The sequence below is a fragment of the Leucobacter luti genome, from assembly GCF_050310065.1.
In the GTDB taxonomy this organism is placed as follows: Bacteria; Actinomycetota; Actinomycetes; order Actinomycetales; family Microbacteriaceae; genus Leucobacter; species Leucobacter luti_B.
Genome location: NZ_CP190007.1, coordinates 3,011,899 through 3,125,255, shown reverse-complemented (window position 1 = coordinate 3,125,255; position 113,357 = coordinate 3,011,899). Strand labels below are relative to the sequence as shown.

102 protein-coding genes and 1 tRNA gene (2 of these 103 only partly in view) are annotated in these 113,357 nt (G+C 70.4%); 65 read left to right on the top strand and 38 right to left on the bottom strand.

From position 1 onward, the window contains the following. On the top strand, positions 1-1,030 hold the 3' portion of the coding sequence (locus tag ACOPJ3_RS14205) for a glycosyltransferase (protein WP_427869814.1). Its footprint begins 227 nt before the window's first position; 1,030 of the gene's 1,257 nt are visible here — the last part of the coding sequence; its start codon lies off the left edge, out of view; it ends in the stop codon at positions 1,028-1,030. 142 nt (positions 1,031-1,172) lie between these two features. On the opposite strand, the gene ACOPJ3_RS14200 is transcribed toward ACOPJ3_RS14205, so the two are convergent. Continuing rightward, positions 1,173-1,802, bottom strand: coding sequence for a CHAP domain-containing protein (locus tag ACOPJ3_RS14200; protein WP_427869813.1), 630 nt, complete (start codon positions 1,800-1,802; stop codon positions 1,173-1,175). Between the two features lie 201 nt (positions 1,803-2,003). Here ACOPJ3_RS14200 and ACOPJ3_RS14195 point away from each other — a divergent pair. The 5 genes from ACOPJ3_RS14195 (at position 2,004) to ACOPJ3_RS14175 (ending at position 5,553) form a co-directional block, all read left to right on the top strand. Continuing rightward, positions 2,004-2,088: transfer RNA gene (locus ACOPJ3_RS14195), tRNA-Ser, on the top strand. Positions 2,089-2,571: 483 nt separating this feature from the next. Continuing rightward, the gene (locus tag ACOPJ3_RS14190; RefSeq protein WP_427869812.1) at positions 2,572-3,981 is read left to right on the top strand and encodes an InlB B-repeat-containing protein; all 1,410 of its coding nucleotides are present in this window, start codon (positions 2,572-2,574) and stop codon (positions 3,979-3,981) included. Between the two features lie 238 nt (positions 3,982-4,219). After that, positions 4,220-4,957: a TetR family transcriptional regulator C-terminal domain-containing protein gene (locus ACOPJ3_RS14185; RefSeq protein ID WP_427869811.1), complete on the top strand. Its 738-nt coding sequence runs from the start codon at positions 4,220-4,222 to the stop codon at positions 4,955-4,957. After that, entirely contained in the window at positions 4,954-5,211 is a 258-nt protein-coding gene (locus ACOPJ3_RS14180; protein ID WP_427869810.1) for a hypothetical protein, read from the top strand. Before ACOPJ3_RS14185 ends, ACOPJ3_RS14180 begins: the two co-directional genes overlap by 4 nt. Positions 5,212-5,337: 126 nt before the next feature. Then, the gene (locus ACOPJ3_RS14175; RefSeq protein ID WP_427869809.1) at positions 5,338-5,553 is read left to right on the top strand and encodes a hypothetical protein; all 216 of its coding nucleotides are present in this window, start codon (positions 5,338-5,340) and stop codon (positions 5,551-5,553) included. 27 nt (positions 5,554-5,580) lie between these two features. Here ACOPJ3_RS14175 and ACOPJ3_RS14170 read toward each other — a convergent pair whose 3' ends face one another. Further along, positions 5,581-6,816, bottom strand: a complete 1,236-nt coding sequence (locus ACOPJ3_RS14170; protein ID WP_427869808.1) for an aminotransferase class I/II-fold pyridoxal phosphate-dependent enzyme — start codon at positions 6,814-6,816, stop codon at positions 5,581-5,583. Positions 6,817-6,908: 92 nt separating this feature from the next. On the opposite strand from ACOPJ3_RS14170, the gene ACOPJ3_RS14165 reads away from it, so the two are divergent. Further along, positions 6,909-7,346 (top strand): TIGR02611 family protein, encoded by a 438-nt coding sequence (locus tag ACOPJ3_RS14165; protein WP_427869807.1) that lies wholly within the window; start codon positions 6,909-6,911, stop codon positions 7,344-7,346. Here the strand turns inward: ACOPJ3_RS14165 and ACOPJ3_RS14160 are convergent. The 3 genes from ACOPJ3_RS14160 to upp all read right to left on the bottom strand — a co-directional run bounded on the left by ACOPJ3_RS14160 (position 7,339) and on the right by upp (position 9,793). Continuing rightward, positions 7,339-7,956 (bottom strand): DUF4870 domain-containing protein, encoded by a 618-nt coding sequence (locus ACOPJ3_RS14160; RefSeq protein WP_427869806.1) that lies wholly within the window; start codon positions 7,954-7,956, stop codon positions 7,339-7,341. The genes ACOPJ3_RS14165 and ACOPJ3_RS14160 overlap by 8 nt on opposite strands. A gap of 84 nt (positions 7,957-8,040) precedes the next feature. Then, positions 8,041-8,769, bottom strand: coding sequence for a winged helix-turn-helix domain-containing protein (locus ACOPJ3_RS14155; protein WP_427869805.1), 729 nt, complete (start codon positions 8,767-8,769; stop codon positions 8,041-8,043). A gap of 385 nt (positions 8,770-9,154) precedes the next feature. After that, on the bottom strand, positions 9,155-9,793 hold the full coding sequence (gene upp, locus ACOPJ3_RS14150; protein WP_427869804.1) for a uracil phosphoribosyltransferase: 639 nt from the start codon (positions 9,791-9,793) through the stop codon (positions 9,155-9,157). A gap of 56 nt (positions 9,794-9,849) precedes the next feature. On the opposite strand from upp, the gene ACOPJ3_RS14145 reads away from it, so the two are divergent. Continuing rightward, positions 9,850-10,305: a nucleoside deaminase gene (locus tag ACOPJ3_RS14145; RefSeq protein WP_427871240.1), complete on the top strand. Its 456-nt coding sequence runs from the start codon at positions 9,850-9,852 to the stop codon at positions 10,303-10,305. On the opposite strand, the gene ACOPJ3_RS14140 is transcribed toward ACOPJ3_RS14145, so the two are convergent. The 5 genes from ACOPJ3_RS14140 to ACOPJ3_RS14120 all read right to left on the bottom strand — a co-directional run bounded on the left by ACOPJ3_RS14140 (position 10,302) and on the right by ACOPJ3_RS14120 (position 15,874). Next, a complete protein-coding gene (locus ACOPJ3_RS14140; RefSeq protein WP_427869803.1) occupies positions 10,302-11,489 on the bottom strand; it encodes an ABC transporter ATP-binding protein in 1,188 nt (395 codons plus the stop codon). The two genes, ACOPJ3_RS14145 and ACOPJ3_RS14140, sit on opposite strands and share 4 nt — an antisense overlap. After that, positions 11,479-12,345, bottom strand: a complete 867-nt coding sequence (locus ACOPJ3_RS14135) for an ABC transporter permease subunit (protein ID WP_427869802.1) — start codon at positions 12,343-12,345, stop codon at positions 11,479-11,481. Before ACOPJ3_RS14135 ends, ACOPJ3_RS14140 begins: the two co-directional genes overlap by 11 nt. After that, positions 12,342-13,202: an ABC transporter permease gene (locus ACOPJ3_RS14130; protein ID WP_427869801.1), complete on the bottom strand. Its 861-nt coding sequence runs from the start codon at positions 13,200-13,202 to the stop codon at positions 12,342-12,344. The genes ACOPJ3_RS14135 and ACOPJ3_RS14130 overlap by 4 nt, the downstream gene beginning before the upstream one ends. Before the next feature lie 101 nt (positions 13,203-13,303). Further along, positions 13,304-14,446, bottom strand: a complete 1,143-nt coding sequence (locus ACOPJ3_RS14125; RefSeq protein ID WP_427869800.1) for an ABC transporter substrate-binding protein — start codon at positions 14,444-14,446, stop codon at positions 13,304-13,306. 465 nt (positions 14,447-14,911) lie between these two features. After that, positions 14,912-15,874 carry a cation diffusion facilitator family transporter gene (locus ACOPJ3_RS14120; protein ID WP_427869799.1) on the bottom strand — a complete coding sequence of 321 codons (963 nt, stop codon included), beginning with the start codon at positions 15,872-15,874 and terminating at the stop codon, positions 14,912-14,914. Between the two features lie 158 nt (positions 15,875-16,032). On the opposite strand from ACOPJ3_RS14120, the gene proC reads away from it, so the two are divergent. Next, positions 16,033-16,905: a pyrroline-5-carboxylate reductase gene (gene proC, locus ACOPJ3_RS14115; protein ID WP_427869798.1), complete on the top strand. Its 873-nt coding sequence runs from the start codon at positions 16,033-16,035 to the stop codon at positions 16,903-16,905. 33 nt (positions 16,906-16,938) lie between these two features. On the opposite strand, the gene ACOPJ3_RS14110 is transcribed toward proC, so the two are convergent. From ACOPJ3_RS14110 to ACOPJ3_RS14100, 3 genes are all read right to left on the bottom strand, one after another. Then, on the bottom strand, positions 16,939-17,913 hold the full coding sequence (locus tag ACOPJ3_RS14110) for an IS481 family transposase (protein ID WP_427869797.1): 975 nt from the start codon (positions 17,911-17,913) through the stop codon (positions 16,939-16,941). A gap of 94 nt (positions 17,914-18,007) precedes the next feature. Next, positions 18,008-18,673 (bottom strand): potassium channel family protein, encoded by a 666-nt coding sequence (locus tag ACOPJ3_RS14105; RefSeq protein ID WP_427869796.1) that lies wholly within the window; start codon positions 18,671-18,673, stop codon positions 18,008-18,010. Next, positions 18,666-20,039 (bottom strand): TrkH family potassium uptake protein, encoded by a 1,374-nt coding sequence (locus ACOPJ3_RS14100; protein WP_427871239.1) that lies wholly within the window; start codon positions 20,037-20,039, stop codon positions 18,666-18,668. The genes ACOPJ3_RS14105 and ACOPJ3_RS14100 overlap by 8 nt, the downstream gene beginning before the upstream one ends. Before the next feature lie 228 nt (positions 20,040-20,267). Between ACOPJ3_RS14100 and ACOPJ3_RS14095 the strand changes: the two genes are divergently transcribed. The 4 genes from ACOPJ3_RS14095 (at position 20,268) to ACOPJ3_RS14080 (ending at position 21,714) form a co-directional block, all read left to right on the top strand. Then, positions 20,268-20,759 carry an ArsR/SmtB family transcription factor gene (locus ACOPJ3_RS14095; RefSeq protein WP_427869795.1) on the top strand — a complete coding sequence of 164 codons (492 nt, stop codon included), beginning with the start codon at positions 20,268-20,270 and terminating at the stop codon, positions 20,757-20,759. Between the two features lie 104 nt (positions 20,760-20,863). Further along, positions 20,864-20,962, top strand: coding sequence for a 30S ribosomal protein bS22 (locus tag ACOPJ3_RS14090; protein WP_005504750.1), 99 nt, complete (start codon positions 20,864-20,866; stop codon positions 20,960-20,962). A gap of 109 nt (positions 20,963-21,071) precedes the next feature. Then, positions 21,072-21,371 (top strand): glutaredoxin family protein, encoded by a 300-nt coding sequence (locus ACOPJ3_RS14085; protein WP_427869794.1) that lies wholly within the window; start codon positions 21,072-21,074, stop codon positions 21,369-21,371. A gap of 40 nt (positions 21,372-21,411) precedes the next feature. After that, positions 21,412-21,714 carry a Dabb family protein gene (locus ACOPJ3_RS14080; protein ID WP_427869793.1) on the top strand — a complete coding sequence of 101 codons (303 nt, stop codon included), beginning with the start codon at positions 21,412-21,414 and terminating at the stop codon, positions 21,712-21,714. Between the two features lie 137 nt (positions 21,715-21,851). On the opposite strand, the gene ACOPJ3_RS14075 is transcribed toward ACOPJ3_RS14080, so the two are convergent. Together ACOPJ3_RS14075 and ACOPJ3_RS14070 are read right to left on the bottom strand one after the other, a co-directional pair. After that, on the bottom strand, positions 21,852-23,162 hold the full coding sequence (locus tag ACOPJ3_RS14075; RefSeq protein WP_427869792.1) for a flavin-containing monooxygenase: 1,311 nt from the start codon (positions 23,160-23,162) through the stop codon (positions 21,852-21,854). Positions 23,163-23,352: 190 nt separating this feature from the next. Continuing rightward, complete coding sequence (locus tag ACOPJ3_RS14070) at positions 23,353-24,288, bottom strand: LysR family transcriptional regulator (RefSeq protein WP_427869791.1); 936 nt, start codon at positions 24,286-24,288, stop codon at positions 23,353-23,355. Positions 24,289-24,445: 157 nt separating this feature from the next. Between ACOPJ3_RS14070 and ACOPJ3_RS14065 the strand changes: the two genes are divergently transcribed. From ACOPJ3_RS14065 to ACOPJ3_RS14000, 14 genes are all read left to right on the top strand, one after another. Continuing rightward, a complete protein-coding gene (locus tag ACOPJ3_RS14065; RefSeq protein ID WP_427869790.1) occupies positions 24,446-24,877 on the top strand; it encodes a RidA family protein in 432 nt (143 codons plus the stop codon). After that, positions 24,874-25,551, top strand: coding sequence for a DUF1028 domain-containing protein (locus tag ACOPJ3_RS14060; protein ID WP_427869789.1), 678 nt, complete (start codon positions 24,874-24,876; stop codon positions 25,549-25,551). The genes ACOPJ3_RS14065 and ACOPJ3_RS14060 overlap by 4 nt, the downstream gene beginning before the upstream one ends. Beyond that, on the top strand, positions 25,544-26,707 hold the full coding sequence (locus ACOPJ3_RS14055; RefSeq protein ID WP_427869788.1) for a M20 family metallopeptidase: 1,164 nt from the start codon (positions 25,544-25,546) through the stop codon (positions 26,705-26,707). The genes ACOPJ3_RS14060 and ACOPJ3_RS14055 overlap by 8 nt, the downstream gene beginning before the upstream one ends. Positions 26,708-26,729: 22 nt before the next feature. Then, entirely contained in the window at positions 26,730-28,121 is a 1,392-nt protein-coding gene (locus ACOPJ3_RS14050; protein ID WP_427869787.1) for an MFS transporter, read from the top strand. A 95-nt stretch (positions 28,122-28,216) separates the two neighbouring features. Continuing rightward, positions 28,217-29,707, top strand: a complete 1,491-nt coding sequence (locus ACOPJ3_RS14045) for an aldehyde dehydrogenase family protein (RefSeq protein ID WP_427869786.1) — start codon at positions 28,217-28,219, stop codon at positions 29,705-29,707. Between the two features lie 138 nt (positions 29,708-29,845). Further along, positions 29,846-31,282: an aspartate aminotransferase family protein gene (locus ACOPJ3_RS14040; protein ID WP_427869785.1), complete on the top strand. Its 1,437-nt coding sequence runs from the start codon at positions 29,846-29,848 to the stop codon at positions 31,280-31,282. A gap of 145 nt (positions 31,283-31,427) precedes the next feature. Continuing rightward, on the top strand, positions 31,428-32,885 hold the full coding sequence (locus ACOPJ3_RS14035; RefSeq protein WP_427869784.1) for a purine-cytosine permease family protein: 1,458 nt from the start codon (positions 31,428-31,430) through the stop codon (positions 32,883-32,885). Positions 32,886-32,952: 67 nt separating this feature from the next. Continuing rightward, on the top strand, positions 32,953-34,401 hold the full coding sequence (locus ACOPJ3_RS14030) for a purine-cytosine permease family protein (protein WP_427869783.1): 1,449 nt from the start codon (positions 32,953-32,955) through the stop codon (positions 34,399-34,401). Beyond that, on the top strand, positions 34,398-36,068 hold the full coding sequence (locus tag ACOPJ3_RS14025; protein ID WP_427869782.1) for an amidohydrolase: 1,671 nt from the start codon (positions 34,398-34,400) through the stop codon (positions 36,066-36,068). The genes ACOPJ3_RS14030 and ACOPJ3_RS14025 overlap by 4 nt, the downstream gene beginning before the upstream one ends. A 663-nt stretch (positions 36,069-36,731) precedes the next feature. Next, positions 36,732-38,282 (top strand): APC family permease, encoded by a 1,551-nt coding sequence (locus ACOPJ3_RS14020; RefSeq protein WP_427869781.1) that lies wholly within the window; start codon positions 36,732-36,734, stop codon positions 38,280-38,282. A gap of 110 nt (positions 38,283-38,392) precedes the next feature. Continuing rightward, positions 38,393-38,995, top strand: coding sequence for a TetR/AcrR family transcriptional regulator (locus ACOPJ3_RS14015; RefSeq protein WP_427869780.1), 603 nt, complete (start codon positions 38,393-38,395; stop codon positions 38,993-38,995). Positions 38,996-39,163: 168 nt separating this feature from the next. Further along, complete coding sequence (locus ACOPJ3_RS14010; protein ID WP_427869779.1) at positions 39,164-40,381, top strand: cytochrome P450; 1,218 nt, start codon at positions 39,164-39,166, stop codon at positions 40,379-40,381. A 56-nt stretch (positions 40,382-40,437) separates the two neighbouring features. Next, the gene (locus ACOPJ3_RS14005) at positions 40,438-40,638 is read left to right on the top strand and encodes a ferredoxin (protein WP_427869778.1); all 201 of its coding nucleotides are present in this window, start codon (positions 40,438-40,440) and stop codon (positions 40,636-40,638) included. Beyond that, the gene (locus tag ACOPJ3_RS14000) at positions 40,635-41,831 is read left to right on the top strand and encodes an NAD(P)/FAD-dependent oxidoreductase (protein WP_427869777.1); all 1,197 of its coding nucleotides are present in this window, start codon (positions 40,635-40,637) and stop codon (positions 41,829-41,831) included. The genes ACOPJ3_RS14005 and ACOPJ3_RS14000 overlap by 4 nt, the downstream gene beginning before the upstream one ends. Before the next feature lie 430 nt (positions 41,832-42,261). Here ACOPJ3_RS14000 and ACOPJ3_RS13995 read toward each other — a convergent pair whose 3' ends face one another. Genes ACOPJ3_RS13995 through ACOPJ3_RS13985 form a run of 3 tightly spaced genes read right to left on the bottom strand, consistent with a single transcriptional unit; the run spans position 42,262 to position 46,367 of the window. Beyond that, a complete protein-coding gene (locus ACOPJ3_RS13995; RefSeq protein WP_427869776.1) occupies positions 42,262-43,029 on the bottom strand; it encodes an SDR family NAD(P)-dependent oxidoreductase in 768 nt (255 codons plus the stop codon). A 42-nt stretch (positions 43,030-43,071) separates the two neighbouring features. Continuing rightward, positions 43,072-44,223 carry an FAD-dependent oxidoreductase gene (locus ACOPJ3_RS13990; protein ID WP_427869775.1) on the bottom strand — a complete coding sequence of 384 codons (1,152 nt, stop codon included), beginning with the start codon at positions 44,221-44,223 and terminating at the stop codon, positions 43,072-43,074. Beyond that, a complete protein-coding gene (locus ACOPJ3_RS13985; protein ID WP_427869774.1) occupies positions 44,220-46,367 on the bottom strand; it encodes an FAD/NAD(P)-binding protein in 2,148 nt (715 codons plus the stop codon). Before ACOPJ3_RS13985 ends, ACOPJ3_RS13990 begins: the two co-directional genes overlap by 4 nt. 226 nt (positions 46,368-46,593) lie before the next feature. Between ACOPJ3_RS13985 and ACOPJ3_RS13980 the strand changes: the two genes are divergently transcribed. Genes ACOPJ3_RS13980 through ACOPJ3_RS13960 form a run of 5 tightly spaced genes read left to right on the top strand, consistent with a single transcriptional unit; the run spans position 46,594 to position 52,989 of the window. Next, a complete protein-coding gene (locus ACOPJ3_RS13980) occupies positions 46,594-47,763 on the top strand; it encodes an ABC transporter substrate-binding protein (protein WP_427869773.1) in 1,170 nt (389 codons plus the stop codon). A gap of 46 nt (positions 47,764-47,809) precedes the next feature. Further along, positions 47,810-49,921 carry an ABC transporter permease gene (locus tag ACOPJ3_RS13975; protein WP_427869772.1) on the top strand — a complete coding sequence of 704 codons (2,112 nt, stop codon included), beginning with the start codon at positions 47,810-47,812 and terminating at the stop codon, positions 49,919-49,921. Then, the gene (locus tag ACOPJ3_RS13970) at positions 49,918-50,805 is read left to right on the top strand and encodes an ABC transporter ATP-binding protein (protein WP_427869771.1); all 888 of its coding nucleotides are present in this window, start codon (positions 49,918-49,920) and stop codon (positions 50,803-50,805) included. Before ACOPJ3_RS13975 ends, ACOPJ3_RS13970 begins: the two co-directional genes overlap by 4 nt. Then, complete coding sequence (locus ACOPJ3_RS13965) at positions 50,805-51,608, top strand: ABC transporter ATP-binding protein (RefSeq protein ID WP_427869770.1); 804 nt, start codon at positions 50,805-50,807, stop codon at positions 51,606-51,608. The genes ACOPJ3_RS13970 and ACOPJ3_RS13965 overlap by 1 nt, the downstream gene beginning before the upstream one ends. A gap of 37 nt (positions 51,609-51,645) precedes the next feature. Further along, a complete protein-coding gene (locus ACOPJ3_RS13960) occupies positions 51,646-52,989 on the top strand; it encodes an alkylhydroperoxidase domain protein (protein ID WP_427869769.1) in 1,344 nt (447 codons plus the stop codon). Between the two features lie 48 nt (positions 52,990-53,037). Here ACOPJ3_RS13960 and ACOPJ3_RS13955 read toward each other — a convergent pair whose 3' ends face one another. Continuing rightward, complete coding sequence (locus ACOPJ3_RS13955) at positions 53,038-53,628, bottom strand: helix-turn-helix domain-containing protein (RefSeq protein ID WP_427869768.1); 591 nt, start codon at positions 53,626-53,628, stop codon at positions 53,038-53,040. A gap of 66 nt (positions 53,629-53,694) precedes the next feature. Here ACOPJ3_RS13955 and ACOPJ3_RS13950 point away from each other — a divergent pair, with 66 nt between their 5' ends. Both ACOPJ3_RS13950 and ACOPJ3_RS13945 read left to right on the top strand, forming a co-directional pair. Beyond that, complete coding sequence (locus ACOPJ3_RS13950; RefSeq protein WP_427869767.1) at positions 53,695-54,684, top strand: NAD(P)/FAD-dependent oxidoreductase; 990 nt, start codon at positions 53,695-53,697, stop codon at positions 54,682-54,684. A gap of 10 nt (positions 54,685-54,694) precedes the next feature. After that, positions 54,695-55,417: an SAM-dependent methyltransferase gene (locus tag ACOPJ3_RS13945; RefSeq protein ID WP_427869766.1), complete on the top strand. Its 723-nt coding sequence runs from the start codon at positions 54,695-54,697 to the stop codon at positions 55,415-55,417. A 118-nt stretch (positions 55,418-55,535) separates the two neighbouring features. On the opposite strand, the gene aspS is transcribed toward ACOPJ3_RS13945, so the two are convergent. Next, the gene (gene aspS, locus ACOPJ3_RS13940; protein WP_427869765.1) at positions 55,536-56,879 is read right to left on the bottom strand and encodes an aspartate--tRNA(Asn) ligase; all 1,344 of its coding nucleotides are present in this window, start codon (positions 56,877-56,879) and stop codon (positions 55,536-55,538) included. Positions 56,880-57,005: 126 nt separating this feature from the next. On the opposite strand from aspS, the gene ACOPJ3_RS13935 reads away from it, so the two are divergent. The 4 genes from ACOPJ3_RS13935 (at position 57,006) to resB (ending at position 60,761) form a co-directional block, all read left to right on the top strand. Beyond that, positions 57,006-57,650 (top strand): histidine phosphatase family protein, encoded by a 645-nt coding sequence (locus ACOPJ3_RS13935; protein ID WP_427869764.1) that lies wholly within the window; start codon positions 57,006-57,008, stop codon positions 57,648-57,650. Further along, entirely contained in the window at positions 57,647-58,279 is a 633-nt protein-coding gene (locus ACOPJ3_RS13930) for a TlpA family protein disulfide reductase (protein ID WP_427869763.1), read from the top strand. The genes ACOPJ3_RS13935 and ACOPJ3_RS13930 overlap by 4 nt, the downstream gene beginning before the upstream one ends. A 66-nt stretch (positions 58,280-58,345) precedes the next feature. Then, complete coding sequence (locus ACOPJ3_RS13925) at positions 58,346-59,113, top strand: cytochrome c biogenesis CcdA family protein (RefSeq protein WP_427869762.1); 768 nt, start codon at positions 58,346-58,348, stop codon at positions 59,111-59,113. Beyond that, the gene (gene resB, locus ACOPJ3_RS13920) at positions 59,097-60,761 is read left to right on the top strand and encodes a cytochrome c biogenesis protein ResB (RefSeq protein ID WP_427869761.1); all 1,665 of its coding nucleotides are present in this window, start codon (positions 59,097-59,099) and stop codon (positions 60,759-60,761) included. The genes ACOPJ3_RS13925 and resB overlap by 17 nt, the downstream gene beginning before the upstream one ends. Before the next feature lie 387 nt (positions 60,762-61,148). Here the strand turns inward: resB and ACOPJ3_RS13915 are convergent, their stop codons facing one another. From ACOPJ3_RS13915 to ACOPJ3_RS13900, 4 genes are all read right to left on the bottom strand, one after another. Continuing rightward, positions 61,149-61,958 carry an ABC transporter permease gene (locus ACOPJ3_RS13915; RefSeq protein WP_427869760.1) on the bottom strand — a complete coding sequence of 270 codons (810 nt, stop codon included), beginning with the start codon at positions 61,956-61,958 and terminating at the stop codon, positions 61,149-61,151. Positions 61,959-61,982: 24 nt separating this feature from the next. Next, positions 61,983-62,867: an ABC transporter permease gene (locus tag ACOPJ3_RS13910; protein WP_427869759.1), complete on the bottom strand. Its 885-nt coding sequence runs from the start codon at positions 62,865-62,867 to the stop codon at positions 61,983-61,985. A 150-nt stretch (positions 62,868-63,017) separates the two neighbouring features. Beyond that, positions 63,018-64,199: an extracellular solute-binding protein gene (locus ACOPJ3_RS13905; RefSeq protein WP_427869758.1), complete on the bottom strand. Its 1,182-nt coding sequence runs from the start codon at positions 64,197-64,199 to the stop codon at positions 63,018-63,020. A gap of 73 nt (positions 64,200-64,272) precedes the next feature. After that, positions 64,273-65,352, bottom strand: a complete 1,080-nt coding sequence (locus ACOPJ3_RS13900) for an ABC transporter ATP-binding protein (RefSeq protein ID WP_427869757.1) — start codon at positions 65,350-65,352, stop codon at positions 64,273-64,275. Between the two features lie 175 nt (positions 65,353-65,527). On the opposite strand from ACOPJ3_RS13900, the gene ACOPJ3_RS13895 reads away from it, so the two are divergent. Beyond that, positions 65,528-66,334: a FadR/GntR family transcriptional regulator gene (locus tag ACOPJ3_RS13895; protein WP_427869756.1), complete on the top strand. Its 807-nt coding sequence runs from the start codon at positions 65,528-65,530 to the stop codon at positions 66,332-66,334. Between the two features lie 31 nt (positions 66,335-66,365). Beyond that, positions 66,366-67,124, top strand: a complete 759-nt coding sequence (locus tag ACOPJ3_RS13890) for a hypothetical protein (protein WP_427869755.1) — start codon at positions 66,366-66,368, stop codon at positions 67,122-67,124. A gap of 85 nt (positions 67,125-67,209) precedes the next feature. Here ACOPJ3_RS13890 and ACOPJ3_RS13885 read toward each other — a convergent pair whose 3' ends face one another. Next, entirely contained in the window at positions 67,210-68,340 is a 1,131-nt protein-coding gene (locus ACOPJ3_RS13885; protein WP_427869754.1) for a mannose-1-phosphate guanylyltransferase, read from the bottom strand. 218 nt (positions 68,341-68,558) lie between these two features. On the opposite strand from ACOPJ3_RS13885, the gene sdhC reads away from it, so the two are divergent. From sdhC to ACOPJ3_RS13860, 5 genes are read left to right on the top strand one after another with little or no spacing between them, the layout of a single operon-like run. Next, on the top strand, positions 68,559-68,975 hold the full coding sequence (sdhC, locus tag ACOPJ3_RS13880) for a succinate dehydrogenase, cytochrome b556 subunit (protein ID WP_427869753.1): 417 nt from the start codon (positions 68,559-68,561) through the stop codon (positions 68,973-68,975). A gap of 18 nt (positions 68,976-68,993) precedes the next feature. Then, positions 68,994-69,434, top strand: coding sequence for a succinate dehydrogenase hydrophobic membrane anchor subunit (locus tag ACOPJ3_RS13875; RefSeq protein ID WP_427869752.1), 441 nt, complete (start codon positions 68,994-68,996; stop codon positions 69,432-69,434). A gap of 52 nt (positions 69,435-69,486) precedes the next feature. After that, on the top strand, positions 69,487-71,298 hold the full coding sequence (sdhA, locus tag ACOPJ3_RS13870) for a succinate dehydrogenase flavoprotein subunit (protein ID WP_427869751.1): 1,812 nt from the start codon (positions 69,487-69,489) through the stop codon (positions 71,296-71,298). Between the two features lie 3 nt (positions 71,299-71,301). Further along, the gene (locus tag ACOPJ3_RS13865) at positions 71,302-72,066 is read left to right on the top strand and encodes a succinate dehydrogenase iron-sulfur subunit (RefSeq protein ID WP_427869750.1); all 765 of its coding nucleotides are present in this window, start codon (positions 71,302-71,304) and stop codon (positions 72,064-72,066) included. 27 nt (positions 72,067-72,093) lie between these two features. Next, positions 72,094-73,062: a YihY/virulence factor BrkB family protein gene (locus ACOPJ3_RS13860; RefSeq protein ID WP_427869749.1), complete on the top strand. Its 969-nt coding sequence runs from the start codon at positions 72,094-72,096 to the stop codon at positions 73,060-73,062. Here ACOPJ3_RS13860 and ACOPJ3_RS13855 read toward each other — a convergent pair. Beyond that, the gene (locus ACOPJ3_RS13855; RefSeq protein ID WP_427869748.1) at positions 72,982-73,911 is read right to left on the bottom strand and encodes an RNA polymerase sigma factor; all 930 of its coding nucleotides are present in this window, start codon (positions 73,909-73,911) and stop codon (positions 72,982-72,984) included. The two genes, ACOPJ3_RS13860 and ACOPJ3_RS13855, sit on opposite strands and share 81 nt — an antisense overlap. Positions 73,912-74,293: 382 nt before the next feature. Here ACOPJ3_RS13855 and ACOPJ3_RS13850 point away from each other — a divergent pair, with 382 nt between their 5' ends. Next, on the top strand, positions 74,294-75,586 hold the full coding sequence (locus ACOPJ3_RS13850) for a thymidine phosphorylase (protein ID WP_427869747.1): 1,293 nt from the start codon (positions 74,294-74,296) through the stop codon (positions 75,584-75,586). Positions 75,587-75,589: 3 nt separating this feature from the next. Here the strand turns inward: ACOPJ3_RS13850 and ACOPJ3_RS13845 are convergent, their stop codons facing one another. From ACOPJ3_RS13845 to ACOPJ3_RS13825, 5 genes are all read right to left on the bottom strand, one after another. Further along, positions 75,590-76,549 (bottom strand): ADP-dependent NAD(P)H-hydrate dehydratase, encoded by a 960-nt coding sequence (locus tag ACOPJ3_RS13845; protein ID WP_427869746.1) that lies wholly within the window; start codon positions 76,547-76,549, stop codon positions 75,590-75,592. A 5-nt stretch (positions 76,550-76,554) separates the two neighbouring features. Beyond that, positions 76,555-78,342, bottom strand: coding sequence for a phospho-sugar mutase (locus ACOPJ3_RS13840; protein WP_427869745.1), 1,788 nt, complete (start codon positions 78,340-78,342; stop codon positions 76,555-76,557). Positions 78,343-78,896: 554 nt separating this feature from the next. After that, on the bottom strand, positions 78,897-80,255 hold the full coding sequence (locus ACOPJ3_RS13835; RefSeq protein WP_427869744.1) for a flavin monoamine oxidase family protein: 1,359 nt from the start codon (positions 80,253-80,255) through the stop codon (positions 78,897-78,899). 149 nt (positions 80,256-80,404) lie between these two features. Next, positions 80,405-81,946: a PucR family transcriptional regulator gene (locus ACOPJ3_RS13830; RefSeq protein WP_427869743.1), complete on the bottom strand. Its 1,542-nt coding sequence runs from the start codon at positions 81,944-81,946 to the stop codon at positions 80,405-80,407. A gap of 89 nt (positions 81,947-82,035) precedes the next feature. Beyond that, the gene (locus ACOPJ3_RS13825; protein ID WP_427869742.1) at positions 82,036-83,265 is read right to left on the bottom strand and encodes a flavin monoamine oxidase family protein; all 1,230 of its coding nucleotides are present in this window, start codon (positions 83,263-83,265) and stop codon (positions 82,036-82,038) included. A gap of 336 nt (positions 83,266-83,601) precedes the next feature. On the opposite strand from ACOPJ3_RS13825, the gene ACOPJ3_RS13820 reads away from it, so the two are divergent. From ACOPJ3_RS13820 to ACOPJ3_RS13805, 4 genes are read left to right on the top strand one after another with little or no spacing between them, the layout of a single operon-like run. Then, positions 83,602-84,726 (top strand): extracellular solute-binding protein, encoded by a 1,125-nt coding sequence (locus tag ACOPJ3_RS13820; RefSeq protein WP_427869741.1) that lies wholly within the window; start codon positions 83,602-83,604, stop codon positions 84,724-84,726. An 8-nt stretch (positions 84,727-84,734) separates the two neighbouring features. Beyond that, the gene (locus tag ACOPJ3_RS13815; protein WP_427869740.1) at positions 84,735-85,637 is read left to right on the top strand and encodes an ABC transporter permease; all 903 of its coding nucleotides are present in this window, start codon (positions 84,735-84,737) and stop codon (positions 85,635-85,637) included. Beyond that, positions 85,634-86,419 carry an ABC transporter permease gene (locus ACOPJ3_RS13810; RefSeq protein ID WP_427869739.1) on the top strand — a complete coding sequence of 262 codons (786 nt, stop codon included), beginning with the start codon at positions 85,634-85,636 and terminating at the stop codon, positions 86,417-86,419. Before ACOPJ3_RS13815 ends, ACOPJ3_RS13810 begins: the two co-directional genes overlap by 4 nt. Then, a complete protein-coding gene (locus ACOPJ3_RS13805; protein WP_427869738.1) occupies positions 86,416-87,606 on the top strand; it encodes an ABC transporter ATP-binding protein in 1,191 nt (396 codons plus the stop codon). Before ACOPJ3_RS13810 ends, ACOPJ3_RS13805 begins: the two co-directional genes overlap by 4 nt. Before the next feature lie 394 nt (positions 87,607-88,000). Here the strand turns inward: ACOPJ3_RS13805 and ACOPJ3_RS13800 are convergent, their stop codons facing one another. After that, entirely contained in the window at positions 88,001-89,374 is a 1,374-nt protein-coding gene (locus ACOPJ3_RS13800; RefSeq protein ID WP_427869737.1) for an MFS transporter, read from the bottom strand. 256 nt (positions 89,375-89,630) lie between these two features. Here ACOPJ3_RS13800 and ACOPJ3_RS13795 point away from each other — a divergent pair, with 256 nt between their 5' ends. The 4 genes from ACOPJ3_RS13795 (at position 89,631) to ACOPJ3_RS13780 (ending at position 93,798) form a co-directional block, all read left to right on the top strand. Then, positions 89,631-90,239 carry a helix-turn-helix domain-containing protein gene (locus ACOPJ3_RS13795; protein ID WP_427869736.1) on the top strand — a complete coding sequence of 203 codons (609 nt, stop codon included), beginning with the start codon at positions 89,631-89,633 and terminating at the stop codon, positions 90,237-90,239. A gap of 32 nt (positions 90,240-90,271) precedes the next feature. Then, complete coding sequence (locus ACOPJ3_RS13790; protein ID WP_427869735.1) at positions 90,272-91,642, top strand: NAD(P)/FAD-dependent oxidoreductase; 1,371 nt, start codon at positions 90,272-90,274, stop codon at positions 91,640-91,642. Between the two features lie 103 nt (positions 91,643-91,745). Next, positions 91,746-92,099, top strand: a complete 354-nt coding sequence (locus ACOPJ3_RS13785) for a cupin domain-containing protein (protein WP_427869734.1) — start codon at positions 91,746-91,748, stop codon at positions 92,097-92,099. Positions 92,100-92,169: 70 nt separating this feature from the next. Next, positions 92,170-93,798 (top strand): amidohydrolase, encoded by a 1,629-nt coding sequence (locus ACOPJ3_RS13780; RefSeq protein ID WP_427869733.1) that lies wholly within the window; start codon positions 92,170-92,172, stop codon positions 93,796-93,798. Positions 93,799-93,867: 69 nt separating this feature from the next. On the opposite strand, the gene ACOPJ3_RS13775 is transcribed toward ACOPJ3_RS13780, so the two are convergent. Further along, entirely contained in the window at positions 93,868-94,674 is an 807-nt protein-coding gene (locus ACOPJ3_RS13775; RefSeq protein WP_427869732.1) for a purine-nucleoside phosphorylase, read from the bottom strand. 24 nt (positions 94,675-94,698) lie between these two features. Then, positions 94,699-97,365: an aminotransferase class I/II-fold pyridoxal phosphate-dependent enzyme gene (locus ACOPJ3_RS13770; RefSeq protein ID WP_427871238.1), complete on the bottom strand. Its 2,667-nt coding sequence runs from the start codon at positions 97,363-97,365 to the stop codon at positions 94,699-94,701. A gap of 582 nt (positions 97,366-97,947) precedes the next feature. On the opposite strand from ACOPJ3_RS13770, the gene ACOPJ3_RS13765 reads away from it, so the two are divergent. The 3 genes from ACOPJ3_RS13765 (at position 97,948) to ACOPJ3_RS13755 (ending at position 100,423) form a co-directional block, all read left to right on the top strand. Next, the gene (locus ACOPJ3_RS13765; RefSeq protein ID WP_427869731.1) at positions 97,948-98,427 is read left to right on the top strand and encodes an SIP domain-containing protein; all 480 of its coding nucleotides are present in this window, start codon (positions 97,948-97,950) and stop codon (positions 98,425-98,427) included. A 101-nt stretch (positions 98,428-98,528) separates the two neighbouring features. Further along, on the top strand, positions 98,529-99,962 hold the full coding sequence (locus ACOPJ3_RS13760) for an NAD(P)H-quinone dehydrogenase (protein WP_427869730.1): 1,434 nt from the start codon (positions 98,529-98,531) through the stop codon (positions 99,960-99,962). 41 nt (positions 99,963-100,003) lie between these two features. Next, entirely contained in the window at positions 100,004-100,423 is a 420-nt protein-coding gene (locus tag ACOPJ3_RS13755; RefSeq protein ID WP_427869729.1) for a cupredoxin domain-containing protein, read from the top strand. Between the two features lie 100 nt (positions 100,424-100,523). Here the strand turns inward: ACOPJ3_RS13755 and ACOPJ3_RS13750 are convergent, their stop codons facing one another. Continuing rightward, complete coding sequence (locus ACOPJ3_RS13750; protein ID WP_427869728.1) at positions 100,524-101,849, bottom strand: class I SAM-dependent RNA methyltransferase; 1,326 nt, start codon at positions 101,847-101,849, stop codon at positions 100,524-100,526. Positions 101,850-101,949: 100 nt separating this feature from the next. Here ACOPJ3_RS13750 and ACOPJ3_RS13745 point away from each other — a divergent pair, with 100 nt between their 5' ends. Genes ACOPJ3_RS13745 through ACOPJ3_RS13735 form a run of 3 tightly spaced genes read left to right on the top strand, consistent with a single transcriptional unit; the run spans position 101,950 to position 104,126 of the window. Next, positions 101,950-102,744 (top strand): ABC transporter ATP-binding protein, encoded by a 795-nt coding sequence (locus ACOPJ3_RS13745; RefSeq protein ID WP_427869727.1) that lies wholly within the window; start codon positions 101,950-101,952, stop codon positions 102,742-102,744. After that, a complete protein-coding gene (locus tag ACOPJ3_RS13740) occupies positions 102,741-103,472 on the top strand; it encodes an ABC transporter permease (protein WP_427869726.1) in 732 nt (243 codons plus the stop codon). Before ACOPJ3_RS13745 ends, ACOPJ3_RS13740 begins: the two co-directional genes overlap by 4 nt. 9 nt (positions 103,473-103,481) lie before the next feature. Beyond that, complete coding sequence (locus ACOPJ3_RS13735; protein ID WP_427869725.1) at positions 103,482-104,126, top strand: Maf family protein; 645 nt, start codon at positions 103,482-103,484, stop codon at positions 104,124-104,126. A gap of 153 nt (positions 104,127-104,279) precedes the next feature. Here ACOPJ3_RS13735 and ACOPJ3_RS13730 read toward each other — a convergent pair whose 3' ends face one another. Continuing rightward, complete coding sequence (locus ACOPJ3_RS13730) at positions 104,280-106,067, bottom strand: PucR family transcriptional regulator ligand-binding domain-containing protein (protein WP_427869724.1); 1,788 nt, start codon at positions 106,065-106,067, stop codon at positions 104,280-104,282. Between the two features lie 188 nt (positions 106,068-106,255). On the opposite strand from ACOPJ3_RS13730, the gene ACOPJ3_RS13725 reads away from it, so the two are divergent. From ACOPJ3_RS13725 to ACOPJ3_RS13710, 4 genes are all read left to right on the top strand, one after another. After that, a complete protein-coding gene (locus tag ACOPJ3_RS13725; RefSeq protein WP_427869723.1) occupies positions 106,256-107,740 on the top strand; it encodes a CoA-acylating methylmalonate-semialdehyde dehydrogenase in 1,485 nt (494 codons plus the stop codon). 112 nt (positions 107,741-107,852) lie between these two features. Then, entirely contained in the window at positions 107,853-109,244 is a 1,392-nt protein-coding gene (locus ACOPJ3_RS13720; protein ID WP_427869722.1) for an aspartate aminotransferase family protein, read from the top strand. Positions 109,245-109,420: 176 nt separating this feature from the next. Beyond that, a complete protein-coding gene (locus ACOPJ3_RS13715; RefSeq protein WP_427869721.1) occupies positions 109,421-109,861 on the top strand; it encodes a MarR family winged helix-turn-helix transcriptional regulator in 441 nt (146 codons plus the stop codon). A gap of 182 nt (positions 109,862-110,043) precedes the next feature. Continuing rightward, a complete protein-coding gene (locus ACOPJ3_RS13710) occupies positions 110,044-111,249 on the top strand; it encodes an MFS transporter (RefSeq protein WP_427869720.1) in 1,206 nt (401 codons plus the stop codon). A gap of 30 nt (positions 111,250-111,279) precedes the next feature. On the opposite strand, the gene ACOPJ3_RS13705 is transcribed toward ACOPJ3_RS13710, so the two are convergent. Beyond that, positions 111,280-111,825, bottom strand: a complete 546-nt coding sequence (locus tag ACOPJ3_RS13705; protein ID WP_427869719.1) for a dihydrofolate reductase family protein — start codon at positions 111,823-111,825, stop codon at positions 111,280-111,282. A 132-nt stretch (positions 111,826-111,957) separates the two neighbouring features. Between ACOPJ3_RS13705 and ACOPJ3_RS13700 the strand changes: the two genes are divergently transcribed. After that, entirely contained in the window at positions 111,958-112,911 is a 954-nt protein-coding gene (locus ACOPJ3_RS13700; RefSeq protein ID WP_427869718.1) for a Dyp-type peroxidase, read from the top strand. Between the two features lie 59 nt (positions 112,912-112,970). On the opposite strand, the gene ACOPJ3_RS13695 is transcribed toward ACOPJ3_RS13700, so the two are convergent. Continuing rightward, a protein-coding gene (locus ACOPJ3_RS13695; protein ID WP_427869717.1) for a CE1759 family FMN reductase crosses the window boundary here: on the bottom strand, positions 112,971-113,357 show its 3' portion. The gene runs 306 nt beyond the window's last position; the window shows 387 of its 693 coding nt (coding positions 307-693); its start codon lies beyond the right edge, outside the window; the stop codon is at positions 112,971-112,973.

Genomic DNA, 113,357 nt, shown 5'->3' with positions numbered 1-113,357 from the left:
GGGCGCCCGCACCGACCGTGCGCTCGCGGCCCGGCTCGCAGAGCTGCCCCGCGTCGACCTCGTGCACGTGCAGGGCGACTTCTGGGGCGCCCTCATTGGGCTGCGCGCCGCGCGCGGACTGCGCGTGCCCGTCGTGCTCACCCTGCACAACAACGTCGACGAGGGCACGCGCGCCGTGTCGCCCGGCCTCGCGCCGCTCGCGTTCCGCGCGCTGCGTGTCTGGCGCGGGATCACGCTCGGCCGGGTGCGCCCCGTGCGCCGTGGCGGCCCGGACGGGCGCGGCGCCGTCGACCGCTCGGCCAACGGCGCGTGGCGCTACCTGGCCTCGCTCGCGGCCGAGGCGTCGATCGTGACGGCACCCTCGCCCCACTTCGCCGAGGCGCTGCGCGTGCACGGCGTAGCCGAGCGCGTCGCCATCACGCCGAACGGCGTCGACGACGAGGCGATCGCCGAGGTGCGCGCGCTGCCGCGCTCGGCGCGCACGCGCCCGCGGCTCGTGTGGCTCGGCCGCATGAGCGCCGAGAAGCGCGTGCTCGAGTTCATCGAGGCGGTCGCGATGTCAGGCATCGACGCCGATGTCGCGCTCCACGGCGCCGGCCTCCTGCTCGGCAAGGTCGAGCGCAGGATCGCCGAGCTCGGGCTTGCCGACCGCGTCACGATCCCGGGCCCCGTGCCGTACCGCGACGCCCTCGCCGCGATCCACGACGCCGATGCGCTCGTGCAGACGTCCATCGGCTTCGAGACGCAGGGGCTCACGCCGTTCGAGGCGGCAGCGCTCGGGACGCCCACCATCTTCTGCGACCGCCGCATCGCGGCCGACGTCGCCGTGTCGCCGTCGTGGCGCGTGCCGGACTCAAGCGTCGCCGCGCTCGCGCGCACGCTGTCCGCGGCCGTGGAGCGGCTGTCCGCCGAGGCCGCCGCTGGCACGCAGCTGAGGGTCGCGGAGTCGGAGTCCCGCCGCTTCCTGCAGTCGACCCGCGTCGAGGAGCTGGTAGAGGTCTACGAGCGGGCGGTCGCTCTGAAGAGTTGACGCTGTCCCGATCCGGCGCCGTCCCGCACTGCGCCGTCCGGATCCGGCGCCGTCCCCAGAAGAGTTGACCCAAAGTGACGCATTCTGCGCTCCAGGGGAGACTTTGGGTCAACTCTTTGGGGTCTTGGGGTGTCTCGGGCCCCTAGAAGCGCCAGACGACGGCCTGGAAGCCGCTCGGGGGCTTCGGGGTCCAGTTCTCGTCCTTGCTGACGAGGCCGGATCCGCCGGGGTTGTTCGACTCGATGATGGTGAAGGTGCCGTCGCCGTGCACTTCGGTGATGAGCACGGTGTGCACGCCGGTCACCCAGGAGGTGGGGGAGTCGATGTTCTCGTACTGGATCACGTCGCCCGGCTTCGCCGTGGCGAGCGTCATGCGGGTCGCGCCGTCGTAGTTCGTGACGGGATTGCCGCCGCCGCCCCAGGCGCCGCCGCCCGCGCGGATCCAGCGCTGGGCTGACATGATGCACTCGCCGGGCGCGCTCCAACCGGTGGGCCGGCTCGTGCCGACCTCACTCTCGGCGAGCTCGATGGTCTTCTTCACGTCGAAGCCGGACGGCACATCGCCGACCTCTTCGATGTGGAGCACCGACTCGATCTCGGCGCCGGCGAGCGTGTCCTCGGTCGTGCTGAGCGACTGCGAGACGGTGGCGGGCTGGATCGCAGCTGGTGCGAAGTCCTCAACCGGGGTGCTGGCTGCAGCGGGTGCCGCTCCGAAGGCGAAGGTTACTGATGCGACGAGTCCCACCACGAACGCCTTGGCAGATACTGGCACGTGAAGCCTTCCGGTTGATGAACAGAAATGAGCCCGGCCGTGACCGGGCAACCAATCCAGTATGCGTTACCGTTCTGTTACTTTCAAGTCGGGTTCCCGTTAACCGCACTTTTTCCCTGTTGGCTTGCGCGTTTTTCGATCGCGTTTCGGAGCATCGCCGCGAACCCGCTAGACTGGTGCGCGCTGGCTTCGCGCCAGTGAGGAGGATTCGCCTAGCGGCCTATGGCGCACGCCTGGAACGCGTGTTGGGTTCACGCCCTCGGGGGTTCAAATCCCCCATCCTCCGCGTCAGGCCCCTCGACTTCGGTCGGGGGGCCTTTTGCGTGCGCCGCCGCGGCGCCCCGCACCGGGTGCGGATCGGGATCCGGCGCCGCGCCCGCCCGCCCGGCGCTCGCTCGCAATTCTGCGCTCGTTCGCAAGCTTCGGGGCGTTTTCGTGTGAGCGAGCGCAGATCTCGGAGCGAGCGCAGCCGCAGCCGCGGCCGCGCCCCCCGAGCCTCAGCAAGCGCGCCGCCCGCGCGCCCCGCCGCAACCCTCGAAACACCCTGCGACCGGGTATTTGGCGGTACACCCGTCGCGGATGCAGCTGTGCTCTACAAAGCGGCGAGCCTCCGTTTGGCGGATCCCGACAGTGCGATTTTGACATCGCCAAGGGCCGGATGAGAATCGCCCCAAGCCGGGCACCTTTGGATTTTCTCTGAGGCGCCCATGACGTGCGAAGCAGCATGGCGCGGTCGACGCCCGGTCGAATCCCAGGGGGGAAACTGCTGATGGAAACGACTATTTGGGACAGGTCAGGTGGTGGGCGGCCGAGGTTCGGGCTGCGACGCGCGCTGCGCGCCGTCGGGCGGGCGGCGCTCGCAGCGGTGCTCGTGGCCGGCGCCGCGGGCGTGAGCGTCGCCGCGGCGCCGGCCGCGAACGCCGCGCCGGGGGATCCGGAGATTCCCTACAACATCACCTTCGTCTGGCACCTCGGCCCGAATTCCGCTCCGGGAAGCGAGTTCAACGACCCGCAGACGTACGTCGCGAGCGGCAGCGACGCGAACGACCCCGGGTTCGTGCCCCCGTTCGACCGGGGCTGCGGCTGGTACCAGATCGACCGGTACCGGATCACGAACGCCGAGGAGCAGGCGCTCATCGACGGGCTGCGCGAGTCCGGGATCATGACGTCGAACGTTGACGAGAAGATCGGCGTGAACTGGAGCAACGCAAACGGCGGCGGCGAGTTCTGGACCTACGAGCAGGGCGGCACCGACTGCGCCCCCGCGCCCGTCGCGCCCGCGGTGACGCAGGCCGTCTGCACCGCGCCCGGCCAGGCGACGCTCCCCCAGGTGATCCTGCCGGAGACCACGGGGATCGACTACGCGCTCGAGGGCGAGGTGGCGCAGGGTTCCACGGTCACTGTGACGGCCACACCCCGCGAAGGCTTCACGCTGTCGCCGGCCGACGGCTGGACGCTGCACCCCGACGGCACCGCGACCTGGACCACGACCCTCGACTCGGTCGACTGCGCCGAGCGCGTCGCGCCGACCGCGCCGGCGGTGACACAGGCCGTGTGCTCCGCCCCCGGCCAGGCGACCGTTCCCACGGTGACCCTGCCGGAGACGCCTGGCGTGAGCTACGCACTCTCGGGTGACGTGGTCGCTGGCGGCACCGTCACGGTCACGGCGACGCCCGACGCGGGCTACGCGCTGACCGAGGCCCAGGGCTGGATCCTGCACCCGGACGGCACCGCCACCTGGACGACGACCCTCGCGAACGTCGACTGCACGGAGCACGTCGCCCCGGTGCAGCCGGCAGTGACCCAGGCCGTGTGCGCCGCCCCCGGCAAGGCGACCGCCCCGGTCGTCACCCTGACCGAGACCGCGGGGATCGCCTACGAGCTCGCGGGCACCGTCGCGGCAGGCCAGACGGTCACCGTGACGGCGCGATCCGCCGCGGGCTACGCCCTCACGGCCGCCGACGGCTGGACCCTCGCCGCTGACGGCTCCGCCACGGCGACGATCCGCCTCGCGAGCGTCGACTGCAGCTCCGGATCCCACCCGAGCCAGCCCCGCGGCCACCTCGCGACCACGGGCGCTGACGTCGGCTCGGCCTCGATGGCGGGCCTTGCGGGCATCGCGCTCCTCGCGGCCGGCGGCGGTGCGCTCGCCCTCGCGAAGCGCAGGCGCCGCTCGTAGCGGGCGCAGCGCGGCGCAGCGCAGCGCGGCGCGGCACACAACGGGGGCGCGGATCCGGATCCGCGCCCCCTCGTGCGCCGCGCCCGGATCCGCGCCCGGATCCCCGCCCGCGCCTGAGCGTCACCCGAAAGGTGTTTGCGCCGCGGCAGATGGGGCGAGGAGAATGGATGCCTGACCGGGACTTCGCGATCACCGCAGAGCCGTGCCGGTGCACGTTGAAGGGAAGCGGGAGAGCCAAGTGGCGAATGTGGAGCAGCGTGGCGCGGATCGCCGCACAGCCGAGCGCGGGGCGCTCATCGAGGCGGCCGCCGAGGTCTTCTCCGAGACGGGCTTCGAGGGCGCGCGCCTCGGAGACATTGCGGTGCGCGCCGGTGCTGCTGCCGCCGGCACCGCTGCCGCCGGCGCCGCTCCCGGCACCGCTGCCGCCGGCGCCGCTCCCGGTGCCGCCCCCGCCGGCGCCCCTGCCGACTCCGGTGAGGGCGATGCGGGATCCCGCACCGACGCCGAGTTTGCGAGCAAGCGTCGGCTCGTGAGCGAGTTGCTCGTCACGCAGCGCGAGCGGGTGTTCGGGGTCTACGCGCGCGGCGGCCGTGCGCCCGGCGGGGCGGTCGAGCGCCTGCTGGCCATCATGGACGAGATGACGGGGCTGATCACGAGCGATCCGATCGTCCGGGCGGGTGTGCGCCTCGCGCAGAGCGGTGTCGAGGAGGTCCGAGCGGAGGCGAGGATCCCGTTCGAGGAGTGGGCGTTGCTGCTGCGCAGGCTCATTCGCGAGGGGATTGCGGAGGGCGAGGTCAGCCCGGAGATCGACGAGGATCTCGTCGTCGAGATCATCAATGAGCTGATGGTCGGTGCGCAGGTCTGCTCGGAGATCGAGGACCTCTGGGTGTCGCTCCCCGAGCGCACGCAGAGGCTGCGCCCGTTCATCGTTCGCCTGCTCAGAGGGGATGTGGTCGGGCAGGAGAGCGTCCGGTGACGAGTGAGGCGCGCAGTGCCGCCGACGGGCGTCGGCTGGGTCCCCGCGACGGCGAGGTCGGCCTCCTGGTGCTGTCGTTCTTCTTCGGCCTCATCACGGTGTTCGTCGCGGGATTCCGGATCCGCGCGTGCCGCAGGCTCGGGATCGACGCTGGCCCGGTGCTGCGCGGCGCGTTCTGGGTGAGTCTCGCGTTCGTGGTGCTGGGCGCAGTTGGGATCTGCGGCGGGGTCGTCAGTCTCGTGAACGCCTCCTGATCGCGGGTCGGCGCCACGGGTGTGACGAGCCGCGTTTCACACACATCTGTCGTCAGAGTCCAGGTTCTTTGCGCCACATCGGGCGTAGGAACTGGGATTTCGTAGACTCCGCTGTAGCATCGAAGGGTGAAAGCAGAGTACTTCCAGCGACTTCCCGAATCAGTTCAGAAGCTGGTGACCGACGGACTCGACGCCGAGGTCGAGGCATCGCTCGCTCGCATCAGCGAGGAGAAGGCGAGCGCCACGCCCGACGCCGTGCAAATCGCCTTCCTCGAGGGCGACGTCCTGCAGGCCACCAAGCTCTCGACACACTTCACGGGGCGCAGCGCAGACCAGCGGTGAGCGCGGGGCGCGCCGCGCAGGGGCTGGTCACGCGGATGCTGACGCCGCCCCGCGCTGCAGCGCGCCCAGCCGCTCCACCGCCGTGCGCAGCGTCTCGGGATCCTTCACGAACGTGAAGCGCACCCACGAGGCGAGCTGCGCCGCGGCCTCCGAGCCCTCCCGGCAGAACGCCGCGAGGGGCACGCACGCGACCCCTGCGGCGCCAGGCAGCCAGCGCGCGAACGCCGCCCCGTCCGCGACCTCCTCCGTGAGGAATGGCGACGCGTCGGCGCACACAAAGTAGGTGCCGCGCGGCACGACGAGCCCGAATCCGGCTTCCCGCAGGCCCCGGATCAGGAACTCCCGGCGCTCGTCGAGCGAGTCCCTGAGGGCGGCGACGTCGGCGTCGCCCTCGGCGAGCGCCCGCGCGATCGCGGGCTGGAAGGGCGCGCCGCCCGAATACGTGAGGTACTGCTTCACCGCGAGCGCCGCCTCGATGAGCTGTGCCGGCCCGCACATCCAGCCGATCTTCCACCCGGTCAGCGAGAAGGTCTTGCCAGCGGACGAGAGCGTGAGCGTGCGCGCGCGCATCCCAGGCAGCGTCGCGATCGGGGTGTGCTCGGCGCCGTCGAAGGTGAGGTGCTCGTACACCTCGTCCGTCACGACGACCGCGTCCGAGCGCTCGGCCGCGGCCGCGATGGCCGCGAGCTCGTCGCCCGTGAGCACGGTCCCCGTCGGGTTGTGGGGCGAGTTCACGAGGATCACACGCGTCCGCTCGCCCACGGCGGCATCGAGCGCGGCGAGGTCGAGCGCGAAGCCGCCGCCGCGCGGCACGAGCGGCACCGTCACCTGCGTTGCGCCGGAGAGTGCGATCACGGCGGCGTACGCGTCGTAGAAGGGCTCGATCGTCACGACCTCGTCGCCGGGGCCGGTGAGCGCGAGGATCGCGGCCGCGAGCCCCTCGGTGGCACCCGCCGTCACGAGGACCTCGGTCGCGGGATCGAACTCGAGCCCGTAGTGCCGCGCCTGGTGCGCGGCGATCGCCTCCCGCAGCTCCGGGATCCCGAGCCCGGGCGGGTACTGGTTCGCGCCGCCCCGGATCGCGGCGACCGCGGCCTCGCGGATCCACTCGGGCCCGTCCTCATCGGGGAAGCCCTGGCCGAGGTTTGCGGCTCCCGTCGCGCGGGCGAGCGCCGTCATCTCGGCGAAGATCGTGGGCCGCGTGCGGCCATCCGGGGCGATGAGGCCCGCGGCCTCGGATACGGCGCGCCAGCGTTCAGTCATGACCCAAGTCTAGGAGCGCGGCCGCCGCTTCTCACGGGTGGTGCCCACAAAACCTCTGGGGTATTTCCAGTTCCGGGACGTATTCTCGGACCATGACGGACCCGTACGCGCACGACCCGTACGCCGACGACGCGGCGAAAGCCCACCGGCTGGGCCGCGGCGTCGCGGCGTTCATGGGTCGCTGGCGCGGCGCGATCCGGCGCAGGCCGTGGCTCAACACCGTCTACAAGGTGCTCGTCACGGCGCTCGGGATCGCGATCGTCGTGATCGGTCTCATCCTCGTGCCGCTGCCGGGGCCCGGCTGGCTCATCGTCTTCGTCGGGCTCACGCTGCTCGGCACGGAGTACCACTGGGCGCGCAGGCTCCTCGGGTGGCTCAGGCGCGTGCTCGCCCGGTTCTGGGAGCGCTGGAACGCGTGGCGAGCGGCCAGGAAGGCCGCCCGGGAGGAAGCTGGCCGCGGATCCGGCGCAGACACGCGAAAGGGCCCGAGCCGTAGCTCGAGCCCTCGCGCGATCTCGCGGGTTACTTGACCAGCGGGATGTTGAAGATGAAGCCGGGCTGCTCTCCGCGGCGGTAGGCGTCGGGCGCCTTGACCGCTGCGATGATGTGGAACACGAACAGCACGACCGAGCCGATCCAGAGGATCGCGCCCAGGATCCACCCGACGTAGGGGATCAGCATGAGGATGTAGGTCGCCACGACGACCATGACCCGCAGCAGCGAGAAGTTCAGGTTGTCGCGGTGGTAGGCGTAGGCCTGCGCGTTGCCCTTGTCCTTCTCGATGATGTAGAAGATGAGGGCCGGGATCCAGGTGAAGAACACCGAGAGCCAGTAGTTGAGCGTGATGGTGCTCGCCGGATCAGTGGTCGGCTGGGCGTAGCCCTGCGGCGGGACCTGGCCTGCGCCGGGAGGCGGGGTCTGGTAGCCGCCTGCCGGCGGTGCCTGGTACCCGCCCGCGGGAGGAGTCTGGGCCGCGGGGGGCGGGGTCTGGTACTGGGGCTGCGCCGGCTGCTGCGGCGGAACCGGAGGCTGGGGGGCCTGTGGGGCGGCCGGCGGCGGGGTCTGCGCCTGGGGCTGATCGGGCGAGGGCTGGTCGCCAGTCGCCTGACCGTCCTGGCCCTCGGGGGGCAGCGTCGTCATCTCGGTCTCCTTCTCGATATTTCCGTTCCCTATGAACCTACATCAGCAAGTCTCGTGGGGAAAGAAGCGGAATCGGTGCTTTGCCTAGAAAACGTCCGGGCTGGGCCCGGCCGAGTGCAGGATCGCGACGTCGGCGTGCCGGTCGAAGCGGTAGCCCGTGCCGCGCACCGTACGAACAATGTCCTGATACTGAGCAAGTTTCACGCGCAGGCGACGGACGTGGACGTCGATCGTGCGCTCGCTCGGCACCTCGTCGTCGGAGGCCTCGCTCCACAGCGAAGAAATGATCTCCTCGCGGCTGATCGTGCGTCCCTCGCGGAGCACCAGGTACTGCAGCAGCTCGAACTCGCGGAACGTGAGTGCCGCGGGCACGTTGTCAAGGAGTACCCGCTTGCGCGACAGATCGAGGATGACCCCGCTCGCGGCGCGATCCTTCTCTTCGGCCTCGTGCTGCTTCTGGCGGGCGTGCGCCGCCGGGTCGCCGAGCGCGAGGCGCACGACCTCGACGTCGCTGCCGCCCGTGCCCTCCGGGGCGAGCGCGACGGCCGCGTAGGTCTCCGCCGCCGGGGCGAGCTGCGCGACCAGCTGCTTGATCTTCGTGACGATCGTGCCGAGGCGGGAATCGCCGTCCGCGATCTTGTCGTCGGCGAGGCCGACATAGAGGGCGAAGCCGCGCACCTCGGTGCCCTCGGGCACGTTGCGCTCGGGCGCGGTCTCGCGGGGGAGTGCGGCCGTGAGGTCGGGGCGGGCGGCCGCGAGAGTCTGGGGTGCGGAAGTCGTGGTGGTTGCGGTGAGCTGCGTCGTTGCGTTCATGATGATGATTCCTCGGGTGCTGTGCTCCGCGCGGAGACGCGGAGTGCGGCCGATCCTCGCGGCTTGCGGGTGCGCGAGTGAGAAGCGATCTCGGTGAGACCGGCCAGAAATGTGCGGTGCGGGATCCGGATCAGGGCCGGATGCCGCGAGAGTTACCGACGCGGAGAGGTCGGTGCGAGAAGACGGATCGTGATTGCGATCACATGCACATTCGACAGCGCATGACACCCCGACCGGCCATCATCATGCCGGTCTGCCCAATGTTCACCTCGAAGGCGGACTGGGTGCGAATGGTCTCATGCATGCTGCTCAGCAAAGCACACGGCGTCACAGTGTGTCAAGCGGGAATTTCAGATCCCGTGCAGATCGCGCGGGAACACGGGCCTCAGTGGTCGACGGTGCCGTACAGTCGGTCGCCCGCGTCGCCGAGGCCGGGCACGATGTAGGCGTGCTCGTCGAGGCCCTCGTCGAGGGCGCCGAGCACGAGCGTCACGTTGCGGTCGCCCGCGGCCTGCTTGATGGCCTCGACGCCCTCGGGGGTGCCGAGCACGCAGATCGCGGTCACGTCGTCCGCGCCGCGCGCGAACAGAAACTCGATCGCCGCCGCGAGCGAGCCGCCCGTCGCGAGCATGGGATCGAGCACGAAGCACTGGCGTCCGGCGAGCGAGTCGGGGAGGCGCTCGGCGTAGGTCGTGGGCTCGAGGGTCTCCTCGTCGCGCACCATGCCGAGGAAGCCGACCTCCGCGGTCGGCACGAGCTTCACCATGCCCTCGAGCATGCCGAGGCCGGCGCGCAGGATCGGGACGATGAGCGGTAGCGGCTCGCTCAGGCGCACGCCCGTGGTGGGGGCGACGGGGGTCTCGATCTCGTGCGGCTCGACACGCACCTCGCGCGTCGCCTCGTACGCGAGCAGGGTCATGAGCTCCTCGATGAGGAGCCGGAACGTCGGCTGCGGCGTCTTCGCGTCGCGGAGCACCGTCAGCTTGTGGGTGATCAGGGGATGGTCCGCAACGAAAACTCGCATGGAACTATCCTATTCCCGTGTCGACCATCCCTCCATCACCAGCCGACGATGCCGCGATGCTGCTGGCGCTCGCGGCGGCCCGCGAGGCTGCCGCGGCCGGTGAGATCCCGGTCGGCGCGGTGATCCTGGGCCCCGCCGGCGACGTGATCGGCGCGGGGCGAAACGCCCGGGAGGCGGTTCCGGATCCGACGGCGCACGCCGAGGTGCTCGCGATCCGGGAGGCGGCGGCCGCGCTCGGCGACCGGATCCTGGACGGCTGCACGCTCGTCGTGACGCTCGAGCCGTGCGCCATGTGCGCCGGCACGATCCTCGCGGCCCGGCTGCCGCGCGTCGTGTTCGGGGCGTGGGACGAGAAGGCGGGCGCCGTCGGCAGCGTCTACGATCTGCTGCGCGACGGCCGCCTCCCGCACCCCGTGCCCGAGGTCGTCGCGGGGGTGCGAGAGGAAGCCTGCGCGGCGCTGCTGCGCGAGTTCTTTGAGCAGCGCCGCGGGCCTCACGCCGAGCGCGGTTAGGGCCGCGGGGCGACCGTCACCGGCTCGGGCGCGAACGAGACCTCAACGGGCTCGCCCGCATGGAACTGGGTCTCGGAGCCGTGCTGGGCGGCGAGCTCAGAGCCGTCGGCGAACTGCACGACGGTGCGCCTGATCGGCCCGAGGAAGCCACTCGACACGACCGTCGCGCGGCGCTCGTCGCCGCTCGATCCGGATCCGGATCCGGACCCCGCGCGCGGCGCGAGCCGCACGTGCTCGGGCCGCACGTACGCCGTCACCCGGGCGCCCGAGACGCCGCTCGATGCGGCGGCCGGCTCGGCGAGCACGGGGAGCACGGCCCCGCGCACGAGCACGCGCCCGCTCTGCAGGGTCGCGTCGATCTGGTTCGACAGCCCGACGAAGTCGGCGACGAAGGCCGAGCGCGGTCGGCGGTACAGGTCCTCGGGGGTGCCGAGCTGCGCGATCCGGCCGCCCTCCATGACGGCGACGCGATCGGAGATCGCGAGCGCCTCCTCCTGGTCGTGCGTCACGAACACGGTCGTGATCCCGAGCTCCGTCTGGATCCCGCGGATCTGCTCGCGCAGGCGCACGCGGACCTTCGCGTCGAGCGCGGAGAGCGGCTCGTCGAGGAGGAGCGCGCGGGGCCGCGTCACGAGGGCGCGGGCGAGCGCGACGCGCTGCTGCTGACCGCCCGAGAGCTCGTGCGGGAAGCGGGAGGCGAGGCCCGAGAGGCCGACGACGTCGAGCATCTCGGCGACGCGGCGCGCCCGCTCCTCGCGCGGCACGCGGCGCATGCCGAGGCCGAACTCCACGTTCTTCGCGGCCGTCAAGTGCGGGAACAGGGAGTACTGCTGGAACACCATGCCGATGTCGCGGCGGTTCACGGGCACCTGCGTGACGTCCTGGCCGCCGATCTCGATGCTGCCGCCCGTCACGGACTCGAGGCCCGCGATGCAGCGGAGCGCCGTCGTCTTGCCGCAGCCCGAGGGGCCGAGCAGGCAGACGAGCTCGCCGGGCGCGAGCTCCAGGTCGACGCCGTGCAGCACGGTCGTCGCGCCGTAGGCCTTCGTGACGCCCGCGAGGCGGAGTGCGGAGCGGGATCCGGGGCCGGACGCGAGGCCGGATCCGGATCCGGATCCGGGCGCCGCCTGCTCGGCCGCGCCGAGCGCGCTGGATCCTCGTCGGTACTGGGGTTCAACGGGCATTCGTGGCCTCCTTGGGAAGCGTGGGTTCGGGCGCGGGATCGGTCTCGGGCCTGCGGCGGCGCGTGCGGCCGGTCCCCGTGATGAGGAGCAGCACGAGGAAGGCGCCGATGAGCGAGAGCAGAGAGACGGCGACCGCGACGAACGGGTCGGATTTCGAGACCTGCAGGAGCGCGGTCTGCAGGGTGATGCGGTTGAGGAGCGAGGAGACCGTGAACTCGCCGAGCACGATCGCGACCGTGAGGAGCGAGGCGGCGAGGAGCCCCCTGCGCACCCCTGGTGCGATGACCCGGGCGAGCACCGTGCCCCAGCCGGCGCCGAGCGTGCGCGCGGCCTCGGCGCGCACCCGGGCGTCGCTCCCCGCGAGATCCGAGTTGATGGCCCGGTAGGCGAACGGGAGCACGAGCACGCCGTAGGCGAGGCTCAGGGTCCAGATCCCGGATCCGAAGGTCGTCCCGATCACGCGGTAGATCGGCGCGAAGCCGACGACGAGCACGATCGCGGGGATCGCGATCGGCAGCACCGTGAGGAAGTCGAGCGCGCGCTCGAGCCGCGGGAAGCGCAGGTGCACGAGCACGATCGTGGGGAAGAACAGCACGAGCACGAGCACGAGGGTGAGGCCCGCGAGCAGGAACGAGTTGCCGATGCCCTGGAACAGGGTGCGGTAGCCGCGAGCCTGCTCGGGGTCGAAGAGCGCGGCCCAGTGGTCGAGGCCGTAGCCGCCCGTCGTGCGGCGCAGCGTGAACTCGAGCATCGCGAGGAGCGGGATCAGGAAGAGTCCGCCGATCACCGCGATCACGGCGTAGGCCGCTGGCTTGGACGGGCGACCGGGGGTCTTGGCCCGCACGCCGCGGCTCATCGCTGCCACCTCGCCGCGCGCGCCATGAGGCGGCCGTAGGCGAGCATCACGACCGTCATCACGACGATCATGCCGAGGGCGAGCACGCCGGCCGAGCCGGTGTCGCCCGCGCCCGTCTCGCCGATGAGCGCCGCCCGGATCTGCAGCGGCACGATCTGGGCGCCCTGGCTGATGAGCGCGGCCGCCGTCGCGTACGCCGAGAACGCGTTCGCGAAGAGCAGCAGCAGGGAGCCGAGGAACGCGGGCGCCAGCACGGGGAGGCCAACGCGGAACCAGTAGGCGGCGCTCGAGCCGCCGAGCGTCGCGACCGCCTCTGCCCAGTCGGGCTTGAGCGCGGACACCGCGGGGAGGAACGTGATCACCATGAGCGGGATCTGGAAGTACAGGAACGGCAGGATGAGGCCCGGCAGCTCGTAGAGCCAGACGCCGTCGGCAAAGATGTCGATCCCGAGCCGATCCCGCAGGAAGACGGTCACGACGCCCTGGATGCCGATCGTCGCGATGAAGGCGAAGGCGAGCATGACGCCGCCGAACTGGGCGAGCACGGAGCTCGCGGAGTCGACCGCGCGGCGCAGCGGCCCGCCCTCGGGGAGCGCCGCGAGGGCCCAGCACAGGACCGCGCCGATGACGGCGCCGAGGAGCGCCGTGAGGGCGCTCACCCAGACGCTCGCCCAGAACGCGGCGAGCGTCGTGGGAGACGCGAGCTCGGAGAGGCGGGCCAGGGTGAAGCCCTGCTGGCCGAAGAAACCGCTCGCGATGGCGAGCACGGTCGGCACGGCGAGGAACAACAGAACGTAGGCGGCGAACGGCGCGAGGCCGAGGGCCGGGAGGAGTTTTCGCGAGGTGCGAGGGGGCACAGGGAACCCTTCGGTGGAGAGTGGTGATGGCGGGAACGCGTGGGGGCGGGATCGACGCCGTGCCGATCCCGCCCCCACGGTTCGTCTTGCTTGCTGAGCGGCTACTTGACCGCTGCGGCCCAGCGCTCGCCGAGGAGCTTGTTGGCGGCCTCGACCTGCTTCGGGTCGGGGCTGATCCAGTCGGCGCTGTCGGTGCCGAAGGTGGCCTGCTCGATGAGCTTGTCGTCGACCGCGCCGGACTCCTTCAGCGCGTCGATCCGCACGGGGACCGCGTTCGCCTCGAGGAAGATGGTCTGCACCTCGTCGGAGTAGATCCACTCCTGCCACAGGCGGGCGGCGGCCGGGTGCGGCGCGTCCTTGTTGATCGCCTCGTTGTAGAACGAGACGTAGGTTGCGCCGGGGAGCACGGTCGTCTTCCAGCTCGGCTTGTCGGCGGCGGCCGCGACGTTGTTGTACGACCAGTCGAAGACGGCGGGGGTCTCGCCCGAGGCGATCGTGGCCGGGGTCGGGTCGAGCGTCAGGAAGTTGCCCGCCGCGCGGAGCTTCGCGACGAAGTCGACGCCGGGGCCGAAGTCCTCGACGCCGCCGCCCGAGAGCGCCGAGAGCCAGCCGACGGCCGCGAAGGCGGCGCCCGCCTGCGTCGGGTCGCCGTTCAGGGCGACCGCGCCGCGGTACTTGTCGCCGAGCAGATCGTCGAGCTTCTTCGGGTCGGGCAGCTTGTCGGAGTCGTAGCCGATCGACATGATCCCGGAGTAGTTGTTGACCCAGAGGCCCGTCTTCTCCTTGTTCGCGTCGGGGATCTCGTCCCACTTCTCGACCTGGTACGGCGCGAAGTGGTCGAGGCTGTCGAGCGCGACGGCCGCGCCGAGGTCGAAGACGTCGGGGGCGGTGTCCTGGCCCTTGAGGTTCTCGGCGGCCTGGATCTCCTCGGCGCTCGAGATGTCGGGGGAGGCGGAATTCACCGTGATCCCGTACTTGTCCTCGAAGCCGGCCTTGATCTCGCCGTAGTTCGTCCAGTCGTCGGGGAGGGCGATGACGTTGAGCTGGCCCTCCTTCTTGGCCGCCTCGACGAGGGCGTCCATGCCGCCGAAGTCCTCGGCGCTCGTCGCCGTCGCGGCGTCGACGCCGTCTCCGGATCCGGATCCCGAACCCCCTGATCCGGACGCGCAGGAGACGAGCGTCCCGCCGAGGAGGAATGCGGTTGCGACGAGTGTCGCGGAGCGCAGCAGAGCGCGTGAAGTCACGGTGTTCCCTTCGAAAGTGAGAAGGATCGCCAGTGGGCCGAGGGCGCCGTCGGGGGCGCCGATCCGTCAGACAACGCTAGGGAGCGCGCGTAGCGCGGTGGGGTGCCCCGGGTTTACGGAAGGTGAACGATGCATGAGGCATCGGCTGGATCTGTGTGGCCGCTATTGGGTGTGCGTGCGGGTGCTGTTGGGGCGCTGGCGCGGGGCGCTCTGCGCTCGCTCCGAGTTCTGCGCTCGCTCAGTTGTTTTGGCCCCGGATCGTAGGAACGAGCGCAGATTGCGGAGGGAGCGCTGGTGCGCCCGCGCGCCCGTGCCCCGGCCACAGCGCGCGTGGGCGCCGGGGCCTTGGGCCCGCCCCCTGCACTGGCTCCGAGTTCTGCGCTCGCTCAGTTGTTTTGGCCCCGGATCGTAGGAGCGAGCGCAGATTGCGGAGCGAGCGCCGCGGCGCACCCGCGCGGGGAACCCCTAGTCGCTCGAGAGCATCACGATCGAGCTCGTGGTGGGCTGCGTCGCGTTGGGGTCGAGGTAGATGTCCGGCTCGATGTAGATGATGCGGGCGGCGGGCACGGCGTCCCGGATCCGGCGCTCGGCGAGGTTCACGATGGCCGAGATCTCGCTCATCATCTTCGTCGGGGCGACGTCGACCTTCGCGCCGACCATGAACTCGTCCGGCCCGAGGTAGAGGGTCTTCATGTGGATGATGCGGCCGATGTCCTTGGAGTCGAGCAGCGCCTTCTCGATCTTCGCGACGTCCTCGTCGCTCGCGCCCTCGCCCACGAGCAGGCTTTTTACCTCGACGCCGACGATGATCGCGACGCCGACGAGCAGGACGCCGATCGCGATCGTCGCGATCCCGTCGTAGAGGCCGTTGCCGGTGAGGGCGGTGAGGCCGACGCCGAAGAGCGCGAGCACGAGGCCGGTGAGCGCCGCGAGGTCCTCGAGCAGCACGACGGGCAGCTCGGGCGCCTTCGAGCGGCGGATGAACTGCACCCAGGTCGAGTCGCCCTTGTGCGGGCGGCTCTCCTTGATCGCGGTGCGCAGCGAGAAGCTCTCGAGCGCGATCGCGATGACGAGCACGAGGATCGGCAGCCACCACACCTCGAGCGGGTGCGGGTTCCGGATCTTCGAGACGCCCTCGTAGATGGAGAACACGCCGCCGACGGAGAAGAGCACGATCGCGACCACGAACGCGTAGACGTATCGGACCCGCCCGTAGCCGAAGGGGTGCTCCTTGTCGGCGCGCTGCTGGGCGCGCTTGCCGCCGAGCAGGAGGAGGAGCTGGTTGCCCGAGTCGGCAAGGGAGTGCACGCCCTCCGCGAGCATCGAGGATGATCCCGAGAACGCCCACGCGATGAACTTCGTGATCGCGATGCCCATGTTCGCCAGGAAGGCCGCGATGATCGCCTTCCCGCCGCCTGTCGCGCTCATGCCGATTGCCTCCCGAAGACCGCACTGACTGTCTGCTGCCGCTCAGTCTACGCGGCGGGGCATGCGTCGCGGGGGACTCGCCGCGCCGGATCCCCGCAACTTGATGACTGCACTGCGGCCAGGGATCCGCCCCGATGGCCGCACATACACTGGAGGGCATGAGCGCTCAGAACGACCTGACCACGGAATCCGCAGCGGCGCTGCCGCGCACCACCATGATCGGCACGGGATCGATGGGGGGCGCGATCCTGCAGGGGCTGCGCGACCCCGGGGTCGCGATCGAGCGGCCCATCGTCGTGACGACGAAGAGCGCGGCGAGCGCGGCGAAGTTCGACGGCGCGGACGACATTGACGCGCGTTCGGCGGAGGCGGATCCCGAGGCGAATCGGCGCGCGGTGCGCGGCGCTGGGGTCGTGATCCTCGCGGTGAAGCCGTGGATGATGCGCGACGTCGTGCGCGAGATCGCCGCCGCGCTGGAGCCGGGAACGATCCTCGTGAGCGTCGCCGCCGGCGTGCCGAGCGCGGCGATCGAGGAGGCACTGGGCGACGCCGCGGGCGTCGCGGTCGTGCGTGCGATGCCGAACACCCCCTCATTCATCGGCCGCGGTGTCACGGGCATCGCGCCGGGCAGCTCGGCGGGTGACGCGGAGCTCGAGCTCGTGCGCCGCCTGTTCGAGACTGTCGGCGATGTGCTCATCGTGCGCGAGGATCAGATCAACGACATCGCGGCGGTCTCCGGATCCGGGCCCGCCTACCTCTTCCTTTACGCCGAGGAGATGCAGGCGGCCGCCGAGCGCCTCGGATTCACCGCGGAGCAGGCGAAGACGCTCGTGCAGGGCACGATCTCCGGCGCGGCCGAGCTCATGGTGCGCAGCGACGACGATCCCGCGCAGCTGCGCCGCAATGTGACGAGCCCGAAGGGCACGACCGAGCGCGCGGTCGAGGTGCTGCAGGGCGCGGATCTCGGCGAGCTCTTCGACCGGGCGCTCCGCGCGAACGTGCAGCGCTCGGAGGAGCTCGAGGCGGAGTAGCCCGAGCGGGAAGGGCGGGCCGCGGCCCGCCGGCTAGCTGTACTGACCTCGACCGTTGTTGACTCGGTCGATGGGAGTTTGGCCGTCGATGCCGAGGTGAGCTCTGTCTAGGTTGTAGTAGTCCAGCCAGGCCGTCAACCCTGCTCTGCGTTCGTCGTTAGAAGCCCAGGGCCTCGCGTATGCCCATTCAGTCGCGAGGGTGCGGTTGAGGCGTTCGACTTTCCCGTTGGTCCAGGGACAGTGCGGGCGAATGAACCGGTGCTGAATACTGTGCTGGGTGATGATGTCCCTGAACGCGGCGGAGTGCCGGTACGCGAACGCGTTATCGCTGATGACACGCTCAACACGTACCCCGAGCGACGCGTAGAACCCGATGGCGCGTTCAAGGACACCGGCCGCGGTCACGCCTTTCTCATCGTCGTGGATCTCGGCATACGCGACACGAGAGTGGTCATCGATCACGGTGTGGACGTAGTCGTACCCTTGTCCTCGTTTCCGGTTCGGGCGTTCGCTGCGCCCATGGAGCCGCCACCCACCGCCGTCAGGGATACGGCCGAGCTTCTTCACATCGATATGGATCAACGACCCCGGATACTCGTGTTCGTATCGGTTCGCGGACCGTCGTTCCGCACGGATCCTGATCCCAGTCACAGGATCAAGTTCACGTAACAACGGGGTGTGATGGCGACGCAGCACCCGCCCGACTGTCGAGGCGTGCATGCCGAGCTTGCCCGCGATGAATACCGGGCCACGCCTGGTGAGCGCGCGCATGATCCGCACCCGGGTCTCCATGCATCCGGGCGTACGCCGCGGATGCGACCTGGCCGCACTCGACCGATCCCGTAATCCCGCAACCCCGGCCTCCTGGAACCTGCGCCACCACCGCCACGCAGTCGTGCGCGAGACTCCCATCTCCAAGGCAACATGAGCGACCGGCCGACCCGATTGAATGCGTTGGACCAGGATCAATCTACCGGCAGGAGCGAGCCGGGCATTAGCGTGAGACATGAGAGACCTTCGTTTGAACGAGCAGGGGAACTAGACAGCTCCAACTCGACAACGAAGGTCTCTCCTATGTCAACAACCCTCCGGGTCAGTACAGCTAGCCGATCGCGGCGAAGCGCTCCACGTCGGAGGCGGTGCCCGACACGATGATGAGGTCGTGCGGGGAGATCACGGTCTCCTGCGTCGCGTGCGTGAACGGCTGGCCCGGCGTCTTCACGCCGACGACCGTGACCCGGTAGCGGGTGCGCACGCCGCTCTCGGAGAGCGAGCGGCCCCGGATCGAGCGCGGCGGGTACATCTTCGCGATGACGTAGTTATCGTCGAACTGGATGAAGTCGAGCATGCTGCCGCTCAGGAGGTGCGCGACGCGCTCGCCGGCCTCCCGTTCGGGGTAGATGACGTGGTTCACGCCGATCCGCTCGAGGATCTTGCCGTGCGAGAGCGAGATCGCCTTCGCCCAGATCTGGGGCACGCCGAGGTCGACGAGGTTCGCGGCGATGAGCACGCTTGCCTCGATCGAGGCGCCCGTCGCGACGACCGCGATCTGGAACTCCTCCGCGCCGATCTGGCGGAGGGCCTCCATTGAGCGGGCGTCGGCCTGCACGGCGTGCGTGACGCGATCCGCCCACTTCTGCACGAGCTGCGGGTCGGTGTCGACGACGAGCACCTCGCGGTCCTGGCGGTCGAGCTGACCGGCGGTCGCGGCGCCGAAGCGCCCGAGGCCGATCACGAGGACGGGGGCGTCATTTCGAATATCAACCAACGATCGGCCTTTCTTCGGGGAATCGGTAGAGCCTGGAGCGGCTCGTCGCTGCGACGGCCGCCGCGAGCGTCACGGTGCCGACGCGGCCGGCCCACATGGTCGCGGCGAGGATGACCTTGCCGCCGTCCGGGAGGTTTGCAGAGAGATCCGTCGAGAGGCCGCACGTGCCGAAGGCCGAGATGACCTCGAAGAGCACGATGTCGAGCGGCTCCTTCGTCATGTGCAGCAGGGCGACTGTGGAGGCGAGCACGATCGTCGCGCCCCAGATCAGGATCGAGACCGACACGCGGAGCACCTCGTTCGGGATGCTCCGCCCGAACGCCTGCACGTCCTTATAGCCGCGCGCCTCCGCGTAGGCGGCGAGGAAGAGCACCGCGATCGTCGTCACCTTGATGCCGCCGGCGGTCGAGGCCGATCCGCCGCCCACGAACATGAGCATGTCCATGACGAGGAGGGTGGAGCCGTTCATCTCGGTGGGGTTGATGATCCCGAGCCCGCCGGATCGCGTCATGACCGACATATAGAGGGAACTGAAGAGGGTCTGCCCCGTGTCCTGCGCGCCAAGGGTCGACGGGTTGTTCCACTCGAGGGCCGTGATCGCGAGCCAGCCGAAGACGACGAACACGAGGGTCGTGGTGAGGGTCAGCTTCGCGTGCAGTCCGAGGCGCTTGTGCGCCCGCCAGCCGCCGCCCGTCACGTAGCGGTACAGGGCGAAGATCACGGGGAAGCCGATTGCGCCGAGGAACACCCCGATCCCGAGCATGCTGAGCAGGTAGACGTCGGTCTCGTACGGCCCGAGTCCGCCGGGCAGCGGCACGAAGCCCGTGTTCGTGAAGGCGGAGGCCGCGAGATAGAAGGAATTCCAGAGCGCGTGCCAGAAGTCGTAGCCGGCGGCCATGAGGCGCGGGGTGATGAGCGCGGTGAGCGCGAGCTCGATCACGATGAGGCTCGTCGCGACGGCCCCGAGCAGCCCGCCGATCTCGCCGAGGCCGACCGCCTGGCTCTCGGAGACGTCGCGGCCCATGCGCATGGGGTTCGTGTCGCCGGCCGCGAGCAGGCGCTGGCGCAGGCCGAGCCGGCGCGTGACCGTCAGGCCGAGGATGCTCGCGAGGGTGAGCACGCCGATGCCGCCGATCTGGATGCCCGCGAGGATCACCAGGTCACCGAAGAGGGACCAGTGCGTCGCCATGTCCACGGTCGAGAGCCCCGTGACGCAGATCGCGGAGACGGCGGTGAAGAGCGCGTCGGCGAGCGGCGTGATCTCGCCGGATCGGCTCGCGAACGGGAGCGAAAGCAGCACCGTCCACAGCATGATGAGCGCGGAGAAGACGAGGAGCGCAAAGCGTGCGGGAGAGGAGTGGATCATGGCGCTGATCCACGACTTCTGCGAGAGCTGGCCGGTCGCCCGGCCGCTCGCGGCTCGTGCCCTCACGGGTCCTTCTTTCTAGCGGCTGAAGAGCAGGGCTTTCGGCCACGGCTCGAAGGTACATGCTACACAGCCGCGGTTCGCCTCGAAACCTCACGGCGACCCCTTGCGAACCGCTATCCGGAGGAATACTGGGCGCAAAGCGCCGAAGCCCACTACCCTGGGGGCATGCCAGATATCTTCGGGGTTATCGCTGATGGGACCAGGCGCGACATTCTGCGCGTCCTGCTCGAGCGGCACCAGCAGGGTGCGGAGGCGAGTGTCTCGGAGATCGTCGCACAGTTGGAGATCAGCCAGCCGACCGTCTCGAAGCACCTGAAGGTGCTTCGCGAGGCCGAGCTCGTCACGGTCCGCGAGGAGGGGCAGCACCGCTTCTACTCGCTCGATCCCGAGCCGCTCGAGATCGTCGAGGACTTCGTGATCCCCTTCCTCTCCGTCGGCTTCGACACCGAGGTCACGGTCGAGTACCTCGCCGAGAACGGCGAGCGGGTCGACGGCCCGGGCGCCGACGACGCCTTCGCCGAGTACGGCGAGTTCGGCGACGACGGCGAGGTGCTGCCCGAGGAGGCGACGGCCGCTGCGGAGCGCATGGGCCGATCCGTGGCCCGCGCGGAGCACCGCGTGAAGGAGCTCGTCGCGCGCTTCAAGCTGCGAGGTTAGGCCGAATCTGCGTCTCGGTTCGCGCATCGGCGCGCCGGGGAGTAGAATAAGTGTTTTGTGGGCCGCTGTACTCCGGGGCCCGTTTGAGACGTGAAGAGGTGACCGTGGGTTCAGTTATTAAGAAGCGCCGTAAGCGCATGTCCAAGAAGAAGCACCGTAAGCTGCTTCGAAAGACGCGTCACCAGCGTCGCAACAAGAAGTAGTCGTCGCAGCCGGATCCCGGCGCGATCGATGCTGGCGTCGGGCCTTGGCCCGGCGCCTTTCTTGTCCCACCGGGACATATTCCGCAGGAGTCACACGAAGGGGGCCGCCGTGCGCACCGTGCGCCTCACGCTTATCGGCAAGCCGGGCTGCCACCTCTGCGACGACGCGCGCGAGGTGATCGAGCGCGTCAGGGCGGAGCTCGCCGCGGAGGGACGCCCCACTGAGCTCGAGGAGCTCGACATCCTGCAGGATCCAGCGCTCGCGCGGGTCCACGCCGAGAGCATCCCCGTCGTGCAGATCGACGGCAGGCGCCACAGCATCTGGCGGGTGGATCCCGAGCGGCTGCGCGCCTCGATCGAGCGCGCGGCGAAGCGCCAGGGCCTGCTGCGCCGGCTCACGGGCGAGTAGCCCGGCAACACCCCAGACCGCGAGAACCCGAGGAGAAACCATGGCCCTGCGCCACATCGTCAGCTGGAAGATGAGCGGAGCGGATCGCGCGGCGCGCGACGCCCAGGCCGCCGAGATCATCGCGGCGCTCACGCCGCTCACGGAGCTCGTGCCGAGCCTGCGCGCGCTCTCCGTGCACCGGAACGAGCTCTTCGACGGCGACAACTACGACGTCACGCTCGTCGCCGACTTCGACGACGCTGACGGCCTCGCGGCTTACGCCGTGCACCCCGACCATGTCGCCGCGGGCGAGGTCGTCAAGCGGCACGCGGCGGCGCGGGTCGCGACCGACTTCACTGTGTAACTGGGCAGGGGGATCCGGATCCGGATCCGACCCCGCCGCCGCGCGCTCGTTCGCAACACAGCGCTCCCTCCGTCGAATCCCGTGGGAATCGACGGAGGGAGCGCTGTTTGCGGAGCGAGCGCAGCGCGCAGCGGCGCCTAGCTGGCCGCGACCGCCGGGCGCTCGCGCGGCACGAAGTTCGAGGGCGCGCCGTTGCCGTCGTACTCGAGGTAGCCGCGCTGGATCCCGATCTGGTCGGCGAGGAACTTAGCGTCGTGCCAGATGCCCCAGATGAAGGTCGAGCCGCGGCGCGACTGCCAGGGCAGGCCGAGGAAGTAGACGCCCGGCTCGACGGAGACGCCGCGCTGCTGCTTCGGGCGGCCCAGTTCGTCGAACGCGTCGACCTGCAGCCAGCCGTAGTCCGATCGGAAGCCGGTGGCCCACACGATCGAGGTGATGCCGGAGGCTGCGAGGTCGACCTCGCGGATCGGCTCGAGCGCGTCGGCGGGGAGCGGGCCGAGGTCGCGCGCCTCGGGCTCCTCGGGCAGGTCGAGGCCGTTGCGCTCGATGAACTCGTCGGCGGCGTCGAGCATCGAGAGGTAGTTCTCGTCGCCCAGGCGGATGTTGTCGGCGAGGTCGCCGTCGAATGTCAGCTTGCCGTCCGCGTAGCCGCTCGCGCGGCCGACGAGGCGGATCCCGCTCGCCGCGAGGTCGCGGAAGTCGACGGTGTGGCCGCCGTCCGCGCCGCTCACCGCGATCGTGACGTGCTCGGCGCCCTGGGGCGGCGCCGAGGCCTCCCACATGCCGAGGACGCCGAGCCACCAGACGAAGCTGCGGCCGCGGTAGCGCTGCGGCGGGCGGTCGTGCGGGCCGACGGCGAGGAAGACCTCACGGCCGGCCTTGCGGAGCTCGGCGGCGATCTGGACGCCGGAGGAACCCGCGCCGACGACGAGCACGCCGCCCTGGGGGAGCTGATCCGGGTTCTTGTAGGCGCTCGAGTGGAGCTGGAAGAGGCCTGCGTCGGCGGGCACGATGGGCGGGATCGCCGGCAGCTGGAATGCGCCGGTCGCGGCGACGACGTAGCGCGCCTCGATCGTGCCGGCCGAAGTTTCGGCGATGTAGCCCGCGCCGCCGTCGCGCTTGCGCACCGAGGTCACCTCGACGCCCTCGCGGACGGGCGCTCCGATGAGCTGGGCGTACTGTTCGAAGTACTCGACGACCTGGTCCTTCGTCGCGAAGGCGTCGGGCTCGACGTCCGCGAACTCGAGGCTCGGGAAGCGGTCGTGCCAGGCCGGGCCGTTGGCGACGAGCGAGTCCCAGCGCTCGTTGCGCCAGCGCTCCGCGATCTTGTGACGCTCAAGGACGATGTGCGGGATCCCGCGGGCGGTCAGGTGCTCGCTCATCGCGATTCCCGCCTGGCCGGCGCCGACGACGAGGACTTCGGTGACCTCGGCTGCTTGGCTCGACATAGTTTCTCCACTCGAGTTGACGTGTGTTCCCGGTGCTGCGAGTGGACGGATCCGCTGCGCCGCGGCAGACGCACGTCGGCGCGCGTCTCGGGGTGGTCCCCAGCAAACCGCAGATGGGCCCGGTTGCGCCAATATCGCTTCGCAAACTACATCATCAGTTTTACAGATTGAAGATGCGAAAGGTATCGGATTAATGCATCGAGTCGGCGATCGCCTGCTGCTCGGTGACGACCTCGCGCACGATCTCGGCGACGGCGCGTGCGCGCGCCGAGCGGGCCACCTGGGCGAGCGACGACGCGACGACGCGTAGGCCCCTCGCCCGGTCCGTGATCTCGAGCGCGGAGATGCTCGCCCCCGTGTAGGTCTGCGCGATCCGGGGCTGCTGATTGAGGATCGAGTAGCCGAGACCCGTGGCGACCATCGAGCGCACGGTCTCGTAGCTGCGCGAGCGGTGCTTCAGGCGCGGCGTGATGCCGGCCTGGCGCAGCAGCGAGAGGAAGTAGTCGTTGCTGTCGGGGAGGTCGAGCAGCACGAAGGGGTCGTCGGCGAGCTCGGCGAGAGCGACGCTGCCGCGATCCGCGAGCGGGTGGCTCGTCGGCACGATCACGTGCGGCCGGATCTCCCCGATGAGCTCCTGTGCGATGTCGTCGCCGCCCGCGAGGTCGTAGTGCACCGCGAGCTCGGCGCGCCCGCCGCGGAGCGCGGCGAGCGTCTCCTCGGTGTCGCCCTCGATGCACTCGACCGTGAGTTGCGGGTGGCGCTTCTCGAGCCGGCCGATCACCTCGGGCAGCAGGAACGGGGTGAGGGTGCTGAAGCACGCGATCGTGATCGAGCCCCGGATCTCCTCCTGGTCGGCGCGCACCGCGTCGATCGTGTCGTTCAGCTGCCCGAAGAGGCGCTGCGTGTCGCGCAGGAGGCCCTCGCCCGCAGGTGTCAGGATCAGGCCCTTCGAGTGCTGCCGGATGAAGAGCGCGGCCCCGAGCGAGCGCTCGAGGTGCGAAATCGCGGTCGACACGGCCGACTGCGCGACGTGCAGCTCCTGGCTTGCCGCCGTCATGTTGAGCGTCTTTGCGCACTCCGCGAAATAGCTCAGCTGTGTGAGCGTGATTGAGAATCGCTGCGCCATGGTTCTCCCGTCTGAGCTGGCCATCTTCGGTCGAGCTCGTGGCGATCTGTTCAATTGATCGAAGCCTTAGGTTTTGACTATTTTACAGATAGATCGGAAATCTGAACAATAGGTACGAAGCGCACATCCGCGCCCTGGCTCTCAACGAGGAGGAACCGTGACCGAGACGACGCACCTGCGGCTCAGGAAGTTCAACACGAAGGACACCTACCCGGAGCAGAACCTCGACAACGATCTCTGCCAGGCGGTCGTCGCGAACGGCGTCGTCTACCTCCGCGGCCAGATCGGCCAGGATCTCGACACGCGCGAGTCGGTCGGGATCGGCGACGTCGTCGCCCAGACCGAGAAGGCGATGGACAACATCGCGATGCTCCTCGAGGAGGCCGGCAGCAAGCTCGCCGACATCGTCAAGGTGACCGTCTACATCATCGACCCCCGCTACCGCGAGGACGTCTACCGCACGATGGGCAAGTACCTGAAGGGCGTCTTCCCCGTCTCGACGGGCATCGTCGTGCAGGCGCTCGCCCGCCCCGAGTGGCTCGTCGAGATCGACGCGACGGCCGTGATCAGCGAGACGAGCGCGTCATGACCTTCTCACTCATCCTCCGCGACCCCGAGACCGGCGAGTTCGGCTCGGCGATCTCCTCCTCCTCTCCCGCGGTCGCCGCGCGCTGCGTCAACCTCGCCGACGGCGTCGGCGGCGCGCACTCCCAGAACGTCACGGATCCCCGGCTCGGCCCCGCGCTCATCGAGCGCATGCGGGCGGGCGACTCCGCGCAGGAGGCGCTCGATGCCGTCGTGGCCGGTGCCGATCCTTCGACAATCGACTTCCGCCAGCTCCTCGTGCTCGACGCCGAGGGCCGCGCGGCCGTCTTCTCCGGCGGGCGCGCGCTCGGCAACTTCGGCGCCGCGACCCGCGAGAACGCGGTCGCTGGCGGCAACATGCTCGCGGGCCTCGAGGTGCTCGACGCGCTCGTCGACACGGCGCTCAGCGCGAGCGGCCGGATCGAGGAGCGCCTGCTCGCGGCGCTCCGGGCGGCCGTCGCGGCTGGCGGTGAGGAGGGCCCCGTGCACTCCGCGGGCCTCGCGGTCGTCGGCAACGCCGGCTGGCGCGTCACCGACCTCCGCGTCGACTGGCACGAGGACCCCATCGAGGAGCTCGGCCGTGTGCTCGACGAGTGGCTGCCGCAGCGAGACGACTACGTGAGCCGAGGGCTGGACCCCTCGGCGGCGCCGTCCTACGGGGTGCCGGGCGATGAGTAGCGAGGCGTTCGCCGCCGAGCTCAAGGGCCGGATCGCGGCCCGCCGTGAGCGGGCGGACGCCCAGCTCGTGGGGCTCTCGAACCAGCTGCACGACGATCCGGAGACGGGCTGGCAGGAGCACCGCTCCTCGGCGGCCGTCGCCGGCGTGCTCGCCGCGAACGGCTTCGCGATCGAGCAGCCGTATCTCGAACTCCCGACCGCTTTCCGGGCGGTTGCCGCCGCGCCAGACGCGCCGAGCTTCACGGTTGGCTTCCTCGCCGAGTATGACGCGCTGCCCGGCCTCGGGCACGCGTGCGGCCACAACCTCATCTCCGCGATGTCGGTCGGCGCGGCGATCGCGCTCTCCGAGGTCGCCGAGGAGCTCGGGATTCGGGTCGAGGTCATCGGCACGCCGGCCGAGGAGGGCGGCGGAGGCAAGATCGAGCTGCTCGAGCGCGGCGCGTTCCAGAACCTCGACTTCGCGCTCATGGCGCACCCCGCCCCCGTCGACGTGGCCGAGGCGCGGCCCTTCGCCGTGACCCACTGGCACGTCGCCTATGACGGCAGGGCCGCGCACGCCGCCGCCTATCCCGAGCGCGGGGTCAACGCGAACGACGCCTTCCTCGTCGCCCAGCTCGCGATCGCGCTCATGCGCCAGCAGCTGCCGGCCGGCGTCCGCGTCCACGGCGTGCAGACGCGCGGTGGCGAGGCGCCGAACGCGATCCCCGAGCGCACCGAGGGCCGCTGGTACGTCCGCGCCGAGACGACCGAGCAGCTCATCGCGCTCGAGCAGCGCGTGATCAAGTGCTTCGAGGCCGGCGCGCTCGCGACGGGTGCGACCCTCACGATCACCCCCGAGAGCAAGCGGTACGCGGAGATGCGCACCGACGAGGACGCGCTCGAGTTCTACCGCGCGAACGCGCTCGCCCTCGGCCGCGACTTCGACGTCGATCCGGTCGCCGCGACGATGAACCGGGCGTCCACCGACATGGGCAACGTGTCGCAGCTCGTGCACGCGATCCACCCCTACATCGGGGTGGGAGGCGACGCGAGCAACCATCAGCCGGCGTTCGCGGAGGCCTGCGTCGGCCCCGTCGCCGAGCAGACCCTGCGCGACGGTGCGACCGCCCTCGCGTGGACGGCCCTCGATGTCGCCCTCGCGCGCGTCGGCAACTGACGAAGACCCCGAAGGAGCGGTCATGACGACACCCACCACCCCCGAGATCGCGGATCTCGTCGATCGGAAGAGCCTGCGCAAGAGCGTGGTCGCCGGATCCATCGGCGTGCTCGTGCACTGGTTCGACTGGGCGGTCTACGCCTACCTCGCGAGCACGCTCGCGGTGGTCTTCTTCCCCGAGGAGAGCGCGACCGCCGGCCTGCTCGCGACCTTCGCGGTGTTCGCGGTCTCCTTCTTCGTGCGCCCCCTCGGCGCGATCATCTTCGGCCGCCTCGGCGACCGCCTCGGCCGCAAGCAGACCCTCTCGATCGTCATCCTCTCGATGGCGCTCGCGACGCTCGTGCTCGGCGTGCTCCCGGGCTACGACACGATCGGCATGCTCGCCCCGATCCTGCTCATCGTCACCCGCATCGTGCAGGGGCTCGCCGCGGGCGGCGAGTTCGGCAGCGCCGCGGCCTTCCTCGGCGAGTTCTCGCCGGCGAAGAAGCGCGGCTTCGGCGTGAGCTGGCTCGAGTTCGGCAGCCTCCTCGGCTTCCTGCTCGCCTCGTTCGTCGTCTTCCTGCTCAACCAGGTGTACTCTCACGAGGAGATCGTGGCGTGGGCGTGGCGCATCCCGTTCCTCATCACGGTGCCGCTCGGCTTCATCGGTCTCTACATCCGCCGCAAGATCGAGGACACCCCCGAGTTCCAGCAGCTGCAGGAACTCGAGACCGTCTCGCACGCCCCCGTCAAGGAGGTCTTCCAGCGCAACTGGAAGGAGTTCATCCAGACGAGCGGCATGGAGATCTTCATGAACGTGACGTTCTACGTCGTGCTCGTGTACCTCCTCACCTATCAGGAGGTATACATCGGCTTCGACGCGGGCCGCGCCGCGCTCCTGTCGACCCTCGCCTCGGCGCTCGGCCTCATCGTCGTTCCGTTCGCAGGCATCGCGTCCGACAAGATCGGCCGCAAGCCCGTGCTCATGGCCGCGGCGATCGCGCTCACCGTGCTCTCGGTCCCGCTCTTCTGGCTCATGTCGATCGGTGAGGACTGGGCGGTCTTCACCTCGACGCTCGGCCTCGCGCTCATCCTCGCGATCGTGCTCGGCACGCACGCGGTCACGGTCGTCGAGCTCTTCCCCACCCGAACGCGCCAGACGGGTCTCTCGATCGCCTACGCCGTGACGGCCGCGCTCTTCGCTGGCACGGCGCCGTACGTGCTGACCTGGCTCCTCGACACGACGGGCAACATGCTCGTCCCCGGCTTCTTCCTCCTCGTTGTCGGCCTCGTCGGGATCGCGACCGTCGTCTCGATCCCCGAGACGCGCGGGATCTCCCTGATCAAGCCGCAGGATCTGGAGACCGCCACGGTCACGATCCCCGACGCGCTGCTCGAGCAGGCCGACGGCCCCGCTGGCCCCGCGCCTCGCTGAACGGGCATCCACGCCCGCAGCATCCCCAGCGCACGCGCGCCCGAGACGCCGAGCGCCCCCTCACACACGCAACACGCAACACGAAAGAGACAGACATGACCCGCAGCCATGCTGAGTGGAAGGCCGCCGCAGCGAACCTCGAGTTCGACGGCCGGCCCGTCATCGACGGAGCGCGCATCGACGCGAGCTCCGGCCGCACGATCGAGAAGCGCAACCCCGCGACCGGCGAGGTAATCTCGCAGATCCACGAGTGCGTCGAGGCCGACGTCGACGCGGCGGTCGCCGCGGCCCGCCGCGCCTTCGAGTCCGGATCCTGGTCCCGCGCAGGGGCCGGCTTCCGCCGCGAGCGCCTGCTCGAGTTCGCCCGCCTCATCGAGGCGCGCGCCGACGAGTTCGCCCTCTACGACTCGCTCGACATGGGCAAGCCCGTGCGCGAGTCCGCCACGATCGACGCGCCGGGCTCCGCGGCGCTCTACCGCTTCTACGGCGAGGCCGTCGAGAAGCAGGAGGACCTGATCCCGGTCACGCCCCCCGGATCGACGGCGCTCGTCACCCGCGAGGCGCTCGGCGTGGTCGCCGTCATCGTCGCCTGGAACTACCCGCTCGAGATCGCGACGTGGAAGCTCGCTCCCGCGCTCGCCGCGGGAAACACGGTCGTAGTGAAGCCGCCGGTCGAGGCGTCGCACTCGACCCTGCTTCTCGCCGAGCTCGCACTCGAGGCGGGGATCCCGGCCGGTGTGATCAACGTCGTGCCCGGCCGCGGCTCGGTCGTCGGCAAGGCGCTCGCCCTGCACGAGGACGTCGACATGCTCGCCTTCACCGGCTCGACGGAGGTCGCGAAACAGCTGCAGCAGTACGCGGGCCAGTCCAACATGAAGCGCCTCGCGCTCGAGGCGGGCGGCAAGAGCTCGAACCTCGTGTTCGCGGACTGCGACGACCTGAAGGCCGCCGCGGAGAAGGCGGCCTTCGGCAGCTTCTACAATCAGGGCGAGGTGTGCTCCGCGAACTCGCGGATCTTCGTCGAGCGCTCCGTCTACGAGGAGTTCCTCGCGCTCTACGCCGAGGCCGCGAAGGCCTACGCGCCCGGCGATCCCCTCGACCCCGCGAGCGGCATCGGATCGCTCGTCTCGGAGTCGCACGCCGACACCGTGTGGGCGACGATCGAGAACGCCCGCCGCGACGGCACCATCTTCGCGGGCGGCACGCGTCCCGAGATCAATGGCTCCCGCGCCTTTATCGAGCCGACGATCGTCACTGACGTGCCGGCGGATCACGAGGTGCACACGCGTGAGATCTTCGGCCCGGTCGCGGTCGTGACCCCGTTCGACACCGAGGAGGAGGCGATCGAGCGCGCGAACGAGACGCCGTTCGGCCTCGCGGCCTCGCTCTGGACGGGCAGCCTCTCGCGCGCCTACCGCGTCTCGCAGCGACTCGTCGCCGGCACGGTGTCGGTCAACACCGTCGACGCGCTCGGCTTCACGACGCCCTTCGGTGGCTTCAAGCAGTCAGGCTTCGGGCGGGACCTCTCGGTGCACGCGCTCGAGAACTACACCGACTACAAGACCACCTGGATGCAGTGGGGGTAATCCCCCTGATCCTGCATCGCTTTGAGTGATGCAGGCCCCAAGAAAAGACTATTTTACCGATTGAGTCGGCGGTGACACGATGGGGATGCGAGACGGCACCCCGTCCGGTCAGAGTCGACTGAGAGGACACAACGAATCATGACTGTGCAGCAGGAAACGGTGGAGATCGACGAGACCCTGGCGGGCGCCCCGAGCGGCCTTGCCGAGATCGCGAAGCGCCACCTGGTGATGAACTTTACGCCGGCATCGAAGTACCGCGAGGACGACCTCCCGGTGTTCGTGCGCGGCGAGCACTGCTCGGTGTTCGACGAGAGCGGGCGCCGCTTCTTCGACGGCCTGGCCGGCCTGTTCTGCGTGCAGCTCGGCTACACGCACGGCGCCGAGGTGGGCGACACGGTGCGCGAGCAGATGGCCGCGCTGCCCTACCAGACGACCTGGTCGGTCGCGCACCCGCCGGCCGCGCTGCTCGCGCAGAAGATCGCGGAGCTCGCCCCCGGCGACCTGAACCGCGTGTTCTTCGCCTCGGGCGGCGGCGAGTCGAACGAGGCCGCGATCAAGCTGGCTCGCCAGTACCACATCACGCGCGGCGACCACGCCCGCTACAAGTTCATCGCCCGCCGGGTCGCGTACCACGGCACGAGCTTCGGAGCGATGTCGCTGAACGGCATGACGGACGTCCGCAAGATGTTCGAGCCCCTGATGAACGGGGTGCGCCACACGCACAACACGAAGCGCTACCGCCGCCCCGAGGGTGAGACCGCCGAGCAGACGACCGCGTTCCTGCTGGGCGAGCTCGAGTCGCTCATCGTGCAGGAGGGCGCCGACACGATCGCGGCGATCATCATGGAACCGCTGCAGAACGCGGGCGGCAGCCTGACCCCGCCGACCCCCGAGTACTTCACGGGGGTGCGCGAGCTCTGCGACAAGTACGGGATCCTCATGATCGCCGACGAGGTCATCACCGGCTACGGTCGCCTCGGCTCCTGGTTCGGCTCGACCCACTACGGCTTCCAGCCCGACATGATCACCTTCGCGAAGGGCATCGCCTCGGCGTACATGCCCCTCGGCGGCGTGATCGCGTCCGACCGGATCATCGAGACCGTGCTGGACGGCCCGCTCGGGATGTTCAACCACGCCCTCACCTACGGCGGCCACCCGGTCGCGTGCGCCGCGGCGCTGAAGAACCTCGAGATCATGGAGCGCGAGGGAGTCGTCGAGAACGTCGCGGCCCTCAGCCCCTACCTCGGTGAGAAGCTCGGCGAGGTCGCGGCAAAGCACCAGAACATCGTGGGCGACCTGCGCGGCGACGGCTTCCACCGCTCGTTCGAGCTCGTCACGAACCACGACACGAAGACGTGGGAGGCCGAGCCGCTGAGCGCGGGCGACTTCGTCGGCGCGCACCTGAACCCGGCGCTCGGCGAGGTAGGCCTCCTGTGCCGCGTCGCGATCGACGCCGAGGGCAACCCGCTCGTGCAGGTCTCCCCGCCGCTCGTCATGACGCGCGAGGACATCGACGAGCTCGCCTCGCTCCTGGACGAGGCGTTCAGCAAGGCCGTCGCGAGCGCCGGCCTGTAGTACACACAGCAGCACGCTGAGGGACGGGCGGATCTCCGCCCGCTCCCTCAGCCCCGCCGTGCCGTTTTCCGGCCCGGCACACCTCACTTCCGCGCTCCCGAGGTGAGCGCGAGCACGGCACGGCAACGGCGCCACAAGGAGAGACATGTCGAACGAACCGCCCGTCGTCACGAAGACCTTCGTGCGCTTCGAACAGCAGCACATCCTCCCGATCCCCGAGTCCGAGCGCACCGGCACGAACTGGTCGCTCTTCGCGATCTGGGTCGGCCTCAACATGATGCCCCTCACGGTCGTGACGGGCGCGGTCGCGAGCGGCGCCTACGGCCTGCCGATCGGCTGGAGCATCGCCGCGATCCTGCTCGGCAACGTGATCGGCGCCTTCGGCTCCGCGCTCCATGCCTCGCAGGGCCCGCATCTCGGGATCCCGCAGATGCTGCAGGCGAGAGCGCAGTTCGGCTACCTCGGCGGCGGGCTCTTCGCGCTCATCGCCTTCATCATGTTCATGGGCTTCTTCGCGAGTATCCTCATCGTCGCGAAGGACGCGCTGCTCGCCGTGTTCCCCGAGATGAACGGCTCCGTCGTGATCCTCGTCTTCGCGGTGATCGGGATCGTGCTCTGCGTCTTCGGCTACGACCTGCTCCGCAAGACGATGGTCTATCTCTCCATCATCATCGCCGCGGCCGTCACGCTCTCGATGGTCCTGTTCTGGACGAAGCCCGAGGTCACGGCGGCGCGCGCAGACGCGGCCTTCAGCTTCGAGGGCTTCTTCGCGATGCTTGCGATCGGCATCGTGTGGCAGCTCGCCTACGCGCCGTACGTCTCCGACTACAGCCGCTACCTGCCGAAGAATACCGGCCCGAAGACCGCATTCTGGAGCACCTACCTCGGCCTCGTCGTGAGCTCCGTCTTCGTCATGACGCTCGGCGTGCTGCTCGGCGCGGCGAACCCCGAGAACCCGCTCGCCGCGCTCGGCGACTACCTCGGCCCCATCGGCCTCGTCGTGCTCATCGTCTTCGCCGTGAGCTCGGCACTCATCAACGGCGTCGAGCTCTACTCGGCGGTCATGAACGCGCTCACCGCGCTGCAGTCGAGCTTCCGCGGCGTCGTCGTCACGTCGATGACGCGCGTCTGGACGACGATCGTGTGCGGTGCGATCGCGACGCTCATCGCCCTGCTCGGCCAGGGCGACTTCATGACGATGTTCGAGAGCTTCCTCACGCTCCTCCTGTATGTGCTGATCCCGTGGTCCGCGATCAACCTCGCCGACTACTTCATCGTGCAAAAGGGCGAGTACGTCATCGAGGACCTGTTCGCGCGCAACGGCGGCCGCTACGGCCGCTGGAACGGGGTCGGCCTCGCGAGCTACGCGATCGGGCTCGCGGCGCAGGTGCCGTTCATGATCACCCCGCTCTACACGGGCCCCATGGCGGGTCCGCTCCAGGGCATCGACATCGCGTGGCTCGTCGGCTTCGCCGTGACGGTGGCCGTCTACCTGCTCCTCGTGCGGGCGGCGCGTCGGCGCACGCCCATCGCGCAGGAGCGGGACCTCCGGGCGGAGCGGGATCTCGATCCCGATCCGGATCCGGAGCCGGTGGGCGCCTAGGCGCGCCCGCACCCTCACCCTCACCCCAACAAATGAATACCGCACCAGGCACGAAGGAGTGCACACCATGAGCGAAGACTTCCCGAAGCTCACCACGTCGACGACGAAGATCATCACCTTCGAGCGCCGTCACATCCACCCGATCCCGGACGACGAGCGGCACGGCACCACGAGCGGCCTGTTCTTCGTCTGGCTCGGGATCAACATGCTGCCGCTCACGGTCGTGACGGGCGCCCTCGCGACGACGCTCTTCGGGCTGTCGATCGGGTGGAGCATCGCGGCGATCCTGATCGGCAACATCGTCGGGGGCGTCGGGGCCGCGCTCCACGCCTCGCAGGGTCCGCAGCTCGGCGTGCCGCAGATGCTGCAGGCCCGCGGCCAGTTCGGCTACTACGGCGGCAGCCTCCTCGCGCTCATCGCGCTCATCATGTTCCTCGGCTTCTTCGCCTCGAACCTCGTCGTCGCGTCGCAGAGCTTCATGGCCGTGTTCCAGAGCGATGCGGTCAATCTCGGGATCGTGGTGTGTGCGGGCGTCGCCCTCGTCGTCGCGATCTTCGGCTACGACCTCGTGCGGAAGGCGATGGCCGCGGTCTCCGTGCTGCTCGGCCTCCTCTTCGTCGCCTCGCTCATCATCGTCGCGGGCAACCCGGCGACCTTCGAGGTGACCCGCGAGCTCGGCTACAACGCGGCCGGCTTCTTCGGCATGCTCGCCGTCGGCGTCACCTGGCAGCTCGCCTACGCGCCGTACGTCTCCGACTACTCGCGCTACATGCCGCGCAAGAGCGGCGCGCGCAAGGCGTTCTGGGCGACCTACTCGGGCCTCGTCACGGGCACCGTGATCGTCATGGTGCTCGGCTCCCTCGTCGGCCTCACGACCGAGGACGGCAACGCGATCGGCGCCCTCGGCCGCCTGCTCGGCGGCTTCGGGCCGGTCGTGCTCTTCGCGTTCGGGATCGCCTCGGCCGTGATCAACTCGGCGAACATCTACTCGGGGGTCATGTCCTCGCTCACGGTGCTCGAGTCGATCTCCGCGAAGATCAAGATCGACACGTTCAAGCGCATCGCGATGACGATCGCCTACGCCGTGCTCGCGATGGCAGCCGCCCTCATCGGCCGCGAGAACTTCCTCGTCGTGTTCAGCGACTTCATCACGATCCTGCTCTACGTGCTGATCCCGTGGTCGGCCATCAACCTGATCGACTACTTCGCGCTCCGCAAGGGCCACTACCGCGTCGACGACATGTTCCGGCGCGACGGCGGCGTCTACGGGCGCTGGGACACGATCGGCCTCGTGAGCTACCTCATCGGCCTCATCGCGCAGATCCCGTTTATGGTCACGAACATGTACACGGGCCCGCTCGCCGAGTCGCTCGGGTTCGTCGATGTGGCCTGGATCTTCGGCTTCGTCGTGCCCGGCGTCGTCTACTTCTTCTGGAAGCGCTCCTTCGAGCGGCGCGGGGGTGTTGCGGCTGGCCCGTCCACCGATTCCGCGCCCGCCACCGAGGTGTCGGCATGACCGCGGATCAGGCCCCCGACCTCGTCATCACGGGCGCCCAGCTGTGGCTGCCCGAGCCGAGCGCGGCGACGGCCGTCGCGATCCGGGGCGGCGAGATCATTGCCGTCGGGAGCGACGAGGAGGTGCTCGCGCTGCTTGAGGGTAGTTCCGACTGTCGGCGGATCGACGCCGCCGGCGCGGCCGTGCTGCCCGGCTTCCATGACGCGCACATTCACGCGCAGGCCGGCGGCCTCGGGCTGCTCGGCTGCGACCTCGACAGCGTCCACTCGCTCCCCGACTACGAGCGGGTGATCCGGGACTATGCGGCGTCGCACGACGCCGAGTGGATCGTGGGCGCCGGCTGGTTCGGCGACGTGTTTCCCGGCGGCTTCCCCACGCGGCAGCAACTCGACGCGCTCGTGCCCGACCGCCCCGCCGTGTTCACGAGCCACGACGCGCACGGCGTGTGGGTCAACTCCGCGGCGCTCGAGCGCGCGGGCATCGACGCCTCGACCCCGGACCCGCCGGCCGGCCGGATCGTGCGGGGCGACGACGGCGAGGCCACCGGCATGCTCCTCGAGACCGCGGGCGAGCTCGTCACGAGACTGATCCCGCCGCACGCGCCCTCCGACCTCAGGCGGGCGCTCCTCGCCGCGCAGGAACGCCTGTTCTCGCTCGGGATCACGGCGTGGCACGACGCGATCCTCGGCCAGTACCTCACGCTCCCGGACAGCCTGCCCGCCTACCTCGAGACGCTCGGCGACGGCTCGCTGCGCGCCCGCGTGACGGGCTCGATGTGGTGGCCGCCCGGCGCCGGCGTCGCGCGGATCGACGAGGTGCTCGAGCGCATCGAGCTCGCGCGCGAGCGCGGCTTCGACGTCCGAAGCGTCAAGATCATGCAGGACGGGATCTGCGAAAACTGCACGGCCGCGCTGCTGGCGCCGTACACGGACGTGCATCCCGCGACGCGCGGGGACTCCGTGATCCCGCCCGCCGAGCTCAACGAGATCGTGGCGGCGCTCGACGCCCGAGGCCTGAGCGTGCACTTCCACGGCGTCGGCGACCGTGCGGTGCGCGAGTGCCTCGACGCGGTCGAGGTCGCGCGCTCGCGGAACGGGGGAGCTGGTGCTCCTGCCGGTGCCGGGCGGACGCACCAGATCGCGCACCTCGACGTCGTCGACCCCGCCGACTTGCCGCGCTTCGCCGCCCTGGACGTGATCGCGAACTTGCAGCCGCTGTGGGCGCGCGCCGACCAGGAGATCATGGAACGAAAGCTGCCGCTCATCGGGGAATCCCGCGCGCGCTGGCAGTTCCCCTTCGGCTCGCTCGACGTGGCGGGGGCGCGCCTCGCGATGGGCAGCGACTGGCCCGTGTCGAGCCCCGACCCGCTGTGGGGCCTCCACACGGCGTGCACGCGCACGGCGCCCGCCGCCGACGCGCACGCGCTCAACGCCGACTCGCGGGTGCCGATGGTGCCCGACGAGGTGCTCGGCGTCGAGGCGGCTCTGCGCGCCTACACCCAGGGCTCGGCGGAGGCCTCGGGCATCGCGGACCGCGTCGGGCGCATCGCGCCAGGCATGCTCGCCGACCTCGTGGTGCTCACGGGCCCCGTGGGGGAGCCCGCGGGCTTTGACCGCGTGCGCGTGGCCCGCACGATCCTGGGCGGTGAGTCGGTCTACGAGGCGTAGGGCGGCGGCGCTCGTTCCCAAGCTTTGGCGCTGGTTCGTGCGAACGACTGCAGATCTCGGAGCGAGCGCCGCGCGGCGGCGCCGATCCTGAACGGCGCTCATCTCACACCTCTGCGCTCGTTCCGCTTTCTGCGCTCGTTCCTAAGCTTTGGTGCGGGTTCGTGCGAGCGACGGCAGATTTGAGAGCGAGCGCCGCGCCGCGGCGCCGTTTCTGCCCCGGCGCCGCGTCGCGGCGCCGATCCCGGGCGGTGCTCATCTCCCACCTCTGCGCTCGTTCCGAGTTCTGCGCTCGTTCCTAAGCCTTGCCGCTGATTGTTGCGAGCGACGGCAGATTTGAGAGCGAGCGCCGCACGGCGGCGCCGTTTCTGCCCCGGCGCCGCGTCGCGGCGCCGATCCCGAGCGGTGCTCACCTCCCACCTCTGCGCTCGTTCCGAGTTCTGCGCTCGTTCCTAAGCTTTGCCGCTGCTTCGTGCGAGCGACGGCAGATCTCGGAGCGAGCGCAGCCGCCGCCCAGCGGCGCCCAAGGAAAACCCCAGCCCGTAAGGATTTCGTTCGGAATTTCCGATACAGCGCATCGTCAAACACTGTTCGCTTTCACCGCACCCGCGAGGGAACATTGCGGCGGGCCACTGGTCCGCTTTCAATGACGAAGGGAACAGTTCAATGACTTCCGCAGCTCCGGAGACCGCTCCGACGCGCATGGCGCTCGAGGAATCCAAGCATCTCAAGAAGACGCTTGGGCGTTTCGACATCATGTTCCTGGTCGTCGCGGCCGTGCTCTCGATCGACCTGCTCGGCCAGGTCGCGGGGTTCGGCGGCGAGACCTTCACCTGGACGCTCGTGCTGACCGTCTTCTTCATGTTCCCGTACGCGCTCATCTTCGCCGAGACCGGCGGGGCCTTCACGGAGGAGGGCGGCGTCTACACCTGGGTGCGCACGGCGTATGGCCGCTTCAGCGCCGCGATCACGGCGATGCTGACCTGGGTCACGCAGCCCGTGTGGGTGGGTGGCACCTGCGCCTTCATCGCGGTTGAGACCTGGTCGGCGTACGTTTCGCCGATCGATCACGGCTCGTTCACCGACTACGGCTTCAAGCTCGTCTTCATCTGGATCACGGTCATGAGCGCCATCGTCAGCCTGAAGCACGGCAAGTGGCTGCCGACGCTCGGCGCGATCGTGAAGATCGCTTTCCTCGCGTTCTTCATCATCGTGACCGCGATCTACGGGATCCAGAACGGCTTCCAGGGCCTCACCGCCTCGTACTTCGCGCCGTCCCTCACGGGCTTCCTCGCGCTCGTCCCGCTGCTCCTGTTCTCGTTCCTCGGCTTCGAGTCGGGCAATAGCGCCGCTGGTGAGATGAAGAATCCGGGCCGCGACGTGCCGATCTCGGTGGCGCGCTCGGCCGGCATCGCGGCCGCGGGCTACCTGCTCCCGATCCTCGCGATCCTGCTCGTCGTCCCGGTCGAGGACATCAGCGGCATCGGCGGCCTGTTCGAGGCGATCTCGACGGTGTTCTCGATCTTCGGCGCGGGATCCGGGATCATGCTCACGATCTCCGCGGTGATCTTCGTGTTCATCCTCGTCTCGCAGGGCGGCGCGTGGATGATCATCTCCGACCGCATGCAGGCGATGGCCGCGGCCGACGGCGCGTTCTTCGGCGGCTACTTCGGCCGGATCCACCCCGGGCTCGGCACGCCCGTGCGCGTCAACACGATGTCGGGCGTCGTCGCGAGCCTTTTCATGCTCGCGGCCATGTGGTTCGTCGAGGGCGAGGCCGCCGCGCTCTTCCAGGTCGTGCTCACGATCTGCATCTCGACCTTCCTCATGAGCTACCTCTTCGCGATTCCTGCCGCGATCAGCCTGCGCAAGAAATTCCCCGGCGTGCACCGACCGTTCAAGGTGCCGGGAGGCGACACCCTGTGGAAGGCGCTCGGCGTCATCTGCTTCGCGTGGATCGCGCTCGGCACGTGGGTCGCGGTGTTCCCGGGCACGCTCGAGGCGCTCCTCGGCGTCGAGTACCCCTTCGCCGAGATCTGGGGCGTCGAGCAGGGCACCTTCTCGGTGTTCACCCTCACGACCCTCGGAATCATCGTCGTGATCGGGATCCTGGGCTATGTGTTCGGGCGCAAGCTGCGGGAGCCGGCGCCCGGCGACGGGCCGACGTCGACGCCGCTCGTCGCCTCGTCCGCCGAGGAGGTTCCCGCCGACGCCTAGACCGGGCAACGGTCGCCCTGCGATCCGCGTCCGTCTGGCCGTTCTCCCTCGGGAAGCGGCCGGCGGGCGCGGATCGCCGCGTTTCCGCCGCACCGGTAGTGTGTTGACTCATGGAGAACAGCGCCGCCACCCGCAAGATCGTCGAGGCCTCGTGGCAGGCCGTCGCCAAGGCCGGCGTGCGGAAGTTCCGGGTGAGCGACGTCGCCGCCGCGGCCGGCGTCTCCGTCGGCCTCGTCTACTACCACTTCGAGAGCCGAAACGGACTGCTCAAGGCGACGATGGAGTTCGCGAACGAGATCACGCCGGGCGCGGGGGCAGGCGCGGGCGCGGTCGGATCCGGATCCGGATCCGGATCCGGGACCGGATTCGAGCGCCTCGAGGCCCTGCTCCTCGCCGACTTCGACGGCACCGAGCGCGCGCACGACAACGCGGTCGTGTGGCACGAGCTCGTGGGGGTCGCCGTGTTCGAGGAGGAGATCCGCGACCAGGTCGGCGTCACGCTCGCGAAGTGGCGGGACGCCGTCGCGGACGCCGTGTCGGAGGGGCAGCGCGACGGCTCGATCCGGGCCGGGATCGACGCGGCGCGGGCGGCCCGCTCGGTGACCGCGCTCGCCGACGGCCTGCTCTCCGGCATCGTGGTCGGCTCGAGCTCCTGGGATGAGGCGCGCGACGCCCTGCGAGCCGCCCTCGAGCGCCTGCTGCGCGCGGAGTAGCGCCGCCGCGGCCCCGGCCCTGATCGGGCAAAATTCCTCGCTCCCAGGCTTGACTGAATATTCAGTCAGTCATAGGATCAAGCGCAGACCCCGGCGACGGGATCGGGATCCGGGTTCCGGATCCGCGCCGGGGTCCACCACCGACAGCGTTGTCAGGAAGGACCCGACGTGACCATCGAAGCAACCATCGAAGCAGGATCGGCGCCAAGCGCCCTCGACATCGTGGCCGACGTTCCGCTCGCGGAGCTCGAGCGCGACCCCTACCCGTTCTACGAGCGGATGCGCCGCGAGCACCCCGTGGTGTTCGTGCCCGAGACGGGGCGCGTCCTGATCCTGACCTGGGATCTCTGCCGCGAGGCCGGCGTCAACGACGAGGTCTTCGGGCCGACGCAGGACATCCACGAGTTCGTCTACGGCCGCGGCAACATCATGATGCTCTCGGGCGACGAGCACCGCACGATCCGCACGGCCGCGAACTCGCCGCTGCGGCCCAAGCAGACGAAGACCTACGTCGATCGCATGCGCGAGACGGTGCGCGAGTACCTCGCCGGGATTCGGGATCGCGGCCGCGCCGACGCGGCGCGCGAGATCTTCGAGCCCATGTGCCAGCGCGTCGTGGGCGACATCGCGGGCTACGGAGACGTGCCGGACGAGACGCTCAGCCGCTGGCTGCGCGCGCTCGCGGATCGCCTCGTCGACTACGGCCGCGACCCCGAGGTGGATCGCCGCAGCCGCGAGGTCAAGGCCGAGATCACGGCCTACCTCGAGAAGCGGCTCCCCGAGCTCGCGGCCGAGGAGAGCTACACCGTGCTCGGGCATCTCGTGCGCACGGCGGTGCCCGAGGGCGCCGACGCCGTCGCGATCCTGCAGCCCACCGCCGAGGTCCTGATCGTGGGAGGGTTCCAGGAGCCGGCGCACCTCGCGTCGAGCACGCTGCTCGGGCTCCTCACCCATCCTGCGGCGTGGGAACGCTTCGCCGCCGAGCCGTCGGCGTGGGCGCGCGAGGCCCTCGAGGAGGGCCTGCGCTGGCTGCCGCCGTTCGGCATGACCGAGAAGCTCACGACCGCCGACGTCGAGCTGGGCGGGGTCAGGATCCCCGCCGGCACCGAAATCGCGATGGTGATCGGCTCCGCGAACCGGGATCCCGAGCGCTTCGCGAACCCCGACGTGTTCGAGCTCGAGCGCGAGGACCGCGACAACGTCTCCTTCGGCTTCGGCACGCACTTCTGCATCGGCCACAACGTGGCCAGGGCGCTCGGCGAGGTGATCCTCGTCGAAACGATGCGCGCGCTTCCCGGGCTGCGCCTGGATCCCGACGCCGAGGTCGTGGTGCACGGCTGGCAGGCGCGCGGACCGGTGCAGCTGCCCGTCGTGTGGGACGCCTGATCCCGCCGCCATTTCACGGCACAACAACTTCACCAACACAGCGAGAGGATTCAATGATGAAGATTCAGATCGACCGCAGCCGCTGCACCGGCATCGGCATGTGCGAGGCGCTCAGCCCCGACTACTTCGAGGTCGACGACGACGGCGTACTGCAGCTCATCGCCGGCCCGGACGTGCCCGAATCGGCCGCGGACGAGGTGCGCGCCGCCGTCAAGGCCTGCCCGAAGGTGGCGCTCAGCCTGGAGGATGCGTCGTGAGCGGGCTCGTCGTCGTCGGCGCCTCGCTCGCGGGCATCCGGGCCGCCGAGGAGGCGCGCGCCTCCGGGTGGGAAGGCCCGATCACGCTCGTGGGGGACGAGCCGCACGCGCCCTACGACCGGCCGTCGCTCTCGAAGGAGTTCCTGGCGGAGGGTCTGGATCCGGAGCCGCAGCCGCTCGCCGCCCCCGAGTGGTACGCCGAGCGCGGCGTCGAGCTCGCGCTCGGGGAGCGCGCGACCGCGCTCGACCCGGCGCGCGGCGTGCTCACGACCACGGCCGGTGAGCGGGAGTTTTCGCGCGCCGTGATCGCAACGGGCTCCGCGCCCGTGCGGCTGCCCGGCACCGAGGGGCTCGCGGGCGTCGTGAGCCTCCGCACCCAGGAGGACGCCGCTGAGGTGCGCCGCGCGCTCGACGCGCGGGCAAAGATCGCCGTGATCGGCGGCGGCTTCATCGGGGCCGAGGTCGCCTCGGCCGCACGCAAGCGCGGCCTCTCGCCCACGATCATCGAGGGCGCGCCCGTGCCGCTCGTGCGCGCCGTCGGCGAGGAAATGGGCGGCGTGCTCGCACAGCTCCACGCCCAGCACGGCACGGACCTCCGGTGCGGGATCGGGGTCTCGGGGTTCATCGGCGACGAGCGCGTCGAGGCGGTCACGCTCGCCGACGGCAGTCTCGTCGAGGCCGACCTCGTGGTCGTGGGGATCGGCACGAGGCCGACCACGGGCTGGCTCGAGGGCAGCGGGCTCGAGCTCGAGAACGGCCTCGTGTGCGACTCGTCGCTCCGCTCCTCCGCGCCGAACGTGTGGGCGGCCGGCGACATCGCGAACTGGCACAACCCCCTGTTCGGGCGGCAGATGCGGATCGAACACTTCACCGCGGCCGCCGAGCAGGGCGCGCGGGCGGGCCGCAACGCGGCGCTCGAGCACGACCCGCTGCCCTACGCGACCGTGCCCTACTTCTGGTCGGACTGGTACGGGCACCGGATCCAGTTCGCGGGCGTCGCGACGCCCGAGTTCGAGGTCGTCTCCGGCGGACTCGACGAGGCCCACTTCGTGGTGCTCTACCGCGACGGCGACCGCCTCGCGGGGGTGCTCACCCTGAACGGGCAGCGCCACGTCATGAAGTACCGCAAGCGCATCGCCGACGGCGGGCTCTTCGCCGACGCGCTCGCCTTCGCCGCCGCGCGCGTGGGGTAGGTGGGGCTGGGGGCCGCGGGCGCCGGGCGCTGGCGCTTGGCGCGGCTGGCGCCTGCGCTCGCTCCGCGTTCTGCGCTCGTTCCGTTGATTCGGGGCGTTTCGGTGTGAACGACTGCAGTTTTGGGAGCGAGCGCAGGGCGCCGGCGCGCCGGCAGCAGCGCGGCGAGGCGTCAGCCCTGACCCGCGGCGCGCAGCAGCGCGGCCGCGCAAAGGTGAGGTCGCTCGCTCCGCCACTCTGCGCTCGCTCCGCGTTCTGCGCTCGTTCCGTTGATTCGGGGCGTTTCGGTGTGAACGACTGCAGTTTTGGGAGCGAGCGCAGGGCGCCGGCGCCCCGAACCCCGGGCGCACCGAAGCGCGGGCGCCCCGAAGCCCGGGCGCACCGAAGCGCGGGCGCACCGAAGCCCGCCCGCGCCCCGCGGCCACCAACCCCTCAGATGCGGGCGATCTCCTGGCGGGGGCGCACCGCGAGGTCGGTGATCTGGACGTCGGCGGGGGCGTCGACCGCGAAGCGGACCGCCGCGGCGACCGAGGCCGGGCGGATGTAGCGCTCGGCCTCGTACGCGCCCTCAGGAACCATGCCGCGGAGCATCGGGGTGTCGGTCTGGCCGGGGGCGACGGTGACGACCCGGATCAGGTTGGGCTCCTCGTCGATGCGGAGGACGTCGGCGAGGCCGCGGAGCGCGTGCTTCGTCGCGGTGTAGACGGCGCTGCCGGGGGCCGGCCTTGTGCTGGCTCCCGAGCCGATGAACACGACGGTGCCCTGCGCCGCCCGGAGCAGGGGAAGCGCGAGCCGGGTGAGCTCCGCCGGTGCGGTCACATTCGTCGCAAAGTGCTCGGCCCAGTCCTCCGGCCGGGCCGCGTCGACCCTGAGCCGGCGGCCGATCGCCGCGGCGTGCACGAGCACGTCGATGCGGTCGAGCCCGGCGATGAGGCGCGCGAGCGAGTCCGCGTCGGTGACGTCGACCTGCCACGGGGTCGTGCTCGGGGCGGTGCTGTGATCGGTCGTGTGCTTCGTGAGGTCGGCGGACTCGGAGCCGGCAAGGCTCACCGCGTCGGCCTCCGCGGCGACGGCCGCGAGGCGACCGGCGTCCCGGCCGATCGCGATCACGCGGTGGGTGCGCGCGAGGTCGAGCACGATCTCGCGCCCCATCCCGCTCGATGCCCCCGTGACGACGGCCACTGCTCGGTTGTCGGTCATGTTGTCCCCCTTGGCTTGGTCTCAGTCAGTTGGAGCGCTCGGTCAGCCGCGATGCCACGCGAGCCTGAACTCCGGCGGAGGCAGGGCGATCCCCGTCGCGGCGTCCGCGAGGATCCGCCCGATCGCGGGCGCGAACTTGTAGCCGTGGCCTGAGAACCCCGCCGCGATCGTTACGGGTCCGCTGCGGTCGAGCACGAAGCGGCCCGTGTCGGTCGAGGTGTAGGTGCAGCTGATCTCCTCCGCGGTCGCCGGGTCGAGCCCGGGGAACCATTCGGCGACGTAGGCCGCGAGGCGCTCGCGGATCTCGGCCGTCGCGCCGAAAGTGCGGGCGTCGGGGTCGACGACGTGTCCGACGCGGTGGAGGCCGACCTTGACGCCCTCGCCCGGGCTCGGCATGCCGTAGACGGCACCGTCACGCGCATCTGGGATTGCGGCCGAGAAGACGTGGTTGAACGAGGGCCAGCGCAGCTCGGAATCCCGCGGAGCGAAGTGCGCCGGGTGCTCCTCGGTGACGACCAGCTGGGGGAGGTCGAGGGGCTCGCTCAGGCCCCGGATCGAGCCGATGAGTTCGCGGGACCACGCCCCGGCGGCGACGATCAGCCGATCGACGAGGATCACCTCTGTGGCGTCTGCGTCCGCCGACACCGCCTCGACCTTCACCCTCCCGTCGGGTTCGACGGAGATCCCGGTCACGCGCGTGTTCCAGGAGATGACGGCGCCGTGGGACTCCGCCTGCGAGGCGAGCGCGTCGAGCGCGAGCGACGCGTAGCCGACCCCTGCCTCGCGGCTGAAGAGCGTGGGGCCGGCGAAGCGCATGCCGGGCCAGCGGGCCTCCGCCTCTGCGGCGGGGAGCAGCTCGGCCTCGGCGCCCCGCGCGGCGAGCGCGGCGTGCGCCTCCTCGACCGCGGCGGGGGCCCCGTGGGTCACGAGCCCGTGCAGCGAGAAGAGCGGCACCCCTGCGCGGGCCGAGAGCTCCCGCCACTGCCCGAGTGCCTCGTCGTAGAGGTCGAGGTAGAAGCCCTCCGAGTAGGCGTTGTTGAGGTTGCGGGTCGAGCCGTGCGAGGCGCCGCGCGTGTGGTGCGGGCCGAAGCGTTCGAGCAGGCGCACGCTCTCGCCGCGGCGCGCGAGCTGCCAGGCTGCGGCGCGGCCGATCACGCCGCCGCCGACGATGAGCGTTCCTATGCCAGTAGTCATGCGCTCGTCCTCTCCTCGATCCGGTCGCCGGGTGCGGCCGCTGGCGCCGACGTCTCGCCCGCCTCGCCCGCCGCCTCCACCGAAGCACACGCGACCCTGAGGGCGCTGAGCGCCACCCGGTCGGTCTCGCGCAGCATGGGGGGATCCGTGCCGGGCATGGGGCTGATGATCGTGTCGTGGAGCGCATCGTCGACGGGGATCCCCGCGACGTGCACCGCGGGGTCGAGCGACCCGTCCGCCCCGCGCAGGCGCCCGCTCGCCCCGTCGATGTCGAAGCTGCGGGTCGGTTCGAGCGCACCGCTGCGGCTCCGGATCGCGAAGGGCCTCGCGCGCCCGGCCGCGATGAGGCCCCGCACGAGCGGATCCGTCGTGCGCGAGACGTCGTGGAAGTGCATCCACGCGTCGATGAGGCCCTCCGCGGTTACCCCTGAGCCCGCGACGAGCGGTGACGAGGCGCGGAAGCCGTCGGCGCCGACGGTGACCTCGGGCTCCGGGCCGATGAAGCTCACGATCCCGGCTTCCGCGAGGGCGAGGAGCTGCCGGTTGCGGAACGCGGGCGGGCCGGAGCCCGCCATGGCGCCGATCGCGTGGAGCAGCCTGAAGCCGGAGCCGCGGGACTCGGCGTCGAAGCCGCCGAGCGTGCCGATGCGGTTCGCGACCGCGCGGGCGGTGCTGATCGACCAGAGGCCGGCCTTCACTGGGCTGTCCTGCCCGAGCTCGGCCTCCGCGAGGTCGTCCGCGACGCGCGTGAGCAGCCACTCCGAGAAGCGCCTGGGCGAGGTGAACGAGCGCTGAGCGGGCTGCACCTCGCCGGCGAGGTCGAAGCGGTCGAGGGGATCCCGCACGAATCGGGCGGCGGCCGTCGCCGCGGCGTCGATCGTCGCCACCGGGCAGGGGCCGGCGGGGCCGGCGACGATCGGCCCGATCGCGCGTTCGAGCGCCGCGAGCAGCTCGCCGCTCGTGCCGGAGACGGCCCTGGGCCGCATCCGCCTGAGCGTCTCAGCGTGGTCGACGAACGCGTCGGCCACGATCCGGGGCCAGAGCTCCCGGTCGAAGTCGATGGGGCGCGGCGCCCGCTCCCAGTCCACGCCCCTGAGGAAGCGCTGCTCGGGGCGCGGGGGAAGGCCGCCGAAGAGTGACTTGGCGCGGAACGGGACCCCGCGCCCCGACGTCGCATGGATGCGCGGCTCCTTGCCAGACGGCTCGTAGCGGAGCCGCCCGGGCGCGCGCTCATCCGTGACGAAGCGACCGCCCCGCCCGATCGTGAGGAGCGCCATCGTGTCGAAGAAGCCCATGCCGAGGCCGCGCACGATCACGTCCGCTCCCGGTCTGATTCCCGAGAGATCCTGATCCGCGGGGCTGCCCTGGCGCACCCACACGAGGGTGGATCGGGGATCTTCCGCCGTCGCCGAATCGAGCGCGCCCGCCAGCCGAGCCTCCGCGCCCGACTGAGCGCGCGGCAGCCACCCGCCCGCGAGGATCACGGCGTCCGCGAGCACCACCTCGCCGCTCGCGAGCTCGATCCGCTCCGCGCCGCGCACGGCGCCGGACACCTCCGCGCCGCGCACGACCGCTCCGCCGACCCGCGCCACCCCGACGGCGCGGTCCCGGTGCCGGATCACGCGCACCCCAGCCGGCAGGCCAGCGATCGCGCGCGAGAAGCACCACGCCAGGTACTCCCCGTAGAGGGCACGGCTCGGGTGCGACTCCGGCCGAGTCTCCCGCAGCTCGTCGAGGTACTCGGCCGCGAGCCCCGGCCGCACCGGGTGCGAGCGGAACGCACGCACGTGCTCTGGCGGGATCGACTCGACGCCGTCGACACCCGAGCCACCGCCAGCCAGCACCAGCACGCTCCACTCGTAGAGCGTCGGCCCGACCCGCACCGGCCCCGCGACCGTGCTCCGCTCCTCCGTGAACAGCGTCACGGCGTGCGACAGCGTGTTCATGCACAACTCGCGGTCCTGATCGGCCCGCCAAATGCGGCCGGCGCCCGAGGGTGCGTCGTCGATCACGTGCAGGTCGATCCCGCGCCCGAGCAGTGGCGCGCCTGGCTCGGTGAGGTGCGCGCCGATCCGCTCGATGAGGGAGGTGCCGCGCGGTCCTGCGCCGATGATCGCGATGGAGGCTCGATGGGCTTCTGGCATGCCTCCGTTATACGCGGGGCTGCCGTGCGGGCGGGCGTCTCGTGACCGAATGTGACGTTCTGTGGATAACCCGCCTGTGCCGGGCGACTGTGAGCGAAGCATGAAGTTCTGTTACGCCATCACTTTCGAAAGAGTTATGTCACCCATAACAATAGCTTCGTCCCCCGGGCGCACCAAGCGCGCCGCGGCGGGGGCAGCCGCACACGACACAACCCAAGGAGTCCCCATGAAGAAGCACCGTCTCGCCTGGCTCGGAGCCATTGCCGCCGCCGCCATCGCGATGACCGGCTGCTCCGCGAGTGCCTCAGGCGAAGACGCCGCGCAGGCCGCAGGAGGGGAGCCGATCGTCATCGGCGTCTCCGGCCCGCTGACCGGAAACCAGGCCGAATACGGAAAGAACTGGCAGGAGGGCATCGACATCGCCCTCGACGAGATCAACGGGGCAGGCGGCGTCAACGGCCGGCCCATCGAGATCGACTTCCAGGACAGCCAGGGGCAGGCAAGCCAGGCCACGACCATCGCGCAGCGCTTCGTCTCAGACGACAAGATCCTCGCGGTCCTCGGCGACTTCTCCTCGGCCACCTCGATGGTCGCGAGCCCCCTCTACCAGCGCGGCGGGCTGCTGCAGCTCGGGATTACGAACTCCCACCCCGACTTCACGAAGACGGGCGACTTCATCTTCAGCCCGAGCATCACCCAGGAGGAGGACGCACGCGAGCTCGCCGACGGCGCGCACACCTTCGGCTCGAAGATCGCCGTCATCAACCTCAACACGGACTGGGGCATCAGCGCGCGCGACATCTTCACGGACCAGGTGAAAAAGAACGGCGACGAGCTCGTCTACCAGGCCGACGTCGAGGAGGCCTCGACCGACTTCAAGCCCCAGCTCGTGCAGCTGCGCGAGGCGAAGCCCGACGTCGTCGTCTTCTTCACCTACTACTCGACGACCTCGCTGCTCGTGCAGCAGGCGAAGCAGGCGGGGATCCCGGACGACGTCATTTACGTTGCGGTCGGATCCAATTACTCGGCCGAGTTCCTGGATCTCGCGGGCGACGCGGCCGAGGGCGTGTACCTCAACACCTCCTTCACGACCGAGTCCGACGACGAGAAGGTCACGTCCTTCGTGAGCGCCTTCGACAAGAAGTACGGTTACCAGCCGAACCTCTTCGCCGCCTACGCCTACGACGGCGTGAAGCAGATCGCCTGGGCTGCCGAGCACGCGAAGACGGTTGATCGCGCCGGGATTCGCGACGCGCTCCGAGACGCCGACGCGATCCCGTCGATCATCTACGGCGAGGCGAGCTACGACGAGAACCGGCGGGCGAAGAACCCCGTGTTCAAGTGGCTCGAGGTGCAGGACGGCGCCTTCGTGCCGACCGAGGTCACGGGGCACTGATCCGGAAACCCCGGATCGGACGCACCGGAAACTGAAAGGGGGAGTCGTGCTCGACTTCATCGTCGCCGGACTCATCAACGGGAACGCCTACGCGCTCATCGCGCTCGGCCTCTCGCTCGTCATCGGCGTCGCCAACGTGGTGAACTTCGCGCACGGCTCGCTCTTCGCCGTCGGCGCCATGGTCGGGTGGCTCGTCACGAGCCACCTCGGCCTGCCGCTGTGGCTCGGGGCGCTCGCCGCGATCCTGATCACGGCCGTGATCGGGCTCATCATCAACCTGATCGCCGTGCGGCCGTTCGCGGGGCGGGCGCCGATTGCGGCCGTGCTCGCGACGATCGCGATCATGATCATCCTCGACAACCTGACGCAGATCGTGTTCGGGCCGCAGGTGCGCCGCTTCGACGCAGGCCTCCCGGACGCGCGGTTCACGATCGGCGGGCTCACGTTCGGCGCGATCGACCTCGTGATCCTCGCGACATCGATCGTCACGATGGTCGTGCTCGCCCTCGGCCTGCGCTTCACGAAGTTCGGGCGCGCGGTGCGCGCGACGTCGCAGGATCGCGAGGCCGCGGCCCAGATGGGGGTGCCGGTCGACCGGGTGCAGGCGATCGCGTTCATGATCGCCTCGGGGCTCGGCGGCCTCGCCGGCGTGCTCGTCGCGGCCTACTTCACGACGATCGCGCCGACGCAGGGGCTGCAGATCGGCCTCGCCGGCATCGCGGCCGCGACGCTCGGCGGGCTCGGCTCGCTCGGCGGGGCGGTCGTCGGCGGGCTCGTGCTCGGGACCGTCGAGGCGTTCGGCGTCGCCATCTGGGGTGACGCCGCGCGCCAGCTCATCACCTTCGGCGTGCTGCTCGCGGTGCTCTGGATCCGGCCCCAGGGGCTCTTCGGCAAGCGGGCGGTCAAACGCGAGCCGCTGACCGGGACCTTCTTCGCGCAGGCGAAGCCGATCACGATGCGGCGCTGGCAGGTCGGCGTGCTCATCGCCCTCGGGCTCATCCCGCTCATCCCCGGTGCGCTCAACGGCTACGTCGTGCAGATCGGCGTGCAGGTGCTCGCCTTCGCGATGATCGCGCTCTCCATGACCGTGATCGGGGGGTTCGCGGGGCAGCTCGCGCTCGGCCAGGCCGGCACGGTCGCGATCGGCGCCTACGTCGCCGCGCTCGCGATGAAGCAGGCCGGGATCCCGTTCCTGCCGGCCGCGCTCATCGCGGGGGTCGCGGCCGCGGTTGTCGTGACCGTGCTCGCCGCGCCGTCCTGGCGGCTCTCGGGCCACTATCCCGCGATCGCGACGCTCGCGACCGGGGCCGCGATCTCGGCGATCGTGCTCGTCGCCTCGCCCATCACGGGCGGCGGCGCCGGCCTCTCGCTCATCCCCCTCCCCGATGTGTTCGGGATCCAGCTCAGCACCCCGCAGGAGATCTACGCCCTCGGCCTCGGACTGCTGCTCGTGCTCGTGCTCCTCGTGCACCGGCTCGGCCGCTCGCACCTCGGCCGCACCTGGCGCGCGATCAGGGACGACGAGGTCGCGGCGCGGGCCGCCGGCATCGAGACCCCGCAGTACGCGTCGCTCGCGTTCGGGATCGGCGGCTTCATCGCCGGCGTCGGCGGTGCCTACCTCGCGGCGCAGTTCGGCTTCCTCGAGCCCAAGATCTTCGACCCGAACCTGTCGTTCCAGATCGTCATCATCGCGGTGCTCGGCAGCATGCTGCGGCCCTTCGGCGCGATCCTCGGCTCCACGATCCTCGTCGGCGGCCTCGAACTCTTCCGCGCGGCGAGCGACACGCGCCTACTCGTGTACGGGATCGTGCTCCTGCTGCTCGTGCGCTTCCGTCCGCAGGGCCTCTGGACGCTGCCGGCCCCCTTCGCGAAGCTCTGGTCCCGGATCGCGCCCCGCGCGCTGCGGGGCGGCTCGGGATCGGGCTCGGGATCGGGCGACGGCGGTGCCGGTGGTTCTGGCGGCGCGGGCGGATCCGGCGGCGGCTCGGCCCCCTCGGGCGGCCCGGACCGGCTCGCGGGCACCCTCGCGCCGGTCGGCCCTGGCGGCGGATCCGGGACCGGAGCAGGATCCGGATCCGGATCCGGAATCGACGGCGGATCAGAATCCGGCGCCGAATCACACCGCACGACACCCGAGCGAGAGGGGGTGCTCGCGTGACGAGCGTGCTGGAGATTGACGGGCTCGCGAAGTCCTTCGGGGCGGTGCGGGCGGTCGCGGGGACCTCGCTCCGCGTCGAGCCGGGTGAGGTCGTGAGCATCATCGGCCCGAACGGCTCGGGCAAGACGACCACGATTAACCTGCTGAGCGGGGAATTGCGTCCCGACGCCGGCACCGTGCGCTACCGCGGCGCCGACGTGACCGGGCGTACCCCCGACGCGATCGCGCGGGCGGGCATGCGGCGCACCTTCCAGAACGGGCGCGTGCTCGCGAATGCGACCGTCGAGGAGAACGTGCTCGTGGGGCAGACCCCGCTCGCCCGGGCGCAGCGGCCGCTCCCGGGTCTCAGGAACCTCCCGATCCTGCGCTGGATCGCGCTCGTGGCCGAGACGGCGCTCGCGGTCGTCGGCACCCCCGCGCTCCGCCGCGAGGCCGCCGAGCAGCGCGAGCGCGTGACGGGGCAGCTCGCCCGCTTCTCGACGCGGCTGCTCCCGCGCAGGGACCACCCGGCGTGGACGCTCTCCTACGCGAACCGGCGGCGCACCGAGATCGCGCGGGCGCTCGCCTCGGACCCCGGCCTCCTGCTGCTCGACGAGCCGACGGCCGGCATGAACACCTCGGAGACGCTCGAGGTCATGCACCAGCTGCTCGAGCTCAAGGAGCAGGGGCAGACGATGCTGCTCGTCGAGCACAAGCTCGACCTCGTGATGACCGTCTCTGACCGGGTCATCGTGATGGACGGCGGCGAGATCATCGCCTCGGGGACCCCCTCCGAGGTGCAGAACGACCCGCGCGTGATCGAGGCATACCTCGGCTCGCGGCGGGGCAGCGTGCACGAGCGGCGCGGCGCCGATCCGGCACAGGCAGTAAAGGAGAACCACTGATGGGAAGCTCACTCTCGGACGGCTTGGAGACCTCGGCGGTCTCGGAGACCTCCGCGGCGACGGCCGACGACACCCTGCTCGACTTCCGCGACGTCGACGTCTTCTACGGCGAGTTCCACGCGCTCCAGAACGTGAGCTACCGGATCGGGCGCGGCGAGATCGTGTCGCTCCTCGGCGGCAACGCCTGCGGCAAGTCGACGACGATGAAGTCGATCCTGCGCCTCGTGAAGACGCGCGCCGGGTCGATCACCTTCGACGGCCGCGACATCACGCGGGCGTCGACCGCGGAGGTCGTGCGGCTCGGGATCGCGAGCGTACCGGAGGCGCGGCGCGTCTTCCCCGAGATGACGGTCGAGGAGAACCTGCTCGTCGGCGCGCACACGCGGTCGGGGCGCGCGCGCTCCCGCGCGGTACTCGCCGACCTGGATGCGCAATACTCCCTGTTCCCGAGGCTCTTCGAGCGGCGCACGCAGCAGGCGGGCACGCTCTCGGGCGGCGAGCAGCAGATGCTCGCCTTCGGGCGGGCGCTCATGTCGCGGCCCCAGCTCATCTGCATGGACGAGCCAACCATGGGGCTCGCGCCCATCATCGTTGACCAGGTGCTCGAGTCGATCCAGCGGATCAACCGGGAGCTGGGAGTGGCGGTGTTCATCGTCGAGCAGTCCGCGGAGCTCGCGCTGCAGGTCGCGCACCGCGGCTACGTGCTGACGAACGGCGTCGTCGCGATGCAGGGGAGCGCCGAGGAGTTGCTCGCCGACCCGCGGATCCGCGAGGCGTACCTCGGCGCGGCGGTCGCGGCGTGAGGGGGGCATTGGAATTTGGATCTGAAAGGACATTGGAATGACTGAAGCAACGACGCTGACGCAGGCGGGGACGGAGACGGACACGCAGGCGACCGACGCGCTCGACGTGCTCGTCGGCATCGCGCCCGGCTCGGCGCTCGCCGCAGTGCGCGAGCGCAGGCCCGAGGCGACGGCCCACGCGCAGGGCAGCTTCGACGCCCTGCTCAGGCCGGTGTCGGAGGAGCACGCGACCGTCGCGGAGCGGGCGGCCGTCGCGCTGTTCGTCGCGCGGCTGCACGGCGATCCGGCCGGGATCGCGCTGTACGGCGGGCTGCTCAGGCTCGCCGAGGGCGGCGAGGCGCTTGAGGCGCTCATCGTCGCGGAGGCGGGGAGGGCGCAGGGATCCGGACCCTACGGGGCATTCCGCGCGGAGAACGCGCCGGAGAGCACCGAGGGCCCCGAGTACGCCGTCGACTCGTTCGAGGCGGCCTACGGGCTCGGCGAGCGGCTGGCCGCCGCGCTCGAGCACGCGCACCTCCTCGTGCTGCACCCGCGCGACGCCTCGCGGGAGGCGCTGCAGGCCCTGCTCGACGCGGGGTGGAGCACGACGGGGATCGTGACGCTCTCCCAGCTCGTGGCGTTCCTCACCTTTCAGCTGCGGGTCGCCGCGGGCCTCCGCGCCGTCGCCGGCCCCCAGGCGGTTGTGAGCGATTTCGGTTCGTATCTGCGCTCATCCGAACAGAAATCGCTCACAACCCCAGTGGGTGGGGGCGCGGATGCCGCGGATGCCGCGGCGCACGTCCCCGAGGTGCTGCCTGCCGCGCCGCGGGTCGCCGAGCCGCCGCGCTTCACGCGGGAGCCGCTCGGCTGGAAGCCCTGGCTGGAGCCGCTTCCCGTCGCCGAGTTCACGGAGCGGCACTACGCCGCGCTCGTCGAGCGGGAGCGGGTGCACATGCCGTACTTCCGCCTGCTCGCGCGGGATCCCGAGGCGCTGCTCGAGCGCACGCTCACCGACCTCGACATCTTCTTCAACACCGACGAGGGGCTGCCGAGGCGCGAGCGGGAGTTCGCGGCCGCTGCGTCGTCGCGCTTCACGGGCTGCGTGTTCTGCGCGTCGGTGCACGCGCGCTTCGCGGTCGAGCAGGGCGCGGATCCCGCGGACGTCGATGCGCTGCTGGATCAGGGGGTTTCGGCCTGGGCCGAGCGGTCGGGGCGGCTCGCCGCGATCGTCGACGCGACGGTCGCGCTGACCGCGACCCCGCCCCGCTTCGGGGCCGCGGAGGTCGCGCGCCTGCGGGCCGAGGGGCTCGGCGAGCTGGAGCTGCTCGACGCGATCCAGTCCGCGGCCTTCTTCAACTGGGCGAACCGCCTCATGCTCTCCCTGGGCGAGCCCACCGCCTAGCTGTACCTTGCCGAATCTGCGCTCAATGTGCGATTTATCCCGGATACATCACTCGGGTAGCGCAGTTTCGGCAAGGTGGGCGGGGGTGAGGAGGTGCAGGCGCTCGCCCACCTCGTTGAAGATGCTGATGACCTCCGCCGGCCGCGTGCCCTCCGCGCGCATGCGGTGCGGGATCGTCGTTGCGAACTCCGCCGCCTCGCCGCGCGTGAGCACGAGCTCCTGTTCGCCGAGGGTGAGGCGCAGCCTGCCCGAGAGCACGTAGAGCCACTCGTGCCCGGGGTGCTCCTTCGGTGCCGGCGCCGGATCCGCGCCGCCCGGCCTGTAGGTGATCTTGAAGGCACGCACCTCCGAGTTTTCCCTGGTCAGCGGCGCGATGGTCGCCCCGTCCATGCGAAACGACGGGCGCCGCACGCGCGGATCCCGATCCTGCGCGCGCGCCTGCAGGAGCTCGTCGATCCCGATCCCGAGTTCCCGGGTGAGCGGCAGCAGCAGCTCGAGGCTCGCCTGCCGCTTGCCCGATTCGAGCCGCGAGAGGGTGCTCACCGACATCTCGGCGCGACCGGCGAGCTCGTCGAGCGTCCACCCGCGCTCCTGGCGGGCCGCCCGCAGCCGCGGCCCCAATTGCTCGAGCTCTTCCATGCGCGCCTCCTTGCTGATTTGGCAAACTGGCTTGCCAGTATCGCATGCGACGATCACCCTAGACCCATGAGAACCCCAGAATACGACGCCATCATCATCGGCGGGAGCGCCGCCGGCCTGAGCACGGCGCAGTCCCTCGGCCGCGCGCGCAGGCGCACGATCGTGCTCGACGACGGCAGCGCCCGCAACCGCTTCGCCTCCCACATGCACAACGTGCTCGGCCACGATGGGCTGCCGCCCGCCGAGCTCGCCGCCCGGGGACGCGAGGAGGCCGCGCGCTACGGGGTCGAGTTCCGTGCGGCGACGGTCGCGTCGGTGCGGGATCTTACGGGGTCCGCGCCCGCCCAGCCCGGCGCCGCGTCGCTCGAGGTCCTCCTCACGGACGGATCGACGCTCGCGGCCCGCGCCGTCGTCGTTGCGAGCGGGGTCACGGACGAGCTCGCGCCGATCCCGGGGCTCGCGGAGCGGTGGGGAGACACGGTGCTGCACTGCCCCTACTGCCACGGCTGGGAGGTCCGGGATCGCCCGATCGGCGTGATCCCGAGCTCGCCGGCCGGGCTGCACCTCGCGCGGCTCGTCCGCCAGTGGTCCGCTGACCTGGTGGTCTTCGCGGCCGGGCTGGGGGAGCTGGACGACGACGCGCGCGGCGATTTCGCGGCCCGCGGGGTCGAGCTTGTCGAGTCGGCGGTCGTCGCGGTCGAGGACGGCGACGCCGCAGGGGTCACCGTGCGCACCGCGGACGGCGGCGCGTTCGAGCTCGCAGCCGTGTTCACGAACTCGGCCATGTCACCCCGCGCCGACATGCTCGAGCCGCTCGGGCTCGAGTTCACGGAAGGCCTGATGGGCACGTCGATCGCGGTCGACGCCATGGGGCTGACGAGCCACCCGCGCGTGTGGGCCGCCGGCAATGTGGCGAACCCGGCCGCGTCGGTCCCGATGTGCGCCGCCGCGGGCACCCTCGCGGGCGCCGCCGCGAACCACGCCCTGGTCGAGGACGACTACGCCGCCGCCCCGCCACCTTGCCGGTTCTGCGCTACCCGGGCCTGTTATCGCTGACACAACACACATGGAGCGCAGAACCGGCAAGGTGGAGCACGGCGCGGTGGTGCACGGCAAGGTAGAGCACGGGCGGGCGGAGCCGCGCGACGGGGAGGCCGCCGCCGCGTACTGGGAGCGGCGGTACTCCGGGGGCGGCCCGGTGTGGTCCGGGAGGGTGAACGCGTCGCTCGCAGTTGCCGCCCGCGACCTCAGCCCAGGGCGCTCCCTCGACCTCGGCTGCGGCGAGGGCGGCGACGTCCTCTGGCTCGCCGAGCGCGGCTGGCGGGCCGCGGGCCTCGACCTCTCGCCCACCGCCGTCGCCCGCGCCGCCGCCGAGGCGGAAGCGCGCGGTCTCTCCGCGCGGGCGAGCTTCCGCGCCGCCGACCTCGCCGACTGGCTCGCATCTGCCGCCGCCGTCGACGGCGGCCCGACCGAGGGTTTCGACCTGGTCACCGCGAGCTTCCTGCAGTCGCCGGTCGAGCTGCCGCGCCCCCAGATCCTGCGCGCCGCCGCGGCCCGCGTCGCCCCGGGCGGCCGGATCGTGATCGTCGCCCACGGGGCCAGGCCGCCGTGGGCGCCCGATCACGGCGGCGATTTCCCGTCACCCTCCGACGAGCTTTCCGCCCTCGCCCTCGACCCCGAGCGCTGGGACGTCGAGCGCGCCGAACTCGTGCGGCGCGAGGCGAAGGACCCGCACGGGGCCCACGCGGAACTCCTCGACACGATCGTCGTCGCCCGCCGCCGCGGCTGATCCGGCGCAGGATCCGGAACCGGAGTCAGTTCCGGCGCAGGATCCGGATCCGGAACCAGAAACGCCCCGGCCCGCACGAAGCGGGGCCGGGGCGTATACCTGAAGAGCGCGAGAAACCCTACGGCTGCAGGCGGTTCGGCCCGCGGAACAGGTAGGTCACCTCGCGGATCGAGGGCTGGCGCAGCATGAGCATGAGCACGCGGTTGAGGCCCATGCCGAAGCCGCCGTGCGGCGGCACGCCGTAGCGGAAGAAGTCCAGGTAGAAGCTGAGCTCCTCGGGGTCGAGGCCCTTCTCCTTCGCCTGCGCCTCGAGCACCTCGATGCGGTGCTCGCGCTGCGCGCCGGTCGAGATCTCGGTGCCTCGGTAGATGAGGTCGTAGCTCTTCGTGAGCGTCTCGTCCTCGGCGTGGCGCATGTGGTAGAACGGGCGGATCGACCAGGCGTAGTCCGTGAGGAAGACGAAGTCGTGCCCGTACTTCTCCTGCACGTACGCCGCGATCTGGCGCTCGCCCTCGGGGTCCATGTCGGCGTCGGCGCGGGGCACCTCGTAGCCGCGCTCCTTCACGATCTCCTTCGCCTCGGCGAGCGGGATCCGCGGGAACGGGCGCGAAGGCACCTCAAGCTCGAAGCCGAAGAGCTTCTGGATCTCCTCGCCGTGCTTCTCCTTCACGGCGGTAAGGCCGGCGACGATGAGCTCCTCGTGGAAGTCCATGACGTCCTCGTGGGAGTCGATCCAGCTGATCTCGGTGTCAACCGAGGTGAACTCGGTGGCGTGGCGCGAGGTGAACGAGGGATCGGCGCGGAACGCGGGCCCGACCTCGAAGATCCCGCCGAAGCCGGCGGCCTGCGCCATCTGCTTGAAGAACTGCGGGCTCTGCGCGAGGAACGCCTGGCCCTCGAAGTATTCGACCTCGAAGAGCTCGGCGCGCGACTCGGAGGCGCTCGCCATGAGCTTCGGCGTCTGGATCTCGATCAGGCCGCGGTCGACCCACACCTGGCGGAGCGCGTGCAGGAAGGTGGTCTGGATCCGGAACACGAGGTTCTGCTCGGGGCGGCGCAGGTCGAGGAAGCGCCAGTCGAGGCGCACGTCGATGCCGGAATCGTCTGCGACCGGGTTGTCGGGGAGGGCGCGGGTGACGACCTCGATCTCCTCGATCTGGATCTCGACGCCGCCGAGCTTCACGCGCTCGTTGTGCTGCAGCTCGCCCGTCACGGTGATGAAGGTGCCGTGGGTGAGCTCCGCGATGGTGCGGGTGCGGGGCACGAGGATGTCGGAGCGGGGATTCTCGGGATCCGGCTCGCGGAGCACGCCGCCGTTCACGAGCTGCACGGCGCCGGACTCGTCGCGGAGCACCACGAACTGCACATACCGCTGGTCGCGAACCTTCTCGACCCAGCCGGAAACTCGTACGGGGCCGTCCTCGCGGGCGGCCAGATCCTTGATCAATACACGCTCAGTCACCCGGTCAGTCTACATTCCGCGGGGGCGCGGATCGTGTGCGGGATCGGGGATCCCGCACAGTCCGTCGCCAGAACCCCCGTTCAGCCGCCCGCGCTTTCCCAGCCAGCTCGAACGTACAATGGAGGGGTGAGCGACAAACTGCTGCATTTGGTGCGCCACGGGGAGGTGCACAACCCGGATCTGGTCCTGTACGGGCGGATCCCGGGCTACCGCCTCTCCGAGCGCGGTCATGCGATGGCTGAGGCCGCCGCATTGGAACTCGCGGGGAGCGATCGCGCGGTCACGCGCCTCATCGCCTCGCCGCTCGAGCGTGCGCAGCAGTCTGCGCGCCCGATCGCGAGTGCCTTCGGGCTCGAGGTCGTCACCGAGGAACGGATCATCGAGCCGACGAACTACTTCGAGGGCATGGTGAACTCCGGCCCCGAGGCGGCCTTCAAGAAGCCGAAGTATTGGCACAAGTTCTGGAACCCGTTCCGGCCGAGCTGGGGCGAGCCGTATCGTCAGGTCGCCGCGCGCGTGCGCGAGGCGATGGACGACGCGTGGGATGAGGTGCGCGAGGGCGACATCGTCATGGTGTCGCACCAGTCGCCGATCTGGATGGCGCACCTCGACATCGCGGGGAAACCGCTGTTCCACAACCCGGCGACGCGGCGCTGCGAGCTCTCGAGCATCACGAGCTTTGAGAAGCGCGGCGAGCGCTGGTTCGAGGTCGACTACCGCACGCCGGCGTTCGGTCTCCTCGACGAGGCCGTGGACGTGGGAGCCGTATGAGTCGGCTGAACCAGCTGAGCCGCCTGAATCGGCGCCGGATCGCGGCCGCCCTTGCCGTTCCCGTTGCGGCGATGCTTGCGCTGACCGGGTGCAGCGGCGGGGGAGACGATCTTGCGGCGCAGTGGCAGGAGTCGGGCGACAAGGGCTACGTGTCCGGCGACGGCAGCTCGGTCAGCATCCCCGTGAACGAGCGCACGGACCCGGTCGAGTACTCGGGGGAGACCGAGCACGGCGGCACCTTCAGCTCGGACGAGACGCTCGGCAGTGTCACGGTCGTGAACTTCTGGTACGCGGGGTGCGCGCCCTGCCGGGCCGAGGCTCCGGATCTCGTCAAGGCTTCGGAGGACTTCGCGTCGGAGGGCGTCAAGTTCGTCGGCGTCAACACGCGCGATCAGGCTGCGCAGGCGCAGCAGTTCGCCGCGCAGTTCGGTGTCGAGTACCCCTCGATCATGGACACGGCGGGCGGCCGAGCGGTGCAGAAGGCGTTCGCCGGCCAGGTGCCGCTGAACGCCGTGCCGACGACGCTCGTGCTCGACCGCGAGGGCAGGGTCGCGCACCGCGTGCTCGGCCAGCTCGCGGGGGAGTCCCAGCTCAAGACCCTGATCAACGAGACGCTCGATGAGCAGTAGCGGCGAGCGCGAGCGCGGGCGCGAGTGCGGGCGTGCGCGTGCGACCGCAGCGGGCGAGCGCTAGCTGTGGACGTGCAGCAACTCGTCTCGGACGGGCAGTTGCTCGTTGCCGTCGCGATCTCGCTCGCCGCGGGCCTCCTCTCGTTCCTCTCGCCCTGCGTGCTCCCGCTCGTGCCGGGATACCTCGCGTACGTCTCCGGGGTCGCGGGCGTCTCGAGCACGGCCGGGGCTGACCCGAAGCGCGCCGCCAGGAGCGAGCGCAGCCGGATGTTCCTCGGTGCGCTCCTCTTCATCCTCGGCTTCACGGTTGTATTCCTGCTGGTGAATGTGCTCGTGGGGTCGCTCGGCGTGTGGCTCTGGGAGTGGCAGGACACGATCACGAGGGTCATGGGCGTGATCGTGATCCTGATGGGACTCGTTTTCATGGGGCTCTTCTCGCGCATGCAGACGACGACCCGGATCAATCTCAAGCCGCGCGTGGGTCTCATCGGTGCGCCCCTGCTCGGGATCGTGTTCGCGATCGGCTGGGCGCCGTGCATGGGTCCGACGCTCGGCGTGGTCATGACGCTGAGCGCACAGGCCGGCTCGGTCGGTCGGGCGGTGATCCTCGCGATCGCGTACTGCCTGGGGCTCGGGATCCCGTTCCTTCTGGCGACATTCGGTTTCGGGTGGATGACGCAGACCATGACATTCTTCAAGCGGCATATCCGTGCCGTGAACGTGATCGGCGGGGCACTGCTGATCCTCATCGGTCTCCTCATGGTGACCGGACTCTGGAGCAGGATGATGTTTGCACTGCAGGCGGTGATCGGCGGATATGTCACGCCCCTCTGATTACGACGACGGCACCGGGGCCGGCGGTTCCCTGCGCGCGGAATCCCCCGAGATCGGCCTGAAGGGCTGGCTGCGGTGGTTCTGGCGCCAGCTCACGAGCATGCGCGTCGCGCTGCTCCTCCTGCTCCTCCTCGCGGTCGCGGCGATCCCCGGATCTCTGCTGCCGCAGCGCAGCGCCGACCCGAACGGCGTGATCCAGTACGAGGCGGATCACCCGAAGCTCTTCCCGATCCTCGACGCGTTCCCGATCCAGGCCTTCGACGTCTACGGCTCGGTCTGGTTCTCGGCGATCTATCTGCTCCTCTTCATCTCGCTCATCGGCTGCGTACTGCCCCGGATCACGCACCACTGGAAGGCGTGGCGCGGCGAGCCCCCGAGGACCCCCGCGCGGCTGCAGCGCATGGCGGGGTTCTCCGAGATCCGCGTGTCGAACCCGAGCGCGACGCCCGAGGAGCGTGAGGCCTTCGCGGAGTCCGCGGTCGCCGAGGCGCAGGGGATCCTGAAGCGGCTCCGCTACCGCACGGTCGTTCGCAGCGTGACGCGGCGCGGGCGCACCGAGGTCTCGGTGTCCGCTGAGCGCGGCTACCTCAGGGAGACGGGCAACCTCGTGTTCCACGTGGCCCTCGTCGGCGTGCTGATCTCGGTCGGGATCGGCGGTGCGCTCACCTTCAACGGGCAGAAGGTCGTCATCGAGGGCGAGACGATGGTGAACCAGCTCATCGACTACGACACGGCGACTTCGGGCCGCGCGTTCGACACCTCGACTCTCGAGCCCTTCAGCCTGCGCATGAACTCCCTCGATGTCACCTACATGACGCCCGAGGATGGCAACATCAACGCCCTCGGCCAGGTCAAGGACTACACCGCGAACATGACGCTGAGCGGGGAAGACGGCAAGGAGTCCGAGCACACGATCCGGGTCAACCATCCGCTCCGAGTGCACGGCTCGCCCGTCTACCTCATCGCCAACGGCTACGCCCCGAAGCTCACGATCAAGAACGCCGACGGCGACGTCGTGTATCAGGAGGCCATGCCCTTCATTCCGCAGGACCCCTCGAACATGACCTCGCTCGGCGTCGTCAAGGTGCCCTACGGGATCACTGAGTCGGATGGCAAGCACACCCAGCTCGGCCTTCGCGGCTTCTTCTACCCGACGCAGGCCGAACTCGACACCGGCGCGTACACCTCGAACTACCCCGACCTCGAGAACCCCGTGCTGACGCTCGACGTTTTCACCGGTGACCTGGGCATCGACTCGGGCATTCCGCAGTCGGTATACGTGCTTGACACGGACAACATGGAGCAGCTCACGGGCCGCGCCGTGGACAAGGACTCGCTCGAGCTGCGCCCCGGCGACACGGTGGACCTACCCAACGGGCTCGGCACGATCTCCTTCGACGCGATCCCGCGCTACGCATCGTTCGACGTCATGCAGAACCCGGCGCAGGTCTGGATCCTCGTGTTCGCGCTCGCGGCGCTCGGCGGACTCCTGTGGTCCCTGTTCGTGCCGCGCCGCCGCATGTGGGTGAAGGCGATCCCGAACGAGGACGGCGTCGTACTCGAGTACGCGGGCCTCGCCCGCGGCGACGATCCGGCGCTCGCCCGCGCCGTGGAAGAGCTCCAGGCGAAGCACCGCGAGCGCCTGTAGGCGCGGGCGCGCTCGCGCGCCCCGCGCCGCGCTCCCGCAGTAATCTGCGCTCGTTCGCAAGGACCTGGGTGATTCCTTGCGAACGAGCGCAGTTTGCTGAGCGACGGCCGGGGGAGGGAAGGGATCGGTGCAGCGCGGCCGGCGAGGCTGGGCCCGGGCAGGCCGAGGCGGCGCTGGGCCATGATCTGGGCCGTGAGCTGGACCTGGTTCCAGATCCGGACCCCTCGCGGCGCATCAGCCCACGCCCACCCCCCTTGCGCTCCCTCAGTAATCTGCGCTCGTTCGCAAGGATCCGGGTGATTCCTTGCGAACGAGCGCAGATTGCGGAGCGACGGTCGGGGAGCGGGAGCGGGAGCCGGAGCGGGAGCGGCGCTCTCGCCCCACCCCCTACTTCGCGTCGCCCGCGGCCGACGCCTTCTGCGAGAAGTACACGGGGATGAGCGAGAGCAGGATCATGACGGTCGCGACGACGTTGACCTGGTTGACCTCGTTCGGGCGGGCCATCTGGTTCATGATCCAGAGCGGCAGGGTCTCGACGCCGGGCGGGGCCGTGAAGATCGTGACCACGATCTCGTCGAAAGAGAGCGCGAAGGCGAGCAGGCCGCCGGCGATGAATGCGCTCCTGAACTGCGGGAACGTGACGAGCCGGAAGGTCTGGCCGATCCCGGCGCCGAGGTCCATCGAGGCCTCCTCGAGGTTCGGGTTCATGCGGCGCAGGCGCGCGATCACGTTGTTGAACACCATGACCACGCAGAAGGTCGCGTGGGCGATGATCATGCCCCAGTAGCTGACGTGGATCCCCATCGGCTTGAGCACCTGGTGGAAGGTGTTCGAGAGCGCGACACCGGTGACGATGCCGGGCAGGGTGATCGGCAGAACGATCAGGAGGTTCACGGTGTGCTGGCCGAAGAACTTGAAGCGCTGCAGCGCGAAGGCGGCGAGCGTGCCGAGGAGCAGCGCGAAGGCGGTCGCAACCGACGCAACGACGACGGAGTTGAGCAGCGCGGCGTGCACGGCCGGGTTCGTGAGCGCCTTCCCCCACCACTCGAGGGAGAAGCCGGGGATCGGCCAGCCGGCGACGCGGCCGGAGTTGAACGAGTTCATGACGATCACGAACAGCGGGATGTACATGAATCCCAGCACGATCAGGGTAATGGCGGCGAGTGCGATCTTCGTCGCGCGGTTCAGTCTGAGCATGATGCTTCCTCTTCGCTCCCGTGCCTACAGGTTGTTCAGCGCGCCGGTGCGGCGGACTGCGGTGAGGTAGATGACCACGAGCACGATCGGCACGATCGAGAACGCCGCGGCCAGCGGGGGGTTCAGGTTGATGTTCTGGGCGATGATGCTGCCGATCATCTGGGTGGAGCCGCCGACGTACATCGCGGCGATGTAGTCACCGAGGCTGAGCGAGAAGGTGAAGATCGAGCCAGCGATGAGGGAGGGCAGCAGGAGCGGGGCGACGACGGTGCGGATCGTGCGCCCGCCGCCCGCGCCGAGGTCGGACGAGGCGTCGAAGAGGTTCGCCGGGATCTGGGAAACCGCGGCGTATACCGGGATCGCCATGTACGGGAACCAGAGGTAGACGAGGGTGAGGATCACGGTCAGGACGCCGAAGCCTGGCCCTTCGATCCCGAGCGGAGAGAGCGACCAGTTGAAGAAGCCGTTGTCGGTCCAGACGAGGCGCATCGCGATGATCTTGACGAGGTAGCCCGCCCAGAGGGGGAGCGTGATCAGGATCGCGAGCACGACGCGGAGCTTCGGGCCGGCGACCTTCGCCATGAACACGGCGAGCGGCACGGAGAAGACGGCGCAGATGGCGGTCACCGCGAGGGCGATCCCGAGCGTGCGCAGCGCGGTCGCGAGGTACGCGGGGACCGTGACGAGCTGCTGGAAGTTCTCGAGCGTGAAGCCCGGCTTGACCCGCGAGGTGAAGGGGTCGGTCGTCCAGAAGGCGGTGATGAGCATCAGCGCGAGCGACAGGATGTAGACGCCGATCAGCCACGTCATCGGGAGTGCGAGCAGCGAAGCTAGCCGGCCCTTGGGGTGGCGGTAGAGCGCTGTCGAGAGCGGCTTGGGGCATCGTTCCAATACGGTCTTGGAGCTCACGATGGGTCCTCGCTGACATTGTGTGAGTGCGGTGTACGCGCGTGCGGTGGTGGGGCTGTGGTGGGGAGGAAGGGGTGTAAGTGAGGTGATGATCCCGGGCGGCGGCGCTCGCAGCGGAGGCCGCCGCCCAGGATCAGGACTCGGCGGGACTTAGCCCTTGACCGTCGCCCAGGCGTTGGTCCAGTCCTGGTAGTTCGTGCACTGCACGTCCTTGCGGCCGTCGAGGCACTGATCGATCGGGGTGGTCCAGAACCACACCTTCTTGAAGTACTCCTCGTCGGTCGCGTTGTAGTACTCGCAGTGCTCCTTGGCCTCGTCGCTCGTCTCGCAGAACGCCGCGTTCGCGGGCGCCATGCCGAAGTTCATCGCGATCTGGCCGTTCACATCGGGAGCGCTCGTGTAGTCCATCCACGCGTACGCGCAGTTCGGGCTCTTCGACTCCGCGGCGAGCATCCAGGCGTCCGACCAGCCGGTCGAGCCCTCCTTCGGAAGCACGCTCTGGAACTTGTCCTCCTGCGTCGCCTTCCGCAGCACCTCCCACGAGGTGCCGACGACCGAGTTGCCGCCGGTGAACGAGGTCACGTTGGTCGCGGGCGACCAGTACTCGGAGACCATCTTGTTCTGCTGCTTGAGCAGGTCGGTGGCCGCCTGCAGCTGCTTCTCGTCGAGCGCGTAGGGGTTCTCGATCCCGAGATCCGGCTGCGTCGCCATCAGGTAGATTGCCGCGTCCGCGATGTAGATCGGGCTGTCGTAGGCCGCGATCTTGCCTGCGTACGGGCTGTCGTCTTCCCAGACGAGGCTCCAGCTGTCGGGGGTCTCGGTCACGACCTCGGAGTTGTACTCCATGATGTTCGCGCCGCGGCCGATCGGGATCCCGTACACGTTGCCGTTCAGGGTGTCGTAGAGCTGGCCCTTCATGCCCTCGACGATGTCGTCGCCGAAGTTCGGGATCAGCTTGGTGTTGAGCGGCTGGACGTTGCCGTCGACGATGAGGCGGAGGCTCGCGTCGCCCGAGGCCGACACGAGGTCGTACTCGCCCGTGCGCATGAGCTGGACCATCTCGTCGCTCGTCGCGGCGACCTTGCGGTTGACCTTGCAGCCAGTCTCCTCGGTGAACTTGTCGGCCCATGCTGGCTCGACGAAGCCCGACCAGGCGACGATGTTGACCTCGTCCTCGAAGTCGCCGAGCTTCTCGATCTGGGGGATGTCGGGGACGTCGATCTGCAGCCCGCCAGCAGCGTCGCCGCCGCCTCCGCCGCTCGAGGCGCAGCCCGAGAGGGCGAGTCCGACCGCCGCGACGAGCGCCGCGGGTATCAGCAGTTTCTTCTTCATCGTTACTCCTTTGGTGCGATGGTTGGGGTGGAAATCTCAGGACAGGGAAAACGCGGGGGCCGGATCGCGGCGCCTACGCCGCCGCCCCGCTCGTGGCCGACGCCGCGCTCGGCACGGTGACGGCGTGATCCGCCAGGAAGCGCAGGCTCACGGCGTCTCCGCGCGAGATGCTCGGCGTGGCCCGCGGCAGCTGCGTGTTTTGCTTCTCGGAGATGAACCGCGTGCCGTCCTCGGCCTCGACGAGGTAGCGCGTGTGCGCCCCCGCGTAGACGGTCTCGACAACGCGGCCGGGGATCGCGACGAGCCCCGCCTCGAGGGGAGCGCTCGGATCCGTGAGCGTGACCCGCTCGGGCCGCACGCTGTGCGCGTCCGAGGTGCCGAGGAGGCGCTGCGCCTGCTCGCCGCTCAGGAGGTTCGTGATCCCGAGGAAGCGGGCCACGAACTCGGTCTGCGGGAACTCGTAGACCTCGCGCGGGCTGCCGACCTGCTCGATCTTGCCGCCGTTGAACACCGCGACGCGGTCGGAGAGCGTGAGCGCCTCCTCCTGGTCGTGGGTCACGAAGACGAAGGTGATCCCGACCTCGCGCTGAATCTGCTTGAGCTCGAACTGCATCTGCTCGCGCAGCTGCTTGTCGAGGGCGCCGAGCGGCTCGTCGAGGAGCAGGACCTTCGGGCGCAGGATCAGGGCGCGCGCGAGGGCGATGCGCTGGCGCTGACCGCCCGAGAGCTGCGAGGGGCGGCGCTCGGCGACGTGGGCGAGCTGCACCTGCTCGAGGGCCTCGCCGACGAGGCGCTTGCGCTCCGCCTTGTCGACCCCGCGGACCTTCAGCCCGTAGGCGACGTTCTCGGCGATGCTGAGGTGCGGGAAGAGCGCGTAGTCCTGGAACACCGTGTTGACCTCGCGGTCGAAGGGCGCAGCGCTCGTCACGTCTTTCCCGTGGAGCAGGATCCGGCCGGCGCTCGGCTCCTCGAAGCCGGCGATCATGCGGAGCACGGTGGTCTTGCCGGATCCCGACGGGCCGAGCATGGAGAAGAACTCGCCGGCCTTGATGTCGATGTCGAGGTCCTTCACGGCGACGAGATCGCCGAAGTGTTTGTGGACCCCCTGAACGGAGACGGCGATGCCGTCTGTGGGGCGTGTGGTGTCAGGCATGGTGCCGATGCTCCTCAACGTCGTTGTCGAACCAATGCAGAAACCATAACATATGGGTTTATAGGTTATTGGCGGCCGCGGGCCGGAGAGGGATTACGATTCGGTCACGGCGGCACAGCGTTTCCCCACGGGCGGCGTGACAGACTCTGAGGACAACAAGATCCGGAGGTGGCAGATGAGTGAGACGCTCGCGCAGTCTCCGCCGAGCCGCCTCCGGACCGCGGCCTTCGCGCCGATCGGGGAGGAGGGCCGGACGGAGCTCGTCGAGTCCCGGATCGTGCAGGCCATCTCCGTCGGCGCGTTCACGGAGGGCGAGCGGCTCCCGAGCGAGACCGAGCTGTCGGCACTCCTCGGCGTCGCCGTCGTCACGGTGCGCGAGGCGCTCGGCGCGCTCAGGCACCGCGGCCTCATCGAGACGCGGCGCGGCCGCAACGGCGGCAGCTTCGTGCGCCCGAGCCACGGCTCCGTCGAGGAGGTGAACGCGCGGGCGCTCATGGCGATGCCCCGCGTCGCGCTCGCCGACCTCGGGGTGCACTACGAGGTGATCTCCTCGGCGTGTGCCGAGTTCGCGTGCCAGCGCGCGACGGGTGAGGAACTCGAGATCGTCGCGAGGATCCTGAACGAGACGCGGGATCTCGACCGGTATCTCTGGCGCAGGCGCGTGACCGAGGTGCAGCTCGAGCTCGCCGCGCTCAGCCAGTCGGTCAGGCTGACGAACGAGCACGTGAGGGTGCAGACCGAGTTCACGCCGCTCCTCGCGCTGCAGGATCTCGACGGCGAGGCCCGCCTCGCCACGCACGACGCGCTCGTGGAGCAGATCGAGCTCACGCGGGCCGGCGACGTCGCTGCGGTGCGCGCCGTCGTGCGCGCGACCATCCGTTCCTCGGTGCGCTGGCTGGTCTCCTACCGGAACGAACTGCTCGCCGCACCCGATGACGCCGGGATTCGTGCCACACTTGAGGCACGGCGACGGGGTGCATGATCCCGCGAAGACCTCACCGGGGAGGAGAAACGTGGCGGCACCAGGAGAAGTTGCATCGGCAGATCTGCGGTGCGCGATCGGGGGCGTCGACGAGTTCTTCGACGGCGTCTTCGCCCCGCTCGAGGCGTGGCTGCCCGAGCTCGTTGAGCAGCTGCGGCGCGCGCGTGCCGGCGGCCTCCTGACCGGAGCACAGTCCGCCGCGCTCGTCGAGCCGGGGGCCCACCGCGTGCTCGACTCGGTTGGCAGGCCCATCTACGGCGCGGGATACTGCGCGAGCGAGCTCGTCGTCGGCGAGGGCAACCCGCTCGCCTGGTGGCAGGGTGCGGAGCGCGGCCTGCTCGCCTCCTCGACCTTCGGGCCTGGTCAGGCCGCGATCGACCTCGTCCGACTCGAGTGGTATCGGGTGCCGGAGGAGACCGGGCGCCTCCACATCGCGGGCCCGTTCGTCGACTACCTGTGCTCGAACGAGGTCACGATCACCTCGGCGCTCCCGGTCATGGTCGACTCAGAGTTCTGGGGCGTCATCTGCGCCGACGTGCTCGTGTCGGCGCTCGAGAGCGCGCTCCTGCCGAGCCTCGCCGGCCTTCCAGGCGTGACGCTTGCGAACGTCAACGGCCGGGTCGTGCTGTCGACGGATCCCGACCTCGAAACGGGGGACCGGCTGCCAGGCGGCGGCGCGGCCGCGGAAGTCGGATCCGGATCCGGATCCAGCGCCGGATCGGGCCTCGCGACCGTGCACTCCGCCCGCTACCCGTTCTCGCTGGTGCTCCCCGCGAGGGGCGAGGGTTAGCCGTTGCTCCGTGGGGCGTTTCCCACTCCCGGCTGCGCTCACCCCGAAATCTGCGGCATGACGCCGCGCTCGGTAGTGCGAAGCGCTAGAGCAGGTGCCCGCCGCCCGCGACTTTCATGCGCGAGACCAGGTTCTTGACGTCCTGCGCCTTGCCCTTCGTGGTGACGAGCAGCACGTCAGCGGTGTCGACCACGACGACGTCCTCGACGCCAACGAGGGCCACGAGGCGGTCGCTCTCTGAGACGACGATGCCGCTCGAGGCATCGGAGAGCACTTGGGCGCCGTCGCCGAGCACGGCGAGGTCGCTGCCGCGGCGGCGCGTGAGGAGGTTTGCGACGGAGGCGAAGTCGCCCACGTCGTCCCAGTCGAAGTGCGCGGCGACGCACACCATCTTGCCCTCGGCCGCGGCGGGCTCGGCGACCGTGTAGTCGATCGCGATCTTCGGCAGCGTCGACCACAGCCGCTCGCGCACCTCGGCGCCCTGCTCCGTGCCCCAGGCGGCGGCGATCTCGCGGAGCGCGCTCACGAGCGCGGGTTCCTGCTTCGCCATCTGGTCGAGCAGCACCGTCGCGCGGGCGATGAACATGCCGGCGTTCCAGAGGTATCCGCCCTGATCGAGGTAGGCCTGCGCCTGCTCGGCGTCGGGCTTCTCGACGAACTCGGTGACGTCGTAGACGTCGAAGGAGGCGAGGTCGCCGCGGGCCCCGCCGCAGGAGATGTAGCCGAAGCCCGTCGCCGGGTGGGAGGGGTGGATCCCGATCGTCGCGATGTAGCCCGCGTCGGCCGCGCGCACTGCCGTCGTCACGGCGCGCTGGAACAGCACGTCGCCTCGGATCACGTGGTCGGCGGCAAAGGAGCCGAGGATCGCGTCGGGATCCCGCAGCTCGAGGAGCGCGGCGGCGAGTCCGATCGCGGCGGACGAGTCCTTCGGCTCACTCTCTGTCACGAGGTTCTCGGGGAGGAGCTCGGGCAGCTGCGACGCGACGGAGTCGCGGTGCGAGATGCCGGTCACGACCATGAGTCGCTCGGGCGGCGCGATCGGTGTGAGCCGGTCCCAGGTGGCACGGAGGAGTGAATCCCCTGATCCGGTGAGGTCGAGGAGGAACTTCGGCGCGTTGGCCCTGGAGAGCGGCCAGAGCCGGGAGCCGACCCCGCCGGCCGGGATCACGCAGGTGAAGCGTTCGAGCGCCGGTGTCGCGCAGGGGTCAGGTGACATGTGATCCAGACTACCGGCGCGGCCTGTGGAAACGGAGATCTCTCCACAGGGTGCCGCAGCGCGGCCCACGATGCCGGGAGCGCTTCCGAAAGGTGCCATAATGGGGGTCGCAGCGGATTCTCAGTAGAGGGTTCTATGTCGGGTGCGCCCGCGCTCACTGAGACTGCATTGTCAGCTGTCGAGCCATGCTCGACGTAGCAGGACCTAGGAGGAAGCCCGTGTCAGCCCAAACGGCAGAGGCCGCACCAGCGGCGAAGCGAACGAGCCGCCCGGGCGGCACGCTTTACCGCGGCAACGAGGGAATGTGGTCGTGGGTGCTGCACCGCATCACCGGCGTCGCCATCTTCTTCTTCCTCCTCGTGCACGTGCTTGACACGGCGCTCGTCCGCGTGAGCCCCGAGGCGTACAACGCGGTCATGAGCACCTACAAGACCCCGATCATGGGGCTCGGAGAGGCGGCGCTCGTCGGCGCGATCGTCTTCCACGCGTACAACGGCATCAGGATCATCCTGGTCGACTACTGGCGCAAGGGCGCCCAGTACCAGCGCACGATGTTCTGGATCGTCATCGGTATGTGGGTTGTCACGATGGCCGGCTTCCTGCCGCGCCACCTGATGAACGTGTTCGGGCACTAAGGCGAGGAGGATCAAGAGATGACCATGACGATTGACGCTCCCCGCTCGCAGGCCGCGAAGAAGAAGGGCACCAACTGGGAGAAGTGGGGCTGGATCTACATGCGCGTGTCGGGCGTCCTGCTCCTCGTGCTCGTGTTCGGCCACCTGTTCTCGAACCTCATGATCGGTGACGGCGTGCACGCGATCGACTTCGGCTTCGTCGGTGGCAAGCTTTCGCAGCCGTTCTGGAAGATCTGGGACACGCTCCTGCTCTGGCTCGCGCTGATCCACGGCGCAAACGGCATGCGGACCATCGTGAACGACTACGTCGTCCGCCCCGGCCTTGCGAAGACCTTCAAGGTGCTGCTCTTCCTGTCTGCGGCGCTGCTCATCCTGCTCGGCACGTTCGTGATCTACACGCTCGACCCGTGCCCGGCTGGTGCGGACCCGGCCCTCGTGGCCTCGTTCTGCACGAACTAGGCGCCAGAGCCCATCAGCGTTCCGCATCGAAGAAGCGAAGAAGAGGATCCACGTGACCACTAACACCCATCAGGGCGAGGATGTGACCGTCAAGGACGGCGTCACCTATCACCAGTTCGACGTCGTCATCGTCGGAGCAGGCGGCGCGGGCATGCGCGCAGCGATCGAGGCGGCCCCCAAGGCCAAGACCGCGGTCATCACGAAGCTCTACCCCACGCGCTCCCACACGGGCGCGGCGCAGGGCGGCATGGCCGCCGCGCTCGCCAACGTGGAGGAGGACAACTGGGAGTGGCACACCTTCGACACCGTCAAGGGCGGCGACTACCTCGTTGACCAGGACGCGGCCGAGATCCTCGCGAAGGAGGCCATCGACGCGGTCATCGATCTCGAGAACATGGGCCTCCCGTTCAACCGCACGCCCGAGGGCAAGATCGACCAGCGCCGCTTCGGCGGTCACACGCGCGATCACGGCAAGGCCGCGGTGCGCCGCGCCTGCTACGCCGCAGACCGCACGGGCCACATGATCCTGCAGACGCTCTTCCAGAACTGCGTGAAGCTGGGCGTCAACTTCTACAACGAGTTCTACGTGCTCGACCTCGTGATGACTGAGGTCGACGGTGTGAAGCGCCCCTCGGGCGTCGTCGCCTACGAGCTCGCGACGGGCGATCTGCACGTCTTCCAGGCGAAGTCGATCATCTTCGCGACCGGCGGCTTCGGCAAGATCTTCAAGACCACGTCGAACGCGCACACCCTCACGGGCGACGGGGTGGGCATCGTGTGGCGCAAGGGCCTGCCGCTCGAGGACATGGAGTTCTACCAGTTCCACCCGACCGGCCTCGCCGGCCTCGGCATCCTCCTCACGGAGGGCGCCCGCGGCGAGGGCGCGATCCTGCGTAACGCCTCGGGCGAGCGCTTCATGGAGCGGTACGCCCCCACGATCAAGGACCTCGCGCCCCGCGACATCGTGGCGCGGTCGATGGTCCAGGAGGTCCTCGACGGTCGCGGCGCCGGCCCGCACAAGGACTACGTCTACCTCGACTGCACGCACCTCGGTGCCGAGGTCCTCGAGACGAAGCTCCCGGACATCACGGAGTTCGCCCGCACCTACCTGGGCGTCGACCCCGTCACCGAGCCGGTTCCCGTCTTCCCGACGGCGCACTACGCGATGGGCGGCATCCCGACCAACAACGACGCCGAGGTGCTGAGCGACAACACGACCGTCGTCCCCGGCCTCTACGCCGCGGGCGAGTGCGCCTGCGTCTCGGTGCACGGCTCGAACCGCCTCGGCACGAACTCGCTCCTCGACATCAACGTCTTCGGCAAGCGCTCGGGCAACAACGCGGCCGACTACGCAAACGGCGCGGAGTTCGTGCCGCTTCCCGCGGATCCCGCGGCGGGCGTGCGCGAGATGGTCGAGGGCCTGCGCAACGGCAACGGCACCGAGCGGGTCGCGGATCTCCGCCGCGAGCTGCAGGAGGCCATGGACCGCGGCGCCCAGGTGTTCCGCACCGAGGACTCGCTCACCGAGGTGCTCGGCGTGATCCACGACCTGCGCGTGCGCTACATGAACGTCGGCGTCCAGGATCGCGGCAAGCGCTACAACACGGACCTGCTCGAGGTCATCGAGCTCGGCTTCCTGCTCGACCTCGCGGAGGTGCTCACCTACACGGCGCGCAACCGCAAGGAGAGCCGCGGCGGTCACATGCGCGACGACTACCCGAAGCGCGACGACGAGAACTACATGAAGCACACGATGGCGTACCTCACCGGCGATCCGCACTCGCCGAACCCCGAGGACCACATCCGCCTCGACTGGAAACCGGTCGTCGTCACCAACTACCAGCCGATGGAGAGGAAGTACTAAGTCATGAGCACCGTTACCGCTGAAGCTCAGGCGCAGGTCGAAGAGGCGCCCAAGCCCTTCACCGTCACGCTCCTCGTCCGCCGCTACCTTCCCGAGTCGGGCCGCGAGGCCTACTGGGAGGACTTCGACGTCGAGATGTACCCGACGGACCGGATCCTCGACGCTCTGCACCGCATCAAGTGGGATCAGGATGGCACGCTCTCCTTCCGCCGCTCGTGCGCGCACGGCATCTGCGGCTCGGACGCCATGCGCATCAACGGCCGCAACCGCCTCGCCTGCAAGACGCTGATCAAGGACCTCGACATTTCGAAGCCCATCTACGTCGAGGCGATCAAGGGCCTGCCGCTCGAGAAGGACCTCATCGTCGACATGGAGCCGTTCTTCGCGGCCTACCGCGAGGTGCAGCCGTTCCTGCAGTCGGGCAGCGCGCCCGAGCCGGGCAAGGAGCGCATCCAGTCGATCGTCGACCGTGACCGCTTCGATGACACGACCAAGTGCATCCTCTGCGCCGCCTGCACGACCTCGTGCCCGGTGTTCTGGACGGACGGCCAGTACTTCGGCCCCGCCGCGATCGTGAACGCGCACCGCTTCATCTTCGACTCGCGCGACGACCAGGCGCAGGTGCGCCTCGACATCCTCAACGACACCGAGGGCGTCTGGCGCTGCCGCACCACCTTCAACTGCACCGACGCGTGCCCCCGCGGCATCCAGGTCACGAAGGCAATCGCCGAGGTCAAGGCCGCAATCCGGTCCGGCAAGACCGCCTGATCCAGCTCCGAAGGACCGCAGCAACCGATGTCGCCCCAGAATTCGCACGCCCAGACCGGCCCGGACGCTGGGGCTTCATCGGTGAAGCGCGTCGTCAATCGCGGCGCCTCCCTGTGGCAGCGCCTGCAACGCACGCGCCCGATGCGCACGCTCTCCCACTTCACGGACGTGGGCGGCAGCGTGCTCTCGGGCGGCATGAGCTACCAGGCGCTGTTCGCCGTGTTCGCCGCGCTCTACGTCGGCTTCGCGGTGTTCGGAATCGTGCTGCGGGATCGACCTGAGCTGCTCGACACCCTCATTGAGCAGCTCAACACGTTCGTTCCCGGCCTCGTCGGCTCGGGTGACGACGCGGCGGTCGACGTCAAGATGCTGCTCGGCGCGAACCTGCTGAACTGGACGGGCGTGGCCGCCGGCGTCTCGCTGCTGTGGGTCGCGATGGCCTGGTTCACGGGGACCCGGCGTTCGATCCGGATCATCTTCGGCCTGGACGTGAAGGAGTACAAGAACGCGGTGCTGCTGAAGCTCCGCGACCTGGTGCTCGCCGTCACCTTCGGCCTGGCGATCCTCATCTCTGCGGCCCTCACGGTCATGAGCTCCAACGTGCTGGAGTGGATCGCCGAGGTGTTCAACGCGTCACCGGACAGCTGGTACCTCGGCACCCTCGGCACGGTCGTGCGCTACGCGGCGATGTACGTCTTCGATGTGGCCGTGCTCTACGCGATGCACCGGTATCTCGCTGAGATCAGGATCCCGCGCATGCGCCTCCTCGCCGGCTGCGCGCTCGGCGGGATCGCGCTCGTCGTCCTGAAGATCCTGGGCGGGCTGCTCCTGAACGGGGCCTCCTCGAACCCGCTCCTCGCGACCTTCGCGGTGCTCATCGGCCTGCTGCTCTGGTTCAACTTCATCTGCCGCGCCCTACTCCTTACAGCGGCGTGGATTGCGACCGGGATCGACCAGACGATCGGGCTCCCGCTTCAGGACACCGAGGCGGAATAGCGCGGCCTGGCCGTACTCGACGAGACCCACGGCGAACACCCCGGCCTCTGCGATGGACATCTCGGGGGAGCGGTGGCCGTCGAGCATGTCGAGGAACGAGCCGACCCCGGCGAGCGCCGCGAGCGCGGTCAGCACGAGCCGGCGGTTACGCGTGGCGAGCTCGTCGGAGGCCTTGGCGCAGGCGCGGCACTGCTGCAGGTGGCCAGCGACCTTGTCGCGGGCGAGGGTCGTCAGCCGGCCCATGTGATATCGCTGGAGCCGCTTGAGCACGGGCCGGCACGCGGCCTCGGCGCCCTCGACATCGATGTGAGCCTCCGCCCATGCGGTGCGGAGCGCCTTCCTGGCGCGCTTGGCGAGCGCCGAGACGCCGTTGGCTGAGAGGCCGAGGAGGGGCGCCGCATCGCGGGGTGCGAGCCCCTCGATTTCCGTGTACCAGAGCACCTCGCGCCAGCGCGGCTGCAGGCTGTCGTAGGCGCGGGCCGCAGCGGCACTGTCGAAAGCGATATCGGACCACGGGGCCGACCCGTCCGGCGCGGGCACGTGGTCGAACACCTCATTGGTCTGCTCGGGTGAGCGACGCCAGCTCACGGCGATGGAGCGGATCACGTGGTAGAGGTACGGCCGGAACGCGCCGCTCGGCCCGCCGCCCCGCCGCGTGATGTCGAGGATCCGCACGTAGGCCTCGTTGACGAGGTCGTCGGGATCCAGCTCCGGGGCGAGGCTTCGCGCCGCGACGATCCCCGCGAGACGATGCCGTTTCCACAGCGTCGCGAAGGCGTCGCTGCACCCGTCGCGGGTCTCCCGGATGAGTTCAGCGTCGCTCGGTGACGTCGGCTGACTGCAGGGCATTGGGCTTCTCCCACGGAATCTTGCGGGTGATGCGGCGCGTGACGCCTACCCGATCCGGAACCGTCGCGGACTGCGACGTGTGCCCTCCCCCGTATTCCATTATTGATGACGACGCGGGGCAAACGCCCCTTTTGGGGAATTGTGTTCATTTCTGTGAGAAAAAATCTCCATGCGTGCGTCATAAAGATGGGCGATCCGACTCTTATGAATTAGCCCGGCTCCTGCGCCATCCCCCCCCCCAGAGGTAACCCGGTGCGGGGGCCGGGCGCTACATCTCTCGAGGTGTGGCGGGAGGCTGCGTCGGGGTGGCCTCCCGCTCCTCGGCACCCGGCGCCGCTGGCCAGCTCCTCCGGCCCCCATCGGCCGCGACTAGGGTGGAGCCATGAGCGAGCAGCGCGCGGTGGAACCCTTCGACGTCGTCGACCTGATCGGACGCAAGCGCTTCGCGGAGGAGCTCGGCGACGCCGAGATCGCCTGGCTCGTCGACGCGTTCACGCGCGGGGTCGTCGCGCCGGAGCAGATGAGCGCGCTGCTCATGGCCATCGTGATCCAGGGCATGAGTCGGGCCGAGATCCGGGCCATGACGGCGGCGATGATCGCGAGCGGCGAGACGATGGACTTCACGGGGCTCGGCCGCCCCGCGATCGACAAGCACTCGACGGGCGGCGTCGGCGACAAGACGACGCTCCCGCTCGTCCCGCTCCTCGCCTCCCTCGGCGTCGCCGTGCCGCAGCTCTCCGGGCGCGGCCTCGGCCACACGGGCGGCACGCTCGACAAGCTCGAGTCGATCCCTGGCTGGCGGGCGGAGCTCACGAACGCCGAGATGACGAGGATGCTCACGGAGATCGGCGGGGTCATCTGCGCGGCCGGATCAGGGCTCGCGCCGGCCGACAAGAAGCTGTACGCCCTCCGCGACGTGACCGGCACGGTCGCGGCGGTGCCGCTCATCGCGTCGTCGATCATGAGCAAGAAGATCGCGGAGGGCGCCGGCGGGCTCGTGCTCGACGTGAAGTTCGGCTCGGGCGCCTTCCTGCCGGGGCTCGAGGATGCGCGCGAGCTCGGTGAGACGATGGTGCGGCTCGGCACCGACTCGGGGCTCCGCACGGTCGCGCTCCTCACCGACATGGACGCGCCGCTCGGCCGGGCGGTCGGCAACGCGAACGAGGTCAGGGAGTCGGTCGAGGTGCTCGCCGGCGGCGGGCCGGCCGACCTCGTCGAGCTCACCCTCGCGCTCGCGCGGGAGATGCTCGCGCTCGCTGGCATGCCCGACGTGGATCCCGCGCCGGCCCTCGCGGACGGCCGCGCGATGGACTCCTGGCGGCGGATGATCCTGGCGCAGGGCGGGGATCCGGACGCGGCGCTCCCCGTTGCACGTGAAACGGAGATCGTCCGGGCCGATCGCGCCGGGGAGATCGCGCGCGTCGACGCGCGCGCCGTCGGCGTGGCCGCGTGGCGGCTCGGCGCGGGCAGGGCACGCCCAGGAGACCCCGTCGACCACGCCGCCGGGGTCGAGGTGCTCGTCCGGCCCGGCGACACCGTGACCGCGGGCCAGCCGCTCTTCGAGGTCGCCTGCGACTCGCCCGGGCGGCTCGCCCGCGGCCTCGAGTCGCTCGCGGGCGCCGTCGAGTGGGGGAGCGCCCCCGAGCGCCCGCTCGTCGCCGGGCGGATCGCCTAGGCCTTAGGCGTCTTCCGCCGGGCCCAGGAGCAGCCGCACCGCGGAAGGCAGCGCCCCCGCGACGTCGAGCGCCGCGATCGGGCCTCCGCTGGTGTGCACGCCCGCGCCCTCGTCGTCAGGCCGTGAGTGGTCCCCCGCGGCGATCCGGGCCGCGAGGTCGTGGAGCAGTGCGGCCGTCGCGCCGAGCGGGCCGAGCAGCTCAGGATCGTCCCGCACGGCCCCGGCCCGGCCAGCGACGAGCGCGCCGAGGATGCCCGCGAGCACATCGCCCGTGCCAGCGGTCGCGAGCCAGGGGGTGGCCGGCCCCGCCGAGTAGCAGGCGCCGCCGGGGGTTGCGCAGACGCTCGTCGACCCCTTGAGCAGCACGGCAGCGCCGGTCCTGCCTGCCAGCTCGACCGCGGCGGCGGCGCGGGACTCGCCGTCTTCGGAGTCTCTGAGCCCGGGCATGGGGCCGAGCCCGAGCGACTCCCAGAGCGAGGCGAACTCACCGGAGTGCGGGGTCAGGATCCGGGGCGCACGGCTTCCGGAGGAGGTGTCGCCCGCGCCGATCCCGAGCCGCAGCGCGCTCGCGTCGACGACGACGGGCGCCTCCCCGGCGAGCAGCCCCTCGAGGGCCCTGCGCTCGGCGGTCGAGCGGAGGGTCGGATCGGTGCCCGAGCCGACGAGCCAGGCGTCGACCCGTGCGCCCTCCGGCAGGCCGACGACCGTCTCCGGCCGCGCGAGCAGCACGGCGGCCGCAGGCGTCGGCAGGCCGAAGCGCGGGGGCTCATCGTCGAGGGCTGGCACGAAGCGCACGAGCCCGGCCCCCGTCCGCCACGCGGCGGTGACGCCGAGCACGGCGGCGCCGGGAAACGCGGCCGAGCCGGTCCGGATCCCGAGCACACCCCTGCGGTACTTGTCGTCGTTGGCCGCCGGGCGCCGCACCCACGGGGCCGCCAGGCCGGGATCCCACTCGACGACCATGGCGGCTATCCGGCCACGAGTCCATCGAGGTAGGTGCGCACGCTCTTCTCGAGCTTGCGGAGCGCCTTCTCGGCGTCCCTGCGGCGCTCGGCGGCCGAACCCTCGTCGCTGAACGTGTCGAGGTAGACCTTGAGCTTCGGCTCCGTGCCGCTCGGGCGGATCATCACGCGCGCCCCGCCCGCGAGATCGTAGCGGAGCACGTCTGCGGGCACCTCGGCCGCACCGGGCACGAGCATGTCGATCGTGCGCTTGACCTTGGCGCCGCCGAGCTCCGACGGCGGGGCGTCGCGCACGGCGCTCGCGAGGGCGGTCGCCGCCGCCATCGAGTCGAGCCGGAGGGTCACCTGCGTGCTCGCGAAGTGGCCGAAGCGCTCGCTCGCGTGGTCGAGCAGATCCCACACCGTCTTGCCCGCCGAGCGCAGCTCGCGCACGAGCGCGATTGCGTCGCCGCTCGCCGAGATCCCGTCCTTGTCGCGCACGATGCGCGGGTGCGTGAGGTAGCCGAGTGCCTCCTCGAAACCGAAGATCAGCCCCGGAACGCGCGACACCCACTTGAAGCCCGAGAGCGTTTCGGCGTAGTCGAGGCCGTACTCCCGCGCGACCGCGCGCAGAGCGGGGGAGGAGACGATCGTGCAGGCCAGCGCGCCCCGCGGCCGTTCGCCCGCGATCTCCGCACGCGCGTGCTCGCGCTCGGCGGCGCGCCAGCCGAGCAGCAGGCCGAGCTCGTTGCCCGTGAGGCGGCGGTATCCCGAGGGCTCCTCGGGGTGGGGGAGCGCGATCGCGAGGCGATCCGCGTCGGGATCGTGGGCGACGATGAGGTCTGCGCCGATCTCGCGGGCGGTGCGCTCGGCGAGGTCGAGGGCGCCGGGCTCCTCGGGGTTCGGGAAGTCGACCGTGGGGAAGGCGCCGTCCGGGCGATCCTGCGCCGCGACCGGGGTCACGCTCGGCAAACCCGAAGACGTGAACACGCGCCTGGCGATGTCGGATCCGACACCGTGCATGGCCGTGTACGCGATCCTGAGCTGCGTGTCGGAGCCGACGGCCACGCCGGGATCGCCCGGCAGCTTCGGGAAGCCGGCGAGGAGCGCCGACGACGCCGATGCGACGTAGGCGTTCGCGACGCCCGGGCCGAGCACGGTGAAGTCGCGGGAGCGCGGCAGCTCGCGCACGGGGCGCTTGGCCGCGCGCTCGATGTGCGCCGCGATCTCGCCGTCCGAGGGCGGCACGATCTGGGATCCACCGTCGGCGTCGCCGAGGTACACCTTGTAGCCGTTGTCGCGGGGCGGGTTGTGGCTCGCCGTGATCATGACGCCTGCCGAGACGTCGAGGTAGCGCACCGCGAAGGCCGTGAGCGGGGTCGGGCCCGCCTCCGGCAGGAGGAACACCCTGATCCCGGCGCCAGCCATGATTTCCGCGACGTCGCGCGCGAAGACGTCGGACTTGACCCGGCCGTCATAGCCGATCACGATCGAGGCGGGCTGCGAGGTGGCGCCGCTGCGGGCGCGCTCGAGCAGGAACGCGGCGAAGCCGGCGCTCGTCTGCGACACGACGACGCGGTTCATGCGGCGCGGGCCTGCGCCGATCCTGCCGCGCAGCCCGGCCGTGCCGAAGGAGAGCCTGCCGCCAAACGCATCGGCCAGCTCGGCCGCGGCCCGGGCGTCGTCATCGCGGGCGCGCGCGATGAGGCGCCTGGCCTCATCCCGGGTCTCAGGGTCGAGGTCGGTCGACGACCAGGCCTCCGCAGCTGCGATGAGCTGCTCCAGCTGGGCCTGCTGAGCGTCGGGTGCCGCCATCGAGGTGAATCCTTCCTCCGGGAATTGCGCGTGGAATCAAGCTACCACCAGGTGCACCTCCCCACCCGTGCACGGGTAGACTCGGGCCCATCCGAGGCCTGGTCGGCCGCGGGATTTGGAGGAACCACCATGTGCTCACCCATTCGCTGCGAAACGTGCGGCAAGGTCACCTGGACCGGCTGCGGCCAGCACATCGAGGAGGCGCTCGCCGGGGTCCCCCAGGCCGAGCGCTGCACCTGCGAGCGGTAGGCGCGGGGCGCGGGGCGCCCGGCGCGGGGCGGCCTGGCGGCCGGCTGCACCTGCGCTCGCTCCGTATTCTGCGCTCGTTCCGAAGCTTTTCGCCCGAATCGTAGGAACGAGCGCAGTTTGCCGAGCGACTGCCGCGGCGTGGGCGCCCGCGCGCGGAGGTTGCACCTGCGCTCGCTCCGCATTCTGCGCTCGCTCCTAAGCTTTTCGCCCGAATCGTAGGAACGAGCGCAGATCGCCGAGCGACCGCCGCGGCGCGGCGGCACCCAACGCCCGGCCCCTACCCGGCGGCACCTACCCGGCGGCCCCTACCCGGCGGCCGCGATCCGGCGCGCCTCGCGCAGCGCGCTCTCGATCGCGCCGTCGATGAAGCCGCCCCAGAGGTTCGCGTTGTCGGTCGTCGCGAAGTGCACGCGGCCCGCGGGTTCCTGCAGCTCGGAGAGGTCGCGCGTGAGCTGGCCGGGGCGGTGCGTCATCCAGGTGTTGCCCGAGAGCGGGTCTTTCATCCAGTCGTGCGCCGTCACCTCGACGACCTCGAGTCCGGGGCGCACGGCGTCGACCGCGGCCTGCACCTGCGCGAGGTCCTCGACGTCGATCCGTGTGTGATCGGGACCAAAGCCCACGAGGATGGTGTGCGGGGTGCCGTCGTCGTCGACGCCGGGGTACTCACTCTTCAACACCGAGATGGGGTGCTGCTGCGTGCCGTAGGCGAAGAAGCGCGGGATCTCGCCCCGCACCTTGATCCACACCTTGGTGCCCTGCGACGCGACCGTCTCGGCGGCGGCGCGCCGCCACACCTCGGGCAGCTCGGGCGTGAAGCGGATCCCGGAGATCGCGTTGATGGGCAGCGTCGACACGACGCGCGCGGCGCGGATCCGCTCGCCGTCCGCCGTTTCGACGACGCAGCCTGAGGCATCCTGCGTCACCGCGGTCACGGTCGTGCCGAGCCGGATCTCCGCGGGGACGTCCGCCGCGATCGCCGCGGTCCACGCCGACATGCCGCCGACGACCCGGTACGTCGCCGAGGCCTCGTGCATGAGCTGCCAGTGCCCGCCCGTGGCGGCCACCCAGCGGTAGGCGCTCGAGATTCCGACCTGATCAAGCGGCGCGTTCACGTGCCCAACCCAGACGGACTCGTTGGCGGCGCGCGCCTCCTCGTCGAGCCCGAGCGCGTCGAAGCGATCCTGGATCGACAGCCCGTCGAGGCCCGCGATCCCGCCGTCGAGCGGCGCGACCCCGCGCGGCATGACCTCGCGCACGTCGTCGACGAGGAGCTGCTGCCCCTCGTCGATCACGGCCATGAACGCGTCGAGGTCGCCCGTCCTGGGCGCGCCGCCCGCGCCGAGCCAGTACGCCTCCTCGGCCTTCGGGCTGCGCACGATTTCGCGGCCGTATCGGGTCATCTCCGCCCAGGTGTGGGGCTGCACCCAGTGCACCCAGGTGCCGCCAAGCTCGAGGTCGTGGCCCATGCGGCGGTCCGTCCAGGTGCGGCCGCCGACGCGGTCCCGCGCCTCGAGCACGAGCACCGAGCGGCCGGCGTGCGCGAGCTCGCGTGCGGCCACGAGCCCGGCGAAGCCCGCCCCGATGACGACGACGTCGTACTCCCGCTTGCCGCCGCCAGGCGCGGTAGCCCCGGCAATCCCGGCATTCCCGGTGGTCTCAGTCATGTGGGTCTCCTTCGAACCTGTGAACCTTCAAGCCGGCGCGGGATCCCCAGCGCTCGCATCGCTTCAGCGTATGCAGGGGCAAGCCGCCTCGGCAACCGACCGGGTGTCGCGTGCCGGGCCGCCGGTCATACGTTTGTACGGCGGCCGGATCAGGATCCTGACCCGACCCCCGGCCCCGAGTCGAGCTCGCCGGCCGCGATCGCAGCGCGGATCGCGAGCCAGCACTCCGCGGCGTCCTCCATGCTGTTGAGGTCGCGCCCTGTGACCGCCTCGATCCGCGCGATGCGCGCGACGAGCGTCTGCCGGTGGATGAAGAGCCGCTCGGCCGCGCGCACCCAGCTGCGGTTCTCCTCGAGGAACACCCGCAGCGTGTGCACGAGCGGCGTGCCGCGGCGGCGCTCGTACACCTGCAGCGGGCCGAGCACCTGGCCGGCGATCGCCCGGAGCTGCCCGGGCTCGCGCGGCAGGAAGAGCGACCCTGCGCCCGCCGAGCCGAAGTGCGTCACGCCCGCGCCGTCGCCCGCCTGGGCGAGCGCGATTTCGGCCTGACTGAGCGCGCCGTGCACGCCGCCGAGGCCGCCGAAGGGCGCACTCACGCCGACGGTGCCGCTGCGGCCGGCGATCGCGCGGAGCGGGAGGGCGAGATCAGGGCTGGATCCCACGAGCAGCACGAGCTGCCCGTCCTTGATCGTCATGAGCGAGGGGACGTTCGCGGTCGCGAGCGCGAGCTGGGCCGCCTCGAGCGTGCCGCCGCCGACGACGCTCGCCGTGACGCACATCACGAGCGGCGCGACGATGCCGCGCGCGGCGAGGTGCTCGCTCGCGAACTCGAGCGGCACGGTGCCGTCGATGAGGTTCGCGAGCAGGATCGAGCCGTACATCCACTCACTGTGGCGGGCGGCCTGCTGCACCGAGAGCGCGCTCGTCACGATGCCGGCGGCGTGCTGCAGGAGCGACGGCTCGGGGGCCGCTGGGCCGTCGAAGGTAAAGCGGAGCGTCGGCCGGCCGAGCGTGAGGAGCGGGGTCTGGAAGCTCCGGCGGGCGGAGCCGGATCCTGATCCGGATCCTGATCCGGACCCGGATCCGGGGTCGGCCGCCGCATCGGGCTCGTCGCCGGCATGCCCCGTGAGTACCCGGTCGATCCGCCCGGGCTCGGCGCCGGCCCGCTCGTCGCGACCGGCGAGCGACACCTCGCCGCCCAGGATTTCGCCGAGCTCGGCGAGCAGCGGGGTGACGCCGTCGGCGTCAGCGTGGGCGCGGAGCGCGCCGTACATCCGCTCGGTCAGGCGGATCCGCTGGGTCCGCTCGCGCTCGGCGGCCTCGGCGACCGCGGTCGCGAGCACGATGTAGGGCACCTCGTACGCGGTCTCGAGCACCGGAAAGCCGATCTTTGCGGCGTGCGCGAACGCCGACTCGGCGAGCGGGGGAGCGGACATCTGCGCGCCGATCGTGACGGCTGCGATCCCCGCCCGGTGCATGCCCTCGTAGTAGGCCGCCTGGTCAGCGGCGTCCTCGGGCACCGCAAGCCCCGTCGTCATGACGAGCGCGTCCGCCCCGATCCAGCGCCACGGGTCCGGCAGCTCGGAGACGTGCGCCCACGAGATCCTGCGGTCCTCGCCGACGCCCGGCACGAGCGAGCGGGTCTTGACCGCGGGATCATCGAGCAGCGATCGCACGGTGAAGCCGGACATGGCACCAGCCTAAACCTGCGACGCGGCGGCCGCCCGCGTCGCAAATGCTGGCCTGATCTGGATCCCGAGCCGCTCGCTCGCTCGCCGGCTCAGAGGCCGAGCTCGCGGTTCAGCGCGGCGACGGCGCGGTAGCCCGAGGCGACCGCGCCCGAGAGCGACTGGGCGAGGCCAGTGTGCTCGCCCGCGATCGCGACGCGGCCGGCCGAGACGTCGAACGCGTCGGCATCGGCCGCGCTCCATTCGATGCCCGGCGCGCTGTAGGAGCCGCGGGCCCAGGGATCGTCCTCCCAGGTTGTAAGCAGCACGTCGCCGTCGATCTCGAGCTCGGGCCGCATGTCGCGAAGCGCGCGCACCCAGCCGTCCGGGCCCTCGCTCACGCGGAGCGCCTCGAGCGCGAACGGGCCGCCGGCGAAGCTCGAGAGTGCCGGGATCCGGTCGACGCCGTCGATCGACAACGATCGCCAGGACCACCAGGTGTGATCCGGATTCTGCAGCGCGGTGTCGGCGTCGACGCGCGTGAACGGCACGCCGAGCTTCGCCGCGACCCCCATGAAGCGGTGGTCGAGCGCGCGCTGCTGCGCCTCGGGCAGGTCGAAGCCGAGCTCCAGCTCGCGTAGCACGGGCAGCGGGACGGAGACGACCGCGGCGTCGCCCTCGAGCGCCGTGCCGTCGCTCAGCTCGACGCGCACCCCGGCGGCCGACTGCTCGACCCTCGCGACGGGGCTCTCGAGCCGGATCTTGCCGCCGAGCAGGGCGGCGATCGCGAGCGAGAGCGACTGGTTGCCCTCGACGAAGCGGCCGCCGTCCTCGATGTAGCCGCCGGCCGTGGACGACTCGTGCAGCAGCACGGCCTCGGCGCTCACGCGACTCGGATCCGCCGCGGCCGAGGTCGTCGTGCGGCGGTAGACGGGATCGAGGCGGTAGCCCTCGCCGAGCGCCGCCTCGAAGGCGCGCTCGAGCGACACGCCCGTCTCGCCGTCCGCGAGCATCTGCGCGAGCGTCCCTCTGACGCGCGCCCCCGTCTCGTCGAGCTCCGCGAAGGAGATGATCCGGCCGTTCACGGTGCGGCGGCCGTAGCGCACGTTGTGCGACATGATCGGCACGCCGATCTCCGCCGCGAGCCTCCGGATCGGGAATTCGGTGGGGAAGATGTACTCGCCGCCGCGCTCGGTCCACTGCCCGTTGCCGAGCTTCTCCGACCAGGTGCGGCCGCCGACGCGATCCCGCGCCTCGAGCACGGTGACATCGTGCCCAGCCTTGTCGAACTCCCAGGCGGCGGTCAGCCCGGCAAGGCCGGCTCCGATGACAATGATCTTCACGGTGGTGTCCCTCTCAGGCGCTTCGTTGGGCGAGCTGGTCGATCGCGGTGGCGGATCCCTCGCGCCCATCGTAGGGTGAGATGGCGGGCTTTGCTCCGGGTTCATACATTCGTACCGGGACGCCCCCTCGACCCGGACGAACATACGAACTTCGGCCCCCACGGTAACGACTGGGTAACTCGGCGGGCCCCCGCTTTCGGCCGCTTGGTAGCTTGTGGACGTCCCCGCAGCACGCGGCAAGGATGCCCGAGCCCGAGACGAGCCGAACGATACGCGTCGGATCGCAGGGTGAGGCGGCGGGGACTGAGATCACACTGATGTGAGGGAGTAACACCGATGCTGAAGAACTCCAGGTCCCGCCGGGGCCTTGCCGCCGTCGCGGGCGCCGCCGCGCTGGCTCTGACCCTGATCGGCTGCAGCGGGGGCGGTGGATCCTCCGAACCCGCGCCCGAGCACGACCTCGGCAAGCCCGTCGCAGGCGAGATCAAGGAGGGCGCGCTCAAGGGCGTCACGCTCACCTTCGCCGGATCCGGCGGCATCTTCCAGGACGGCCAGACCGAGGCCCTCTGGAACCCCTTCGCCAAGGCCTCGGGCGCGACCTTCAACCAGGACGCCTTCGACGCAGGCAAGTTGAAGGCCATGGTCGACAGCGGCAACGTCTCCTGGGACATCGTCAACACGACCCAGTTCGACACCGCCCGCGGCTGCGGCACCCTCTACGAGGAGTACGACATGTCGAAGGTCGACACGTCGAAGGTCCCCGAGGGCACCATCACCGACAAGTGCATGGTCCCGCAGATCCTCTACGGCCTCGTGGTCGTCTACAACACCGAGAAGTTCGGCGACAACCCGCCGACGAGCGCGGCCGACTTCTTCGACACGAAGAAGTTCCCCGGCAAGCGCACCGTCAGCCAGTCGACCTACGTCGACCCGCAGACCGTCGAGTTCGCGCTCACGGCGCAGGGCAAGGACGTCAAGAACCTCAAGGTCGATGACATCGAGGGCGCCTTCGACATGTACAAGGACCTCGGCGACAACGTCATCGGCTGGACCACCGGCGCGCAGGCTCAGCAGCAGCTCGAGGCGGGTGAGGCCGTCATGGGCCTCGTGTGGTCGGGTCGCGGCTACGGTGCCGCCGCCGCTGGCGCCCCCGTCGCCCCCATGTGGGACGAGTGGATGATCATGGTCGACTCGAACGGCATCCCGAAGGGCGTCAAGGACAAGGACGCGGCCTTCGCGGCGGTCAACTACTCGCTCGGCGCCGAGCAGCAGGCCAAGATGACCGAGCTCACCTCGTACGGCGGGGTCAACGTCGACGCGAAGCCGAACCTCGACGACACCCTCGCGAAGTGGATGACGACCGAGCACCTCGACACGGGCATCGCCCCGAACGTCGACTTCTGGGTCGAGAACTACGACGCGCTCGCCGCAGCCTGGGCCGGCTGGGCGACGGGTAACTAGGGATCGCAATGACCCAGTCGACTGTCACCGGGGGCCTCGAGGCCCCCGGTGCGGACGGCGGACAGCAGCCGAAGCGGGGGCCGAAGAACTGGCGCCCGCTTCTGCTGTTGGTCCCGGCGTTCGTCATCATCTCCCTGTTCTTCCTCGCGCCGCTCGTCGACGTCTTCATCCGTTCGGTGACGGATCCGAAGCCCGGCGTGCAGAACTACGTGTGGCTCTTCACGACCGAGGCGAACATCGCCGTCGTGGGGCGCACCTTCGGCACCGCGCTGCTCGTGACCGTCGTGTGCCTCGTGCTCGCGTACCCCTACGCCTACCTCATGACGATCGTGTCGGATCGCACGCGCAACGTGCTCCAACTGTTCGTCATGCTGCCGCTGTGGACGTCGATCCTGGTCCGCACGCTCGCCTGGATGGTGCTGCTGCAGGACACCGGCCCCATCAACGGCCTGCTCGAGGCGTGGTTCGGGATCGGGCCCGTGCCGCTCATCCGCACGACGTTCGGTGTGGCGCTCGGCATGTCGCAGGTGCTCCTGCCGTTCATGGTGCTGCCGCTGTACTCGGCGATGGCGAAGATCGACAAGCGGCTCCTGCCCGCGGCGTCGAACCTCGGCGCGAAGCCGATCACAGCGTTCTTCACGGTGTACCTGCCGCTGTCGAAGCCCGGGATCTTCTCGGGCGGGGTGACGGTGTTCATTCTCGGCCTCGGCTTCTACATCATCCCCGCGCTGCTCGGATCCTCGAAGGAGATCATGGTCTCTGCCCTGATCCAGCAGCAGATCAGCGTCTTCCTCATGTGGGGTCAGGGCACCGCGCTCGGCGTCTTCCTGCTGGTCTCGACGATCCTGATCCTGGTGCTCGTGTCGCGCATCAATAAGGGCGGCAGCCTGTTCCCGGGGGTGGAGAAATGACCCTGAAGAGACTGCTCGGCGTCTTCGCCGTCATCATCATCATCTGGCTCGTGCTGCCGACGCTCGTGATCGTGCCGATGTCGTTCAACGAGGCCTCCTCGTTCAACTTCCCGCCGAAGGGCTTCTCGACCCGCTGGTACGAGAACTTCGTCACCGACCCGACCTGGCTGAAAGCCCTGTTCAACTCGCTGCAGGTGGCCGTGATCACGATGATCGTGGCGACCGCCGTCGGCGTGATGGCGGCGCTCGGCCTGTCGAAGGTGAAGTTCCGCGGCAAGGGGCTCATGGAGGGCTACTTCCTCCTGCCGCTCATCGTGCCGGGGATCGTGCTCGCGGTCGGCCTGTACTCCCTGTTCCTGCGCATGAACCTGCTCGGCACCCTGCCGGGATTCGTGCTCGCGCACACGATCGTGTCGCTGCCGCTCGTCATCACGAACGTGATGGCGTCGCTGCAGGGCCTCGATCCGCGGCTCGAACAGGCGTCGGCGTCGCTCGGCGCCGGCAAGCTCCGCACCTTCTTCTCCATCACGCTGCCGCTCATCGCGCCCGGCGTGACGGCGGGCGCGCTGTTCGCGTTCGTCACCTCCTTCGACGAGGTCATCCTGTCGCTCTTCATTCAGTCGCCGTCGCTCCAGACGCTGCCGGTGAAGATCTTCAACAGCGTGACCCAGACCAATGACCCCACCGTTGCGGCGGTCGCGGTGATCACGATGGTAACCTCCGTGGTCGTGATGCTCACCGCCCAGTTCGCCTCCAGGAAGAGAAAGCGAGTCGCAGCGTGAACTCGATATCCCACAACGACATCCCGCTCCCCGAGGAACACGAAAAGGAGCTCCGCGCCGAGGGCCTGAACACGACGGCGATCTCCGAGATCAACGAGGCCGGCATCAGCCTCACCGAGGTGACGAAGCGCTACGGCGACAAGGCCGTGGTCGACCGGATCGACCTCACGATCGAGCCGGGCGAGTTCATGACGTTCCTCGGGCCGTCCGGCTCAGGCAAGACGACGACGCTCAACATGATCGCGGGCTTCACCTCCGTCACGGAGGGGCTGCTCCACATCTACGGCAAGCCCGTCGCGAAGCTGCCGCCGCACAAGCGCGACATCGGTATGGTGTTCCAGAACTATGCCCTGTTCCCGCACAAGACGGTCGCGGAGAACATCGCCTACCCGCTGCAGCGCCGCAAGATCGGTAAGGCGGAGCAGCAGCGCATGGTGCGCGACGCGCTCGCGATGGTGCGCATGGGCGAGTACGGGGATCGCTACCCGTCGGAGCTCTCGGGTGGGCAGCAGCAGCGCGTCGCCCTCGCCCGCGCGCTCGTCTACGAGCCGCGCGTGCTCCTCATGGACGAGCCGCTCGGCGCGCTCGACAAGAAGCTGCGCGAGTGGCTGCAGGCGGAGATCAAGCGCATCCACCGCGAGGTCGGCTCCACGTTCGTCTATGTGACGCACGACCAGGAGGAGGCGCTGTCGATGTCGGACCGCATCGCGGTCTTCAACAACGGCAAGATCGAGCAGGTCGGCACCTCGGAGGACCTCTACGAGGCGCCGCAGACCCTGTTCGTCGGCCGCTTCCTCGGGGAGTCGACGGTGCTTCTCGGTAAGGGCGTCGCCGACGGGGAGACCCGGACCGCGATCGAGGTCGCGGGGCACCGCGTCGTCGCCGACGGCCAGTCGATCCACGAGGACCTCGCGATCCTGATCCGGCCCGAGAACCTGCGCCTGCACCCGATGGGGTCGACGGTTCCCGAGGGCGAGAACCAGATCCCGGTCGAGATTGTCGACGTCACCTACCTCGGGTCGTCGCGCCGCTACACGGTGCGGCTGCCCGACGGCAGCGACGGCACGGTGCGGCTCTCGCACGAGGCGATGCCGTTCGAGCTCGGCGAGCCGGCGCTCATGTCGTGGCGCGTGCGCGCGGGCGTGCTCCTCGTCGACACCGGCGAGGCCGGCGAGTCGACGACGTAGGGGGCGGCGGCTCGCCGCCGCCGGCCCCGCCGCCCCGGCCCGCCGCCCCGGCCTCGCCGCCGCCCCCCCGGTTGAGTTGACCCAAACTGACGCCTAAAGCCACTTTTGCGTCAGTTTGGGTCAACTGTTTGGGGTGGAGCCGCGGCGGCGGGGCGGATCCGGCGCCGGATCCGGAGCACCGGCGCGGGGTTGACAGCACCCCCGCCTGAGTTGACCCAAAGTGACGCCTGGAGCCGATTATGCGTCAGTTTGCGTCAACTCTTTGGGGCGAGGGCGCGGGTGGTGGGGCCTTTCGGCCGTAGGCGGTGTTGAGTTGACCGAAAGTGACGCCTGGAGCCGATTAGGCGTCAGTTTGGGTCAACTCAATGCCGGCACCGGAGCGGGGCGAAGCGCCCTACGCCTCGATGTCGACGTCCTTCGTCTCGCGGGTGAGGAGGAGCGAGACGAAGGTGATGAGCGCTGCGCCCGTCAGGTAGATGCCCACCCAGAACGGGCTGCCATCGGCCACCGTCCACAGCCAGACCGCGATGATCGGCGCGAGCGCCGCGCCCAGGATCGAGGACACGTTGTAGGCGACCGCCGAGCCGGTGTACCGCACGTTGGTGGGGAACATCTCCGGCAGGAACGCGCCCATCGGCCCGAAGGTCAGCCCCATCAGGGTGAAACCGAGGGCGAGGAAGAACATGACGAGCGGCGTGCTGCCGCCGCCGAGCAGCGGCACGAACAGGAAGCCGAAGACCGCGATCGCGGCCGTCACGACGAGCAGGCTCCTGCGGCGGCCGAAGCGGTCGGCGAGCGGGCCCGAGACGAGCGTGAAGATGCCGAAAAACACGACGCCGAACACGAGCATCAGGATGAACGAGTTGTACGTGTACCCGGCGCCGGGCACGTCGGCGTCGGTGGGCCGCGTGCCGTAGGTCAGCGTGTACGAGGTCATCAGGTAGAACAGCACGTACGTCGCGAGCATCGCGAGGGTGCCCAGGATCAGGGCCTTCCAGTGGTGCTTGAACGCCTCGGCGAGCGGCATGCGCTTCACGCCTCCCGCCTGCTTCGCGTGCTCGAACGCGTTCGACTCGACGAGCTTGAGGCGGACCCAGAGGCCCACGATCACCATGACGGCCGAGAAGAGGAACGGGATCCGCCAGCCCCAGTCGAGGAACGCCGCGGACGGCTGCCCGGGCGCCGCCGGATCGGCGAGCGCGAGGTTGATCACGTAGAACAGCATGTTCGCGATGATGAAGCCGAGCGGGGCGCCGAGCTGCGGGAAGGTGCCGTACCAGGCGCGCTTGCCCTTCGGCGCGTTCTCGGTCGCGACGAGCGCGGCCCCCGACCACTCGCCGCCGATCGCGAAGCCCTGCACGAGGCGCATGATGAGCAGCAGGACCGCGGCCCAGGCGCCGACCATCGCGTGCGTCGGCAGCACGCCGATGAGGAAGGTCGCGATGCCCATCGTGAGGAGCGAGGCGACGAGCGTGGTCTTGCGGCCGAGCCGGTCGCCGAGGTGCCCGAAGAAGACGGCGCCGACGGGGCGCGCGAGCATCGCGGCGCCGAATGTTGCGAACGAGGCGAGGAGCGCCGTCGTCTCGTTGTCGGAGGGGAAGAAGAGGTGGGGGAAGACGAGGACGGCCGCGGTGGCGTAGACGTAGAAGTCGTAGAACTCGATCGTCGTGCCGATGAGGCTTGCGAGCACCACGCGGGCGGGGGAGTTGCGCGGTGCGGTGGTCGTCGTCGGGGCGTCGGTGGTCGACGCGGTGCGTGAGGCTGACACGGGGAGACTTTCGTTGTCGATGAACGTGGGTGCACACACCAGACCCCGTGTCGGGCTCGGGTGCGCGACATCGGGCGGCTCCGCTTGTGGCGGAATCAGGCCATGATACGCCCCCGGAGCTCCCGGAGCGCAAGGGATTGCGGCGATCCCGCGCTCACTGTACAGTGGGGATCACGCCACTGAACACTTCGTTCAGTGGCCGCGACAGGGCTGCCGCGCACCGCCGGCAGTCGTTCGAAGAGGAACGGGGGAACCGGTGGGGGTAGTCGAACCCGACGAGGCCGAGCGCGAGCTCGGCGCCAGGATCACCGCGTTTCGCCAGCTCCGCGGCATGAGCCTCCGCGCGGCCGCGGCCGCCTCCGGCGTGAGCTCCAGCTTCCTCAGCCAGCTCGAGAACGGCCGCACGAACGCGAGCATCGCCTCCCTCCGCAAGATCGCTGCGGCGCTCGGCGTCTCCCCGATTCAGCTCCTCGACGACTCGGCGGCGCACACGCGCGGCGTGCTCCGCGCCGAGGATCGCCCCCTCCTCCCGCTCGACGGCGCCGAGAAGTTCGTGCTCTCCCTGCCGCCGCTCGGCAACCTGGAGGTCTACGCTGGCCGCTTCGAGCCGGGAGGCAATACGGGTGCGGATCCCTACGTGCACGGCAACTCGCAGGAGATGTTCATCGTGACCGAGGGCGAGATCGTGCTCGAGCTCGGCGACGAGCGGTACACGATGCGCACCGACGACTCGATCGAGTACCTGAGCACGACCCCGCACCGGGTCGTCAACGAGTCGGCGGCGCCCGCGGCGGTGCTCTGGATCAACAGCCCGCCGACGCCCGACGCGACGCCCCACGCGATCGCGCCAGAGACTTCCTCCTGACCGGGGGAAACCGCAAGAGAACAGGAAGAACGATGATTAACGGCAACGTGTCGCACTGGTGGCAGCAGATCGGCGCCCCGAAGACACGACCCGAACTCCCGGGCGACCTCACGGCAGACGTCGCGATCGTGGGCGCCGGCTACACGGGCCTCTGGACCGCCTACTACCTGAAGCAGGCGCGACCCTCGCTGAAGGTCGTGGTGATCGAGCAGAAACACGCGGGCTACGGGGCCTCTGGCCGGAACGGCGGCTGGCTCACGAACGCCATCACGGGTGGCCGCGAGCAATACGTGAAGGGCCACGGCCGCGACGCCGCCGAGCACTTCCAGGTCGCGATGAACGACACGGTCGACGAGGTCATCCGCGTCGCCGCGGCCGAGGGCATCGACGCCGACATCAAGAAGGGCGGCGAGTTCAACGTCGCCTACACGCCGGCGCAGGAGGCCCGGATCAGGGCGTTCGCCGCCGCCGAGCAGACCTGGAAGAGCGCGGATCTCCAGTTGCTCGAGGCCCCCGAGGCGAAGGCGAAGATCAACGTCGCGAACACGCGCGCCGCCGTCTGGCATCCGCACAGCGCGCGGATCCAGCCCGCGAAGCTCGCGGCGGGTCTCGCCGACGCCGTTGAGCGCCTCGGGGTTGAGATCTACGAGCGCACGCGCGCCGTCGAGATCCTGCCGCACCGCGTCGTCACGACCCACGGCACCGTCTCGGCGCAGTACGTGGTCCGCGCGACCGAAGGCTTCACTGCGAACCTCAAGGGCCTGCACCGCCTCTGGCTCCCCATGAACTCCTCGCTCATCGCGACCGAGCCGCTCTCGCAGGCCGTGTGGGACGAGCTGAACTGGAGCAAGGGCGAGGTGCTCGGCGATTTCGCGCACGTCTACATGTATGCGCAGCGCACGGCGGACGACCGGATCGCGATCGGTGGCCGCGGCGTGCCCTACAAGTTCGGTTCGAAGACCGACACCGACGGGGAGACCCCCGCCGTCACGGTCGACACGCTGAGCGAGATCCTGCACCGCTTCTTCCCGGCCACGAAGGGCGCGGCCGTCGACCACGTCTGGTCCGGCGTGCTCGGCGTGCCCCGCGACTGGGCGGCGACCGTGGGCCTCGACCGCGCCACCGGGATCGCCTGGGGCGGCGGCTACGTCGGCACGGGCGTCACCTCGACGAACCTCGCCGGCCGCACGATCGCCGACCTGATCCTGGGCAACGACACCGACATCACGAAGCTGCCGTGGGTGAACCACCGCGTGCGCAAGTGGGAGCCGGAGCCGCTGCGCTGGATCGCGACGAAGGGCCTCTACGCGGCCTATGGCATCGCCGATCGCACGGAGCTCGCCGGCCGCGAGAAGACGTCGCCGATCGCGCACGTCGCCGACGTCATTACGGGCCGCGGCTAGGTACGCGCCGGCACGGCACGGCCAAGCCTCATCTTCATCAGGCGCGGGATCCGGAGCCGGATCCCGCGCCGCAATTCCACTCGCCAGCACAAAGGAGTTATCAATGAGCGAGATTCTCACCCACGCCGTCCACGACACCGCGAACGCCGATCTCGGGGCGCACCAGCCGAAGCCCACGGCCGTCACCGAGGGCCTCACCGAGGCGTCGGTGACCGCCTACCAGTCCGGCCGCATCGCGACGGGGCTCTGGGAGTGCACCCCCGGAACCTTCACGGCGCGCCGCGATGGGTACACGGAGATCTGCACGATCCTGTCGGGACGTGTCACCATCGAGGTGGAGGGGCAGGATCCCGAGGAGTTCGGCCCGGGCGACGTCATGGTCATGCCGTCGGGCTGGGAGGGCGCCTGGGTGGTCCACGAGCCGCTCCGCAAGCACTTCACGACGATCGACGATTAGGCGATCACTCGCCTGAACAGCGGATGCGGGATCCGGCGCGCCCGGGCCCGCGGGAGAAGGGGAAGAAGACATGACGAACGGCGGCGACCTCGTGCCCAGCGGCGACCTCGCACTCATCGGCGGCAGGCTGCGCACGAATACGGCGGAACCCACCGGAGCCACCGCGCTCCTCGTGCGGGGCGGCCGGATCGCGGCCCTCGGCTCCGACGAGGAGATCCGGGAGGCAGCTGACGCGGCCGGGATTCCCGTGCGGGATCTCGGCGGCGCGACCGTGACCCCCGGCCTCTTCGACTCCCACACGCACCCGCACTGGGCCGCCGACGTCACGGCGGGCGTCGATCTCGGCGGGCTCGGCACGATCGAGGAGATCCGTGCCGCGCTCGCCGCGGCGCACGCCGAGCTCCCCGAGGGGGCGTGGCTGCGCGGCTGGAACCTCGAGTACGAGCCGTTCGAGGAGACCGGCATGCGCGGCGACGTGCTCGCCGACGCCGCGCCGGGCCGCCCCGTCGCGCTCATCTGCTACGACCTGCACACGGCGCTCGGCACGGCGCCGGCGCTCGCCGCCGCCGGCATCACGGGGGCGCGCGAGTTCGCCGACGCGAGCGAGATCGTGGTCGACGCGGACGGCACGCCGACGGGCGAACTCCGCGAGCCGACCGCCTATCAGCTGCTCTTCGCGGCGGCCCCGACGCGCTCGCACGGGGAGGAGCGCGACGCGCTGCGCGACATGTTCCGGACCCTCGCATCCGTGGGGCTCACCGGCGGCGCGATCATGGACGGCAAGGACGAGACGGTCGAGCTGCTCGCCGAGCTCGAGGAGCGTGGGGAGCTGGATCACCGCGTCACCGTGCACCACTGGCACGCCGTCGGCGACACCGATGAGGATGTCGCACGCGTGATCGCGGGCAAGGATCGCGCCGGGCGCCTCTGGCAGACCGGCGCGATCAAGCTCTTCAGCGACGGCGTGATCGACACGGGCACGGCCTGGTTGCACACGGTCGACGCGTGCGGCGACGGCCGCGCCGCATTCTGGCCGTCGTGGGATCGCTACGCCGAGGTCGTGCGCGCCTACCACGACGCGGGCATGCTCATCGCGACGCACGCCGTGGGCGACTACGCCGTGAGCCGCGTGCTCGACGTCTACGCGACGCTGCCCGCGCGCGACGCCCTGCCGTTCCACTCGATCGAGCACCTCGAGGTGCTCGCGGACTCCGACGTCGAGCAGCTCCGCGGCTCCGGGATCACGGCCTCGATGCAGCCCCTGCACATGCAGTGGCGCGCGGGCGACCGCAGCGACAACTGGGCTGTCCGCCTCGGCCCCGGCCGCGACGCGACGGGCTACCGCGTGCGCGACGTGATGGACGCCGGGGTCACCCTGACGCTCGGCTCGGACTGGCCGGTCGCGCAGTACGACCCGCGGCTCGGCATGGCTTGGGCGCGCGGGCGGCACACGCCGGGAGATCCGGCCGCGCCCGTCTTCGAGCCCGAGCAGTGCCTCACGGGCGAGGAGGCCCTGCTCGCGTACACGCTGTGGCCGGCGCGCGCCCGCGGGCACGCGGACCGCGGCGAGCTCCGCGAGGGCGCCGTCGCCGACCTCACGGTGTGGGGCGCCGACCCCGTCGAGGCGACGCCAGACGAGCTGCCGGAGCTGCCCATCGCGCTGACGGTCGTCGAGGGGCGCATCGTCCACGAGGCGTAGCCGGGGATCCGGGGCCCGGATCCCGGCCGGACGCGGGGCCCGGATCCGGATCCGGATCCGGCCGCGCCGCTACAGCCGGCCGACGACCCGCGTGAGTAGCTCGGCGAGGCGGGGCTCGGCGGCGCGGCCCGCCTCGAGCACCTCGGCGTGGTCGAGCGGGTCCTCGCCGATGCCGGCGGCCGGGTTCGTGATGAGCGAGAGGCCCAGGATCTCCATCCCGGCCTCCCGCGCGGCGATCGCCTCGAGCGCCGTCGACATGCCGACGATCTGCCCGCCGATCGTGCGGAGGTAGCGCACCTCGGCCGGCGTCTCGTAGTGCGGGCCGGGGAGCTGCACGTAGACGCCCTCCTGCAGGGCTGGCTCCTCGGCGCGCGCGAGGTCGCGCAGCCGCGAGGCGTAGAGGTCGGTGAGGTCGACGAAGTGCGCGCCCTCGATGGGGGAGGTCGCGGTCAGGTTGATGTGGTCGGAGATGAGCACGGGCTCGCCCGCGCCGAATGCCGGGTCGACGCCGCCGGCGCCGTTCGTGAGGACCATGATCCCGGCGCCAGCCGCCGCCGCGGTGCGCACGCCGTGCACGACCGCGCGCACGCCGCGCCCCTCGTAGAAGTGGGTGCGCGCCCCGATCACGAGCACGTGCTTGCCGTTCGCGAGCCGGATCGAGCGGAGCGTGCCCGAGTGGCCTGGCACGCCCGAGGCGTGGAAGCCGGGCACCTCCTCGGCGGGGACCACGGCGACCGTCTCGCCGATCACGTCGGCGGCCTTGCCCCAGCCGCTCCCGAGCGTGAGCCCGATGTCGTGCTGCGCGACCCCGGTGAGGCGTGCGATCGCCGCGGCCGCCTCCTGTGCGAGTGCTGCCGGATCCGTCTCGTTCGTCATGCCACCAGCATATGGCGGCGCGCCCTAGTCCTGCTTCAGGATCCGGTACCCGCGGCGCGGGTCGTAGCCGTGGATCTCGCGCGTGTCGAGCACGGCCATGAAGTCGAGCACCTCGGCAGTGATGAGCTGGCCGGGCACGAGCACGGGGAAGCCGGGCGGGTAGGGCGTCACGAAGCCGGCCGAGACCGGGCGCTCGCCGGCGGCGACGCGCTCGCGGAGCTCGGCGTGCCGCACGTGCTCCACGGCGCCGCGCTTCTGGCCGAGGAAGAAGGCGGCGCGCATGTCGCCGTCCGGCAGATTCTCCGCGCCGCCGTCGCTTGCGAAGCTCGGGGAGAACGCGCTGAAGTCGGGCAGCGGGGGCATCGGCTCCTCATCGGGGAGATCGATGTCGGGATCCTGCTGCGCCCGCGCCTCCTCGAAGCGCTCGGCGAGCTTCACGAGCACCTCGATGAGGTAGGCGATCGCGCTGCGCGAGGTGCCGATGTTCGTCATGAACAGGACCGTGTTGCGGCTCGTCTTGTTCACCTGGATGCCGTAGCGGTCCATGAGGTGCTCGTGCTTGAACGTGTCGCCGTCGACGCCCGTGCGGCTGATCTCGATCGTGACGCGCGAGGGGTCGATGACGAACTCGTCGCTCGCCCAGGCCTCCCACATGGTCGAGAGCCCGTCGCGCAGCGGCATCGGCCTGCCGCGCTCGCGGTTCGCGACCGGGATCAGGTCGTGCGCCGTGAGCACGCGGAAGGTGCGGCGCAGCAGCGGGTGGCGCGCGATGGCCTGAGACAGGCTCGTCGCGAGGTCGAGCTGGCGCTGCACGAGGTCGAAGCCCTCGAGCTCGACCTGCCGCCTGCCGATGTCGAGCGACGACAGGATCTGGTAGTTCGGCGAGGTCGAGGTGTGCGTCATGTACGCCTCGTGGAACGGCTCCTCGGCCTCGCGCTTCCAGTCCTGATCGTAGACGTGAATCATCGAGCCCTGGCGAAGCGCCGTGAGGGTCTTGTGCGTCGACTGGGTCGCGTACACGCGCAGCCGCGCGCTCGGCGACGGGATCAGGCGCTCCTCCAGCCAGACCGAGTCGTCGGCCGGCGTGCCGTCGGGGCCGAAGAGCCGCGCTTGCTGCGCGCGGTACGCGGCGGCGTGCGTCGCGGTCGCGAAGCGGTCCTCGAGCTTCTTCGCCGCGGCCATCGCCGTGCGGCGCCTGGTCACGGGGTGGAAGGCGGCGAACGCGAACCACGCCTCGTCCCACAGGAACACGAGGTCGGGCTTGATCGCGAGGCACTCGGCCATGACCCGCTCCGGGTCGTAGACGATGCCGTCGAAGGTGCAGTTCGTGAGCGTGATCATGCGCACCTCGTCGAGGCGGCCGGCCGCGCGGTAGTCGAGGAGGAGCTGCTTGATCCGGTCGAGCGGCACCGCGCCGTAGAACGCGAAGTCGTTGAGCGGGTACGCCTCGAGATAGGCGGGGCGCGCGCCCGTCAGCATGACGGCGTGGTGGTGCGACTTGTGGCAGTTGCGATCCACCATCACGACGTCGTTCGGGGCGACGAGCGCCTGGTGCACGATCTTGTTCGCGGTCGAGGTGCCGTTCGTCACGAAGAACGTGTGCTTCGCGCCGTAGGCGCGCGCCGCGAGCTCCTGCGCCTTCTTGAGCGTGCGCACGGGCGCGAGCAGCGAGTCGAGCCCGCCCGAGGTTGCGCTCGTCTCGGCGAGCAGCAGGTTCAGGCCGTAGAAGTCTGCGAGGTCCCGGATCCACTTCGACGAGACGACCGAGCCGCCGCGGGCGACGGGCAGCGCGTGGAAGACGCCGACGGGGCGGCGCGCGTGATCCTGGATCGCGGAGAAGAACGGGGTGTCGTAGAGGTGCGAGACGCGGCGGAGCAGCGAGAGGTGCAGCTCGAGCTGGTCCTCGCGCCGGAAGACGCGGCGGAAACGCCTGGTCAGCGCGCCCGCGAGGTCCTCGATGTGCGCGCCGGCCATGAGGTAGAGGTCGAGCTCCGGGCGGATCGCGGCGAGCGTGTCGGCGATCCCGAGCACGCGCTGCACGCTCGCGAGGGATGAGCGGCCGGGGGCGGATCCGCGGGCCACCTCGGCGCGCGCGAGCCGGATCGTCTCCTGGAGATCCCGGCTCAGCTTCTGCTTCGTGCGGTCGCTGAAGCCGGGCCGCACGACGACCGCGAGGATGTTCGGGTTCGTGAGCACGGCGGCGACGGCGTCGTCCGCCGAGGGCACGATGACGTACTCGTAGATGAAGGCGTCGGCGGGGCTCCGCAGCTTCTGCACCTCGACGCGCAGCGCGTCGCGGTCCCCGTCGGTCGTCTCGTCGAGCACGAGCACCTCGAAGCGGGGGCGCAGATCCGCGTCGGCCGCGTGATCCGCGCGCTCCTGCTCGTCGAGGAACTCGTCGCGGAGCTCGTCGGGCGTCGCCTCGCCGCGGAGCCGGTTCACGACGCGGCCGATGCGGTCGAGGGCCGCGGCGTAGTCGCCGGACTCGAGCGCGTCGCGCACGGCCTCGACGTAGCGCTTGCCGTAGCCGGCCCAGTACATCTCGATCGTCTCGAGCGCGCGCAGGTTGCGGTAGATCTCGCCGTCGGAGGCGAGCGACTCGTCCTCGTCGTTGCCGAGCGCGAGGCGCTTCACGGAGTAGCGCAGGTACTCCCACGCGTCGCTCCGGAGCCGCCAGGTGCTCGCCGGCATACCGGGATCGCGCTCAAGGGCGGCCCCCGAAGAGGCGGCCGCCCGCACGTTCGTGAGCTGGGGGAAGGTGTGCGCGCCCGTCGTGGGCTCCGCGGCCCCTCCGGGGTAGGCGCCCTGCTCGCCTCGGTAATCGGAGCTGGGATCATCCATATTGAGCTCCTCCGCGCCTGCCGTCGCCGCGCCGATCCCCGACCGAATCCCTGCGAGCTCCGCGATCGCGGCGTCGCGCCGCTCGTTCGCAGGCTCGGTCGCCGAGGCGTGCTCGGGGGATTCGGTCCTCGTCATGTGCGGCGGTCCTTCCAACGTCGTTGTTCTCCGATGCCACCGGATCCGGCAGCATCGCCGGCCCGCTGGCGGGTCGGCCGGGGGACTACCCCTTGCCGCTCGATCATAGGCCGAGACGGATGCCTCGCGAGGCACCCGGCCGCAATGTGACCCTATTGATCGTCGAATATGCTTGGGATCAGGATCGGGATCACGGCGCGCCGATTCGGGCCCGCGCGGGGATCGCGCCGGGCGGGGCAGCCTGACCGTCTCCCGAGAATTCACCCGACGTAGGTAAGGATGGCCTAAGCTAGCGGTGTGAATGACTTCGATCCCGCTGAGCGCCCTGACGCTGTCACCGTGGTCGACCCCGCGGGCCTCGACTGCGTGGTCGCCGCAGGAGACATCTCCGACCTCCCCTCGCTGCGCGAGTGGCTTGCCGGTCTCCCAGCTGAAACCTACGGGCGCGTGTTTATCGAGGTCTTCTCCGAGATTCAGGTTGAGCCCGTCGAGGCGCCGGAAGGGGTCGGGGTCACCTGGCTCTGCCGGGAGCAGCGCGAGCCCAGCCCGCGCCCCGGGATCGGCCGCCGCCGCGGCGAGGCGCTCGCTGGGGCGGTCGAGGCCTGGTTCGACGAGTGGCTGTGGGCCGATGCGGAGAACGTGCGGCACATCGAGCTCTGGATGGGGGCGCGCACCAGCTCCGTCATGCAGAGCTACTGGAAGAAGCTCGAGCGCAGGCTCGAGCGGCGCTGGCCCGGCTGCGCGGGCGACGGCGCAGGCTGCGGCCGGGGCTGCTGAGGGCGTTCTGCAGACCGCACTCGTCCGCGCAACTTCGCGGGGCCGGGAGCGGTCGCGCGGCCGGGAGGCGATCCGGGGCGCGCGGCAACTAAACTGGTCGCATGGCGAAGGCGTATGAACGGAAGCATCGGATCGCGGTGCTCGGTGGTGGCCCCGGCGGCTACGAGGCAGCACTAGCGGGCGCTCAGCTCGGAGCGGATGTGACGCTCATCGAGCGCGCCGGCGTTGGCGGGGCCGCGGTGCTCACCGATGTGGTCCCCTCGAAGAGCCTGATCGCGACGGCAGGCGGCGTGCAGGCCGTGCGCGACTCCGGGCGCCTCGGCGTGCAGACCTTCGTGCCGGGCAGCCACGGCAAGCCCGTGCGGCCCGAGATTGCGGTGAACCTCGCGGCCGTCAACAAGCGCCTGCTCGCAATGGCGGGCGCGCAGTCCGTCGACATGCTGCGCTCGCTCGAGGACGCCGGCGTGCGCGTCGTGCAGGGCGAGGGCCGGCTCGACGGGCCGGGCGCCGTGCTCGTCTCGACCGCATCCGGCGGCACCGACTTCGACCGCATCGAGGCCGACACGATCGTGCTCGCGGTCGGCTCGAGCCCGCGCGAGCTCGAGTCCGCGAAGCCGGACGGCGAGCGGATCCTGACCTGGAAGCAGCTCTACAACCTCCCGGCCATCCCGGAGCACCTCGTGGTCGTGGGATCCGGAGTCACGGGAGCGGAGTTCGCGAACGCGTACCGCACCCTCGGCGCCGAGGTGACGCTCGTTTCGAGCCGTGAGCAGGTGCTCCCGGGCGAGGATCCGGACGCGGCGGCCGTCATCGAGCGCGAGTTCGCCCGCCTCGGCATGCACGTGATGTCGAAGTCGCGCGCCAAGACCGTGACCCGCACCGAGGAGGGCGTGCTCGTCGAACTCGAGGACGGCCGCACGGTCGAGGCCTCGCACTGCCTCATGGCCGTCGGATCGGTGCCGAACACCGCGGGCCTCGGCCTGGAGGAGGCCGGCGTGCAGCTCACCGAGAGCGGGCATGTGCGCGTCAACAAGGTCGCCCGAACTGCGGTGCCCTCCATCTACGCCGCGGGCGACTGCACCGACTTCTTCCCGCTCGCCTCGGTCGCCTCGATGCAGGGGCGCACCGCGATCATGCACGCGCTCGGCGACTTCGTGCGACCGATCGACCTCCGCAACGTCTCGGCGAACGTGTTCACCTACCCCGAGATCGCGACGGTCGGCTGGAACGAGCACTCGCTCGCCGACGCCTCGGACGTCGCGAAGGCGATCAGCCACACCGTGCCGCTCAGCGTCAACCCGCGCGCGAAGATGATCGGCTTCACCGACGGCTTCGTGAAGCTGTTCGCGTGGGAAGCATCCGGCACCGTGATCGGCGGCGTGATCGTCGCGCACCGGGCGTCCGAACTCATCTTCTCGCTCGCGCTCGCCGTCGAGCACCGCCTCACGGTCGACCAGGTCGCCTCGGCGTTCGCCGTGTACCCGTCGATGACAGGGGCGATCACCGACGCGGCGCGCGCGCTGCACCGCCACTAGCCCACATCGCTACTAGCCCGCATCGCTACGAGGAGGAAACCTTGTCTGACCGGGGATCGCAGTTCTCTGGGGTGACCAATGGCGCGCTGAGCCGCCGCCGACTGCTCGGCGGTCTTGCCGGGCTCGCGGGCATCGTCGGCGTCGGCGCGCTCGCGGGATGCGCCGCGACGAAGCCGGACGTCGTCCCCTCGGATGACGAGGTGAAGGCTGCGGTGACGGTGCGCGCGTTCGACAACGCGTACGAGCCGAAGCAGGTGACGATCGCGCCCGGCCAGGCCGTGCGCTGGGTGTTCGAGGGCCCGGCGGAGCACGACGTGGTCGCGGGCGACGGCAGTTTCGTGAGCGAGCTCATGCGCGAGGGCAGCTACACGCACCTCTTCGAGGAGGAGGGCGACTTCCTCTACGACTGCTCGATCCACCCCGAGATGACGGGCCTCATCCGCGTCACGTCCCTCAGCTAGCCCTTCGGCCCTACCCGTACCTTGCCGAAACTGCGCTCCATGCGGGATGTATCCGCGATAAGAGGTACATGGAGCGCAGTTTCGGCAATGGTCAGCGGGGTTAGCGCTGGAAGACCGCCAGCGACTCGAAGTGGTGTGTGTGCGGGAAGATGTCGAACGCCCGCAGCTCGGTGAGCTCGTACCCGGCGTCCCGCAGGCTCTTCGTGTCGCGCGCAAGCGCCACGGGATCGCACGCGACGTACACGACGTTCGCGGGCGCGAGCTCGGCGATCTGCCCGGTCACGCCGCCGCCGGCGCCCGAGCGCGGCGGATCCAGCACGACCGTGCCGCGGCGCAGGCGATCCCGCACCGGCGCCGAGGCCTTGAGCAGCTCACCCAGGTGGCGATCCACCCGCGCCGTGTGGGCGAGCGCCCCCACGAGCTCCGACAGATTCTCGGACGCGTCATCGGTCGCGGCGGCCTCGGTCTCGACCGTCGACACCTTGACGCCAGGTCCCGCGGCCTCCGCCATCGCCGCCGCGAGCAGGCCGGCGCCGCCGTAGAGGTCGAGATTGCCCGCGGCCGGGTCGAAGCGGCCGTCCTCGATGAGCCCGGCGATCGCGTCGCGCACGGCGGAGAAGAGCACGAGCGGCGCCTCGCGGTGGACCTGCCAGAACCCGCCGGCGCGCACCAGGAAGCCCCGGTCGCCGACGAGTTCGCGGACCGCGTCCGAGGCGCCCGCAATCTGCTTCTCGCCGGGCATGCCGACGAGCATGCGCGGGTCGTCGGCGGCGGGGTCGATGAGGTCGACGGTCGCGGCGCCCGGCATGGCCTCGTCGAGCGGGGCGATCGTGTTGATCCCCTCACTCGCGAGCGGCAGCGATGCGACCGGGATCACGCGGCGGCTGCGCGCCGCGTACGGCCCGACGAGCCCCGTCTCGGGATCGACGTGCAGCCGCACGCGCGTGCGGTAGCCGAGGCCGCCCGTCTCGTCGTCGCCGGGGGCCGCCTCGACGAGATCCGCGAGCGCATCAGCGAGATCGTCGCCCTCTTCGACCGCGAGCTCGACGCCGCCGAAGCGGCGCATCGCGTCCGTGAGCACCTCGGCCTTCAGGGCGCGCTGCCGTTCGAGCGCGATGTGCCCGAACTCGGCGCCGCCCGCACGGTCCTCGGGATCCCGCTCCACGGAGGCCTCTGCCCAGACGTGGTCGCGGCGATCCGGCGACGCATCGAGCACCTCGATCGTCGTGGCCCGCGCGAACGACTTCTTCTTCGCCTCGGTGACGCGGGCGCGCACGCGCTCGCCGGGGATCGCGTCCGCGATGAACACGACGCGGCCGTCGTGCCGGGCGACGCTGACGCCGCCGTGGGCGATGCCCGTGACGTCGAGCTCCACCACCTCACCGATCTCGAGGGGGGTGCGAACAGGGGTATCAGTTGATGACATGCCTCCATTGTCCCATTGCCTGGCGCCGGATCCTGGCCGCAGCTGGGCGCGCGCGGCAGGGGTCTGGGTCCGTGTCGGTAGTCGGGCGTACGATCAGGACATGAGGCACGGTGGCAACGCGGTCGAGGTGAGCGGGCTCAGGGTGCGCCGCGGGCGCCGCACGGTGCTCGACGGGCTCGAGTTCGGGATCCCGCGCGGCCGCGTGACGGGGCTGCTCGGCCCCTCGGGGTGCGGCAAATCGACGCTCATGCGCGCGATCGTCGGGGTGCAGGACGGGGTGTCTGGCGAGGTGCGCGTGCTCGGCGAGCGGGCGGGGGCGCGGGCGCTCAGGCGACGGGTCGCGTACGCGACGCAGGCGGCTTCCGTGTACGACGACCTGACCGTGGGGCAGAACCTCAGATACTTCGCGCGCGTTCTCGGCGCGCCGCGGGGCGACGCCGAGCGGGTCGAGGAGCTCGTCGGCCTCGGCGGCGTCACCTCCCAGCGGGTCGAGGCGCTGAGCGGCGGGCAGCGCGGGCGGGTGTCGCTCGCGGCCGCACTCCTCGGCGATCCCGAGCTGATCGTGCTCGACGAGCCGACCGTCGGCCTCGACCCCGTGCTGCGCGCCGAGCTCTGGGCGCTCTTCGCGCGGCTCGCGGCGGAGGGCGCGACGCTCATCGTGAGCAGCCACGTGATGGACGAGGCCGTGCGGTGCGACGGGCTTCTTCTCATGCGCGAGGGGCGGATCCTCGCCGACATGACGCCGGCTGAGCTGCTCGCGAGCACCGGTGCGAGCGACGCGGAGGAGGCCTTCCTCGCGGTGATCGCGAGGTCGGGATCCGAGGCTACGGGGGCCGGATCGGCCTTCGGATCGGGAGTTGGCGGCGCTGGATCTGGATCGGCGGCCGGATCGTGACGCCCGGGCGCACCTTCGCGACGTGCGGCCGCGTGCTGCGGCAGCTCTCGCACGATCCGCGGTCGATCGCGCTGCTGCTCGCCGCGCCGTCGCTGCTCGTCGGGCTCTTCGCGTGGCTGCTCGACGAGCAGGAAGGCGCGTTCGACCGCTACGGCGGGCCGATCCTGGCGCTCTTCCCGTTCATCCTCATGCTCGTCGTGACCTCGGTGACGACGCTGCGCGAGCGGCGCTCGGGAACGCTCGAGCGGCTCATGACGACGCCGCTCGGCAAGGGCGACTTCATCGTGGGGTACGCGCTCGCGTTTGGGCTGATGGCAGCGCTGCAGGCGATCATCACGGTGGGGTTCGCGGTCGTCGTGTGCGGGCTGCGAGTCGACGGGGAGATCTGGCAGCTCGGGCTCGTCGCGGTCGTCGACGCGCTGCTCGGCACGGGGCTCGGGCTGCTCGCGAGCGCGTTCGCGCGCACCGAGTTCCAGGCGGTGCAGTTCATGCCGGTGCTCGTGTTTCCGCAGATCCTGCTCGGCGGGCTCATTATGCCGCGGGATCAGATGCCGGACGCGCTGCAGGCGATCTCCGACTGGCTGCCGCTCAGCTACGCAGTCGACGCGGTGAACGCCGTCACGAGCGGCGCCGCGGGCGACCTTGCGAAACCGCTGATCATCGTGGGGGCCGTCGCGATTGCGGCGCTCGCCGCCGCCGCGCTGACCCTGCGGAGGCGCACCCCGTAAACTCGGCGCATGCGCCTCTACCTCGCCTCGACGTCGCCCGCCCGCCTCTCCGTGCTGCGCGGCGCCGGGATCGAGCCGGTCTGCTTCTCGCCCGAGGTGGACGAGGACGCGGAGGTCGCCGCGCGCGAGGCGGAGCTCGGGCGCGCGCTCACCGCGCCGGAGCTGACCGAGTACCTCGGGCGGCTGAAGGCCGAGGACGTCGTGCGGAGACACGGCGACGAGATTGACGGGCTCGTGCTCGGCGGCGACTCAATGTTCCTGCTCGACGGGGAGATCCTGGGCAAGCCGCACCTGCCGGAGGTCGCGCTCGAGCGGTCGAAGCAGCACCGCGGGCGCACGGGCGTGCTGCATTCCGGGCACTGGCTGATCGACCACACTGGCGGGTCGGTGCGCGGGGCGCGGGGCGCCGTGGACACGGCGCGGGTGACGCTCGCCGCGGATCTGAGTGACGATGAGCTCGCGGCGTACGTCGCGACGGGGGAACCGCTCGAGCTCGCCGGGGGCTTCGCGATCGACGGCCTCGCGGGCGCGTTCATCGAGCGCATCGAGGGCGCGCCGAGCTGCGTGATCGGGCTTTCCCTCCCGGCGCTCCGCCGCCTCGTCGTCGGGCTCGGCCACCCGTACCCCTCCCTCTGGACCCCCTCACGCTCCTAGCCTCGCGCCTAGCGCGGGCGCCGGCGCAGCCTCCTCCGAGCCCTCCCCGGGTCGAGTCGGCCGGAAGGCCCCTTTCGAGCGCTTGAAAGGGGCCTTACGGCCGACTCGACCTCGCGACCCGGCAAGGCACGGCGGGGTGCTGGGGCGCGCGGGCTAGGCGGTGGCGAGGAGGGCTACCGTGAGGGTCGCGATCGTCGGGCCGTCGGCGAGATCCGCGCCGAGCAGCTCCTCAATGAGCGCGAGCCGCTGGTAGAAGACCGAGCGCGACAGCCGCGCGTGCTGCGCCGCCCGCGAGCGATTCGTGGGAAACAGCAGATAGGACCGCAAAACCAGGAGCAGGTCGCCGCTGTGCCCCGGCCCGGCGGCCGCGTCGTGCGCCACGAGTGGGGCGAGCGCCTCCGTCGCGAACTCCTGCACCTCGGGCTGCGCCGACAGCCCGCGCACGAGGAACGCGAGCGCCTGCCGCTCCGCCTCCTGCGCGGTCACGCGCCCGATCGCGGCGGTCGGCTCGAGCCGGCCCGCCGCCCGCACCCGCTCGAGCGACGTGATCAGCCCGCGCACCCCGCGCACGGGAGCCCCGATGCCGATGTGCGCCCGCCACGCCGCGGGCGTCGTCGAGGGCAGCAGCATGTCGAGCTCCTTGGCGAGCCTCGCGGCGAGGGGCGGGATCGCCGCCGAGGATTCCGCGGGGTCGAGCCGGGCGTCGCCGCGAGGGAACGAGAGGAGCACGAGGAGCGTCGGTGAGACGGCCGAGAAGTGCTGGTCGGCTCCGGATCCTGGCCCGGATCCGGATCCGGATCCGCCTGCGCCGCCGCCCTCGTCCGGCGCCGCCGCGATGAGCACGCGTCCCTCCGGGGCGACCGCGCGCCGGAGCGCAGTCTCGAGCAGCGCGCGTTCGAGCGGACCGGGGGAGCCGAAGCCGCCCGTGCCGCGCAGCGTCGCCCCGGCAAGCACGCGGTCCTCGACCGGAAGCCCGGCGGCGGCGAGCTGTGCCGCGAGCTCCGTGTCTCGCCGGAACCTACCGCTGAGCAGGGCGTCGAACACGCGCTTCGAGCTGTCCCTGAGCCACTGGTCGCCGTCGGGATCCGCGAGTCGGCCGAGCGCGAGCGCGAACGCGCCGAGCTCGAGCACCGTGCGCCGCCCGGCGGGGTGGGGTGGCCCGTCGAGAGCGGTCAGTCGCCCCCATCGCTTCCCCTGCGCCTCGACGGGCACCTGATCGCAGCCGGGATCGAGGCCGCCGAGGCCCCCCGGGCCCCCGGGGCCCGCGAGGCCGCCGGGGCCCGCGAGGCCGCCGGACCGGCCGGCTGGCCCGGGCGCGCCCCACGCCGCGAGCACCCGCTCGGGATCCCGATCCCGGCTCGCCCACGCGACGACGGCCCCGGCGGAGTCCTCGAGCACGACCGGCGCGCCGAGCGTCTCCGCCAGCCGCTCGATCACGAAGTCGACGGGGCTGCGGTTGAGCCCGAGCTCGGTGAGCATCGCGTGCACCTCGGCGCGCGCCTCGAGCGCCTCATTTTGCGTCGCGAGCACCCGCTGGTGGACTCGCTGCGTGATCTGCACAAAGCGCACCTCGCGATGCAGCACGATGAGTGGGATCGCGGCGGCGTCGCAGGCCGCGGCGAGCGCGGGCGGCGCGACGTCGAATGCCCGGCTCAGCTCGAACACGACGGCCGCGGGACCCGAGCCGACGAGCTCGGCCGCGAGCTCCGCGAGCGGCCCCTCCTCGCGCGGCCAGCCGGCGCCCGTGGTCAGTACGAGCTCGCCGCCGTCGAGGAGTGCGATCGCCCCGGTGCCGGCGACGACGTGCGCCCACCGGATCTGCCGGTCGAGGCCGCGCCCGCCCGCGACGAGCTCGGGGCTTCCCGCGACGAGCTCGGGGATCTCGAGCACGTCGGCGACGCTCGGCCCCTGCTCCGACGCGGCCCGGTTCTCGCTGTCCATGTGCCTGATCATACAGAGTGTCCGGATCATGCGGGAACACTGGATCATCTGCCGGTGCCGCCAGCTCAGATCCCCTGACAGACTGGCATTACTCGGGGTCGGAGATCCCGAACAGAATGCCCGAAAGTAGCCGGGCAACGCACAGGAACCACCAGATCCACAGGATCCGACAGGAGAGGACGCACGCAATGGCACTCATCCCCCACATCATCGGCGGCGAGAAGGTCACCGCCGGCGAGCGCACGCAGCCGGTCTACAACCCGGCAACGGGCGAGGAGCAGCACGAACTCGCGATCGCATCGGTCGCCACGGTTGAGGAGGCCATCGCCGCCGCCAAGGCCGCGCTCCCGAAGTGGCGGAAGACGAGCCTCACGAAGCGCGCCGACGTGTTCTTCAACCTGCGCCAGCTGCTCAAGCAGCGTACGCCCGAGCTCGCGGCGATCGTCACGAGCGAGCACGGCAAGGTGCTCTCGGACGCGGCGGGCGAGATCGCGCGCGGCCTCGAGAACGTCGAGTTCGCCTCGGGCCTCCTCCACCTCCTGAAGGGCGAGCGCGACGAGCAGGTCTCGACCGGCGTCGACGTCCACTCGATCAAGCAGCCCGTCGGCGTCGTCGCGGCCATCACGCCCTTCAACTTCCCGGTCATGGTCCCGCTCTGGATGATCGCCTCGGCGATCGCCTGCGGCAACACCGTGGTCCTGAAGCCGTCGGAGCGGGATCCCTCCGCCTCGATCTTCATCGCGGATCTCTTCCGCGAGGCCGGCCTCCCCGACGGCGTGCTCAACGTCGTCAACGGTGACAAGGTCGCGGTCGACACCCTGCTCGACAGCCCCGACGTGAAGGCGATCTCGTTCGTCGGCTCGACCCCGATCGCGAAGTACATCTACGAGCGCGCTGCCGCGAACGGCAAGCGCGTCCAGGCGCTCGGCGGCGCGAAGAACCACATGATCGTGATGCCCGACGCCGACCTCAACATGGCTGCCGACGCCGCGGTCTCCGCAGCCTACGGCTCGGCTGGCGAGCGCTGCATGGCCGTCTCGGTCGTGCTCGCAGTCGGTGGTGTCGGCGACGAGCTCGTGCAGAAGATCGCTGATCGCATGAAGGATCTGAAGATCGGCGACGGCACCGATCCCGCCTCGGAGATGGGCCCGCTCATCACCCAGCAGGCGAAGGAGCGCGTCGAGTCCTACGTCGCGGGAGCCGAGGCCGAGGGCGCGACCGTGGTCGTCGACGGCCGCGAGGCGAAGTTCGAGGGCAACGGCTTCTTCACGGGCGTCTCGCTGCTCGACAACGTCAAGACCGACAGCAAGGTCTACCTCGAGGAGATCTTCGGGCCGGTCCTCGCGGTCGTCCGCGTCGACACCTACGACGAGGCCGTCCAGCTCATCAACGACCACCAGTTCGGCAACGGCACCGCGATCTTCACGCGCGACGGCGGCCTCGCCCGCCAGTTCGAGTTCGAGGTCGAGGCCGGCATGGTCGGCATCAACGTCCCGATCCCGGTCCCGGTCGGCTCGTTCTCCTTCGGCGGCTGGAAGGACTCGCTCTTCGGCGACGCCCACATCTACGGCCCCGAGTCGATCCACTTCTACACCCGCTCGAAGGTCGTCACGAGCCGCTGGCCGAACCCGGACCAGTCGAAGGTCGACCTCGGCTTCCCGAGCAACAGCTAACACCAGCTCGTACCAGCACAGGCGGGCAACGGGCTGCGCGGTTCCGGATCCGGAACCGTGCGGCCCCAGCCCGTTTCCCAGCATCATCATCACTCAAGGAAGGATCGAGATCATGGCTGATTACATCGACCTGAACGGCGCCGAGCAGGAGTTCGGCGACACGGCGGCGCAGCGCGAGGTGCGCGAGAACGACCGCAACTACGTCTTCCACTCCTGGTCGGCGCAGGGCCAGATCAAGCCGCTCCCCATCGCCAAGGGCGAGGGCGTGCGGATGTGGGACTACGACGGCAACGAGTACCTCGACTTCTCATCGCAGCTCGTCAACCTGAACCTCGGCCACCAGCACCCCGAGCTCGTCAAGGCGATCCAGGAGCAGGCCGGCCGCATGGCGACGATCCAGCCCGCCATGGCGAACGACGTGCGCGGCGAGCTCGCCAAGCGCATCGTCGAGCACTCCTTCGACGGCGCGCGCTCGGTGTTCTTCACGAACGGCGGCGCCGAGGCGATCGAGTACGCGGTGCGCCTCGCGCGCCAGTCGACCGGCCGCCGCAAGATCCTCTCGCGCTACCGCTCGTACCACGGCTCCACGGGCACCGCGATCACGATGACGGGCGAGCCGCGCCGCTGGCCGAACGACGTCATCGACGGCGAGGTCGTCCACTTCTTCGGCCCCTACGCCTACCGCAGCGCGTTCTGGGCCGAGACGCCCGAGCAGGAGACCGAGCGCGCGCTCAAACACCTCGAGGAGCAGATCCAGCTCGAGGGCCCCGGCACGATCGCCGCGGTCGTGCTCGAGACCGTCACCGGCACGAACGGCGTGCTCGTGCCGCCGCCCGGCTACCTGCCCGGCGTGCGCGCGATCTGCGACAAGTACGGGATCCTCATGATCTGCGACGAGGTCATGGTCGGCTTCGGCCGCACGGGCGAGTGGTTCGCCTACCAGGCGTTCGACGTGAAGCCCGACCTCGTGACCTTCGCGAAGGGCGTCAACTCGGGCTACGTGCCGCTCGGCGGCGTCGTGATCAGCGAGCAGGTGCACAGCGCCTTCGAGGATCGCGCGTTCCCCGGCGGGCTCACCTACTCGGGGCACCCGCTGGCGTGCGCCGCGGGCGTCGCGACGTTCGACATCTTCGAGAACGAGGGCATCATCGAGCGGGTCCGGGATCTCGGCACCCGCGTCATCGAGCCGCGCCTGCGCGAGTTCGCCGAGAAGCACCCCTCGGTCGGCGAGTACCGCGGAAAGGGCCTGTTCTGGGCGCTCGAGCTCGTGCTCGACCGCGAGACGCGCGAGCCGCTCATCCCGTTCAACGCGGGTGGCGAGGCCGCCGCGCCGTTCAACGCGGTGGTCGCGGCGTGCAAGCAGGCCGGCCTCTGGCCGTTCGCAGCCGGGAACCGCCTGCAGATCGCCCCGCCGCTGATCATCAGCGAGGAAGACCTAGTCAAGGGCCTCGACATCATCGACGAGGCGCTCACCGTCGCCGACGGGTATTACACCGGCGCGTAGTCCTCACCGGACTCGCGCAGTCTGCCAGCCCCGCCCGCCTCGGAGTCTTCGGACGCCGCGGCGGGCGGGGCTGTTTGTGTGCGCGCGGGATCCGGATCCGGCGTCTGGCGTGGATCCGGATCCCGCTCCCGCGCAATTAGATAGACAGACTATGTAAATCGGCGTAGAGTGCTCGTGTGAGTGAGGGCGAGAGCGAGAACACCGAGGCCGTGCGGCTCGTGCAGGCGACGAGTCGTTTCGTGCGCGTCGCGGGGCACCTGCCTGAGCTGCGCTTTTCGACGGTCGCCTGGCGCACGCTCGCCGCGCTCGAGCGCGGCGGCGGGGCGCGCGTGAGCGGGATCGCGAAGCAGCAGCGCATCACGCAGCCGAGTGCGACCTCGCTCGTGAACCGGCTCGCGGGCGAGGGCTGGGTCGAGCGGACGCCCGACCCGGCCGACGGCCGCGCCGCGCTCGTGACGATCACCGCCGCGGGATCCCGGGCCCTCGCCGACTACCGCGGCGACGTCGCGGCGCGGCTCGAACCCCTGATCCGGAGCCTGAGCGACGCGGATCGCGCGGCGCTCGCCGCGGCGACGGGGGTCATCGATCGGCTCGCGGCGAGCCTCGAGGCGCCGTAGCGGCGGGCCGCTCCGGCAAGCCCGTCCGCACCGATCGAGGAGTCATTACGTCCACTTCACCGTCTCATTCACTGTCAACATCGCCGTCAACTGCACCGTCAACCGAAGCGCGGTCCGCGCCGTCGATCCTGCGCCAGCCGACCGCGGTGTGGGCGATCGCGTTCGCCTGCGCGGTCTCCTTCATGGGAATCGGGCTCGTCGACCCGATCCTGCCCGCGATCAGCCGCGAACTCGGGGCCAGTGCGAGCCAAACCATGCTCCTCTTCACGAGCTACCTGTTCATCACGGGCGCGGCGATGTTCTTCACGAGCTGGGTATCCTCCCGGATCGGGGTGAAGGCGACGCTCATCTCGGGGCTCGTGCTCGTCGTGGTGTTCGCGGGGCTCGCGGGGGCGTCCGGTACGGTGGACGCGATCATCGGGTTCCGTGCGGGGTGGGGGCTCGGCAACGCGCTCTTCATCTCGACGGCGCTTGCAGCAATCGTGGGGGCCGCGTCGGGAGGCTCGCGGCAGGCGATCGTGCTGTACGAGGCCGCGCTCGGCGTCGGCCTCGCGGTCGGGCCCCTGATTGGGGGCGCACTCGGCACGTTCTCGTGGCGCGGGCCGTTCTTCGGCACGGCGGCGCTGATGGCGGTCGCGCTCGTCGCGATCCTGGTGCTGCTGCGGAAGCCGGCCGCGGATCCGGGGCAGGCGTCAGCTGAGCCGGAGGCCGCGCGGCCGCCGCGGCCCTCAATCCTCGCCGGATTCCGGGCGCTCGCAAACCCGGCGCTGCTGTCGCTCTCGATCGTCGCGCTCTTCTACAACTTCGGCTTCTTCGTGCTGCTGGCCTACAGCCCGTACCCGATGGAGGCGGCGGCCCGCGCGGCGGGGCTCGACTTCGGGGCGCACGAGCTCGGGCTCGTGTTCTTCGGCTGGGGGCTCGCGCTCGCGATCACCTCGGTGCTCGTTGCCCCGGTCCTGACCAGACGATTCGGGCTGCGCCCCGTGCTCTTCACGATGCTGGGCGGGCTCACCGTGTGCCTCGTGCTGCTCGGGCTCTTCGTGACGAGCCTCACGGGGCTCATCGCGGTCGTGATCGTCGCCGGGCTCCTGCTCGGCGTCATGAACACCGCGCTTACCGAGGCCGTGATGGAGGCGACGGATCTGCCGCGCAACGTCGCGTCGTCGACGTACTCGGGGGTGCGCTTCATGGGCGGCGCCGTGGCGCCCGCGGTCGCGGGGCCGCTCGCGGACGCGATCGGGGACGGAGCGCCGTACTGGGCCGGCGCGGCCTCCGTGGTCGTGGCGATCCTGGTGCTCGCGTTCGCCGGCCGGCACTTCGCGCACATCGGCCGCCCGCACGAGACGCCCGCCTCCGAGGCGGCGATCCTCACCGCAGCCGACGCGTAGCCCCTCCCGGCGCCTCACCGGCAAGGTCGACTATGCCGCCGGGGCGTAGCGGTGGACGGTCGAGCCGTCGCCGAGGTCTCTGCGGTCGATGAGTTCGAGGTCGAGGATCCAGGGCAGGCCGGCCAGCAGGGTGGGGCCGCGCCCCGCGATCCGGGGCTGCACCACGAACTCGTACTCGTCGATGAGGCCGAGGCTCGCGAGCGCGGTCGGGAGGGTCACGCCGCCCGTGAGGATCTCGCCGCCGGGCTGCTCCTTGAGTCCCCTGACCGCGGCCGCGAGGTCGCCGCGCAGGATCTCCGAGTTCCAGTCGACGCGCTCGAGTGTGCTCGTGACCACGTATTTCTTCACGGCGTCCATCGCGCAGGCGAAGGGCTGCGCCCACTCGGGCATCGCGTCGGAGGCAGGCGGTCGCCAGGCACCCTCCATGAGCTCGTAGGTGACGCGGCCGAGCAGCATCGCGTCGGCGCGCTCGAGATTCTCCTGATGGTGGCGGTGTCCCTCGACGCTCGCGAGCCCCGCCGTGTGGTCGACGCAGCCGTCGAGCGTCACGTTGATCGAGTATCTGAGCCGCCTCATGCTCGCAGGCTAACAAGCCTCGCGCGCCGCAGGAACCCCGCCGGCCCCGTTGTTAGCGATTTCGGTTCGTAAAACGCCGGATACGAACCGAAATCGCTAACAACGGCCTCGGGGCGGTGTTAGCGTGGGCACATGAATCCGGGGGAATCAGCAACGCAGAATATCGTCGGTCCACTCACGGGATCAGCCATTTTCCTTGTGGTGAGCGTGCCGGCGCTGCGCCGGGAGGGCGCCGAGGCCGAGATCCCGAGCGGCGTGAAAGACACCATCACCGGCATCGAGGACCTCGTGAAGACGGTCGGGTTCCGGATCCCACGGGCGCACCTCTCCTGCACGGTCGGGATCGGCGCAGACGCGTGGCACGCGCTGCACCCGGACGGCGCCCCGGCCCAGCTTCACCCGTTCCGCGAGATCATCGGGGACAAGCACGCCGCGCGGCGAACGCCAGGCGACCTGCTCTTCCACATCCGCGCCGACGAGCGAGACCTCGCCTACGAGTTCGAGCGGCTGCTGCTCGCCGCGCTCGGCGACGAGGTCGTCGTCGAAGACGAGGTTTCGGGATTCCGCTACTTCGACAGCCGCGACCTGCTCGGCTTCGTCGACGGCACGGCGAATCCGCTCGGCGCTGACCTGCCGGAATCGGCGCTGATCGGGGACGAGGATCCGGAGTTCGCGGGCGGCAGCTACGTCGTCGTGCAGAAGTACCTGCACGACCTCGCAGCCTGGGGCAAGCTGAGCGTCGAAGACCAGGAGGCGGTGATCGGTCGCACGAAGTCGGACAATGTCGAGCTGCCGGACGCGGAGAGCGGGCAGCAATCCCACAAGACGCTCGCGACCATCACCGATGATCAGGGGGTCGAGCACGACATCGTGCGCGACAACATGCCGTTCGCGACCCCGGGCGCCGGGATCCACGGCACGTACTTCATCGGGTACTCCCGCAGCCTCGAGGTGATCGAGAGGATGCTCGAGCGCATGTTCATCGGGGAGCCCCGTGGTCTGCACGACCGGATCCTCGACTTCTCGACGGCGGCGACGGGCAGCACCTACTTCGTGCCGACCCCGGGGGCGCTCGCCGCGCTCTAGTGTCGGCCCGTCGCCCGGTTCGGTCCGACCTCGGTGTACCTTGCCGGTTCTGGAGGGGGTCAGCGGCCGCCGGTGGCGAGGCGCATGAGGTCGGAGTCGAGGTCGATGCCGAGCTCCGTGCCGCCCGCGCTCCCGTAGGAGTGCTGGTAGGCGCCCCATGCGTCGCCGCGCACGGCGTCGCGGAACCCGCCGGCGATCAGCGCAACGAGCTCAGACGCCGCGCGCTCGATCCGCTTCCCGAACTCGCCGCTCGTCCAGTCGTCCGGCGCGGCGAACAGCGAGGTGGGAACGGTGATCGTGCGCAGGTAGGCGAAGAGGCCGCGGAGCTGGTCGTCGACGACGAGCGCGTGCCGCGCGCTCCCGGCGGTCGCGGCGAGCACGACGGGCGTGCCGATCAGCAGATCGTTGTCGAGGACCTGGAAGAACGCGGTGAAGAGCCCGCTCGC

Bases quoted from the DNA above. Each gene is read 5' to 3' on its own strand.
- ACOPJ3_RS13905 (WP_427869758.1), bottom strand. From the start codon at position 64,199: ATGAAGAAGAAACTGCTGATACCCGCGGCGCTCGTCGCGGCGGTCGGA.
- ACOPJ3_RS14140 (WP_427869803.1), bottom strand. From the start codon at position 11,489: ATGCCCGTTGAACCCCAGTACCGACGAGGATCCAGCGCGCTCGGCGCG.
- ACOPJ3_RS13965 (WP_427869770.1), top strand. From the start codon at position 50,805: ATGGGAAGCTCACTCTCGGACGGCTTGGAGACCTCGGCGGTCTCGGAG.
- ACOPJ3_RS13885 (WP_427869754.1), bottom strand. From the start codon at position 68,340: ATGTCACCTGACCCCTGCGCGACACCGGCGCTCGAACGCTTCACCTGC.
- ACOPJ3_RS13830 (WP_427869743.1), bottom strand. From the start codon at position 81,946: ATGTCCGGCTTCACCGTGCGATCGCTGCTCGATGATCCCGCGGTCAAG.
- ACOPJ3_RS14110 (WP_427869797.1), bottom strand. From the start codon at position 17,913: ATGTCTCACGCTAATGCCCGGCTCGCTCCTGCCGGTAGATTGATCCTG.
- ACOPJ3_RS14055 (WP_427869788.1), top strand. From the start codon at position 25,544: ATGAGTAGCGAGGCGTTCGCCGCCGAGCTCAAGGGCCGGATCGCGGCC.
- ACOPJ3_RS13850 (WP_427869747.1), top strand. From the start codon at position 74,294: ATGAGCGAGCAGCGCGCGGTGGAACCCTTCGACGTCGTCGACCTGATC.
- proC (WP_427869798.1), top strand. From the start codon at position 16,033: ATGAGCGCTCAGAACGACCTGACCACGGAATCCGCAGCGGCGCTGCCG.
- ACOPJ3_RS13780 (WP_427869733.1), top strand. From the start codon at position 92,170: ATGACGAACGGCGGCGACCTCGTGCCCAGCGGCGACCTCGCACTCATC.
- ACOPJ3_RS13735 (WP_427869725.1), top strand. From the start codon at position 103,482: ATGCGCCTCTACCTCGCCTCGACGTCGCCCGCCCGCCTCTCCGTGCTG.
- ACOPJ3_RS14080 (WP_427869793.1), top strand. From the start codon at position 21,412: ATGGCCCTGCGCCACATCGTCAGCTGGAAGATGAGCGGAGCGGATCGC.
- ACOPJ3_RS14160 (WP_427869806.1), bottom strand. From the start codon at position 7,956: ATGACGACGCTGCCCCCCGAGGGCCAGGACGGTCAGGCGACTGGCGAC.
- ACOPJ3_RS13955 (WP_427869768.1), bottom strand. From the start codon at position 53,628: ATGGAAGAGCTCGAGCAATTGGGGCCGCGGCTGCGGGCGGCCCGCCAG.
- ACOPJ3_RS13985 (WP_427869774.1), bottom strand. From the start codon at position 46,367: ATGCCAGAAGCCCATCGAGCCTCCATCGCGATCATCGGCGCAGGACCG.
- ACOPJ3_RS14100 (WP_427871239.1), bottom strand. From the start codon at position 20,039: ATGATCCACTCCTCTCCCGCACGCTTTGCGCTCCTCGTCTTCTCCGCG.
- ACOPJ3_RS13860 (WP_427869749.1), top strand. From the start codon at position 72,094: ATGTCGCCCCAGAATTCGCACGCCCAGACCGGCCCGGACGCTGGGGCT.
- ACOPJ3_RS13785 (WP_427869734.1), top strand. From the start codon at position 91,746: ATGAGCGAGATTCTCACCCACGCCGTCCACGACACCGCGAACGCCGAT.
- ACOPJ3_RS13820 (WP_427869741.1), top strand. From the start codon at position 83,602: ATGCTGAAGAACTCCAGGTCCCGCCGGGGCCTTGCCGCCGTCGCGGGC.
- ACOPJ3_RS13950 (WP_427869767.1), top strand. From the start codon at position 53,695: ATGAGAACCCCAGAATACGACGCCATCATCATCGGCGGGAGCGCCGCC.
- ACOPJ3_RS13770 (WP_427871238.1), bottom strand. From the start codon at position 97,365: ATGCCGGCGAGCACCTGGCGGCTCCGGAGCGACGCGTGGGAGTACCTG.
- ACOPJ3_RS14070 (WP_427869791.1), bottom strand. From the start codon at position 24,288: ATGGCGCAGCGATTCTCAATCACGCTCACACAGCTGAGCTATTTCGCG.
- ACOPJ3_RS13945 (WP_427869766.1), top strand. From the start codon at position 54,695: ATGGAGCGCAGAACCGGCAAGGTGGAGCACGGCGCGGTGGTGCACGGC.
- ACOPJ3_RS13730 (WP_427869724.1), bottom strand. From the start codon at position 106,067: ATGGACAGCGAGAACCGGGCCGCGTCGGAGCAGGGGCCGAGCGTCGCC.
- ACOPJ3_RS14030 (WP_427869783.1), top strand. From the start codon at position 32,953: ATGAGCGAAGACTTCCCGAAGCTCACCACGTCGACGACGAAGATCATC.
- ACOPJ3_RS13750 (WP_427869728.1), bottom strand. From the start codon at position 101,849: ATGTCATCAACTGATACCCCTGTTCGCACCCCCCTCGAGATCGGTGAG.
- ACOPJ3_RS13855 (WP_427869748.1), bottom strand. From the start codon at position 73,911: ATGCCCTGCAGTCAGCCGACGTCACCGAGCGACGCTGAACTCATCCGG.
- ACOPJ3_RS13995 (WP_427869776.1), bottom strand. From the start codon at position 43,029: ATGACCGACAACCGAGCAGTGGCCGTCGTCACGGGGGCATCGAGCGGG.
- ACOPJ3_RS13835 (WP_427869744.1), bottom strand. From the start codon at position 80,255: ATGACTGAGACCACCGGGAATGCCGGGATTGCCGGGGCTACCGCGCCT.
- ACOPJ3_RS13745 (WP_427869727.1), top strand. From the start codon at position 101,950: ATGAGGCACGGTGGCAACGCGGTCGAGGTGAGCGGGCTCAGGGTGCGC.
- ACOPJ3_RS14155 (WP_427869805.1), bottom strand. From the start codon at position 8,769: ATGAACGCAACGACGCAGCTCACCGCAACCACCACGACTTCCGCACCC.
- ACOPJ3_RS14120 (WP_427869799.1), bottom strand. From the start codon at position 15,874: ATGAGCGCGACAGGCGGCGGGAAGGCGATCATCGCGGCCTTCCTGGCG.
- ACOPJ3_RS13705 (WP_427869719.1), bottom strand. From the start codon at position 111,825: ATGAGGCGGCTCAGATACTCGATCAACGTGACGCTCGACGGCTGCGTC.
- ACOPJ3_RS13840 (WP_427869745.1), bottom strand. From the start codon at position 78,342: ATGGCGGCACCCGACGCTCAGCAGGCCCAGCTGGAGCAGCTCATCGCA.
- ACOPJ3_RS13895 (WP_427869756.1), top strand. From the start codon at position 65,528: ATGAGTGAGACGCTCGCGCAGTCTCCGCCGAGCCGCCTCCGGACCGCG.
- ACOPJ3_RS13720 (WP_427869722.1), top strand. From the start codon at position 107,853: ATGGCTGATTACATCGACCTGAACGGCGCCGAGCAGGAGTTCGGCGAC.
- ACOPJ3_RS14035 (WP_427869784.1), top strand. From the start codon at position 31,428: ATGTCGAACGAACCGCCCGTCGTCACGAAGACCTTCGTGCGCTTCGAA.
- ACOPJ3_RS13915 (WP_427869760.1), bottom strand. From the start codon at position 61,958: ATGCTCAGACTGAACCGCGCGACGAAGATCGCACTCGCCGCCATTACC.
- ACOPJ3_RS14095 (WP_427869795.1), top strand. From the start codon at position 20,268: ATGCCAGATATCTTCGGGGTTATCGCTGATGGGACCAGGCGCGACATT.
- resB (WP_427869761.1), top strand. From the start codon at position 59,097: ATGTCACGCCCCTCTGATTACGACGACGGCACCGGGGCCGGCGGTTCC.
- ACOPJ3_RS13865 (WP_427869750.1), top strand. From the start codon at position 71,302: ATGAGCACCGTTACCGCTGAAGCTCAGGCGCAGGTCGAAGAGGCGCCC.
- ACOPJ3_RS13875 (WP_427869752.1), top strand. From the start codon at position 68,994: ATGACCATGACGATTGACGCTCCCCGCTCGCAGGCCGCGAAGAAGAAG.
- ACOPJ3_RS13710 (WP_427869720.1), top strand. From the start codon at position 110,044: ATGGGAATCGGGCTCGTCGACCCGATCCTGCCCGCGATCAGCCGCGAA.
- ACOPJ3_RS13980 (WP_427869773.1), top strand. From the start codon at position 46,594: ATGAAGAAGCACCGTCTCGCCTGGCTCGGAGCCATTGCCGCCGCCGCC.
- ACOPJ3_RS13725 (WP_427869723.1), top strand. From the start codon at position 106,256: ATGGCACTCATCCCCCACATCATCGGCGGCGAGAAGGTCACCGCCGGC.
- ACOPJ3_RS13700 (WP_427869718.1), top strand. From the start codon at position 111,958: ATGAATCCGGGGGAATCAGCAACGCAGAATATCGTCGGTCCACTCACG.
- ACOPJ3_RS14020 (WP_427869781.1), top strand. From the start codon at position 36,732: ATGACTTCCGCAGCTCCGGAGACCGCTCCGACGCGCATGGCGCTCGAG.
- ACOPJ3_RS13930 (WP_427869763.1), top strand. From the start codon at position 57,647: ATGAGTCGGCTGAACCAGCTGAGCCGCCTGAATCGGCGCCGGATCGCG.
- upp (WP_427869804.1), bottom strand. From the start codon at position 9,793: ATGCGAGTTTTCGTTGCGGACCATCCCCTGATCACCCACAAGCTGACG.
- ACOPJ3_RS13815 (WP_427869740.1), top strand. From the start codon at position 84,735: ATGACCCAGTCGACTGTCACCGGGGGCCTCGAGGCCCCCGGTGCGGAC.
- ACOPJ3_RS13845 (WP_427869746.1), bottom strand. From the start codon at position 76,549: ATGGTCGTCGAGTGGGATCCCGGCCTGGCGGCCCCGTGGGTGCGGCGC.
- ACOPJ3_RS14075 (WP_427869792.1), bottom strand. From the start codon at position 23,162: ATGTCGAGCCAAGCAGCCGAGGTCACCGAAGTCCTCGTCGTCGGCGCC.
- ACOPJ3_RS13775 (WP_427869732.1), bottom strand. From the start codon at position 94,674: ATGACGAACGAGACGGATCCGGCAGCACTCGCACAGGAGGCGGCCGCG.
- ACOPJ3_RS13900 (WP_427869757.1), bottom strand. From the start codon at position 65,352: ATGCCTGACACCACACGCCCCACAGACGGCATCGCCGTCTCCGTTCAG.
- ACOPJ3_RS14165 (WP_427869807.1), top strand. From the start codon at position 6,909: ATGACGGACCCGTACGCGCACGACCCGTACGCCGACGACGCGGCGAAA.
- ACOPJ3_RS14045 (WP_427869786.1), top strand. From the start codon at position 28,217: ATGACCCGCAGCCATGCTGAGTGGAAGGCCGCCGCAGCGAACCTCGAG.
- ACOPJ3_RS14050 (WP_427869787.1), top strand. From the start codon at position 26,730: ATGACGACACCCACCACCCCCGAGATCGCGGATCTCGTCGATCGGAAG.
- ACOPJ3_RS14135 (WP_427869802.1), bottom strand. From the start codon at position 12,345: ATGAGCCGCGGCGTGCGGGCCAAGACCCCCGGTCGCCCGTCCAAGCCA.
- ACOPJ3_RS14015 (WP_427869780.1), top strand. From the start codon at position 38,393: ATGGAGAACAGCGCCGCCACCCGCAAGATCGTCGAGGCCTCGTGGCAG.
- ACOPJ3_RS14040 (WP_427869785.1), top strand. From the start codon at position 29,846: ATGACTGTGCAGCAGGAAACGGTGGAGATCGACGAGACCCTGGCGGGC.
- ACOPJ3_RS14005 (WP_427869778.1), top strand. From the start codon at position 40,438: ATGAAGATTCAGATCGACCGCAGCCGCTGCACCGGCATCGGCATGTGC.
- ACOPJ3_RS14170 (WP_427869808.1), bottom strand. From the start codon at position 6,816: ATGACTGAACGCTGGCGCGCCGTATCCGAGGCCGCGGGCCTCATCGCC.
- ACOPJ3_RS14190 (WP_427869812.1), top strand. From the start codon at position 2,572: ATGGAAACGACTATTTGGGACAGGTCAGGTGGTGGGCGGCCGAGGTTC.
- ACOPJ3_RS14060 (WP_427869789.1), top strand. From the start codon at position 24,874: ATGACCTTCTCACTCATCCTCCGCGACCCCGAGACCGGCGAGTTCGGC.
- ACOPJ3_RS14145 (WP_427871240.1), top strand. From the start codon at position 9,850: ATGCTGCTGGCGCTCGCGGCGGCCCGCGAGGCTGCCGCGGCCGGTGAG.
- ACOPJ3_RS13960 (WP_427869769.1), top strand. From the start codon at position 51,646: ATGACTGAAGCAACGACGCTGACGCAGGCGGGGACGGAGACGGACACG.
- ACOPJ3_RS13760 (WP_427869730.1), top strand. From the start codon at position 98,529: ATGGCGAAGGCGTATGAACGGAAGCATCGGATCGCGGTGCTCGGTGGT.
- ACOPJ3_RS14025 (WP_427869782.1), top strand. From the start codon at position 34,398: ATGACCGCGGATCAGGCCCCCGACCTCGTCATCACGGGCGCCCAGCTG.
- ACOPJ3_RS13810 (WP_427869739.1), top strand. From the start codon at position 85,634: ATGACCCTGAAGAGACTGCTCGGCGTCTTCGCCGTCATCATCATCATC.
- ACOPJ3_RS13990 (WP_427869775.1), bottom strand. From the start codon at position 44,223: ATGACTACTGGCATAGGAACGCTCATCGTCGGCGGCGGCGTGATCGGC.
- ACOPJ3_RS13790 (WP_427869735.1), top strand. From the start codon at position 90,272: ATGATTAACGGCAACGTGTCGCACTGGTGGCAGCAGATCGGCGCCCCG.